The 108,905-nt window shown below is 72.1% G+C and carries 121 protein-coding genes and 1 pseudogene (2 of these 122 cut by a window edge); 67 read left to right on the top strand and 55 right to left on the bottom strand.

The genetic code is table 11. The features are described from left to right. A protein-coding gene (locus AC1DIW_RS09325; protein ID WP_478107648.1) for a DUF4389 domain-containing protein crosses the window boundary here: on the top strand, positions 1-1,148 show its 3' portion. 523 nt of this gene lie to the left of the window's left edge; the window shows 1,148 of its 1,671 coding nt (coding positions 524-1,671); its start codon lies off the left edge, out of view; its stop codon occupies positions 1,146-1,148. Between the two features lie 32 nt (positions 1,149-1,180). On the opposite strand, the gene AC1DIW_RS09320 is transcribed toward AC1DIW_RS09325, so the two are convergent. After that, on the bottom strand, positions 1,181-1,369 hold the full coding sequence (locus AC1DIW_RS09320; protein WP_478107646.1) for a hypothetical protein: 189 nt from the start codon (positions 1,367-1,369) through the stop codon (positions 1,181-1,183). Positions 1,370-1,512: 143 nt separating this feature from the next. After that, a complete protein-coding gene (locus AC1DIW_RS09315; RefSeq protein ID WP_478107644.1) occupies positions 1,513-2,442 on the bottom strand; it encodes a lysophospholipase in 930 nt (309 codons plus the stop codon). 201 nt (positions 2,443-2,643) lie between these two features. Between AC1DIW_RS09315 and AC1DIW_RS09310 the strand changes: the two genes are divergently transcribed. The 6 genes from AC1DIW_RS09310 (at position 2,644) to AC1DIW_RS09285 (ending at position 8,983) form a co-directional block, all read left to right on the top strand. Then, the gene (locus AC1DIW_RS09310; RefSeq protein WP_442277653.1) at positions 2,644-3,405 is read left to right on the top strand and encodes a DeoR/GlpR family DNA-binding transcription regulator; all 762 of its coding nucleotides are present in this window, start codon (positions 2,644-2,646) and stop codon (positions 3,403-3,405) included. Further along, on the top strand, positions 3,402-4,355 hold the full coding sequence (gene pfkB, locus AC1DIW_RS09305) for a 1-phosphofructokinase (protein WP_478107642.1): 954 nt from the start codon (positions 3,402-3,404) through the stop codon (positions 4,353-4,355). The genes AC1DIW_RS09310 and pfkB overlap by 4 nt, the downstream gene beginning before the upstream one ends. A 51-nt stretch (positions 4,356-4,406) precedes the next feature. Continuing rightward, positions 4,407-6,452, top strand: coding sequence for a PTS fructose transporter subunit IIABC (locus AC1DIW_RS09300; RefSeq protein WP_478107640.1), 2,046 nt, complete (start codon positions 4,407-4,409; stop codon positions 6,450-6,452). Between the two features lie 76 nt (positions 6,453-6,528). Then, on the top strand, positions 6,529-6,798 hold the full coding sequence (locus AC1DIW_RS09295) for an HPr family phosphocarrier protein (protein ID WP_478107638.1): 270 nt from the start codon (positions 6,529-6,531) through the stop codon (positions 6,796-6,798). A 5-nt stretch (positions 6,799-6,803) separates the two neighbouring features. Then, the gene (gene ptsP, locus AC1DIW_RS09290) at positions 6,804-8,486 is read left to right on the top strand and encodes a phosphoenolpyruvate--protein phosphotransferase (protein WP_478107637.1); all 1,683 of its coding nucleotides are present in this window, start codon (positions 6,804-6,806) and stop codon (positions 8,484-8,486) included. A 146-nt stretch (positions 8,487-8,632) separates the two neighbouring features. Next, positions 8,633-8,983 (top strand): hypothetical protein, encoded by a 351-nt coding sequence (locus AC1DIW_RS09285; RefSeq protein WP_478107635.1) that lies wholly within the window; start codon positions 8,633-8,635, stop codon positions 8,981-8,983. 3 nt (positions 8,984-8,986) lie between these two features. Here AC1DIW_RS09285 and AC1DIW_RS09280 read toward each other — a convergent pair whose 3' ends face one another. Next, positions 8,987-11,188, bottom strand: a complete 2,202-nt coding sequence (locus AC1DIW_RS09280) for an ATP-dependent DNA ligase (protein WP_478107633.1) — start codon at positions 11,186-11,188, stop codon at positions 8,987-8,989. A 66-nt stretch (positions 11,189-11,254) separates the two neighbouring features. Here AC1DIW_RS09280 and AC1DIW_RS09275 point away from each other — a divergent pair, with 66 nt between their 5' ends. The 3 genes from AC1DIW_RS09275 to AC1DIW_RS09265 are packed head-to-tail and all read left to right on the top strand — an operon-like array spanning position 11,255 to position 14,827. Continuing rightward, the gene (locus tag AC1DIW_RS09275; RefSeq protein ID WP_442277646.1) at positions 11,255-11,656 is read left to right on the top strand and encodes a PPOX class F420-dependent oxidoreductase; all 402 of its coding nucleotides are present in this window, start codon (positions 11,255-11,257) and stop codon (positions 11,654-11,656) included. 42 nt (positions 11,657-11,698) lie between these two features. Beyond that, entirely contained in the window at positions 11,699-13,636 is a 1,938-nt protein-coding gene (locus AC1DIW_RS09270; RefSeq protein ID WP_478107631.1) for a hypothetical protein, read from the top strand. Positions 13,637-13,654: 18 nt separating this feature from the next. Next, on the top strand, positions 13,655-14,827 hold the full coding sequence (locus tag AC1DIW_RS09265; RefSeq protein ID WP_478107629.1) for an NAD-dependent epimerase/dehydratase family protein: 1,173 nt from the start codon (positions 13,655-13,657) through the stop codon (positions 14,825-14,827). Here AC1DIW_RS09265 and AC1DIW_RS09260 read toward each other — a convergent pair. The 5 genes from AC1DIW_RS09260 to AC1DIW_RS09240 are packed head-to-tail and all read right to left on the bottom strand — an operon-like array spanning position 14,766 to position 18,747. Then, positions 14,766-15,548: a hypothetical protein gene (locus AC1DIW_RS09260; protein ID WP_478107627.1), complete on the bottom strand. Its 783-nt coding sequence runs from the start codon at positions 15,546-15,548 to the stop codon at positions 14,766-14,768. The two genes, AC1DIW_RS09265 and AC1DIW_RS09260, sit on opposite strands and share 62 nt — an antisense overlap. Positions 15,549-15,559: 11 nt before the next feature. Further along, a complete protein-coding gene (locus AC1DIW_RS09255; protein WP_478107625.1) occupies positions 15,560-16,366 on the bottom strand; it encodes a hypothetical protein in 807 nt (268 codons plus the stop codon). Next, a complete protein-coding gene (locus tag AC1DIW_RS09250) occupies positions 16,363-17,034 on the bottom strand; it encodes a hypothetical protein (RefSeq protein WP_478107623.1) in 672 nt (223 codons plus the stop codon). Before AC1DIW_RS09250 ends, AC1DIW_RS09255 begins: the two co-directional genes overlap by 4 nt. Before the next feature lie 7 nt (positions 17,035-17,041). After that, entirely contained in the window at positions 17,042-17,494 is a 453-nt protein-coding gene (locus AC1DIW_RS09245) for a hypothetical protein (protein WP_478107621.1), read from the bottom strand. After that, positions 17,494-18,747, bottom strand: coding sequence for an NHL repeat-containing protein (locus tag AC1DIW_RS09240; RefSeq protein ID WP_478107619.1), 1,254 nt, complete (start codon positions 18,745-18,747; stop codon positions 17,494-17,496). Before AC1DIW_RS09240 ends, AC1DIW_RS09245 begins: the two co-directional genes overlap by 1 nt. A gap of 124 nt (positions 18,748-18,871) precedes the next feature. On the opposite strand from AC1DIW_RS09240, the gene AC1DIW_RS09235 reads away from it, so the two are divergent. Genes AC1DIW_RS09235 through AC1DIW_RS09210 form a run of 6 tightly spaced genes read left to right on the top strand, consistent with a single transcriptional unit; the run spans position 18,872 to position 23,852 of the window. Next, positions 18,872-19,684 (top strand): UbiA family prenyltransferase, encoded by an 813-nt coding sequence (locus tag AC1DIW_RS09235; RefSeq protein ID WP_478107618.1) that lies wholly within the window; start codon positions 18,872-18,874, stop codon positions 19,682-19,684. Positions 19,685-19,722: 38 nt separating this feature from the next. Continuing rightward, on the top strand, positions 19,723-20,793 hold the full coding sequence (locus AC1DIW_RS09230; RefSeq protein WP_478107616.1) for a type III polyketide synthase: 1,071 nt from the start codon (positions 19,723-19,725) through the stop codon (positions 20,791-20,793). Positions 20,794-20,800: 7 nt separating this feature from the next. After that, positions 20,801-21,352 (top strand): isoprenylcysteine carboxyl methyltransferase family protein, encoded by a 552-nt coding sequence (locus AC1DIW_RS09225; protein WP_478107615.1) that lies wholly within the window; start codon positions 20,801-20,803, stop codon positions 21,350-21,352. Further along, positions 21,349-22,419, top strand: coding sequence for an NAD(P)/FAD-dependent oxidoreductase (locus AC1DIW_RS09220; protein ID WP_478107613.1), 1,071 nt, complete (start codon positions 21,349-21,351; stop codon positions 22,417-22,419). Before AC1DIW_RS09225 ends, AC1DIW_RS09220 begins: the two co-directional genes overlap by 4 nt. After that, positions 22,416-23,030 carry an isopentenyl-diphosphate Delta-isomerase gene (idi, locus tag AC1DIW_RS09215; RefSeq protein ID WP_478107611.1) on the top strand — a complete coding sequence of 205 codons (615 nt, stop codon included), beginning with the start codon at positions 22,416-22,418 and terminating at the stop codon, positions 23,028-23,030. The genes AC1DIW_RS09220 and idi overlap by 4 nt, the downstream gene beginning before the upstream one ends. Positions 23,031-23,039: 9 nt before the next feature. After that, entirely contained in the window at positions 23,040-23,852 is an 813-nt protein-coding gene (locus tag AC1DIW_RS09210) for a phosphodiesterase (protein WP_478107609.1), read from the top strand. A 1-nt stretch (position 23,853) separates the two neighbouring features. On the opposite strand, the gene AC1DIW_RS09205 is transcribed toward AC1DIW_RS09210, so the two are convergent. The 6 genes from AC1DIW_RS09205 to AC1DIW_RS09180 all read right to left on the bottom strand — a co-directional run bounded on the left by AC1DIW_RS09205 (position 23,854) and on the right by AC1DIW_RS09180 (position 26,868). Next, the gene (locus tag AC1DIW_RS09205; protein WP_442277632.1) at positions 23,854-24,294 is read right to left on the bottom strand and encodes a hypothetical protein; all 441 of its coding nucleotides are present in this window, start codon (positions 24,292-24,294) and stop codon (positions 23,854-23,856) included. Between the two features lie 112 nt (positions 24,295-24,406). Beyond that, positions 24,407-25,126, bottom strand: coding sequence for a dienelactone hydrolase family protein (locus tag AC1DIW_RS09200; protein ID WP_478107607.1), 720 nt, complete (start codon positions 25,124-25,126; stop codon positions 24,407-24,409). Between the two features lie 23 nt (positions 25,127-25,149). Next, positions 25,150-25,584 (bottom strand): hypothetical protein, encoded by a 435-nt coding sequence (locus tag AC1DIW_RS09195; RefSeq protein WP_478107605.1) that lies wholly within the window; start codon positions 25,582-25,584, stop codon positions 25,150-25,152. A 199-nt stretch (positions 25,585-25,783) separates the two neighbouring features. Beyond that, on the bottom strand, positions 25,784-26,299 hold the full coding sequence (locus AC1DIW_RS09190; RefSeq protein ID WP_478107604.1) for a DoxX family membrane protein: 516 nt from the start codon (positions 26,297-26,299) through the stop codon (positions 25,784-25,786). A 126-nt stretch (positions 26,300-26,425) separates the two neighbouring features. Next, positions 26,426-26,635 (bottom strand): TM2 domain-containing protein, encoded by a 210-nt coding sequence (locus AC1DIW_RS09185; protein WP_478107602.1) that lies wholly within the window; start codon positions 26,633-26,635, stop codon positions 26,426-26,428. After that, the gene (locus AC1DIW_RS09180; RefSeq protein ID WP_478107600.1) at positions 26,632-26,868 is read right to left on the bottom strand and encodes a DUF2510 domain-containing protein; all 237 of its coding nucleotides are present in this window, start codon (positions 26,866-26,868) and stop codon (positions 26,632-26,634) included. Before AC1DIW_RS09180 ends, AC1DIW_RS09185 begins: the two co-directional genes overlap by 4 nt. A gap of 175 nt (positions 26,869-27,043) precedes the next feature. Here AC1DIW_RS09180 and AC1DIW_RS09175 point away from each other — a divergent pair, with 175 nt between their 5' ends. Genes AC1DIW_RS09175 through AC1DIW_RS09165 form a run of 3 tightly spaced genes read left to right on the top strand, consistent with a single transcriptional unit; the run spans position 27,044 to position 29,832 of the window. Further along, complete coding sequence (locus AC1DIW_RS09175) at positions 27,044-28,291, top strand: sensor histidine kinase (RefSeq protein WP_478107598.1); 1,248 nt, start codon at positions 27,044-27,046, stop codon at positions 28,289-28,291. Continuing rightward, positions 28,279-28,920: a response regulator transcription factor gene (locus AC1DIW_RS09170; RefSeq protein ID WP_478107596.1), complete on the top strand. Its 642-nt coding sequence runs from the start codon at positions 28,279-28,281 to the stop codon at positions 28,918-28,920. Before AC1DIW_RS09175 ends, AC1DIW_RS09170 begins: the two co-directional genes overlap by 13 nt. A gap of 9 nt (positions 28,921-28,929) precedes the next feature. Further along, positions 28,930-29,832 (top strand): DUF4097 family beta strand repeat-containing protein, encoded by a 903-nt coding sequence (locus AC1DIW_RS09165; RefSeq protein ID WP_478107594.1) that lies wholly within the window; start codon positions 28,930-28,932, stop codon positions 29,830-29,832. Positions 29,833-29,932: 100 nt separating this feature from the next. Here AC1DIW_RS09165 and AC1DIW_RS09160 read toward each other — a convergent pair whose 3' ends face one another. Further along, positions 29,933-30,298, bottom strand: a complete 366-nt coding sequence (locus AC1DIW_RS09160; protein WP_442277624.1) for an antitoxin — start codon at positions 30,296-30,298, stop codon at positions 29,933-29,935. Between the two features lie 246 nt (positions 30,299-30,544). Here AC1DIW_RS09160 and AC1DIW_RS09155 point away from each other — a divergent pair, with 246 nt between their 5' ends. Beyond that, positions 30,545-31,297, top strand: coding sequence for an SDR family NAD(P)-dependent oxidoreductase (locus AC1DIW_RS09155; protein ID WP_442277623.1), 753 nt, complete (start codon positions 30,545-30,547; stop codon positions 31,295-31,297). 34 nt (positions 31,298-31,331) lie between these two features. On the opposite strand, the gene AC1DIW_RS09150 is transcribed toward AC1DIW_RS09155, so the two are convergent. From AC1DIW_RS09150 to AC1DIW_RS09140, 3 genes are all read right to left on the bottom strand, one after another. Continuing rightward, positions 31,332-32,363, bottom strand: coding sequence for an NAD(P)H-binding protein (locus AC1DIW_RS09150; protein WP_478107591.1), 1,032 nt, complete (start codon positions 32,361-32,363; stop codon positions 31,332-31,334). Then, positions 32,360-32,911: an SRPBCC domain-containing protein gene (locus tag AC1DIW_RS09145; protein WP_478107589.1), complete on the bottom strand. Its 552-nt coding sequence runs from the start codon at positions 32,909-32,911 to the stop codon at positions 32,360-32,362. Before AC1DIW_RS09145 ends, AC1DIW_RS09150 begins: the two co-directional genes overlap by 4 nt. Before the next feature lie 129 nt (positions 32,912-33,040). Then, on the bottom strand, positions 33,041-34,240 hold the full coding sequence (locus tag AC1DIW_RS09140; protein WP_478107587.1) for a GNAT family N-acetyltransferase: 1,200 nt from the start codon (positions 34,238-34,240) through the stop codon (positions 33,041-33,043). A gap of 243 nt (positions 34,241-34,483) precedes the next feature. Here AC1DIW_RS09140 and AC1DIW_RS09135 point away from each other — a divergent pair, with 243 nt between their 5' ends. Then, entirely contained in the window at positions 34,484-35,284 is an 801-nt protein-coding gene (locus AC1DIW_RS09135) for an inositol monophosphatase family protein (protein ID WP_478107585.1), read from the top strand. 60 nt (positions 35,285-35,344) lie between these two features. On the opposite strand, the gene AC1DIW_RS09130 is transcribed toward AC1DIW_RS09135, so the two are convergent. Beyond that, the gene (locus tag AC1DIW_RS09130; RefSeq protein ID WP_478107583.1) at positions 35,345-35,980 is read right to left on the bottom strand and encodes a hemerythrin domain-containing protein; all 636 of its coding nucleotides are present in this window, start codon (positions 35,978-35,980) and stop codon (positions 35,345-35,347) included. Between the two features lie 158 nt (positions 35,981-36,138). On the opposite strand from AC1DIW_RS09130, the gene AC1DIW_RS09125 reads away from it, so the two are divergent. Together AC1DIW_RS09125 and AC1DIW_RS09120 are read left to right on the top strand one after the other, a co-directional pair. Beyond that, on the top strand, positions 36,139-37,566 hold the full coding sequence (locus tag AC1DIW_RS09125) for an esterase/lipase family protein (protein ID WP_478107581.1): 1,428 nt from the start codon (positions 36,139-36,141) through the stop codon (positions 37,564-37,566). A 61-nt stretch (positions 37,567-37,627) separates the two neighbouring features. Then, complete coding sequence (locus AC1DIW_RS09120; RefSeq protein WP_478107579.1) at positions 37,628-38,035, top strand: VOC family protein; 408 nt, start codon at positions 37,628-37,630, stop codon at positions 38,033-38,035. Between the two features lie 22 nt (positions 38,036-38,057). Here AC1DIW_RS09120 and AC1DIW_RS09115 read toward each other — a convergent pair whose 3' ends face one another. From AC1DIW_RS09115 to AC1DIW_RS09095, 5 genes are all read right to left on the bottom strand, one after another. Beyond that, complete coding sequence (locus AC1DIW_RS09115) at positions 38,058-39,656, bottom strand: MFS transporter (RefSeq protein WP_478107577.1); 1,599 nt, start codon at positions 39,654-39,656, stop codon at positions 38,058-38,060. Between the two features lie 58 nt (positions 39,657-39,714). Continuing rightward, a complete protein-coding gene (locus AC1DIW_RS09110) occupies positions 39,715-40,512 on the bottom strand; it encodes an arylamine N-acetyltransferase family protein (protein ID WP_478107575.1) in 798 nt (265 codons plus the stop codon). A 33-nt stretch (positions 40,513-40,545) separates the two neighbouring features. Further along, positions 40,546-41,568, bottom strand: coding sequence for a Y-family DNA polymerase (locus AC1DIW_RS09105; RefSeq protein WP_478107573.1), 1,023 nt, complete (start codon positions 41,566-41,568; stop codon positions 40,546-40,548). A gap of 52 nt (positions 41,569-41,620) precedes the next feature. Continuing rightward, complete coding sequence (locus tag AC1DIW_RS09100) at positions 41,621-42,625, bottom strand: patatin-like phospholipase family protein (RefSeq protein WP_442277612.1); 1,005 nt, start codon at positions 42,623-42,625, stop codon at positions 41,621-41,623. A gap of 80 nt (positions 42,626-42,705) precedes the next feature. Further along, positions 42,706-43,623: a sigma-70 family RNA polymerase sigma factor gene (locus tag AC1DIW_RS09095; protein ID WP_478107571.1), complete on the bottom strand. Its 918-nt coding sequence runs from the start codon at positions 43,621-43,623 to the stop codon at positions 42,706-42,708. Between the two features lie 120 nt (positions 43,624-43,743). On the opposite strand from AC1DIW_RS09095, the gene AC1DIW_RS09090 reads away from it, so the two are divergent. The 7 genes from AC1DIW_RS09090 (at position 43,744) to AC1DIW_RS09060 (ending at position 52,372) form a co-directional block, all read left to right on the top strand. After that, positions 43,744-44,082 (top strand): VOC family protein, encoded by a 339-nt coding sequence (locus AC1DIW_RS09090; protein ID WP_478107569.1) that lies wholly within the window; start codon positions 43,744-43,746, stop codon positions 44,080-44,082. A gap of 335 nt (positions 44,083-44,417) precedes the next feature. Continuing rightward, positions 44,418-45,473, top strand: coding sequence for a LacI family DNA-binding transcriptional regulator (locus AC1DIW_RS09085; protein WP_478107568.1), 1,056 nt, complete (start codon positions 44,418-44,420; stop codon positions 45,471-45,473). A gap of 120 nt (positions 45,474-45,593) precedes the next feature. Next, entirely contained in the window at positions 45,594-46,844 is a 1,251-nt protein-coding gene (locus AC1DIW_RS09080; RefSeq protein ID WP_478107566.1) for a sugar ABC transporter substrate-binding protein, read from the top strand. A 4-nt stretch (positions 46,845-46,848) separates the two neighbouring features. Then, entirely contained in the window at positions 46,849-47,859 is a 1,011-nt protein-coding gene (locus tag AC1DIW_RS09075; protein WP_478107564.1) for a carbohydrate ABC transporter permease, read from the top strand. A gap of 2 nt (positions 47,860-47,861) precedes the next feature. Beyond that, on the top strand, positions 47,862-48,782 hold the full coding sequence (locus AC1DIW_RS09070; protein WP_478107562.1) for a carbohydrate ABC transporter permease: 921 nt from the start codon (positions 47,862-47,864) through the stop codon (positions 48,780-48,782). A 70-nt stretch (positions 48,783-48,852) separates the two neighbouring features. Further along, entirely contained in the window at positions 48,853-50,466 is a 1,614-nt protein-coding gene (locus tag AC1DIW_RS09065; protein WP_478107560.1) for a glucoamylase family protein, read from the top strand. A gap of 79 nt (positions 50,467-50,545) precedes the next feature. Then, positions 50,546-52,372, top strand: coding sequence for a glycoside hydrolase family 3 protein (locus AC1DIW_RS09060; protein WP_478107558.1), 1,827 nt, complete (start codon positions 50,546-50,548; stop codon positions 52,370-52,372). 22 nt (positions 52,373-52,394) lie between these two features. On the opposite strand, the gene AC1DIW_RS09055 is transcribed toward AC1DIW_RS09060, so the two are convergent. Then, complete coding sequence (locus AC1DIW_RS09055) at positions 52,395-52,643, bottom strand: DUF2630 family protein (protein WP_442277603.1); 249 nt, start codon at positions 52,641-52,643, stop codon at positions 52,395-52,397. A gap of 43 nt (positions 52,644-52,686) precedes the next feature. Between AC1DIW_RS09055 and AC1DIW_RS09050 the strand changes: the two genes are divergently transcribed. The 10 genes from AC1DIW_RS09050 (at position 52,687) to AC1DIW_RS09005 (ending at position 59,548) form a co-directional block, all read left to right on the top strand. Then, positions 52,687-53,367, top strand: coding sequence for an alpha/beta fold hydrolase (locus AC1DIW_RS09050; protein ID WP_478107556.1), 681 nt, complete (start codon positions 52,687-52,689; stop codon positions 53,365-53,367). An 86-nt stretch (positions 53,368-53,453) separates the two neighbouring features. Continuing rightward, a complete protein-coding gene (locus AC1DIW_RS09045; RefSeq protein WP_442277601.1) occupies positions 53,454-53,795 on the top strand; it encodes an ArsR/SmtB family transcription factor in 342 nt (113 codons plus the stop codon). A gap of 3 nt (positions 53,796-53,798) precedes the next feature. Beyond that, the gene (locus tag AC1DIW_RS09040; RefSeq protein WP_478107554.1) at positions 53,799-54,305 is read left to right on the top strand and encodes an SRPBCC family protein; all 507 of its coding nucleotides are present in this window, start codon (positions 53,799-53,801) and stop codon (positions 54,303-54,305) included. Then, positions 54,305-54,922, top strand: a complete 618-nt coding sequence (locus AC1DIW_RS09035) for a dihydrofolate reductase family protein (protein ID WP_478107552.1) — start codon at positions 54,305-54,307, stop codon at positions 54,920-54,922. Before AC1DIW_RS09040 ends, AC1DIW_RS09035 begins: the two co-directional genes overlap by 1 nt. 104 nt (positions 54,923-55,026) lie before the next feature. Continuing rightward, positions 55,027-55,734: a hypothetical protein gene (locus tag AC1DIW_RS09030; RefSeq protein ID WP_478107550.1), complete on the top strand. Its 708-nt coding sequence runs from the start codon at positions 55,027-55,029 to the stop codon at positions 55,732-55,734. Positions 55,735-55,812: 78 nt separating this feature from the next. Further along, positions 55,813-56,364, top strand: coding sequence for an RNA polymerase sigma factor (locus AC1DIW_RS09025; RefSeq protein WP_478107548.1), 552 nt, complete (start codon positions 55,813-55,815; stop codon positions 56,362-56,364). Further along, positions 56,361-57,842: a WD40/YVTN/BNR-like repeat-containing protein gene (locus AC1DIW_RS09020; protein ID WP_478107546.1), complete on the top strand. Its 1,482-nt coding sequence runs from the start codon at positions 56,361-56,363 to the stop codon at positions 57,840-57,842. Before AC1DIW_RS09025 ends, AC1DIW_RS09020 begins: the two co-directional genes overlap by 4 nt. A gap of 50 nt (positions 57,843-57,892) precedes the next feature. Then, entirely contained in the window at positions 57,893-58,462 is a 570-nt protein-coding gene (locus AC1DIW_RS09015; protein WP_478107544.1) for a GNAT family N-acetyltransferase, read from the top strand. Between the two features lie 74 nt (positions 58,463-58,536). Further along, a complete protein-coding gene (locus AC1DIW_RS09010) occupies positions 58,537-58,968 on the top strand; it encodes a hypothetical protein (protein ID WP_478107542.1) in 432 nt (143 codons plus the stop codon). Positions 58,969-59,038: 70 nt separating this feature from the next. Further along, complete coding sequence (locus tag AC1DIW_RS09005; protein WP_478107540.1) at positions 59,039-59,548, top strand: GNAT family N-acetyltransferase; 510 nt, start codon at positions 59,039-59,041, stop codon at positions 59,546-59,548. Here the strand turns inward: AC1DIW_RS09005 and AC1DIW_RS09000 are convergent. Next, positions 59,531-60,541 (bottom strand): LacI family DNA-binding transcriptional regulator, encoded by a 1,011-nt coding sequence (locus tag AC1DIW_RS09000; protein ID WP_478107538.1) that lies wholly within the window; start codon positions 60,539-60,541, stop codon positions 59,531-59,533. The two genes, AC1DIW_RS09005 and AC1DIW_RS09000, sit on opposite strands and share 18 nt — an antisense overlap. Positions 60,542-60,728: 187 nt before the next feature. On the opposite strand from AC1DIW_RS09000, the gene AC1DIW_RS08995 reads away from it, so the two are divergent. Beyond that, positions 60,729-61,175 (top strand): hypothetical protein, encoded by a 447-nt coding sequence (locus AC1DIW_RS08995; RefSeq protein WP_478107536.1) that lies wholly within the window; start codon positions 60,729-60,731, stop codon positions 61,173-61,175. After that, positions 61,067-61,676: pseudogene (locus AC1DIW_RS08990) on the top strand (alpha-L-arabinofuranosidase C-terminal domain-containing protein). Before AC1DIW_RS08995 ends, AC1DIW_RS08990 begins: the two are co-directional and overlap by 109 nt. 10 nt (positions 61,677-61,686) lie before the next feature. Here the strand turns inward: AC1DIW_RS08990 and AC1DIW_RS08985 are convergent. Both AC1DIW_RS08985 and AC1DIW_RS08980 read right to left on the bottom strand, forming a co-directional pair. Beyond that, positions 61,687-62,406 (bottom strand): zf-HC2 domain-containing protein, encoded by a 720-nt coding sequence (locus AC1DIW_RS08985; protein ID WP_478107534.1) that lies wholly within the window; start codon positions 62,404-62,406, stop codon positions 61,687-61,689. Next, positions 62,403-62,891, bottom strand: a complete 489-nt coding sequence (locus tag AC1DIW_RS08980; protein ID WP_442277590.1) for a sigma-70 family RNA polymerase sigma factor — start codon at positions 62,889-62,891, stop codon at positions 62,403-62,405. The genes AC1DIW_RS08985 and AC1DIW_RS08980 overlap by 4 nt, the downstream gene beginning before the upstream one ends. A gap of 158 nt (positions 62,892-63,049) precedes the next feature. Between AC1DIW_RS08980 and AC1DIW_RS08975 the strand changes: the two genes are divergently transcribed. The 3 genes from AC1DIW_RS08975 to AC1DIW_RS08965 are packed head-to-tail and all read left to right on the top strand — an operon-like array spanning position 63,050 to position 64,719. Further along, positions 63,050-63,877 carry a uracil-DNA glycosylase gene (locus tag AC1DIW_RS08975; protein WP_478107533.1) on the top strand — a complete coding sequence of 276 codons (828 nt, stop codon included), beginning with the start codon at positions 63,050-63,052 and terminating at the stop codon, positions 63,875-63,877. Next, positions 63,874-64,335, top strand: coding sequence for a GNAT family N-acetyltransferase (locus AC1DIW_RS08970; RefSeq protein WP_478107755.1), 462 nt, complete (start codon positions 63,874-63,876; stop codon positions 64,333-64,335). The genes AC1DIW_RS08975 and AC1DIW_RS08970 overlap by 4 nt, the downstream gene beginning before the upstream one ends. A gap of 60 nt (positions 64,336-64,395) precedes the next feature. Continuing rightward, entirely contained in the window at positions 64,396-64,719 is a 324-nt protein-coding gene (locus tag AC1DIW_RS08965; protein ID WP_478107531.1) for a hypothetical protein, read from the top strand. Between the two features lie 18 nt (positions 64,720-64,737). On the opposite strand, the gene AC1DIW_RS08960 is transcribed toward AC1DIW_RS08965, so the two are convergent. From AC1DIW_RS08960 to AC1DIW_RS08940, 5 genes are all read right to left on the bottom strand, one after another. Beyond that, positions 64,738-65,004 (bottom strand): hypothetical protein, encoded by a 267-nt coding sequence (locus AC1DIW_RS08960; protein ID WP_478107529.1) that lies wholly within the window; start codon positions 65,002-65,004, stop codon positions 64,738-64,740. An 82-nt stretch (positions 65,005-65,086) separates the two neighbouring features. Beyond that, on the bottom strand, positions 65,087-65,539 hold the full coding sequence (locus tag AC1DIW_RS08955) for an N-acetyltransferase family protein (RefSeq protein ID WP_478107528.1): 453 nt from the start codon (positions 65,537-65,539) through the stop codon (positions 65,087-65,089). Between the two features lie 57 nt (positions 65,540-65,596). Further along, positions 65,597-66,985, bottom strand: coding sequence for an HNH endonuclease signature motif containing protein (locus AC1DIW_RS08950; protein ID WP_478107526.1), 1,389 nt, complete (start codon positions 66,983-66,985; stop codon positions 65,597-65,599). A gap of 91 nt (positions 66,986-67,076) precedes the next feature. Further along, on the bottom strand, positions 67,077-68,816 hold the full coding sequence (locus AC1DIW_RS08945; RefSeq protein ID WP_478107524.1) for an ABC transporter ATP-binding protein: 1,740 nt from the start codon (positions 68,814-68,816) through the stop codon (positions 67,077-67,079). A gap of 32 nt (positions 68,817-68,848) precedes the next feature. Continuing rightward, entirely contained in the window at positions 68,849-70,654 is a 1,806-nt protein-coding gene (locus AC1DIW_RS08940; protein ID WP_478107522.1) for an ATP-binding cassette domain-containing protein, read from the bottom strand. 95 nt (positions 70,655-70,749) lie between these two features. On the opposite strand from AC1DIW_RS08940, the gene AC1DIW_RS08935 reads away from it, so the two are divergent. Next, positions 70,750-71,253: a DnaJ family domain-containing protein gene (locus AC1DIW_RS08935; RefSeq protein WP_478107520.1), complete on the top strand. Its 504-nt coding sequence runs from the start codon at positions 70,750-70,752 to the stop codon at positions 71,251-71,253. 7 nt (positions 71,254-71,260) lie between these two features. Here the strand turns inward: AC1DIW_RS08935 and AC1DIW_RS08930 are convergent, their stop codons facing one another. Further along, entirely contained in the window at positions 71,261-72,064 is an 804-nt protein-coding gene (locus AC1DIW_RS08930; protein ID WP_478107518.1) for an HAD-IIA family hydrolase, read from the bottom strand. 35 nt (positions 72,065-72,099) lie between these two features. Here AC1DIW_RS08930 and AC1DIW_RS08925 point away from each other — a divergent pair, with 35 nt between their 5' ends. The 4 genes from AC1DIW_RS08925 to AC1DIW_RS08910 all read left to right on the top strand — a co-directional run bounded on the left by AC1DIW_RS08925 (position 72,100) and on the right by AC1DIW_RS08910 (position 75,200). Then, positions 72,100-72,471: a VOC family protein gene (locus tag AC1DIW_RS08925; protein WP_478107516.1), complete on the top strand. Its 372-nt coding sequence runs from the start codon at positions 72,100-72,102 to the stop codon at positions 72,469-72,471. 116 nt (positions 72,472-72,587) lie between these two features. Continuing rightward, positions 72,588-72,968, top strand: coding sequence for a YciI family protein (locus AC1DIW_RS08920; protein ID WP_478107514.1), 381 nt, complete (start codon positions 72,588-72,590; stop codon positions 72,966-72,968). Positions 72,969-72,982: 14 nt separating this feature from the next. Next, positions 72,983-74,218, top strand: a complete 1,236-nt coding sequence (locus tag AC1DIW_RS08915) for an RNA polymerase sigma factor (RefSeq protein WP_478107512.1) — start codon at positions 72,983-72,985, stop codon at positions 74,216-74,218. 19 nt (positions 74,219-74,237) lie between these two features. Then, positions 74,238-75,200 (top strand): alpha/beta fold hydrolase, encoded by a 963-nt coding sequence (locus tag AC1DIW_RS08910; protein ID WP_478107510.1) that lies wholly within the window; start codon positions 74,238-74,240, stop codon positions 75,198-75,200. A 12-nt stretch (positions 75,201-75,212) separates the two neighbouring features. On the opposite strand, the gene AC1DIW_RS08905 is transcribed toward AC1DIW_RS08910, so the two are convergent. After that, complete coding sequence (locus AC1DIW_RS08905; protein ID WP_442277575.1) at positions 75,213-75,728, bottom strand: flavodoxin family protein; 516 nt, start codon at positions 75,726-75,728, stop codon at positions 75,213-75,215. A 132-nt stretch (positions 75,729-75,860) separates the two neighbouring features. Between AC1DIW_RS08905 and AC1DIW_RS08900 the strand changes: the two genes are divergently transcribed. Then, positions 75,861-76,481, top strand: coding sequence for a class I SAM-dependent methyltransferase (locus AC1DIW_RS08900; protein ID WP_478107508.1), 621 nt, complete (start codon positions 75,861-75,863; stop codon positions 76,479-76,481). A 14-nt stretch (positions 76,482-76,495) separates the two neighbouring features. Here AC1DIW_RS08900 and AC1DIW_RS08895 read toward each other — a convergent pair whose 3' ends face one another. Next, on the bottom strand, positions 76,496-76,711 hold the full coding sequence (locus tag AC1DIW_RS08895; protein ID WP_478107754.1) for a hypothetical protein: 216 nt from the start codon (positions 76,709-76,711) through the stop codon (positions 76,496-76,498). Between the two features lie 156 nt (positions 76,712-76,867). Between AC1DIW_RS08895 and AC1DIW_RS08890 the strand changes: the two genes are divergently transcribed. From AC1DIW_RS08890 to AC1DIW_RS08880, 3 genes are all read left to right on the top strand, one after another. Then, entirely contained in the window at positions 76,868-77,266 is a 399-nt protein-coding gene (locus tag AC1DIW_RS08890) for a VOC family protein (RefSeq protein ID WP_478107506.1), read from the top strand. 36 nt (positions 77,267-77,302) lie between these two features. Next, positions 77,303-77,638 (top strand): YnfA family protein, encoded by a 336-nt coding sequence (locus AC1DIW_RS08885; protein ID WP_478082687.1) that lies wholly within the window; start codon positions 77,303-77,305, stop codon positions 77,636-77,638. Between the two features lie 80 nt (positions 77,639-77,718). Continuing rightward, positions 77,719-77,979: a metal-sensitive transcriptional regulator gene (locus AC1DIW_RS08880; protein ID WP_442277571.1), complete on the top strand. Its 261-nt coding sequence runs from the start codon at positions 77,719-77,721 to the stop codon at positions 77,977-77,979. A 29-nt stretch (positions 77,980-78,008) separates the two neighbouring features. On the opposite strand, the gene AC1DIW_RS08875 is transcribed toward AC1DIW_RS08880, so the two are convergent. Further along, the gene (locus AC1DIW_RS08875; protein ID WP_478107504.1) at positions 78,009-79,649 is read right to left on the bottom strand and encodes an FAD-dependent oxidoreductase; all 1,641 of its coding nucleotides are present in this window, start codon (positions 79,647-79,649) and stop codon (positions 78,009-78,011) included. Between the two features lie 130 nt (positions 79,650-79,779). Here AC1DIW_RS08875 and AC1DIW_RS08870 point away from each other — a divergent pair, with 130 nt between their 5' ends. Then, complete coding sequence (locus AC1DIW_RS08870; protein WP_478107502.1) at positions 79,780-80,319, top strand: hypothetical protein; 540 nt, start codon at positions 79,780-79,782, stop codon at positions 80,317-80,319. Between the two features lie 73 nt (positions 80,320-80,392). Beyond that, complete coding sequence (locus tag AC1DIW_RS08865) at positions 80,393-81,196, top strand: COG4705 family protein (protein ID WP_478107500.1); 804 nt, start codon at positions 80,393-80,395, stop codon at positions 81,194-81,196. Positions 81,197-81,215: 19 nt separating this feature from the next. Here the strand turns inward: AC1DIW_RS08865 and AC1DIW_RS08860 are convergent, their stop codons facing one another. The 3 genes from AC1DIW_RS08860 to AC1DIW_RS08850 are packed head-to-tail and all read right to left on the bottom strand — an operon-like array spanning position 81,216 to position 84,610. Continuing rightward, positions 81,216-82,499 carry a class I SAM-dependent methyltransferase gene (locus tag AC1DIW_RS08860; RefSeq protein WP_478107498.1) on the bottom strand — a complete coding sequence of 428 codons (1,284 nt, stop codon included), beginning with the start codon at positions 82,497-82,499 and terminating at the stop codon, positions 81,216-81,218. Then, entirely contained in the window at positions 82,496-83,947 is a 1,452-nt protein-coding gene (locus tag AC1DIW_RS08855) for an FAD-binding oxidoreductase (RefSeq protein ID WP_478107496.1), read from the bottom strand. The genes AC1DIW_RS08860 and AC1DIW_RS08855 overlap by 4 nt, the downstream gene beginning before the upstream one ends. A 36-nt stretch (positions 83,948-83,983) precedes the next feature. Further along, complete coding sequence (locus AC1DIW_RS08850) at positions 83,984-84,610, bottom strand: LysE family translocator (RefSeq protein ID WP_442277565.1); 627 nt, start codon at positions 84,608-84,610, stop codon at positions 83,984-83,986. A 72-nt stretch (positions 84,611-84,682) separates the two neighbouring features. Here AC1DIW_RS08850 and AC1DIW_RS08845 point away from each other — a divergent pair, with 72 nt between their 5' ends. Next, the gene (locus AC1DIW_RS08845) at positions 84,683-85,225 is read left to right on the top strand and encodes a DinB family protein (RefSeq protein WP_478107494.1); all 543 of its coding nucleotides are present in this window, start codon (positions 84,683-84,685) and stop codon (positions 85,223-85,225) included. Here the strand turns inward: AC1DIW_RS08845 and AC1DIW_RS08840 are convergent. From AC1DIW_RS08840 to AC1DIW_RS08825, 4 genes are all read right to left on the bottom strand, one after another. Beyond that, entirely contained in the window at positions 85,212-86,471 is a 1,260-nt protein-coding gene (locus AC1DIW_RS08840; protein ID WP_478107492.1) for a DUF6596 domain-containing protein, read from the bottom strand. The two genes, AC1DIW_RS08845 and AC1DIW_RS08840, sit on opposite strands and share 14 nt — an antisense overlap. Continuing rightward, positions 86,472-86,906, bottom strand: a complete 435-nt coding sequence (locus tag AC1DIW_RS08835; RefSeq protein WP_442277562.1) for a YciI family protein — start codon at positions 86,904-86,906, stop codon at positions 86,472-86,474. Positions 86,907-87,033: 127 nt separating this feature from the next. Beyond that, the gene (locus AC1DIW_RS08830) at positions 87,034-88,059 is read right to left on the bottom strand and encodes a GTP pyrophosphokinase (protein ID WP_478107490.1); all 1,026 of its coding nucleotides are present in this window, start codon (positions 88,057-88,059) and stop codon (positions 87,034-87,036) included. Continuing rightward, entirely contained in the window at positions 88,043-88,420 is a 378-nt protein-coding gene (locus tag AC1DIW_RS08825) for a helix-turn-helix domain-containing protein (RefSeq protein ID WP_478107488.1), read from the bottom strand. The genes AC1DIW_RS08830 and AC1DIW_RS08825 overlap by 17 nt, the downstream gene beginning before the upstream one ends. 314 nt (positions 88,421-88,734) lie before the next feature. Between AC1DIW_RS08825 and AC1DIW_RS08820 the strand changes: the two genes are divergently transcribed. Beyond that, positions 88,735-89,268, top strand: a complete 534-nt coding sequence (locus tag AC1DIW_RS08820) for a GNAT family N-acetyltransferase (RefSeq protein WP_478107486.1) — start codon at positions 88,735-88,737, stop codon at positions 89,266-89,268. A 27-nt stretch (positions 89,269-89,295) separates the two neighbouring features. Here AC1DIW_RS08820 and AC1DIW_RS08815 read toward each other — a convergent pair whose 3' ends face one another. Both AC1DIW_RS08815 and AC1DIW_RS08810 read right to left on the bottom strand, forming a co-directional pair. Then, positions 89,296-91,293 (bottom strand): APC family permease, encoded by a 1,998-nt coding sequence (locus AC1DIW_RS08815; protein WP_442277559.1) that lies wholly within the window; start codon positions 91,291-91,293, stop codon positions 89,296-89,298. Continuing rightward, the gene (locus tag AC1DIW_RS08810; protein WP_478107484.1) at positions 91,263-92,567 is read right to left on the bottom strand and encodes an APC family permease; all 1,305 of its coding nucleotides are present in this window, start codon (positions 92,565-92,567) and stop codon (positions 91,263-91,265) included. Before AC1DIW_RS08810 ends, AC1DIW_RS08815 begins: the two co-directional genes overlap by 31 nt. Positions 92,568-92,647: 80 nt before the next feature. On the opposite strand from AC1DIW_RS08810, the gene pdxR reads away from it, so the two are divergent. Next, on the top strand, positions 92,648-94,111 hold the full coding sequence (gene pdxR / locus AC1DIW_RS08805) for a MocR-like pyridoxine biosynthesis transcription factor PdxR (RefSeq protein WP_478107482.1): 1,464 nt from the start codon (positions 92,648-92,650) through the stop codon (positions 94,109-94,111). Here the strand turns inward: pdxR and AC1DIW_RS08800 are convergent. From AC1DIW_RS08800 to AC1DIW_RS08790, 3 genes are all read right to left on the bottom strand, one after another. Further along, positions 94,074-95,267: an MFS transporter gene (locus AC1DIW_RS08800; RefSeq protein WP_478107480.1), complete on the bottom strand. Its 1,194-nt coding sequence runs from the start codon at positions 95,265-95,267 to the stop codon at positions 94,074-94,076. The two genes, pdxR and AC1DIW_RS08800, sit on opposite strands and share 38 nt — an antisense overlap. Positions 95,268-95,328: 61 nt before the next feature. Further along, entirely contained in the window at positions 95,329-96,240 is a 912-nt protein-coding gene (locus AC1DIW_RS08795) for a cation diffusion facilitator family transporter (protein WP_478107478.1), read from the bottom strand. Next, entirely contained in the window at positions 96,237-96,620 is a 384-nt protein-coding gene (locus AC1DIW_RS08790; protein WP_478107476.1) for an ArsR/SmtB family transcription factor, read from the bottom strand. The genes AC1DIW_RS08795 and AC1DIW_RS08790 overlap by 4 nt, the downstream gene beginning before the upstream one ends. Positions 96,621-96,707: 87 nt before the next feature. On the opposite strand from AC1DIW_RS08790, the gene AC1DIW_RS08785 reads away from it, so the two are divergent. Then, complete coding sequence (locus AC1DIW_RS08785) at positions 96,708-97,685, top strand: DUF389 domain-containing protein (protein ID WP_478107474.1); 978 nt, start codon at positions 96,708-96,710, stop codon at positions 97,683-97,685. Between the two features lie 6 nt (positions 97,686-97,691). Here AC1DIW_RS08785 and AC1DIW_RS08780 read toward each other — a convergent pair whose 3' ends face one another. The 3 genes from AC1DIW_RS08780 to AC1DIW_RS08770 all read right to left on the bottom strand — a co-directional run bounded on the left by AC1DIW_RS08780 (position 97,692) and on the right by AC1DIW_RS08770 (position 98,989). Beyond that, positions 97,692-98,333 (bottom strand): hypothetical protein, encoded by a 642-nt coding sequence (locus tag AC1DIW_RS08780; RefSeq protein ID WP_478107472.1) that lies wholly within the window; start codon positions 98,331-98,333, stop codon positions 97,692-97,694. Between the two features lie 66 nt (positions 98,334-98,399). After that, positions 98,400-98,597, bottom strand: coding sequence for a hypothetical protein (locus AC1DIW_RS08775; RefSeq protein ID WP_478107470.1), 198 nt, complete (start codon positions 98,595-98,597; stop codon positions 98,400-98,402). Then, entirely contained in the window at positions 98,594-98,989 is a 396-nt protein-coding gene (locus AC1DIW_RS08770) for a DUF2237 family protein (RefSeq protein ID WP_442277550.1), read from the bottom strand. Before AC1DIW_RS08770 ends, AC1DIW_RS08775 begins: the two co-directional genes overlap by 4 nt. A 114-nt stretch (positions 98,990-99,103) precedes the next feature. Here AC1DIW_RS08770 and AC1DIW_RS08765 point away from each other — a divergent pair, with 114 nt between their 5' ends. The 4 genes from AC1DIW_RS08765 to AC1DIW_RS08750 all read left to right on the top strand — a co-directional run bounded on the left by AC1DIW_RS08765 (position 99,104) and on the right by AC1DIW_RS08750 (position 103,976). Next, positions 99,104-101,254, top strand: coding sequence for a penicillin acylase family protein (locus AC1DIW_RS08765; protein WP_478107468.1), 2,151 nt, complete (start codon positions 99,104-99,106; stop codon positions 101,252-101,254). A gap of 138 nt (positions 101,255-101,392) precedes the next feature. Next, on the top strand, positions 101,393-102,463 hold the full coding sequence (locus AC1DIW_RS08760) for a hypothetical protein (RefSeq protein ID WP_478107466.1): 1,071 nt from the start codon (positions 101,393-101,395) through the stop codon (positions 102,461-102,463). A gap of 16 nt (positions 102,464-102,479) precedes the next feature. Then, complete coding sequence (locus AC1DIW_RS08755) at positions 102,480-102,854, top strand: hypothetical protein (RefSeq protein ID WP_442277547.1); 375 nt, start codon at positions 102,480-102,482, stop codon at positions 102,852-102,854. Between the two features lie 39 nt (positions 102,855-102,893). Then, a complete protein-coding gene (locus AC1DIW_RS08750) occupies positions 102,894-103,976 on the top strand; it encodes a DNA polymerase IV (RefSeq protein ID WP_478107464.1) in 1,083 nt (360 codons plus the stop codon). A gap of 15 nt (positions 103,977-103,991) precedes the next feature. Here AC1DIW_RS08750 and AC1DIW_RS08745 read toward each other — a convergent pair whose 3' ends face one another. Both AC1DIW_RS08745 and AC1DIW_RS08740 read right to left on the bottom strand, forming a co-directional pair. Further along, on the bottom strand, positions 103,992-104,363 hold the full coding sequence (locus AC1DIW_RS08745; protein WP_478107462.1) for a hypothetical protein: 372 nt from the start codon (positions 104,361-104,363) through the stop codon (positions 103,992-103,994). A 98-nt stretch (positions 104,364-104,461) separates the two neighbouring features. Then, positions 104,462-104,947, bottom strand: coding sequence for a MarR family winged helix-turn-helix transcriptional regulator (locus AC1DIW_RS08740; RefSeq protein ID WP_478107460.1), 486 nt, complete (start codon positions 104,945-104,947; stop codon positions 104,462-104,464). A 146-nt stretch (positions 104,948-105,093) separates the two neighbouring features. On the opposite strand from AC1DIW_RS08740, the gene AC1DIW_RS08735 reads away from it, so the two are divergent. After that, entirely contained in the window at positions 105,094-106,332 is a 1,239-nt protein-coding gene (locus AC1DIW_RS08735; protein WP_478107458.1) for an MFS transporter, read from the top strand. A 28-nt stretch (positions 106,333-106,360) separates the two neighbouring features. On the opposite strand, the gene AC1DIW_RS08730 is transcribed toward AC1DIW_RS08735, so the two are convergent. Continuing rightward, positions 106,361-108,007 (bottom strand): FAD-binding dehydrogenase, encoded by a 1,647-nt coding sequence (locus tag AC1DIW_RS08730; protein ID WP_478107457.1) that lies wholly within the window; start codon positions 108,005-108,007, stop codon positions 106,361-106,363. A gap of 116 nt (positions 108,008-108,123) precedes the next feature. Between AC1DIW_RS08730 and AC1DIW_RS08725 the strand changes: the two genes are divergently transcribed. Both AC1DIW_RS08725 and AC1DIW_RS08720 read left to right on the top strand, forming a co-directional pair. Then, complete coding sequence (locus tag AC1DIW_RS08725; RefSeq protein ID WP_442277541.1) at positions 108,124-108,732, top strand: ATP-dependent Clp protease proteolytic subunit; 609 nt, start codon at positions 108,124-108,126, stop codon at positions 108,730-108,732. Beyond that, positions 108,729-108,905, top strand: the beginning of a protein-coding gene (locus tag AC1DIW_RS08720; RefSeq protein WP_478107454.1) for a ClpP family protease. 435 nt of this gene lie beyond the right edge of the window; the window shows 177 of its 612 coding nt (coding positions 1-177); the start codon lies at positions 108,729-108,731; the stop codon falls past the right edge of the window. Before AC1DIW_RS08725 ends, AC1DIW_RS08720 begins: the two co-directional genes overlap by 4 nt.

Here is a 108,905-nt window from a genome sequence, read left to right as displayed (position 1 = left end):
GGACCGCCTCGGCCACCGGCGCCGGCCAGCAGCAGCTGACCTGGCGTGTCACCGGCGGTCAGTGGTCTGCCGTCATCATGAACGCCGACGGCAGCAGTGGCGTGGCGGTCTCGTCGACGATCGGCATCCGGGCCGGATTCCTCCTGCCGCTGGCCCTGCTCATGGTGGGCCTCGGGCTCGTGATCACCGGTGGTGCGGTCGCGCTCATCATCATCGGCGCGAGCGGCAACCGCCCGTCGGCGCCCCCGTCAGCGCTGTCGCCGACGGCCGCTGCTTCGGTCGGCGCTCCGACCGCTGCTGCAACCGCCGCGCCGATGGCTGCGACGGCGTCTGCCGAGATGGTCCCGCACGCCCGGGCCGTGAGCCCGGTCGCCCTCGACGCACGCCTCGACGAACCGCTCTCGCGGTGGAAGTGGCTGGTCAAGTGGTTCCTCGCGATCCCGCACTTCTTCGTGCTGGGGTTCCTGTGGCTCGCCTTCTCGGTGGTCTGCGTCATCGCGTTCTTCGCGATCCTCTTCACCGGCCGCTACCCGCGTGGACTCTTCGACTTCAACCTCGGAGTCCTGCAGTGGTCGTGGCGCGTGTCCTACTACTGCAGCAGCGGGGGCCTCGGCACCGACCGCTACCCGCCGTTCAGCCTCGGGCCCGAGCCGGACTACCCGGCGCGCCTCGACATCGCCTACCCGGCGCGGCTCTCGCGCGGCCTCGTCCTCGTCAAGTGGTGGCTGCTCGCGATCCCGCAGTACATCATCGTCGGGCTGCTCGTCGGCGGCGGAACGTGGGCCTGGGACCGGACGAGGACCGGCGACTCGCACCTCGACGTGCTCGGTGGAGGTCTCATCGGCCTTCTCGTGCTCATCGCCGGGCTCTCGCTCCTGTTCGTCGGCTACTACCCACGGGCGCTCTTCGACCTCGTCATCGGCCTCAACCGCTGGGTCTACCGCGTCATCGCGTACGTCACCCTGATGACCGACGTCTACCCGCCGTTCCAGCTCGACGAGGGTGGCGCGGAAGTCCCGCCAGGGCCGCCGCCGCCTCCACCGCCGGTGCCCACCGACCGCGTCGAACCCGTCGAGCCGGGCCAGCCGGGCCAGCAGCCCGAGGCGGTCGAGCACATCGAGCAGCCGCCCCGTCAGTTCACCGGCTGACCGACCAGGTCAAGGCAGATCAACCGGAGCCCTCAGGGCTGGCGCCGCGGTCGGGAGAGCGCCAGCCCGAGGCCCGCGACGGCGACGATCGGGCCGATGACCGCCCACAGCGTGACGCCCGACATGGCGCTCCCGCCGACGTAGCCCAGTCCCTGCAACGTCCACAGCGCTCCGACGAGCAGCACGATGACGCCGATGATGATGCGCACGGGACGGCTCATGACGTGGCCCGCAGCCAAGTGCTCATGTCCCGACGCTACGTCACTGCTGCACGGGACGCAGCAGTGACGTAGCGACCGGAGGGTGTTCGCCTGGATCGCCTACGTCAGTGCTGCACGGGGCGCAGCAGTGACGTGGGGATCCGTCAGGCTGCGGCAGCGACGAGGTGGGCGTCGAGCCAGTTGACGATCTCGATCTCGACCTCGTCGCGGTTCGTCTCGTTGAGGATCTCGTGACGCGCCTCGGGCCACAGGGTCATCGTGACGTCCTTGACGCCGGCCCGCCGCAACTGGTCGGCGACCTGCCGCACGCCCTTGCCGTTGGCGCCGACCGGGTCCTTGTCGCCCGATGCGAGGTGCACCGGCAGGTCCTTGGGCACGCGCGAGGCGAGCTGGTCGGTGTTGACCTCGGCCAGACCCTTGAGGACGTCGGCGAAGGCCCCGGCGCTGAAGACGAACCCGCAGTCGGGGTCGTTGACGTACTTGTCGACCTCGGCGGGATCCCGCGAGAGCCAGTCGAACTCGGTGCGCGTCGGCTTGAAGGCGGAGTTGTACTGACCGAAGGTCAGGGTGTTCATCAGCCCGCTCGTGTGGGTGTGCCCGCGGAGGCGCGCCTGCGTGGAGGCGACGAGGACACCGACCTTGCCGAGGGCGCCGGCGCCGCCGGCGGTGCCGGTGAGGACGATGCCGGCGAGCTCGGACCCGTGCTGGGCGGCATACGCCCGGGCGAGGAACGAGCCCATGCTGTGGCCGAGGAGGAAGACCGGGAGGCCCGGGTGCTCCTCGCGCGCCCGCTCGGTCACGGCGTGCAGGTCGTCGAGCACGGTCTGCCACCCGTTGCTGGCGGCGAAGCTGGCGCGCGGCCCGGACGTGCGACCGTGCCCCCGGTGGTCGGAGCCGTAGACGGCATACCCATGGTCTGTGAGGCGCTGCGCGAAGCGCGCGTAGCGACTCGAGTGCTCGGCCATCCCGTGCACGATCTGCACGACGGCCCGGGCGTCTCCGTCGGGGAGCCAGCGGTTGACGAAGACGTCGGTGCCGTCGGCCGTGGCCAGCGTGAACGTGCTGCTCTGCATGGCCGAACTGTATGCCGGGTGCCTCGCCGCCGCTCGGATCCGCTCCGTTCCACTGGCGTCCGCTTTGCCGGATTCGGGGTGGTTCACCTTCAAACCCACAAAAACGGGTGCCCGAATCTATTTACTTCACACCGAGCCGGTGGTTTCCTTGTGTCACGGCCCGGAGGGGCACGACGCAGACCACCAGGACGAGGGAGTCCGATGTACGCAGCGGAGCGACAGCAGCGCATCATCGCCGAGGCACGCCGTGCCGGCCGCGTCGAGGTCACCGCGCTAGCCGACTCCCTCGGCGTCGCCGCCGAGACGGTCCGTCGCGACCTCACCGCCCTCGAGCGCCGAGGCTCCCTGCGCAGGGTGCACGGGGGCGCCATCCCCGTCGAGCGCCTCGAGGTGGAGCCGACGCTCGCCACCCGCTCCGGCCGCCTCACCGACGTCAAGCGCCGTATCGCGGCCCGCGCCCTCGACGAGCTGCCCAGTGGCGGCAGCATCATCCTCGACGCCGGCTCGACCACCCTCGCGGTCGCCGAGATGCTCCCGCCCGACCTCGACCTCACGGTCCTGACCAACAGCCTCGCCGCCGCGACCGTCCTGTCGACGCACCCCGGCATCACGCTCTACCTCCTGGGCGGCCGCGTCCGCGGCACGACCGGGGCCGCCGTCGGCGACTGGGCCACCGGCCCCCTCTCGGACGTCGTCGTCGATGTCGCGATCATCGGCACCAACGGGCTCTCGGTCGCTCGCGGCCTGACGACGCCGGACCAGTCCGAGTCCCTCGTCAAGCGCGCCATGGTCGGCGCCGCCCGCAAGTGCGTGGTCCTCACCGACTCGAGCAAGGCCGGGGACGACCACCTGCACCGATTCGCCCAGCTCGGCGAGGTCGACGTCGTCATCACCGACACCGACCTCGACGACGACGTCGCCGCCGAGATCCGTGCGGCCGGACCGGAAGTGGTGACCGCATGATCGTCACGCTCACGCCCAACCCGAGCATCGACCGCGCCGTCCTCATCGACGCGCTCCGTCGCGGCGAGGTGCACCGGGCGAGCAGCAGCCGCATCGACCCGGGCGGCAAGGGCGTCAACGTCGCTCGCGCCCTGGCAGCCCAGGGCGACGCGACGGTGGCGGTGCTGCCGAGCGGCGGACCCGAGGGCCACCTGCTCGAGGACCTGCTCGACGCCGCCGGGGTCGCCTACGCGTCCGTGCCGGTGCGCGGCTCGGTCCGGATGAACATCAGCGTCCTCGAGCCAGACGGCACGACGACGAAGCTCAACGAGCCCGGTCCCACCCTGTCGTCCGCCGAGGTCGAGGCGCTGCTCGCCACGACCCTCGAGCGCGCCGACGGGGCCGAGCGTGCCGACTGGGTGGTCGGCTGCGGCAGCCTGCCCCCGGGGGCACCGACCGACCTGTATGCCGCCCTCGTCACCCGGGTGCGCGAGCGGGGCGGCCGCATCGCCATCGACTCGTCCGGGGCGCCGTTCGCGGCGGCGGTGGCGGCGAGGCCGCACCTCATCAAGCCCAACCACGAGGAGCTCGCCGAGCTCGTAGGCCACGACCTGCCGACCCTGGCCCACGTCCGCGACGCCGCCCGGGAGCTCGTCGCCGGCGGCATCGACCTCGTCGCCGTCAGCCTCGGCGGTGACGGCGCCCTGCTCGTGACCGCCGACGAGTGCGCGCACGCCAGGGCGACGATCACCACGCCCTTGTCCACCGTGGGCGCCGGCGACTGCATGCTCGCCGGCCTGCTCCACGGCCTGTCCACCGGTCGCGGCCCGGCGGACGCCCTCCTGACGGGGGTGACGTGGGGGGCCGCGGCGGTCACCCTCCCCGGAAGCCGCGTGCCCGCACCCGACGACCTCGACGGCATACGCGCTGAGCTGACCCGCGAGCCCGACTTCGACCGCGTCCTCTCGTGACGCGCCCACAGACGCCGAACCACTGATCGTCCCTCCGGAAAGGAAAATCCCATGTCCCTGATCACCGAAGAGCAGGTCGTCCTCGACCTCACCGGTGCCGATCGCCACGAGGCGACCCGGAGGCTCGGCGAGCGCCTCGTCGCCTCGGGCCGGTGCACCGACATCGACACGTTCCTGGGCGACGTGCGCAAGCGCGAGGAGACCATGGCGACCGGGCTGCCCGGCGGCATCGGCATCCCGCACGCCCGGAGCACCGCCATCACCGAGCCGTCGCTCGTCTTCGGCCGCTCCGCCGACGGGATCGACTGGGGTGCCAAGGACGGTCCGGCCACCCTGATCTTCCTCATCGCGGCGCCCGAGGGTGGCGGTGACGCCCACATGCAGATGCTGCCCAAGCTCGCCCGCGCTCTGATGAAGAAGGACTTCAAGGCCGCGCTCGCCGCCGCGACGACCGAGGCCGAGGTCGTCCGGATCGTCAGCAACGAGGTCGCGCTCGACCAGCCGGCCGCCGCAGCGACTGCCGACCGCACCGGCGCTGCCGCTGCACCGGCAGCCAAGCGCGTGCTCAACCTCGTCGGTGTCACGTCCTGCCCGACCGGCATCGCGCACACCTACATGGCGGCCGAGGGCCTGGAGAACGCCGCGCAGGCAGCAGGCCACACGATCAGGGTGGAGACCCAGGGGTCGGCCGGGTCCACGCCGCTCGGCGCCGACGTCATCGCCGCCGCCGACGCGGTGATCTTCGCCCACGACCTGCCGGTCAAGGACGCGGGCCGCTTCGCCGGCAAGCCGCTCGTCGACGTCGGCGTCAAGAAGGGCATCTCCGACGGCCCCGCGCTCGTCACCCAGGCCGAGCAGCTCGTCGCCGAGTGGGACGCCGACCCCAGCAAGGCCGCGGCGTCCGCCGCGGCGGCATCCGCAGGCGGGGGAGCCGGCGGCCTCACGTCGAAGGTCGAGAGCGGCGCGAGCACGGGCACGAAGATCCGGCAGTGGCTGATGACCGGTGTGTCCTACATGATCCCGTTCGTCGCGGCCGGGGGCATCCTCATCGCCCTGTCCTTCATGCTCGCCCAGGTCGCGCTCGGCGCCGAGGGCCCGATCGAGATCGTCAAGTACAACCTGACGTCGCCCGACCAGTACAACATCGCCCAGAACTTCAGCGCCCTCAGCCTGACCTCGTGGGCTGGGCTGCTCTTCGTCATCGGCGGGGCCTCCTTCGGGTTCCTCGTCCCGATCCTCTCCGGCTTCATCGCCTTCGCGATCGCCGACCGACCGGGTCTCGTCCCGGGCATCGTCGGCGGCTCGATCGCCTTCACGATGGGCGCCGGCTTCCTCGGCGGCCTCGCCACCGGCTTCCTCGGCGGCTTCGTGGCGCGGTGGATCTCGCAGTGGAAGGTCGCCAAGGGGGTGCGCGGCGTCATGCCCGTCGTCGTCATCCCGCTCCTGTCGACCCTCATCACCGCAGGACTGTTCATCGCCGTCCTCGGCAAGCCGATCAAGGCCCTGAGCGACGCCCTGACCGCCGGCCTGAACAACATGAGCGGTTCGAGCGCCATCCTGCTCGGCGTCCTGCTCGGCGCGATGATGGGTTTCGACCTCGGTGGCCCGGTCAACAAGGCGGCCTACTTCTTCGCCACGGCGGGGCTGGCCACGGCGGGCACGGCAACCGACTCACCGCAGCTGAAGATCATGGCCGCGGTCATGGCCGCCGGGATGGTGGCGCCGCTCGCGATGGCGCTCGCCACGACGATCCGCCCGCAGCTCTTCTCCGAGCCCGAGCGGGAGAACGGCAAGGCGGCCTGGCTGCTCGGCGCCTCGTTCATCTCCGAGGGCGCGATCCCCTTCGCAGCTGCCGACCCGGTGCGCACGATCAGCTCCTCGGTGATCGGCTCGGCCGTCACCGGTGGCCTCGTGATGATGTTCGGGGCGACGCTCCGCGCCCCGCACGGAGGGATCTGGGTGCTGCCCCTCATCGGCAACTTCCTTCTCTTCCTGCTCGCCCTGGTCATCGGCGTCCTCGTGATGACGGTCATCGTCGTCGCCCTCAAGTCCCGAGACACACACCTCGCAGAGGTCGACGCGAGCGCTACCGTCTGATCAGGGCGTGACCTCGATCGCCGTCTGATCCTTCTCGACAGCACGACCACCCGTTATCCAACGAAGGAGCACGTCCATGGCAACCCGCACCGTCACCATCGCCTCGTCGGTGGGCCTGCACGCCCGCCCGGCCGCCCTCTTCGTCGAGGCCGCGACCGAGTCCGGCCTCGACGTCGAGATCGCCAAGCCCGGTGAGGACCCGGTCGACGCGACGAGCATCCTCGGCGTCATGGCCCTCGGGGCCAAGTACGGCGAGGAGGTCATCCTGACGGCCGACGGCGACGGCGCCGACGAGACGCTCGACTCGCTGGTCGCGCTCCTCTCGCGCGACCTCGACGCGGAGTAACGACCATGGCCGAGTCGGAGACCAGGCACGGCATCGGGGTCAGCCCGGGGACGGCATACGGACCGGTGGTGCAGGTCGCGCCACCGGTCCGGCCGCCGGTCGGCGAGGGCGCGGTCGACGACGAGGAGGCGGCGCTCGCCGACGTGCGGGCGGCCTTCGAGTCGGTCGCCGTCTCGCTCGAGGAGCGGGCGACGCGGGTCGACGACACGGCCCAGCAGATCCTCAAGGCGACCGCCCTCATCGCGCGCGACAAGGGCCTCGTCAAGGCCGCGGCCAAGGAGCTCGCTGCCGGCCACGGCCGGGCGCACTCCATCGACAACGCCGTGGAGACGTATGCCGCCCAGTTCGAGGCGCTCGGCGGCTACTTCGCCGAGCGGGTGGCCGACCTGCGTGACGTCGGCTCACGCGCGGTCGCCGCGGTGCTCGGGGTCCCGGCCCCCGGCGTGCCCTCCTTCTCCGAGCCGAGCGTCATCGTTGCGGAGGACCTCGCGCCCGCCGAGACAGCGACCCTCGACCGGCGGCTCGTCGTCGGCATCATCACCGAGGCCGGCGGCCGCACGAGCCACACCGCGATCCTCGCCGCGCAGATGGGGATCCCCGCCGTCGTGCAGCTCGCGGACGCCACCGAGATCCCGCCCGGCACCCCCGTCGCGCTCGACGGGGACACCGGCGAGGTGACGATCGACCCCGACATGGCGCACGTCACCGCCCAGCGGGAGCGAGCCGCCCGTCGGGCGGAGGCGCTGGCCCATCTCTCGGGTCCCGGACGCACCTCCGACGGTGTCGAGATCGCGCTGCTCGCCAACATCGGCGGCGTCGAGGACGCCGTCGCTGCCGGAGCCCAGGACCTCGAGGGGGTCGGGCTCTTCCGCACCGAGTTCGTCTACCTCTCCGCGACCAAGGCGCCGACCGTCGAGGAGCAGACCGAGATCTACCGCGGCGTCTTCGCGCCGTTCGAGGGGCGGCGCGTCGTCGTGCGCACCCTCGACGCCGGCGCCGACAAGCCGCTGAAGTTCGCCGACCTCGGGCCGGAGGAGAACCCGGCGCTCGGGCGTCGCGGCCTGCGCCTCTCGGCCGAGCGACCCGACCTGCTCGACGCCCAGCTCGAGGCGCTCGCCATCGCCGCCCGCGAGACCGGCGCCGACGTCCGGGTCATGGCGCCGATGGTCGCCACGGCGGAGGAGGCGGCGTGGTTTGCGCGGCGTGTCCGCGAGAACGGGCTGCCCAAGGCCGGCGTCATGATCGAAGTGCCGGGGGCCGCGCTGCGGGCCCACGACGTGCTCGGCGAGGTCGACTTCGGCTCGCTCGGCACCAACGACCTCGCGCAGTACACGATGGCGGCCGACCGCATGCAGGGCGCCCTGTCCGACCTGCTCGACCCGTGGCAGCCCGGCGTGCTCGATGTCGTCGGCCTCGCCTGCGAGGGTGCGGCCCGCGCGGACCGGCCCATCGGCGTCTGCGGCGAGTCGGCCGGTGACCCGCTGCTCGCGCTCGTCCTCGTCGGGCTCGGCGTCTCGTCACTGTCGATGGCGCCGAGCAAGGTCCCGGTCGTGCGCCTGGCGCTCTCGCTGCACTCGGTCGCCGACTGCCAGGCGATCGCCGCGGCTGCCCGTGGTGCCCGCACCGCCGTGGACGCTCTCAACGCGGTCCGCGAGGCCGCGAGGACCGAGCTCACCGACCTGCTCTGACGCGGCCTCGAGGAACTCGTGTCGTGTGACCGAGCTCATGCGGGTGGTACCAGCCTCATTCGGACGAAACGGATGTATTCACAAGGGCGCTGGATAGACTCGCCGTGGACGTCGACAACGACGTCCGAGCGGCAAAGGAGCTCGCCATGGGCACGTCCAGCCTCTTCATGGATCAGGTCCGACTCGAGGACGGGTACCACGAGGATGACCTCCCCTTCATCGAGCACGCGCTGACCCAGCTCTTCACGCAGCTGGAGCGCTTCGACCCGTCGATGGTCCAGATCGGGCTGCGGGTCAAGGACCGCGGCCGGCCGGGCATGCACACCTCGGTCGAGGTCTGCGTCAGCGGCCTGCCGACCGTCGTCGGCGTCTCGAACCTGACCGACACCCAGGCCGCGCTCAACGACGCCGAGTCGAAGGTCGTGTCGCAGCTGCGCGAGGCGGCCGACCGGCACCACGACCGTCGCCCGCGGCAGCAACGCCAGCCCCGTAACTGACCGTCAGCCGGACTCGGCGGACAGGACGTCGGCGAGGTCGTAGCTGACCGGCTCCTCGAGCTGGTCGAAGGTGCACGACTCGGGCCTCCGGTCCTCGCGCCAGCGGACGAACTGCGCCGTGTGCCGGAAGCGCGTGCCCTCCATGTGGTCGTAGCGCACCTCGACGACCCGCTCGGGCCGCAGCGGCACGAACGACAGGTCCTTCTGGTTGTTCCAGCGGGAGTACTCCGACGATCGCGGAGTGCGTACGCCGCCGGCCTCCTCCGCGGGCGCACCCCAGTTCCAGGGGTGCTCGTCCCACTCCGCGACGAGCGGCTGGAGCTCCTCGAAGAGCTCCTTGCGTCGCGCCATCGGGAAGGCGCCGATGACGCCGACCGACGCGAGCTGCCCGTCGTCCCCGTAGAGACCGAGCAGCAGCGAGCCGATCGCGTCGGGTCCGCTCTTGTGCACCCGGTAGCCCGCGACGACGCAGTCGGCGGTGCGCTCGTGCTTGATCTTGAACATCAGGCGCTTGTCGGGCTCGTAGGCGACGTCGACGGGCTTGGCGATGACGCCGTCGAGGCCGGCGCCCTCGAACTGGGTGAACCAGCCCTTGGCGACGTCGCGGTCGGCGGTCGCGGCGGTGAGGTGGATCGGCGTCTCGGCCTTGGCCAGCGCCTTCTCCAGGGCCGCTCGTCGCTCGGCGAACGGCTTGTCCAGGTAGGACTCCTCGCCGAGAGCCAGCAGGTCGAAGGCGACGAACGAGGCGGGCGTCTCGGCGGCGAGCTTCTTGACGCGTGAGGCGGCCGGGTGGATGCGCTGCTGGAGCAGGTCGAAGTCGAGGCGGTCGCCGGACGACGGTGACACGAGGACGATCTCGCCGTCGACGACGCACTTCTCGGGGAAGTTCGCGAGCACGGCCTCGACGACGTCGGGGAAGTAGCGCGTCATCGGCTTCTCGTTGCGTGACCCGATCTCGACGAGGTCGCCGGACCGGAAGATGATCGACCGGAAGCCGTCCCACTTCGGCTCGTAGAGCACGTCGACCTTGACGGCCGAGAAGTCCTTGACCGGCTTGGCAAGCATCGGCGACACGGGCGGCACGACCGGCATACCCCACGTCGTGCGGAGGTCGGCGTCACGCTCGACCTTGGGGGCCATGTACTCCCCGTCGGCCTTGTCGGTGCGCCGCTTGCTCGGCTGCACCCGCGGCGGCTCACCCGGCATCTTCGGGTAGTCCGGCGGGAAGTTCAGCTCCCCGAGCCCGCGCTCGCTGACGTCCTTGTCCCACAGGGCGATGGCCACAGCAACGTCGCCGATCTCGTCGTCGATGCCGGCCCACGCGTCCCCGCGTGAGGCGACGAGCTCGGGCACCGTGCGGACCGTGAGCTCCCTGGGGTCGACGGACCCGAGCTCGTCCCAGGTCACGGGCGTCGAGACGGGCGCACCCGGCAGCGGACGGGGTGAGTAGGCCGACGCGATGGTCCGGTCGCGACACGCCTGGTTGAAGTCGACGAAGACCTTCTCGCCGCGCTCCTCCTTCCACCACGACGTCGTGACGAGGTCGGGGAGGCGGCGCTCGAGCTCGCGCGCGATGCCGATGACGCCGTGGCGCACGTCGAGGAACTCGTGCGTCGGCGCGACCCGGGCATAGACGTGCACGCCGCGGTTGCCGGACGTCTTGGCCCACGCGGTGAGCCCGATCTCGGCCATCACCTCGCGCAGGGCGACCGCAGCCTCGACGGCGTCCCGAAACCCCCGGCCCGGCTGCGGGTCGAGGTCGATGCGCAGCTCGTCGGGCCGGTCCACGTCGACCGTCCGCACCGGCCACGGGTGGAAGGTGATGGTGTTCATCTGGGCCGCCCACACGGCATCGGCGATCTCGTCGATGACGAGCTGCGGGTGCTTGCGCCCGGACGGATAGGTGCACATGACGGTGCGCGTCCACTCGGGCACGCCCTTGGGCGGGTTCTTGGAGAAGAACTCCTCGCCCTCGATGCCCTCGGGGAAACGCTGCAGCGTCACCGGCCGGTCACCGAGCGCCCGCAGCATCGGGTCGGCCACGGCGACGAGGTAGTGCGCGACGTCGAGCTTCGTGACCGGCTTGCCGTCGGCCATCCCGACCGCGGGCCACAGCACCCGGTCGGGACTCGAGACGCGCACCTCCCGCACCCCGTCAGGGCTCGACGGACTGGGCGCTGCGACGACGGCGGGCTTGGCGCTCACCCGCCCGATCGTAGTCACGGGGTGAGACGAAGCAGGCGTTGCGCGCCCAGTGGGTACGTCTGCGCCATGACCCAGGCACCAACACTGCACAATCTCGGCGGCGAACGCTTCGTGCTGCTGACGACCTACCGCCGCAACGGCGAGCCGGTCGCGACCCCTGTGTGGGTGCTTCCCGACGCCGGGGCCGCCATCGTCAGCACCCCCGAGGGCGCCGGCAAGCTCAAGCGGCTGCGCCAGGACCCGCGCGTCACGGTCCAGCCGTGCGACCGTCGCGGCAACGTGGACGCCGGCGCCCCGGTCGTCGAGGGCCGCGCCGAGATCATCACCGACTCCGCCGCGTCCGAGGCGGTCAACCGCCGGCTCGCGCGCAAGTACGGCATCGAGTTCCACATCTTCATGGCCATCGAGTGGGTCGTGCGACGCGGCAACAGCAACCGCGTCGTCGTGCGGATCACCCCCACCGCCTGACGATCCGGCCCCGGCGGTCGTCCGCACTGGTTTCATGGAGGTATGCGGCCCTCTGGCGTCGCCAACCCGGGCGGGCCCCCGGCCGGCATCGTGGTGCGGGGAGGTTCCCCCGCGCTCGCCGAGGCGGTGCGCCGACTCGTGCCCACGGCATACGGCAAGGCGGTCGTCCTCGTCCGCCTCTCGCCGCCGACGCCGGCGTCCGCCGTCGTCGTGCACGCGGTCGTCGACGCGCTCGCGGACGCGGGCTGCGAGGTCACCGTCGGCTCCATGCTGGCGAGCCGGGAGCGCGATCGGGGACATCGATCGGTCGGTGCCCTCGCGCACGCCGCCGGCCTGACGGGGCACACGGACCGTGGCCGGGCGTATGCCGTCGTCGACCTCGCCGACGACCTCGTCGCCGCGCCCGTCCCCCCGTCGGGCGCCCTGGCCGAGCAGGTCGTGGCACGCACGTGGTCGGATGCGGACACGCGCGTCGTCATCGGGCGCGCGGTCACGGACCTCGTCGACGCGTATGCCGGGTGCCTCGACACGCTCCTGCGCGTCGTCCCCGAGGTGGCCGGCTGCGAACCGGCCGACGTCGCCGTCGACGTGCTCAGGCACCTCGCGCCGCACCTGGCCGTCGTCGACGCGACGGTGACGAGCGGCGGTGCGGACGGCAACCGCATCCTCGATGCACGGCAGACGGACACCGTCGTCGTGACCACGGACCCGCTGCTGGCCGATGCCAGCCTCGCGGCCTTGCTCGGCGTCGACCGTTCGACGTCCCGTCTCGTGGAGCGGTCCATCGACGCGCTCGGGCCGCCGCAGGGGCGGGTCGAGGGTGACCTCCAGCCGTTCGCCACTGTCGATCGGGCGCACCCGCTCGCCACCCGGGCGGCTCGTCGTGCGGTCCGGGACCCTCGCCTCGCGCGGGTCCTGAGCGCCGCGACCGGCGGCCCGGACGCGGGGTCCGCCCCGGCCGACACGGTCCTGGCCGCCGTGCGGCCGGTCGTCACCGAGGCGGTGCGGGCGGCGACCGACGCGGTCGGGCAGGCGGCCCTCGTGGGCCTGCTCGGTGTCGCCGGCGCGCTCACGGAGGGCGGCCAGGCCTGGGCGGCCACGATGGACAAGGGCCGGGTCGACCGCCGGGTCGTCCCGCTCGGCTTCGACCCGGGTGCCCACCCCGTCACCGACTACGACGACCTGCCGCAACTCCTGACTGCGGTCGACGCGGTCATCGACGCCCTCCCGCAGCCCGCCGACGAGGAGGACCTGCGCTGGTGCGTCGTCGACGGCGCGACGGTGTTCGAGGTGACCAGGGTGGTGGCGGCCGACTTCGACGCCTGGGTCGAGCGGGTCGACGTGGCGGAGGGCATCAGCCTCATGGCCGACTACGTCGGTGGTCGGCGGGTCGCCGTGGGGGAGGACCCGGCGCGAGAGCGGCAGGCCGAGCGCAACCTCTACCTCGCGCAACCCAACTACGTCGCCGCCTGGGGCGGGGAGCCCATCGACGTCTGCAAGATCGAGCTCGTCGCGCGGGGACCGGACCGGCACCGGCTGCTCTGGCGGACCGTCCACAGCCCCAACGGGTCAGCGGTCCACGACGACGGCATCCTCACCTTCGAGCGGGTGGCGGGGCCGGGTGGCGGCTCCGGCACCCGGGTGACCATCCGCGGCCGCCAGCTCTTCACCCTGCCGCCCGTCCTCGACGCGGCAGACCTGACGTCACTGCCCGAGCTGCACGGTCCGCTCCTCGAAGAGGCGTACCGGCGCTTCTTCACGTCCACCTTCGACAACCTCGAGGCCCGTTTCGAGGGACGCGAGTTCCGCATCGGGCGTCCCCCGCCGGATCCGACCGAGCCGCTGCTGACCGAGTCGGTGCGGATGCTCGTCGACGGCCTGACCTCCCGACCCGCCGGGGACGAGGCGGGCCGCCACGATGCGGATCCCGACCCAGCCCTCGACGTGCACGGCTTCCGTCACGTCAAGGGGCCCCGGTGAGGGCGCGGTGACCTCGCGATGAGGGTCGCCGTCACCGGCGCCACCGGTCTCGTCGGCCACCACGTCGCCGCTGCTGCGCTCGCCGCGGGGCACGAGGTGACGGCCGTGACGCGGCTCGGGCGCAGCCTGCCCGACCGGCTCGCGTCGCTCGGTGCGGTCCGGCGGGCCGGTGCGGAGCTGACCGACGCGACGTCTCTCGCCCGCGCCCTCGACGGCGCGGGCGGCATCGACGCCGTGATCCACTGCGCTGCGGTCTACTCCTACGCCCCCTCGACGGTCACGGAGCTCACCGACGTCAACGTCACCGGGACGCGACTCGTCCTCGAGGCGGCGGTGGACGCCGGAGCCACCCGAGCCGTCGTGACGAGCTCGTCCGTGACGTGCGGCTCCAGCCTCCTGCCGGTGGAGCGCACCGAGCGCGACCACCTCGGCAGCGAGCCCGTCCCGGCGTACTACGCGAGCAAGGTGCGCCAGGAGCGCGAGGCCCTCGACGTGGCCGCCCGCACCGGGCTGGACGTCGTGCTGGCCCTGCCGACCGTCGTGCTCGGGGGACCCTTCGACCGGCTCGGCCCGAGCAACGCCATCGTGCTGCGCTACCTGCTCGACCCCACCCGCAGCACCTTCCCGGGCGGCTGCAACGTCGTCGACGCGCGCGACGCCGGGGCCGGGCACGTCACCCTCCTCGAGCACGGCGAGCCCGGCGAGCGCTACCTCCTCGGCGGCGACAACGTCACGTGGCGCACCCTGCACGCCCTCGTCGCCGACCTCGCCGGCATCCCGCAGCCCGTGGCCGAGCTGTCGCCCGGCGTCGCGTGGCTCGCCTCGGCGGCCGCGGAGGCCTGGGCCGGCGTCACGTCGACGACGCCGCTGTCGACCCGGGAGGAGGCGACGACGGTGGGTCGGCACTACTGGTACTCCTCGGACCCCGCTCGCGCGATGGGGTATGCCGCCCGCCCGGCCCGCGAGGCCGTGGCGGCCTCCCTCGGCTGGCTGGCCGTCAGTCCGGACCTCCCACGCGTCGTGCGGGAGTCGCTCCGTCTGCGGCCCGAGGTGCGGGCCGCCCGACCGCTCCAGCCGAGAGCGGTGCCGGACCCGTCCGGAGGGGACGGCGACACTGCGTCCGCGCCGGTCACTCCTCGACGACGACCGCCACGTCCAGGACCGCCTCGACACCGCCCGTCACCTCGATGATGCCGACGTAGCGTTCGCCGGTCCGCACGACCTCCGGCGCCAGGTCCACCTCGAGCTGCACGTCGTGGTCGGCACCGGCGGGGATGGTGACCCCGTCGGGGTCGAGCTGCAGCTCGAGGCTGACGTGACGCCCCGTGTCGGGCTGCAGCCGACCTGCCGACAGGAGCACACGGCGAGCCCTGGGATGGGAGTTGGCCAGCGTGACCGTGCCGGTCGCCGTCTCGCCCGGGCGGCCGTGGAGCGTGACGGCGGCCCGGCGGACCTCCGGCTCTCCGGTGGCCGGTGCGGGCTCGTCGCTGGATGCCGCCGAGAGGACGATGCCCTCGGTGGCGGCACCGGACGCGCTGCCGGTGGGCGCGCCGGCCGAGGTGCCGGTCGCGGTGCCACTGGAGGTGCCGGAGGACGGTCGGCCGGTGTGCGTGCGTGAGGCCGCCCGGGTGTCACTGATGACTCGGGCCATGCTCCGGCTGCTGATGGCGACGAGGCTCCCGGCGACGTCGAGGCCCAGCGCGCCGACCTCCTTCCAGTAGCGGGCGCCCTCACGGCTGACGGCGTCGAACCACGCCCGCCCGGCGGTCGTCGCGTCGACGTCGGAGGACAGCGTGGCGCGGCCGATCTCGATCGACTGACGCGCGAAGCTCGCCTGGGCTGCCATGGCCTCGCGGGCCAGCTCGGTGATGCGGGCGAGGGTCTCGTCCTGGTTCCTCGGGTTCGTCGCCATCTCTCGCCTCCTCAGGAGCAGCAGCCGCAGTCGGAGCCGACCTCGACCGGGTCGCACCCGGCCGGTCTCGCCACGACGGCGACGCGGAGCGGCCGGGCGGCTCCCTCGAACCGGACGTCGGCGTAGGCGCTCGAGCAGGCTGCGACGTCATGGGGAAGCTGGACCCGGCCCGGCCCCTCCTGGGTGCCAGGCACATCGCCGGTGCCGCCCGTGTCGCCCGTGTCGCCCGTGTCGCCCGTGCCGTTGTCGGCTGTGGGGGTGACCCCGACGACGAGCCGCACCACCCGGTCCTCGCACGGCTGCAGGGTCAGCTGCTCCTCCTCGAGCACGGCGACGACGGTGACGCCGTCTCCGCAGCAGACGTGCCACGGCCCGACCTCGAGGGTGACGTCCCGCTCACGCCGCCACGGGTTGTGCAGGTTGAGCGGAAGGATCCGGCGCTCGCCGACGCGGGTGCGCACGACGACGTCGGCGTCGGGCTCGCAGCAGTCGCAAGCACCGTGACAGCCGCAGGAGGACTCCCCGCAACCGCAGCCGTGGTCATGACGGTGGTCATGGTGGTGGTGGTCCTCGTGGTCGCAGTGGTGGTCGCCCTCGTGGTGGTCGTGGTCGTGGTGGTGGTGGCGGTCGTGCCGGTCGCGTGCGGGACGCGTCGTCCGCGTGCCTGCCCACGGCATACCGGCTCCCGGCGTGCCGGCGGTGGTGAAGGACGCGGCGAGGTCGTCCCAGAGGGTCTGGGAGGAGTCCATCCACTGCTGCACGGCATCGGTCCAGCCGGTGCGCAGCGACGTGAACAGGTCGGGGGTGGTCGTGCTCATGACGTCGTCTCCGTTGCGTCTCGGGGAAGGATGATGACCTGCAGGTCGGCGGTGCCGACAGGAATGGTCGCGATGTGCCGGCGGGCGGGTTCGAGCTCTTCCGGGACCTCGAGCCGGGCCTCGAGCGTGAGGGTCTGTCCGGGCTCGACGACGGCAGGTGTGTCGAGCACGAGGGCGACGTCGGGGCCCGGGTCCGGTCCCCCGTCGTCGGTGCGGGCCATCGCCCGCGAGGCAAGCGGCATACGCACGTTGCCCGAGTTGCTGACGACCAGGGTCACGTCCTGACCGCCCGGCGCCGCGAGGACACGGCTGGGGCTCAGCTCGAGCGACAGGTGCTCCACGACGGTGACGACGACAGGGCGGCGCACTCCGCCGAGCTCCATCTCGGCCTCGTGCCGACCCGGCGGGGTGGACGCGGCGAGGGGCACGGTGACGGGAACGGACGCCGTGGCGCCGGTCGCGATGATCGCCGTCGCCGACCCCGTCACCGAGAGTCCGTCGAGGTGCAGCGTGGGTTGGCGGACGACGAGCCGGGCGCCCGACGTGTTCTCGACCGTCACCGTGGTGGTGAGCCGGTCGGGCGGGCCGCTGAGCACGATGGCGTCCTCGGCGGGGGCGGCCGGCTGGTTCCGCCTGCTCGTCGCGGCCTTGCGTCGTGGCGTCGGCATGGTGGCCTCAGAGCTCGATGACGACGGGGTCGGTGCGGGCCGGTCGCACGTGGGTCGACGTGCTGCCGCGCACGGTGACGGCGAAGAGCTCGAGCCCGAGGACCGACCAGCTCCACTGCTGCTCGTAGGGCGTGCACACCTCGGTCGCCGGGGGCGGGGCCAGCTCGAGGCGTACGCACGAGTCGAGCGCCACGGGCCGGAGGTCGATGACCGAGGCCGAGTCGACCTTGGACGTCGTCTCGACCGACGACGTCGAGTCGACCTTCGACGACGTCGTGACCGGGGCGAGGGCGACCTTCGAGTCGGTGTTGACCGTGTTCTCACCCGCCAGCGTCGTCGTCGTGCCGCCCGCCAGGGTGAGGTTCATGCCGTCGAGCCCGGCCAGGGTGCTCGTCACGTCCGCCGTCACGTCGCCGTTGACCGCGCCGCTGAGGTTCGTGTTGATGCTGTAGTCGGCCATCAGTGCTCTCCAGACGGTGGGTGGGGCTCGGGGTCGGGGTCGGGGCTGACGAGGTAGGAGTGGTGGAAGCCGAGGCGCGGGTCGGCCCAGTCCGAGAGGCTCCCGTCGATCTCGCCGAGCTCCGGCATGACGACGCGGTCGCGGACGGTCAGCGACGGGTAGTCGTAGACGGTGATGTGGTTCTGGCCGCGGTTGGCCGTGAAGAGCATGGTCTGGTCGGCCGACAGCTGGCAGGCGTAGATGCCGTCGATGAGCGACCCGCGGCTCACCCGGAACGACTCGGCGAAGAGGTTCGCGTTGCTCAGCACGTTGGCCCGCATGAGGCTCTCGCCGACCGTCGTCAGCGACTGCCGCGGGTAGGCCCACGACTCGAGGCTCCCCGGGTGCTCGTCGACGATCCGGTGCCGGGTCATCGTCTCGAGGTCGACGAGGACGACCGTGTGGCTGCCGCCGGTGCAGAAGATGAGCTCGGTGTCGGAGATCGTCACGTCGGAGTTGACGTGGGCCGGCACGTCGCGGTCGGCCACCCAGTGGCGCAGCACCTGGCCGTGCTCGGCGTCGATCTCGAAGGCGTACTGCCGCAGCCACGCCATGCCCCAGTGCTCGTAGTCGGTCCGGTCGGCCGGGTGCACCCGGAAGGAGATCGCGTAGAAGACGTCGAGCACGGGGTGGCACACGACGTGCCAGCAGGTCGTCGGCAGCAGCACGGTGCGGACCTCACCCGACAGGGTGTCGAGGATGCCGACCTCGCGGGCCTCCCCACGAACGGGGTGGTCCATGCCGCCGTAGACGATGTAGCGGCCCGACGCGGTCTGCTTCATCGCGTGCGGCACCTTGAGCCCGTGGGGAGCGACGACCTCCGCCTTGGTGAGGCGGTTGACGTCGAACCTCCACAGGTGCTCGCCGATGGCCGTGACGAACTGCGTGTCGTCGAGCCAGACGAGGTGCGTGCTGCCCTTGATCGTCGTGTCGGGCACCTCGAAGCGCAGCGTCGAGACGCGGTCGACCTCCTCGAGGGTGGCCAGGTCGTAGAAGAGGAGATGCTGACCGGTGTTGCCCAGGAAGCCGATTCGTCGGCTCGGGTCGACGCTCGGGGCGTGGCCGCCCGAGGCGCCCGTGAAGTAGCTGACCTTGTAGGAGTGGTCGCCGGTGCCGGGGTCGTAGCGGAAGAGGCACACGCCAGCCCGGCCCTCGAGCCCGTTCAGACCGTTCCCGTCGAGGGCGACGTGGAACGCGTAGGGGTACTCACGCATCGGCAACCCCGACCGCATCGTCTCCGCGAATCCGGCGCAGGCCCCTCACACCGGCCCTTTCAGGCTAGACCCGGGCGGCCCGGGCTGGCAGGAAAGCGCGATTCGCCGCCGTAGGCTCAGGCGCGTGCCGGTCAGCCGAGGTGCGACGATGCGGGGGCTGGCCCTGGCCTGCCACCCGGGCCCCACCCTCGCGGTCACGGTGCTCACCGCCCTGCTCGCCCGCTCCGCCGGCCACACCCTCGGGCGCGGCCTGCTCGTGACGTCCGCCGTCCTCGCCGGGCAGCTGTCGATCGGCTGGAGCAACGACCTCATCGACGCCGCCCGCGACCGGGCGGTCGGCCGCGCTGACAAGCCGATCGCGGCCGGTGACGTCTCCGAGCGCGTCGTCCGTGCCGCCACGGCGGTCGCCCTCGCGGCCTGCGTCGTGCTGTCCCTCGCATGCGGGTGGGCGTCCGGCCTCGTCCACCTCCTGCTCGGGGTGACGTCGGGGTGGGTGCACAACCTCTGGACCAAGCGGTCGGTGCTCTCCCCGCTGCCGTATGCCGTCGCCTTCGGGTCGCTGCCGGCCGTCGTGACGCTCGCGCTGCCCGTCCCCGTGTGGCCGCCCGCGTGGGTCATGGTGACGGGCGCGCTCCTCGGGGTCGGCGCGCACCTGCTCAACGCCCTGCCCGACCTCGCCGACGACGAGGCCACCGGGGTCCGCGGCCTGCCGCAGCGGCTGGGTGCCACGCTCGTCCGGTGGCTGGCGCCCGGGGTGCTGCTCGCCGGGACGGCCGTGGCGGCCTACGGCCCCGGCATCGACGCGGAGGGCGTGCTGCTGCTCGCGGTCTGCGCGGTGCTCGCGGTCGTGGCCGTCGTCGCGCGGGGGCGCCTGCCCTTCGTGGCGGCGGTCGGGATCGCGCTCGCCAACGTCGTCGCCCTCGTGGTCCGAGCATGAGCGACACCCGCGCGACCGCCTCCGCTTAGGCTGGGTCGGTGAGCCACCTAGCGGCCGTCCGCGGCGTCCTGCCCGAGCACAGCTACGCGCAGGCCGACGTGACGGCGGCCTTCGCCGACGTGCTCGGCTCCGTCGGGCCCGACCGGGCCCTGCTCGAGCGGTTCCACGCCAACGCGGGGGTCAGCCAGCGGCATCTCGCACTGCCGCTCGAGCGCTACTGGGAGCTCGAGGGTTTCGGTGAGGCCAACGACGAGTTCATCCGCGTCGCGACCGAGCTCGGCTCGCACGCCGTCACCAAGGTGCTCGCGGCAGCCGGTCTCACTCCGCGGGACGTCGATCTCATCATGTCGACGACGATCACGGGTCTCGCCGTCCCGTCCATCGAGGCCCGCGTGGCGGCCGAGATCGGGCTGCGCGACGACGTCAAGCGCGTCCCGCTCGTCGGGCTCGGTTGCGTGGCCGGCGCCGCGGGGGTCGCGCGGGTCCACGACTACCTCCTCGGCCACCCCGACGACATCGCCGTCCTGCTGTCCGTCGAGCTGTGCAGCCTCACCGTCCAGCGCGACGACCGGTCGGTGGCCAACCTCGTCGCGAGCGGTCTCTTCGGCGACGGCGCGGCCGCCGTCGTCATGGTCGGCGCGAACCGTGCCGCCGCCCTGGCGCCCGACCAGCCGCGCGTCGTCGCCACGCGCAGCCGCCTCTACCCCGAGACCGAGCGGGCCATGGGCTGGGACGTCGGTGCCACCGGACTGCGCATCGTCCTCGGCGCCGAGGTGCCCGACCTCGTGCGCGCGAACGTCCGAGACGACGTCGACGGCTTCCTCGCCGACCAGGGGCTGACGCGCGCCGACATCGGCTGGTGGGTCGCCCACCCCGGCGGCCCGAAGGTGCTCGACGCCATGCAGGAGGCCCTCGAGGTCGACCGCGAGGCGCTCGGCGTCACGTGGCGCTCCCTCGACCGGATCGGCAACCTCAGCTCGGCCTCGGTGCTCCACGTCCTCGCCGACACGCTCGCCGACCACACGCCCGAGCCCGGGACGTGGGGCGTCCTCATGGCGATGGGCCCCGGCTTCTGCCTCGAGCTCGTCCTGCTCCGCGCGGCCGACTGAGGCGCCGATGATGTCGCAGTGGCTCTTCACCGGGCTCGTGGTGCTCGTCGGGCTCGAGCGTCTTGCTGAGCTCGTCGTCTCGAAACGCCATGCAGCGTGGGCGTTCTCGCGCGGCGGGATCGAGCGCGGCCAGTCGCACTACCCCGTCATGGTCGCGCTCCACACCGGCCTGCTGGTCGGCGCGGTCGCAGAGGTCTGGGTCGCCGACCGGCCCTTCGTCCCGACGCTCGGCTGGGTCATGCTCGCGCTCGTCGTCGCGAGCCAGGCGCTGCGGTGGTGGTGCATCACCACCCTCGGCAACCAGTGGAACACCCGCGTCATCGTCGTCCCCGGCCTCCCGCTCGTGCGCCGAGGCCCCTACGGCCTGATCCCGCACCCCAACTACGTCGCCGTCGTCGTCGAGGGCTTCGCCCTGCCGCTCGTGCACAGCGCCTGGATGACGGCCCTGGTGTTCACCGTCGCCAACGCGGCCCTGCTCACCGTGCGCATCCGGTGCGAGAACGCCGCGCTGCGCGAGATCGCCTCTCCCGCAGGCGCGCCCACCAAGGCCGCTCGGTGAGCGCCGACGTGGTCGTCATCGGCGGAGGGCCCGTCGGGCTGGCCACGGTGTTGTATGCCGTCCGCTCGGGTCTGTCACCCGTCGTCCTCGAGCCGCGGATCGGGACGATCGACAAGGCCTGCGGCGAGGGGCTCATGCCCGGGGGGCTCGTGGCGCTCACCGACCTCGGGGTCGACCCGCCCGGCCACGACCTGCGCGGCATCCGCTACGTCGCTCGGGGGCGCCAGGTCGAGGCCGACTTCACCGTGGGGCCGGGGCGCGGTGTCCGGCGCACGACCCTGCACGACGCCCTGACCCGGGCCGTGGCCGACACCAGAGTAGAAGTGGTGCCGTTCGGCGCGGCCGAGGTGACCCAGGATGACGGTGCCGTGACGGTGCGCACCGTCGGACCGTCCGGCGCCGGCCCGACCCTGACCGCTCCCTGGGTGGTCGCCGCCGACGGGCTCCACTCGCCGACGCGCACGTCGCTCGGGCTCGACCGCGACCATGCAGCCGACACCCGTCCGCTGCGCCGCTACGGACTGCGCCAGCACTACGGCATACGCCCGTGGAGCGACCACGTCGAGGTGCACTGGGCCGCCCACGGGGAGGCCTACGTGACGCCCGTGACCGACGACCTCGTCGGCGTCGCCGTGCTGAGCAAGCGGCGGATCCCGTTGTCGGAGAGCCTGGCCGAGTTCCCGCAGCTGCGTGAGCGGCTGGACGGGGCACCGGTAGTCACGTCGGTGCGCGGCGCGGGACCGCTGCGGCAACGGACGACGCACCGCGTCGCCGGACGGGTCCTGCTCGCCGGTGACGCGAGCGGCTACGTCGACGCCCTGACGGGGGAGGGCATCTCCCTCGGTCTCGCCCACGCTCGCGCGGCGGTCGCGGCCATTGCCGCGGACGACCCGCAGTCCTACGAGCGGTCGTGGCGTGCCGCCACCCGGCGCTACTCGCTGCTGACCCACGGGCTGGTCCAGGTCACGCGTCCGGCGTGGACCCGTCGGCTGCTCGTCCCGGCCGCCGCCACGCTCCCGCCGGTCTTCCGGAGCGCCGTCAACGAGCTCGCGAGGCCGGGTCGATGACGGCGACCGGGCCCGAGGAGCTCGTCGTCCTCGTGTCTGCCGACGGCCACGCCACCGGCACCGCGCCCAAGGCGACGGTCCACCACGCCGACACCCCGCTCCACCTCGCCTTCTCCGTCTATCTCTTCGACGACCGCGGGTCGCTGCTCGTGACGCGGCGCGCCCGCTCCAAGGCCACGTTCCCCGGCATCTGGACCAACTCGGCGTGCGGGCACCCGGCACCGGGCGAGCCCGTCGAGGACGCGGTGCTCCGACGGGCCCGGGACGAGCTGGGTCTCGACGTGCGCGACCTGCGTCTCGTGCTGCCGCGCTTCTCCTACCGGGCCGAGATGGACGGCACCGTCGAGTGGGAGCTGTGCCCCGTCCTCGCCGGGCGGGTCCCCGGGGTGGCGCCTGAGCCCGTTCCCGACCCCGCCGAGGTCGAGGAGGTCCGCTGGGTGGCGTGGGAGGCGTTCGCCGCGGACGTGCTCTCCGGGCGGCGCTCGGTGTCGACGTGGTGCCGCGAGCAGGTGGCCGAGCTGGACGGTCTCGGACCCGACCCGTCCGCCTGGCCGAAGGCCGATCCCGCCGACCTCCCGCCCGCCATGACATTTCGCTCCCGCGCTGGGTAGGTGGAGGGGGTGACCGCCACCTCCACTCCGCGTCCGGCGCCGCCGCGCATGCCCACCCCGCCCGCACGGGTGGCCGGGGTCGCGCTCGCGGCGGGACTCGGTCTCGTCGCCCTGATGACCGGACGCAAGCCGCTCCACGCGGCGGGTCGCACGTGGGGCGCCCAGCTGCGCATCGACGTGCCGCAGCCCGACCTCGGGGTCCCGCTGCTCAGGGAGCGGGGCGTCCACCCGTGCACCGCCAGGGTGTCGCGAGCGGTCGGCACACCCGACGGGTGGTGGGACATCGGCGGTCTGGCCCTGCGTCTGCCCGGGGCCGGCGCCCTGGGTCGCCCGGCGGACCTGCTCTTCGCGACGACGGGCACCGGGCACGTCAGCCGGCACGTCCTGCGGCCGGTGCGACGGGCCGCCGATCGTCCGCTGACGACGCTCCTGCCCACGAGAGCGGGGGGCCACTCGGTCGCGCTGCTCCTGCGTCCGGTCGACGACGCGACGGTCCCGCAGGAGTTCGAGCTGGCCATCGCCGTCGACCGCGGTGCCTGGGACGCCGTGGGCCTGCTCCAGCTGCGGGAGGAGCGCTTCGACGCCACGATGCGGTTCGACCCGATCGTCGACGAGCTCGAGGGCACCACCGCGCCGGCCTGGGTCGTGGCCGTGCGGGAGCCCGCCTACCGCTGGTCGCGCCGGCTCAGCCGTCGTGCACGTCGCCCTGACCCGCACACCGACTCCGATGCGCCTGACTCGGGTGCGCTCAACTCGGGTGTGCTCAACTCGGGTGCGCTCAACTCGGGTGTGCGCGAACCGGGTGTGCGCGACTCGGTCTGAGTCAGAAGAGCCCGTCGGCGAGGGCCTCGAGCGCCCTGCCGTCGCACCCGGCCGCGAGGGCCTCGTAGGTCGCGCCTCGAGCCGCCTCGCGGGCGTCAGGGGTGAGGGCGGCGATGACTGCCGCGACGGCTCGGGCCTCGACGCACTCGGAGGTCAGCTGCAGCTGATCGAGGGAGGGCGGGACCGGGGCGCCCTCGAGCTGGCTCTCGCAGGCGGCGTCGAGGTCGCGCTCGAGATTCCACAGCTGGACGAGCTCGGCCACCTCCGGATAGCGCTCCAGGCCACCCCGGGCGACCTCGAGGGCGGTGGCGTCGTGGACCCCCGTCACGGCGCAGGCGAGGCGGGCGACGCGGAAGGCGAAGACCCGGGCGTGCCCCGGGTCGGCACCCGCGATCCGTGCGGCGAGCCCGGGGGCCACCGCCTCGAGCTGGTGCAGCTCCACGGGCACTCCTCGTTCGTGACTGATCGGCGCTGCAGGAGCAGCCCTGTGGGCCATACCCGATGCACCCCGCGCCCACCCGGTGCCCGGGCGCGTCGCGGGCACCGGGACCGGCTCACGAGACCGGCAGGCGCTCCCGGAGGAAGCCGACGGTGCTCGACCAGGCGAGGGTCGCGGAGCTCGGGTCGTGCCAGGGCATGTCGTCGTTGTCGAAGGCGTGGTCGGCGCCGGCATACGTCTCGAAGACGGTGGCGGGCTGCTGGGTCACAGAGGCCTCGATCCGCCGCACCGTCTCGGTGTCGATGAAGGAGTCGGCCAGCCCGAAGTGGTGCAGGCTCGGGGCGGTCACGGTCAGGGTCTCGTGCAGGTCCGGCAGCGCGGAGCCGTAGTAGCTGACGAGCGCGTCGAGCGGTGTGGTGTCTCCGGCGTCCCCCGACTCGAGGTGCGCCGCGACGGCGAAGCCGAGGCCCCCGCCGAAGCAGAAGCCGACGGTGCCGACCCCTGCCGTGACCTCGTCACGGTCACGGAGCCACTTCACGCTCGCGGCGGCGTCGCGGACGGCGGCGTCCCAGTCGAGGCGCTGCACGAGCGCGACGCCCTGCTGGAGCGCGTCGTCGCCCTCGACCGGCGAGACGACCCCGAGGCGCCAGAAGATCTCCGGCGCGACGACGACGTAACCGAGCTCGGCGAGCTGGGCGCCGCGTCGCTGGATGTAGTCGCTGACACCGAAGATCTCCTGGAGCACGACGATGCCCGGTCCGTGGCCGGTCGGGGGGAGCCAGAGGTGCGCGGGCATCTCGCCGGCGTCGGTCGTGATCGTCACGTGTTCGGTCATGCCGCCAGTATGTCGGGGGCCGGTCAGCGCCGCGGACGCAGCTCGAGCAGCCGCGCGTCGTACATGCGGACCCGTTCGGCGAGGATGTCGTGCTCGCGCTCCTGGCTGCGGAGGAGCACGACGAGCGCGACGATGGCGGCGACCGTCAGGGCGCCCAGGGTGACGAGCGCGACAACACCGGACCGGGTGTCACCACGCCCGGTCGCGAGCAGGAAAAGGATGGCGGCGAAGAGCAGCGCGACGGCGCCGCCGAGTCCGCCGATGCGGCGCGAGGCCGACCGGTCACTCGCGGCCAGCGCCTCCTGGGCCAGGGCACGCTCCTCGCGAGCGACGCTGCGGCACAGGTAGGTCGCGGCCGGGAACCGGTGCGTGCCGCCACGGCGGCCCCGGGTGTGGGGCCGGTAGTCCGACGGTGCGTCGACGAGGTGCGGACGTGGCGCGGCGTCCAAGCCTGACACGGCAGGAAGTGCAGGCAGTGCAGGCAGTGCGGGCAGAGCGGGCACAGCGGGCACAGCGGGCAGAACGGCCGTCGTGGTCAGCGCGGACATCAGCCGACTCCTTCTCTGTCTCGGTCGGGACGTGGAGTGACCGGCCGACCGCTGGGTGCCCCGTCCCTGTCAGGGTGCACCCAGCGGTCCCCCGCCGGAAGGTCTTTCGTCAGTCGTCCGAGCCGGGGTGCAGCCGGGCGCCGAGGGCGTAGGCGGCGACGACGAGGGCCGACGCGGCCAGGACGATGTCCTTGAGGACGTACTGCCCCATCAGGGTCGGGCCGTGCGGGAAGAGCTCGGCCGTGAAGAGGGCGAGGGGCGACATGATGCCGATGAGGGCGCCGCCGAGCACGACGATCCCGACGCGCAGGAACTTGCCGGTGACAAGCGTCAGGCCGATGACGGTCTCGGTGACGGCCGTCAGCAGCACGGCCGCGTGACCGGAGACGAGCCCGAAGGTGAGCCGGTCGATGGTCGCCGAGGCGATGGCCTCGGCCGGGCTGAGACCCGGCACGAACTTGATGACGCCGAAGCCGAGGAAGACCAGCCCGAGGCAGATCCGCAGGACCTGCAGGCTGTGGGCGACGAGGAACGCCTGGAGCCGGTCGACGGCGGCCGTGGCGGTTCGGGTCGCGAACTCGCGCAGGCCGGTCGTGGCCGGGTGGTCGATGACGAGCTGGGACATGGCGGTTGCTCCTTGAGGTAGGACGGTCGAGACCTCAGAAGGAGCGGGGCCGCGAGAAATACGCCTCGTCGCCGGCCTGAGTCCAACTACCTAGAGCAAACCCGTTCCTACGCGGGCAAATCCGCGTCACCAGTTGATGAGCAACCGGTCCTGCTTGTCGCGGAAGGTGCCCACGAGGATGAGGATGAGGTCGATGAGGGCCCAGATGCCGAGGCCACCGAAGGTCACGAGCTGGAGGATGCCGGTGCCGATCTTGCCGACGTAGAAGCGGTGCACGCCCAAGACCCCGACGAAGAAGCAGAGCAGCGCCGCCGCCAGCCTGGACCGGTCGCTCACCGGCCCCCCGTGTCCAGGGCCACCGGCACGAAGGCGGCGGCCAGCGATGGCGCGGCCTGCACGGGCTGGAGGGGCTGGGCCGGCTGGAGCTGCGGGCCCACCTGGTCGGTCCACGAGTCGCCGTCCCAGTAGCGCGACTGCGGCTTGCCCTCGGGGTCCGGATACCAGCCGGGCGGGATCTCGCGGGGTGGCGGCTGGGTGGGCGTGGTCGGCTCTTCGGGCTGCTGGGTCATGGTGGCCTCCGAGGGAGTGGGCGGTCGACAGCCGGACCGGGTCTCCACCCCAGCATGGACGACCGCGATGCCGCCAGCAGCCCTTTGGAGCCGGCGGCGCCCTGAACTTTTCTCCACCCCGGATCGGTCACAAACGTCATGGTCCGACCCGCCCCCTGAGTCCTACCGTGGTCGCGTGACCCCCAACCGCAGGCGCCTCGAGCGTCGCCTCGCACCCCGCCACACGGCATACGTCGTCCTGGGTGGGGTCGTCGCGGCGGTGGCCGCCCCGTTCGTGTGGGCCCTCGCCGGGCTCGCGACGGGACTGGCCGTGCTCGTCGTCGGGGTCGCGCTCGTCGGACTGCTCCTCGTCGTGTCCGAGGGCCTGAGCCGCTGGCACCGGGCGCGGGCAGCCGCCCTCCTGGATGTCGCCGTCGCCGCCCCGGCCGGCCCGGCCGCACCGGGCTGGCGCGGCTGGCTGGCGCGGCTGGGTCGGGCGACGACGTGGCGGCAGCTGGCCTACCACGCCCTCGTGGCGCCGGTCGTGCTCTCGGCCTCGGCCGCCCTCCTCGCTTTCTGCTGGGGAGGGGGCCTCGTGCTCGTGACCTCGCCGCTGTGGTCGCGGATCAGCCCGGAGGTGGCGGCCCTCTCCGGTGGGGTGCTCCAGGGCGTCGGCCGCATCTGGGCGCAGACGGCAGTCGGGTTCGGCTGTCTCGTCATCGCCCCACGGCTGGCCCGTGGGCTCGCCGCGCTCGACCTCGCGATCCTGCGCCCGATGCTCGGCGAGACCCGGGGCGAGCAGCTCTCGCCCCGCGTCACCGCCCTCGAGCAGACCCGCGCGGGCGTCATCGACGCCGCCGACGCGGAGCGCCGCCGCATCGAGCGGGACCTCCACGACGGCGCGCAGCAGCGTCTCACCTCCCTCGCGCTCAACCTCGGGATGGCCCGGTCCGCGCTCACCACCGACGCCCCGCCGGCGACGCGCAGGGCCATCGAGGACGCCCACGACGAGGCCAAGCAGGCTCTGGCGGAGCTGCGCGGCTTCGTCCGTGGACTGCACCCCGCCGTCCTCGACGAGCGTGGGCTGGATGCCGCGCTGTCGGGCATCGTCGCCCGCTCACCGGTGCCGACGAGCCTGCACGTGCTGCTCGCCCACCGTCCCCCGCGCACCCTCGAGGCCGTGGCCTACTTCGTCGTGTCGGAGGCCCTGACCAACATCGCCCGGCACTCGGGAGCCACGTCGGCGACGGTCCGGGTCACCTCGGACGCCCGAAGCCTCGTCGTCGAGGTGAGCGACAACGGGCATGGCGGCGCTGCGACCGGTTCAGGTTCCGGCCTCACCGGCCTGACCAACCGGGTGGCCTCCGTCGACGGCACCCTCACCGTGACCAGCCCGGTCGGCGGTCCCACCGTGCTGAGGGCGGAGATGCCGTGCGCGTCGTGATCGCCGAGGACTCGATCCTGCTGCGCGACGGTCTGATCCGTCTCCTTGCGGCCAACGGCATCGAGGTGGTCGAGGCCGTCGGCGACGCCGAGGCCGCCCTCGTCGCCGTCGAGCGGCAGCGACCCGACCTCGCGCTGCTCGACGTGCGTATGCCGCCGACCCACACCGACGAGGGCCTGCGGGCCGCGCTCGTCATCCGCGCCCAGTGGCCAGGCGTCGCGCTGCTCATCCTCAGCCAGTACGTCGAGGAGCGGTATGCCGCAGACCTCCTCGCCGGCACGACCTCCGCCGTCGGCTACCTCCTCAAGGACCGCGTCGCCGACGTCGACGACTTCGTCGAATCGCTCCGCCGGGTCGCCGACGGCGGGACCGCGCTCGACCCCGAGGTCGTCGCGCAGCTGCTGCTCCGGCGGGACAAGAGCCCGCTCCACCGGCTCACCGACCGCGAGCGCGAGACCCTCGCGCTCATGGCCGAGGGCCGCTCCAACACCGGCATCGCCCGGGCGCTGCACGTCAGCGAGAGCGCCGTCGCCAAGCACGTCACGGCCATCTTCACCAAGCTCGACATGCCGACGACCGCGGGCGACCACCGCCGCGTCCTCGCCGTCCTGCAGTACCTCTCGGAATAGGGGACCGACATGACCATGCACGAACCCGTCGACCCGCCCGCACCGGTCCCGGACGACCGGGTCCACGGCGACTCGCTGCCGGGCGCAGGGCCGTACGGCGACTCCTGGCTCCGCCCGACGCTGACGCCCCGGCAACCCGAGGGGCCTGCCGACGTGCCGTCCGGTCCGTCCGCTCCGTCCGCCCCGGCAGCTGCGTCGTCGCGACCGTGGTGGCTCGTCGCCGGGCTCGGCGCGACCTTGGTGCTCGCGGGCATCGCCGGCGTCGCGACGTGGGGCGCCGCGACCGGGGGCCTCTGGCACAGCGCCGACCAGCAGCAGACCTACGCCCGGCCCATCGGCGCGCTGACGATCCAGGGCGGCGCGAGCGACGTGCAGGTCCGGGGCGGCGGCGCGGCCGGCACGGTCCACGTCAGCCGGCACCTGTCGTGGGGTCCGGGATCGGGAGAGCCGACCCCGCGCGAGTCCTTGAACGGGTCGACCCTCGCGATCGACGCGAACTGCACCGGCTCGTTCGGCGGGTGCTCGGTCGACTACGTCATCACCGTCCCGGACGCGACCGACGTCAGCGTCGTCACCGGGTCAGGCGACATCGCCGTCGGGGGCTCCTTGGGCGGCGTCGCGCTCAAGGCGGGCTCCGGCGACATCAGGACGACCAACCTCGCGGCCGACCAGGTCACGGCCGAGGACGGCAGTGGTGACGTCGATCTCGAGCTCGCGACGGCGCCCCCCACGGTCGGGGTCAAGACGGGCTCCGGGGACGTGTCGGTCCGCCTGCCGCCGAACACCCACTACGCCGTCGACTCCGCGACGGGGTCCGGCGACACGAGGGTCCGCGTCACGGACGACCCGGCCAGCACCTCGCGGCTGCGGATCAGGAGCGGTTCGGGCGACATCACGGTCGACGACCGCTGAGGGTGCGGTGCGGCCTGGTTCGATCGACAACGGACGTACAAGAGCCGTATGCCGCCGAGGGGGAGGGGCCCGGCGGCATACGGCCCTTGCGGGTGCCGGCTCAGGTGGGGTTGCCGGCGGGGGTGTCCTCGTCGAAGGCACTGTGCTTGTCGTCGGGCACGGCAGAGGCGGCCGGTGTGGGAGGTGCCGTCCTGTCGTGCTGCTCGACGAGCTTGTCGATGCCCTTGTCGACCGAGGCACGAACCTTGGTCACGGTGTCGGCGTGCTTGCCGCCCGTCTTCTCGTCGATCTTGGCCTCGGCCTTGTCGAGCGCGCCCTCGACCTTGTCCCGGTTCTGCTGGGCGTAGCCGGCGACGGCCGAGACCGCGGCCTTGACCACCTCGACGACCGCGTCGCCCAAGTCCTTGGCCTTGTCCTGCAGGTGGACCTCGTCCGCCTTGTGCTTCAGCTGCTCACCGAATGACACGGTGTCTCCTCGTCTCGCACTGGCCCGACCCACGTCGGGCTCACTGCTTCCACAGTCATACCCCCGGGTCGCTCGCCGCAACCGGGATCCACCCCCAATTCGACCCCGACCGACCCTGAGTCGGCGCGGGAATCGGCGGGATGCCCGAGATGTCCGGGAGCGGATGAACTGCGATGTCGCGCCGACAGGCAGAGACTGAAAGTGCGCGGGAAAGGCCTGTCGCACAACTGAACTGGAGTGATCACCATGGAGCGGCTCGAAGGGCGGGTGGCGCTCGTGACGGGCGCAGCGAGTGGCATCGGCAAGGCGACTGCTCGACGCCTCGCCGAGGAGGGCGCGGCCGTGCTACTGACCGACGTCAACGAGTCCCTGGGCGCCACGACGACCGAGGAGCTGCGGGGCACCGGCGCGAAGGTCGACTTCCTCAGGCACGACGTCGCGAGCGAGTCCGACTGGGAGGCTGCTGTGGCCAAGGCGGTCGAGGAGTTCGGCTCTCTCGGGATCCTCGTCAACAACGCCGGCATGGGTGACCTCGCGACCATCGAGGACACGAGCCTCGCCGACTGGGAGCGCACCATCTCCATCGACCAGACGGGGGTCTTCCTCGGCATGAAGACGGCGGCAGCCCACCTCAAGGCCTCGGGTCACGGCGCGGTCGTCAACATCAGCTCGATCTTCGGCACGAGCGGCGGCTTCGGCACCTCGCCCGCCTACCACGCGGCCAAGGGCGCGGTCCGGACCCTGACGAAGAATGTCGCTCTCCACTGGGCCACCGAGGGCGTGCGGGTCAACTCGATCCACCCGGGCTTCATCGACACCCCGATCCTCGACGCCGCGCGCGGCACCGCCTTCGAGCAGACGATGATCGACCTGACCCCGATGGGGCGCCTGGGACGGCCCGAGGAGATCGCGGCCGGCGTCGCCTACCTCGTCAGCGACGACGCGGCCTTCGTCACCGGGCTCGAGCTCTACATCGACGGCGGCTACATCGCCAGGTGAGCAGGTCCGCCATCGAGTCCCTCGGGCAGCAGGCCTACCGGCCGCGGGCGGCGGACCACAGCCACGCCAGGACCGACCGGTGCCTCGACCATCCCGGGTCGCCCACCGACGGCGCCTGCGGGTCACCGTCGACCGCGGCGCCGTCCGGCGTGCCGTCGCCGGCCCGGGGTGTGGCGAGCGACCGGGTCACCGCGTCCGTGACGCTGAGCCGTCCGCCGGGGGGCTCGCCGATCACGTCGGCGGCATCGCGATGGCCGACCATGTCGTGACCGAGACTCGGGATGAGCGACTGCACCGTGCCGCTCGGCACGTCGACGAGGGCACCGGCGACGCGCGCGACCGTCTCGACGGGGGCCAGCCACACGGGGACCTGCACGCGCAGCAGCCGGGCACGGGTGGCATACGTCCTCAGCAGCGCGACGTAGCTGAGCCGGTCGGGGCCCACGACGTCGAGGTGCCCGGTCACGTCGGGCCGCTCGAGCGCCTCGGCGAGGAACCACACGGCGTCCGCGACGGCGACCGGCTGGATCACCGAGCCGCCCATCCACGCCGGGACGGTCTGCACGACGCCGAGCCGGTGCGACATCTGGCGCATCACCTCGAAGCTCGTGGACCCCGCGCCGACGACCATCGAGGCGCGCAGCGTCAGCACCGAGCAGTCCGCCGTCGCGAGGATCTCCTCGACCTCGAGCCGCGAGAGCAGGTGGTCCGAGAGCTCGTCGTCGGGCAGGTCGGGCACGATCCCCGAGAAGTAGACGAGCCGCGAGGCACCCACGACGCCCGCGGCATACGCGACGTTGTCGGCTGCCTGGCGGTCCAGCCGCATGAAGTCCGGGTCGTCGAGCCCGTGCACGAGGTAGCAGATCGCGTCGACCCCGCGCAGCGCCTCGACGACACGGTCCTCGTCCTGCACGTCGACCCGCCGCCACTCGACGTCACCCGACCAGGGGTATGCCGTCGACGGGCTGCGGTGGTGTGTGGCCACGACGTCGTGGCCGCGTCGCAGCAGCTCCGGCACGAGCCGCGACCCGACGTAGCCGCTCGCACCGACGACGGCGACCCTCATCGGCGTTTGCGCTCGCGCCGGTCGCGCCGGAAGGAGCCGAGAAGGTCGGTCGCGGAGCGGACGAGGTCGAGCGAACCGTCGTCGTCCGCCTCGGCGTCCGCCACCGGCCCGGACACGGCCATGCACGTGAGGAACCGCTCGATGAGCGGGTCGGAGGCGCGCTGGACGAGACCGGTGCCGAAGTCCATCGGGAAGCCGAGGAAGTCGAGGTCGGTGACAAGGTGCGCGCGGGTGCGCTCGCCCTTGTCGATCGGGTGCAGCCTCAGCGTGATGTCGATGGTCGCCTTGCCGAGGCCGTGCCGCTCCTGGCCGGTCGCCGTGAGGCGCGCGCGGCCGCCGTCCTCGTCGCGCTCGACCATCGAGCCGGTGCCGTCGAAGTACATCGACAGCGGACCGAGCTTCGCCTTGATCTCGCCGACGAAGTCGTCGCCGTCGACCTTGGTCACCTTGGCGCCGGGGAAGCACCGGCCGATCCGACGCAGGTCCATGAAGTTCGTCCAGACCACGGCCTGCGGTGCGTCGAGCTCCTGCTCGTGACCGAGTCTCATCGCGTGTCCTTCCGTCGGCCGCGCCGCCCGGCGGGTGGCAGGCGGCGCATGGTCCACCGTGGCATACCCGCACGGGCTCGGGCAGGGGCGGCCCCGTCCAGCACGTGGCTCGCCCCGTTCCGACCCGCGTCAGCCGGGTGAGCCCGCGTCGTGCGTCGCGCGGGCCGGCAGGAGCTCCCAGTAGAGCCCGTCACCCCAGCCGCCTCCGGCGACGCGGTCGACGGCGTGCTCGCGACCGAACTCGACGAAGCCGACGGAGCGCAGCACGGCGTTGCTCGCCGCGTTGTCGGCCGCGGTCTCGGCGACGAGCCGGCGCACCCCGAGGCCGCCCTCGCCGGCGGGGGCCAGCGCGTGCGCGACGGCGAGCCGGGCCGCCTCCTTGGCGGCGCCCCGGCCGCGGGCGCTCGGGAAGAACTGGTAGCCCAGCTCGGCCGCGTCGCCGATCGGGCCGCCGCGACTGAAGAGGGTCACGCTGCCGAGGGCGCGGTCCGTCTCGAGGTCGGCGACGCACCAGTCGACGGCCGTCCCCTCGGACATCCGTTCCTGCCGCGTGAGCAACCAGGCCGCGAAGGTCTCCGGTCGCAGGATCGACCGGGGCGGCATCCAGTGCTCCGGGTCGTCACGTGGCTCGATGGCGTCGACGTCGGCGGGGCGCCACGGACGCAGGCGGACCCGCTCCCCCTCGACCACGGGCGCGGCGAACCACGGCGTCCGTGCCGAGAGCGGGTCGCCCGGGGTGATGCTGGCGGTCCACGTGTCGAGCGCCTCGGCCCCGCCGTCCGGGTCGGGGTGGCTACCGGGGATCGTGCCGTGGAAGGTGAAGCCCGCCGCCCACGCCGCCCGGCGCGAGCCCCAGTTGCCCACGACGGCGCGCCAGTGCACGCGGGTGACCGGCGCGCCCCAGACCGGCGTGGCGAAGGCGTGCGCGACGACGAGCCGCACCGCACGCGACATGAGCCCCCGCCCGCGGGCGTCCGGGTGCAGGCCGAAACCCAGCTCGCCGGCGGAGGGTGCCGCCCCCGGACGCAGGTCGATGGTGCCGCCGTAGCGCGGGGCGCCCGTCTCGTCCGTCCACTCGATGGCCCACGAGCGCGTGCCGCCGGGCTCGCCCCACGCTCTGAGGTTGTGCTCGACCCAGCCCAGGGCGTCATCGCGCGAGTAGGGCCGCGGGACCGTCGTCCAGCGCAGGCTCGCGGGATCGGTGCTCTGCTCGACGATCGCGTCGGCGTCGTCCCGCGAGTGCGCTCGCAGGGTCACGACCCCGTCGGTCAGCGGGACCACGGGGGCCACGGTCGGGATCACGGCGGGCGGCGGGGAGGTGTCGGTCACGGCGTCAGCCTGCCATCCGGCCTACGCCCTCGTCACCGAGGTTTGACCGTCGCGGGTCCCGGGGAAGAAGGCGGACCGGGAGTCGGCAAAGACGACTCCCGGTCCAGTGGCCCGCTTCCCCTCCACAGGCTGCGTACCGAGCCGTACCTACCCGTTCGGTGCTCAGCGCGAACAAGCGAGATGCGTCCGCGCGCCGGACGACCTGCGTCTGCTCCCTCGAGCGGGGCTCGCTAGGTTGGTGGGGTGGAGACCGACGAGGTGCTGGGCCTGCTCATGGACGTTGCCGAGCAGGTCATCAACCCCCGGTTCCGGGCGCTCGCCGACGGCGAGATCCACGAGAAGCGGCCCGGTGACCTCGTCACCGATGCCGACCGTGAGGCGGAGGTGCTCATCACCGCGGCCCTCACCGACGCCTACCCCGACGCGGTCGTGCTCGGCGAGGAGACCTTCGCCGGCGACCCGGCGCTGATGGAGCGGTATGCCGTCGCCGACCACGCCTTCACCGTCGACCCCGTCGACGGCACGAAGAACTTCGTCCACGGCTCGAAGGACCACGCCGTCATGGTGAGCGAGACCGTCGCCGGCGAGGCCGTCCGCGCGTGGATCTGGCAGCCCCAGCACGGGCTCGGCTACGTCGCCGAGCGGGGCGCCGGCACGTGGCGCCACGACGCCGACGGGGCGCAGCGCCTGACGATCCCGGAGCCCGCCGACCCGGGCCTGCGGGGCCGGACCTCCCGCCGCGCCTGGATCGGACGGTCGCTCGCCGGTCTCGAGCCGATGACGCTGACGTGGGTGTCGTGCGGCATCGACTACCCCAAGCTCGTCGAGGGGGAGGCGGACTACATCCTCTACGCCTCCGCCGCGCCGTGGGACCACGTGCCCGGCTCGCTGCTGCTCACCGAGGCCGGTGGCCTCCTCGGCACGACCGAGGGCGTGGCCTACTCACCCCGCGACACCGCGCCCCCGGGCCTGGTCGCCGCCGGCAGCCCCACGGCATACGACCACGTATGCCGCGCACTCGCCTCGAGCGCCCACCTCCCCTGACCCGTGGGCAACTGGGCACTCGACGCAACCTTCCAGTCGAGTGCCCACTTCCCTACGGGGTCACTCCTCCTCTGAGGCGTCGGGCGACGCCTTCTTGGACGGGGCGGAGCTCGCGGGCGCGGTCTTCGCCGCCTTCTTCGCCTTGCTGGCAGCCTTCTCGGCCGTGGCGGAGGCCTTGCCCGTCTTCTTCTCCTCGACGTAGGCCTCGGGGTCCTTGTCGTGCGGGGTGATCCCCTCAGCGGCGCGCACGGCCTCGTAGCGCAGGAACTGGATCGCGATCTCGTGGCGCAGCTCGAGGCTCGCGCGCTGGCGGAAGTCGGCGAGGTCCTGGCGCTCCTCCTCGCCCATGTGGTCGCTGTTGTGGACGTTGGCGTCGACGACGGCCGTCCACCACTCGTCCGAACCGGTGCGGCAGCGCCCGACCTGGCGCACCGACTCGCGGATGTCGTTGTGGTCCTTGACGGCGTCCTCGACCTCCTCGTCGACGGACTCGGCGTCCGCGCCACCGGTGCCGATGCGGAGCAGCTCGGGGTAGAAGTACTTCTCCTCCGCCTCGGCGTGCGTCTCGAGGAGGATCTCGAGCCGCTTCCAGATCGCGGCGAGGCCCTCGTGGTCGTCGCGCGGCCACTCCTCGAGCATGGCGAACATCCGTCGCTGCTCGTCGTGCTGTCGGAGGATGACGTCGGTGATGTCCACGAGGGGGGCCTTTCTGTCGTCCGGGGGTTCCGGATCCACTGTGCCGCATCCATACCCGTTGTCCCCGGTGGGCTGGGCCGTTTCGGGTATCAGCGGACACGCCTGGTGCCACCGTTGGTCGGGAGAGTTCACCGACGCACGATGGGTGGTGGGTCCGCATGACGAGCAACGACCTGGTCGTGGTGCTGCCGGGCATCACGGGCAGCACCCTCGGGGTCCGGGGTGACGACGGCTCGCCGGCCGGCAAGAACCTCATCTGGGCGCCGAGCGGCGGCGCGGTGTGGAAGCTGCTGCGCGGCGGCCAGTCCATCCTCAAGAAGGCGCTGCCCGAGGGGATCGGCGACGGGCATCCGGACGACGGCGTCGAGCCGGTCGCGCTGATGCCCGACGTCCACGCCCTGCCCGGGATCTGGACGCCGATCCGCGGCTACGACGTCCTCGTCAGCGCGCTGGAGACGCAGGGCTACCGGCGGGGCGGGGACGGGAGCGGCAGGCCCGCGTCGCTCATCGCGTACGCCTACGACTGGCGCCTGTCGAACCGCTACAACGGCGAGCGGCTCGGGACCGTCGTGGAGCCCGCGCTGGAGCAGCTGCGGGCGCAGGGCGGGGCGTATGCCGACGCCAAGGTCGTCTTCATCGGCCACTCCATGGGTGGCCTCGTCGCACGCTGGTACATCGAGAAGTGCGGCGGCGCCGAGGTGACCCGCAAGCTCATCACGCTCGGCACGCCGTGGCGCGGTGCGACCGACGCGCTCGAGCAGCTCGTCAACGGCGTCAAGAAGGGGATCGGGCCGCTGTCGGTCGACCTGACGGACTTCTCCCGGAGCATGCCCTCGCTCTTCCAGCTGCTCCCGGAGTATGCGTGCATCAGCAACGCGGGCGGGTGGGCCAAGACGACCGAGGTGCCGGTGCCCAACGTCAGCACCGCGATGGTCGCCGACGCGATGGCCTTCCACACCGACCTCCAGGCCGCCGAGGCAGCGCGCCCGGCGAGCCACACCATGACGCACATGGTCGTCGGCATCCGGCAGCCGAGCCAGACGACGGTGACCTTCCAGGACGGGCACGCGATCACGTCGCAGACCTTCGGCTCAGACAACGACTACGGCGACGGCACGGTCTCGCTGACCGGCGCGGTGGGCCTCGGCGAGGCGCTCGACACGAACCTCGCCGTGCGCGTGCCGGAGCAGCACACCAACCTCCAGTGCAACCAGTTCGTGCTCGACCAGGTGCAGGAGATCCTCACGGCCGTGCCCATCCGCCGGCGCGAGATCACCGACACGAGCGTGCGGGCCGTCGTGCCCGACCTCGTCACGGCGGGCCAGCCGCTCAAGGTGGCCTTCGACCTCGAGTCCGACGAGCCGGGCGCCGACCCGCCGCACAAGGCCGTGACCGTGACGGTGCGGAGCGCGAAGGGGAAGGTGCTCGCCACGGCGGAGCCGGCGCTGCGCCAGGGCCACGGGGTGGCGACGTTCGCCGACCTGCCGCCGGGCACGCACACGGTGGCCATCGCGGGCTCCAGCCCCGAGTCGACGGTGCGACCTGTCGTGTCGACGACCCTCGTATGGCCCGAGCCGACGCACTGAGCCGCCTCGCCCGCCCTCCAGCGCGCGACGTGGTGTCCGCGACTGGTGGTTGAGTGAGCGCATGACCTCAGAGACCACTGGATCGACGATCGGCTGGGACTGCGTCGCGCTCGACTGCGCCGACGCGGCCGGCGTGGCGCAGTTCTATGCCGACCTGCTCGGTGGGACGGTCGACGCCGACCCCGACGGGGACTGGTTCAACGTCGTGTGGGACGGCCCGCGCATCGCGACCCAGCTCGCGCCCGACCACGAGTCGCCCGACTGGCCGCGCGGCCAGCAGCAGGCGCACCTCGACTTCGTCGTCGCCGACATCGCGGCCGCCCACGAGCGGGTGCTCGCCCTGGGCGGCACGGCCCTCGACCCCGTCGAGCCGCCCCAGCCGCAGCCCGAGCGCGGATTCCGCGTCTATGCCGACCCGGCCGGGCACCCGTTCTGCCTGTGCCGTCCGACCAAGGACGCGTGGGGCTGAGCGCTGGACGTGCAGCCGACGCTCAGCCGAGGTCGAGGCCTTCGAGGGAGGACGACGGCCTCTGGTCGGGCAGGCGCAGCATCCGGAACGAGTTGGCGAGTCCCAGCAGGCCGGCGAGCAGGGGCACCAGCAGGGCGATCTGCAGGGACCTGTTCCGGGCCTCGTCGTTGATGGCCAGGACCTCGGCCTCGACGGCCGGCGGCTGCCCGGTGATCTGTTGGTCGAGCTGGGTGTTGCTCATGATCTCGGCGTCGTGCTCGAGGGCCTGCGCGATCTGCTGCTGCTGCGCGGCGGGGATGACGGGACTGTTCTCGACCAGCCGGGTGAAGCTGAACGACAGGGTGGCGAGCATGAGGCCGCCCGCCAGGGCCAGGCCGAAGGAGAGGCCGAAGGACCCGGCGGCGGAGTTGACTCCGGCGGCCTCGCTGACCCGCTCCTCCGCGATGGGAGCGAGCGTGTAGTTGTTCAGCTGTGACACCAGCAGGCCGAGGCCGCACCCCGTGACGGCGAGCGGCACCACGAAGTACCAACCGTTGTCGGCGCGGGGGACGAACGGGATGATGGCCAGCACCCCGAGGCTCGTGAGTAAGAAGCCGGCGCGAATGATCGCGGCGGGGCGTCGGTCACCGGCTTTCTTCCCGGCCAACACTGCGGCCGCGAACATGCTCAGCGAGAGCGGGGCCAGCGACAGGCCGGACTGTAGGGCGTTGTACTCGAGCGTCATCTGGAAGTAGAGCGGGAGGGCGATCATGGCGCCGCCCAGCGTGACCTGTTGCAGCAGCTGGCCCGAGACCCCGGCCGTGAAGTTCGGGTGACGGAACAGGTCCGGGTCGAGCAGGGTGACCCGACCGGCTCGCTTGCGCCTGATCAGCCACCGAGCCAGGAGCACGAGGGCCACGGCCCCGACAGCCATGAGCAGACCGACGAGCTCACCGCCTTCCTGCCAGACGAGGATCCCGAGCACCACCCCGCCCATGCCGATGACGGACAGGACCGCGCCGACGACGTCGATCTTGCGCGAACCGGTGTAGGCGACGTCCCGGACCAACCGGATCTGGCTCAGGACGACGACGATGATGAGGACCTCGAGTGCGAACCCGACCCGCCACGACAGGTACGTGGTGACGAACCCGCCGATCAGGGGGCCGATCGCGGCTGCGACGGCGGCTGAGGCGCCGACGAGTGCGTAGGCCTGCTTCTGGGCGGCGCCAACGAAGTTGCCGTGGATCAGCGACTGCATCGCGGGCAGGAGCAATGAGGCTCCGAGCCCACCGATGATCGCCCAGAAGATGATGATCGCCGTGAGGCTCTGGGCGAGCGTCATCGCGAGCGCGCCGACCGCATATCCGAGCAGGCCCAGCACGTAGGCCCGCTTGCGCCCGATCAGGTCGCCGACCTTGCTGTTGATGAGGATGAAGGCGGCCGAGACCAGCGCCTCGAGCGCGATGGCCGACTGCACGCCGCTGGCGGTCGTGTCCAGGTCGACGACGACCGCCGAGATCGACACGTTCATGAGCGAGGTGTCGACCACGAGGACGAACATCGCCATGGCCAGCAGGAGCATCAGGCGGCGGCTCCCCGAGGCGTCGGGATCCGATCCTTGGGCGGGGTTTTGCGTCATGTCACCCTCTCGGCCACCGAATGGGCCGAAGTCTATCGAGGCCGGGCCGGCGCGTCCGTCAATCGAAGACGATGCCGAAGTGCTCGGCGAGGGCCGCGCGGACCGCGTCCTCGTCGGGGAGCTCGCTCTCGTCGCGGCGGCCATGGGTCGTCGTGATGAGACGGGTGCCGCTCAGGGTGACCCGCCCCGTCGGGGTGAGCAGCGAGGCGACACGCGACCTGGTGAAGTGGCTCTCGGGCGAGGTCTGCTGCCACTCGTTGCGATCGGCGAAGTCGGCCAGCGTGCGTGACGTCGTCGTGAAGACGAAGCGGTCCTGCCAGTCCTCGCCGTCGCGGCGCTCGCGGAAGGCCCACGTGACGTCTCGCCGGGCCAGCCCCACCGTGTGGCCGCGCTCGCGCCGCTCGAAGTCGTCGTGCAGCGGGAGCGGCTCGATGAACCCCTCGCCGAATCCGACGTCGGCGAGCACGGGCTCCTCGAGGCGGCCGCCGGAGACGACGAGCGCGACGTGGTCGAAGTCGTCGGTGAGCCCGCCGGCCGCGGTGGCCACGCGCGCGGAGACGAGGTCGACGGCATACCCGAGACTGCGCAGCAGCAGCGCGAAGAGGCCGTTCAGCTCGTAGCAGTAGCCACCCCGCCGGGCGCGGACGACCTTGTCCAGCAAGGCAGCCCGGTCGAGGCGGATGGGTCGGCCGAGCGCGATGTCAAGGTTCTCGAAAGGGACGGCCGTCAGGTGCGCCCGGTGCAGTGACGCGAGCGCCGCGGAGGTCGGCGCCTCCGGGGGTGGGGCGCCGATGCGCGAGAGGTAGGCGGCGGCCTCGTCGGGGGAGAGGGCGTCGGTCGTGGTCGGAGTGGTCACCCGGTCATCCTGCGACCTCGAGTGGACGTGAGGTCAAGCAGGAGTCGGCAGCGGCAGCGTCACGCCGACCATCGTGACGCCTCGCCCGTCCCGCTCGTATGCCGTGCGCTCGAGCAGGAGCGCCGCGGCAGTCCGCAGGGCGGCGCGGTCGAGGGTGGGGGCGTCGAGCCGCCCGCGCTCGAGCACCTGGGCGCCGTCGTCGTAGCGCACCAGCACCTCGAGGCGGCTCGGGAGCCGGGTCGGCGCGTCGAGGTCGAGCACGCGGGTCACGGCCCGGTCGACGCAGCCGTCGAGCACCGCGACGACCTTCGACCGCGTGCGCGTGGCGGGGAAGGAGCGGCTGGCGCTCACCGACCGGCGGGCTCGAGGGAGACGGATCGTCGCGTCGTCGGTGCCGCGCTCGATGGACAGGAGGCGACGCGCCATCGCCGTGCTGACGATGCGCTTGAGGTCGCCCTCGTCGAGGCCATGAAGGTCGGAGACGACGAAGAGCCCTGCGGCGTGGAGCTTGTCGTAGGTCGTGGGCCCGACACCCCACAGCTCGTCGAGGCGCAGGCGCGGTCGGACCCGGGCCTCGAGCTCTGCGTCGACGACGAGGAGGCCGTCGGGCTTGGCGCGGCGGCTCGCGAGCTTGGCCATCAGCTTGGTGCGCCCGACCCCGACCGACACCGGCAGCCCGATCTCGGCTCGAGCGGCGGTGCGCAGGGCGACGGCGATCCCCCTCGGGTCGCCCTGGTCGCGCCCGGTGACGTCGAGGAACGCCTCCTCGACCGAGCCGGGCTCGACGAGGGGAGTGAACCGGTGGAAGATCTCGAACAGCCGAGCGGACGCCTCCTCGTAGGCCTCGGTGCGGTAGCCCGTCACGAGCACCTGGGGCCAGCGCCGCTGCACCTGACGTAGCGGCATACCGGCGTGGATGCCGAGCGCGCGCGCCTCGTAGGACGGGCACGCGACGACCTCGTGGGCGACGACCATCGGCCGGCCGCGCAGCGAGGGGTCGTCGCGCTGCTCGACCGAGGCGAGGAACGCGTCCGCGTCGGCGTGCAGGAGAACCACAGGGTCAGTCTCGCTCGCGGCACCGACACCCGGCCGAGACAAGGCGCGTAGGTCAGTAGCCCGCCTGGTCGAGGGCCTCGGTCGTCAGCTGGCGGCCGAGCTCGATCATCTCCGCAGCGCGATGGAAGTCGAGGGTGCGCACCGCGTTCGACGGGACGGTGACGAGCACGTCCGGGGGGTTGCTCGCCATCCGGTAGCGGGAGATGAGGGCGCTCATCGTGTCGAAGGACATGTTGAGCAGGTCGAGGAGCCCGACGTCGGCGGACCGGACGACGAGGGCGTCCGCCGGGGACTGCGGGAGGTCGTCGAGGGCCTCAGGCGGGATCGTCTGGTTGTGGTCGAGGTCCCGGGCATGGCCCCCGAACCGGCTCGTGATGGCCCGGACCCGCTCGGACTCGAGCACCTCGGTGGCGCTGCGGCGCAGGCGGGTCGTCCACTCCTCGCGCGGGACCGGTTCCGACGACTCCTTGACCGGGGTCGTCGGACCACCCCCTGAGGTGCGCATCCCGGACAGGGAGATGGCGATCGTCAGGTCCGCCGAGGCCGCGGCGGTCGGCTCGATGGGGATCGGGTTGATGAGGCCGCCGTCGACGAGCACCCGCCCGTTGATGACCGCGGGGGTGATGACGCCCGGGATCGCGATCGAGGCCCGGATCGCGTGCTCGACGGGCCCCCGCTGGAACCACACCTCGCGTCGCGCGTTGATGTCGGTCGCGACCGCCGTGTAGGGGATCGGCAGGCTCTCGATCGTCGCACCGTCGAGGATCTCACCGACCTTCGCGATGATCCGCTCGGCCCGGATCGCCCCGTTCGGGGAGGTGATGCTGAGGTCGAGCAGCCGCCACACCTCGCGCTGCGTCAGGCTCCGCGCCCAGTCGGTGTAGGCCTCGAGCTTGCCGGCCGCGGCGACTCCGCCGACGAGCGCGCCCATCGAGGTGCCCGCGATCGACACGACCTCGAAGCCCCGCTCGGCGAGCACCTCGAGCGCGCCGACGTGGGCGTAGCCCCGGGCCCCGCCCGAGCCGAGCACGACCGCCGCACGCATCCCCTCTGCCACACCCCAGACGATACGACCACCCGAAGGGGCCCTGGTGTGGGTCAGTGTGGGTCCGTGTGGGTCAGTGCGGGTCGATGCGGTCAGGACGGCAGGTAGTAGATCTCCATGGTCCTGAGCCTGGCCCGGTCGGCGACCATCTCGATGCCGGTGACGACGTCCCCCTCGACGGTGAAGCGGAACGCCACCTGCGGCTCACCGTGCAACGTCCACACCGCGCCGACGCCGCCGTCGAAGGCTGCGAGCCGCGCCGACTTCGCGCCGCCGTTGAAGCGCTGGGCCACGGCGTCCGGGCCGCGCAGCTGCGCGGGTGCGCCCATGGCCGTGGCGGCCTCGTCGGCCGTGAGCACGACATCGGGGTCGAGCATCTCGAGCAGTGCCGCGAAGTCCCCGCCGCGCGCCGCGGCGAGGAAGGCGCTGACGACCTCGCGCTGGCGCGTGCGGGCCGGGCTCGTCTCGGCGGCGTCGGCGGACCGGACGCGTCGCCGCGCGCGGCTCGCGAGCTGGCGGGTGGCGGCGGGGGAGCGGTCGACGATGTCCGCGATCTGCTCGAACGGCATACCGAAGAGGTCGTGCAGCACGAAGGCGAGCCGCTCGGCGGGGGCGAGGGTGTCGAGGACGACGAGCAGGGCCAGTCCGATGCTGTCGGCGAGCTCGGCCTCGCTCGCCGGGTCGGGCGCGTGCCGGCCCGTGGGACCTGCCTCGACACGGCCCTCGCCCGTCCCGACGAGGTCGGCCAGGCCCGCGTCCCAGCTGTCCTCGCGGCGGGAGCCGCGGGACCGCAGCATGTCGAGGCTGATCCGCCCGACGACGGTCGTCAGCCAGCCGGCGAGGTTGGCCACCTCGCTCGTGTCGCTCCGACTGAGGCGCAGCCACGCCTCCTGGACGGCGTCGTCCGCGTCCGCCGCCGAGCCGAGCACCCGGTAGGCGACGGCGCGCAGCCGCGGTCGCTGCTGCTCGAAGTCGCGGGCCAGCCACTGCTCGCGGGGGCTGTCGTCCATCTGGTCACATCCTCGGGTCGTGGTCCGTCATAGCACTGACGAACCGGTGCCACCCGATGTGACACCGCGATCACCGCCACCACCATCACCATCACCATCACCATCACCAAGGAGAGACCGATGTCTGCTGTGAACACGCTCATCTACCCCGTCGCCGACCTCGACGCCGCGAAGAAGGTCTTCACCACCCTGCTCGGGGCCCAGCCGCACACCGACCAGCCCTACTACGTCGGCTACAACGTCGGCGGCCAGGAGATCGCCCTCGACCCCAACGGGCACCGCAAGGGCCTGACGGGCGGCACGCCGTACTGGTCGGTCGACGACCTCGAGGCGACGCTGGCGTCCATCGTCGAGGCCGGCGCGACGGTGGCCCAGAAGGCCACCGACGTCGGTGGCGGCCGCACCGTCGCCGTCCTCGCGGACACCGACGGCAACATGATCGGCCTGATGCAGGGATGACCTGCGTGACCGCACGCGCCCGTGGCTGAATTCGGCTCTGCGGCAAGCGTTTAGCCGACCCGCCGGGTGCCTGTGCCAAGGCGGCGTAGCGGCGTCACGGCATACGCCAGTGGGTATGGGCCACGGCTGGCGACGAGGGGCCGGGCGGGTGTCGACGACGCCCCGGCCGGCCCCTCCTGGCGGCCCCGAGTCGCGGCCCGATCTTGCGCGATCGGTCCGATCCGTGCACTATTGGTGTTCCAGATGTAAGCGCTTACAAGCAAATGCCGACCGCTCCCGGTGGGTATGGACAAAGCGCGCCAGACGACTCGACGACGAGACGAAGGAGGTGGCCCGTGGCGACGACCCCACGCCAACGCTCCGGCTCCACCACGTCGTCCACCTCGTCCACCACGCCGGCCGGCGCCACGATCTACTCCGTCGCCGAGCGCGCGGGCGTCTCGATCGCCACCGTCTCCCGGGTCCTGCAAGGCGCCGGAACGGTCTCGGCGACGTCCACGCAGAAGGTCCTCGACGCCGTCGAGGAGCTCAACTACGTGCCGCTCGGCGCGGCCCGCAGCCTCGCCGTCCGGCACCACGAGGCGCACGGCCTCGTCCTGCCCGAGCTCTCCGGCCCCTACTACTCCGAGCTGCTCATGGGCTTCGAGTCGCGCGCTGCCGAGCTCGGCCAGAGCGTGACGTTGATGCTGACCGAGGGTAAGGCCGACATCGCGCGCGCGGTGCGCCAGCTCGCCACCCACGTCGACGCGATCGCGGTCCTCGGCTCGGCCGCCATGCCGCCGGCCGTCGCACGCGCCCTGCACGGTCAGAAGCCCGTCGTCATCATCGCCGGCGCACCCCAGGACGGCATCGAGAGCGTCCGCGCCGAGAACGCCCACAGCGCCGAGCAGCTCACCGAGCACGTGCTGGCCCACGGCCGCACCCGGCTCGTCTTCGTCGGTGACCCCGGGGGCGCCCCGGACATCAACGAGCGTCACGCCGGCTTCGTCGCCGCCCACCGCGCCCGTGGCCTCGAACCGGCCGAGCCGGTCCGGGTCCCCTTCCGCGAGGGGGAGGGTGAGGCCGTCGCCGAACGCGTGCTCGCCGGCGAGATCGACACCGATGCCCTCGTCTGCGCCAACGACGAGCTCGCCCTGGCGGTGATGACCCACCTGCAGGACGCCGGCCGCGACGTGCCCCGTGACATCGCCGTCGTCGGCTGGGACGACGTCATGACCTCCCGCTACGTGCGGCCCGGACTGACGACCGTGCGCCAGCCCGTCCACGAGCTCGGCGTCATCGCCGCCGAGCGCCTGCACCAGCGCGTCTGCGGAGACCAGCCCCGGCTGGAGCCCCAGATCCTGCCGACCGAGGTCGTCATCCGCGGATCCTGCGGCTGCGGCGATCGCTGACCGCCTCCCCGAAACCTGAACCTGAACCCGACCCCACCCCACGCTCCCGACACAGCCGTCGGAGAACACCGAGAAAGTGAGACACCGATGAGACGCACCACAGCCATCACGGTCGCGTGCATGACTGCCGCGGCCCTCACCGTGAGCGCCTGCGGTCGCAGCGCCGACAACGGCGGCGCCGCCGGCCAGACCGGGGCCGCCGTCAGCAGCGGCAAGGCCACCGGCACGATCACCGTCTGGGCCATGGGTGCCGAGGGCGACAACCTGTCGAAGCTGACCCAGGACTTCGAGGCCGCCAACCCCGGCGTCAAGGTCCAGGTCACGGCCATCCCGTGGTCTGCCGCACACGACAAGTTCACGACCGCCATCACCGCCGGCAAGACGCCGGACGTCGCCATGGTCGGCACGACGTGGATGGGTGAGTTCGCCAGCAGCGACGCGCTCGACCCGACGCCCGCCCAGATCGACAAGTCCGCCTTCTTCGACGGCGCCCAGAAGACGACCGAGGTGAACGGCACCTCCTACGGCATCCCGTGGTACGTCGAGACGCGCGTCGTCTACTACCGCTCCGACCTGGCCAAGAAGGCCGGCTACGAGTCCGTCCCCACGGACTGGAAGGGCCTGCACGACATGGCCAAGGCCATGCAGACCAAGGCCGGCGCGAAGTGGGGCATCGGCCTGCAGGCCGGCGGCGAGGGCTCGTGGCAGTCCGTCATGCCCTTCGCGTGGAGCGACGGCGCGGACCTGACGAAGAACGGCGGCAAGGCCTACAACTTCGACAGCCCGCAGCTGCTCAAGGCCACGCAGTACTACCAGTCGTTCTTCACCGACGGCATCTCCGACAAGAGCGCCCCGGCGACCCCGACGACCGAGCCCGACTTCGCCAGCGGACGGGTCCCGATGTTCATCTCCGGCCCGTGGGAGATGGCTGCGGTCGAGAAGGTCGGCGGCGCCGGCTTCAAGGACAAGTACAACGTCGCGCCGATCCCCGCCGGCTCCGCCGGGTCGTCCTCGTTCGTCGGCGGCTCGAACTTCGTCGTCTTCAAGAACACGAAGAATCGCGACACCGCGTGGAAGTTCGTCTCGTGGCTCGCCGACCCGAAGGTCCAGTCGAAGTGGTACTCCATCTCGACCGACCTCCCCTCGGTCAAGAGCGCCTGGCAGGACCCGTCGTTGTCCTCGGACAAGAAGCTCGCCGTCTTCGGCAAGCAGCTCGAGACGGCCAAGGCCCCGCCGTCGTTCCCGACGTGGGAGCAGGCCGTCAAGGGTCTCGACACCGAGATGGAGAAGATCACCAAGACCGGTGAGGACCCGGCCACCGGCCTCAAGACGGCCCAGCAGCAGGCCGACTCCATCGGGACGGGTCTGTAGTCCGATGACCGCCCAGACCGGCACGACCGGGTCCCCCACCGGGCCCGTGACGCCACCTCCGATCACCGCCCCGGGACGGCCCGACGACGGGTCGTCCCGGGGGACCGGCGACGGAGGGTCCCGTCGGCGGGCCGGGACGGCCCGCCGACGGGAGGGGCGGGCGGCCTGGATCCTCGCGATCCCCTTCTGCCTGCTCTTCCTCGCCTTCACCGCCTGGCCGGTGATCCAGTCCCTCTTCATGAGCATCACCGACACCAAGGCCCGCGACCTGCGACACCCCTTCAGTGTCAACATCATCGGGCTGGACAACTTCACCAAGGCGCTGTCGGACCCCACCTTCCGCAAGGCGGCCGGCAACACCGCCTACTTCGTGCTCGTCGGTATGCCGCTGACGCTCGTCGTCGCCCTCGCCGCGGCGGTCGCGCTCGACAAGGGGATCACCCGCTTCCGGGCGATCTTCCGCCTCGGCTTCTACATGCCGGTCATCACCTCGATCGTCGCCGTCGCCGTCGTGTGGCGTTTCCTCCTGCAGGACCCGGGCGGCCTCATCAACACGGCCCTCGGCTGGGTCGGCATCACCGGGCCCAACTGGCTCGGCGACCCGCACTGGTCGATGCCCTCGCTGATCCTCATGGCGTCGTGGCGCAACTTCGGCACGGCGATGATCATCTTCCTCGCCGGCCTGCAGGCGGTGCCCGCCGAGCTCCACGAGGCGGCCGCCATCGACGGCGCGAGCGCGTGGAAGCGGTTCCGCTTCGTGACCATGCCGCTGCTGCGCCCGACCCTGCTCTTCGTCATGGTCACGACCGCCATCGGCTACCTCCAGTTCTTCGAGGAGCCGTTCGTCATGACCCAGGGCGGACCGCTGAACAGCACGGTCTCGCTGTCGATGTACACCTACCAGCAGTTCGGCTTCGGCAACTACGGCCTCGCATCGGCGATGAGCTACCTCATCTTCGTCGTCATCGCGATCGTAACCGCCCTCCAGTTCCGCCTGCTCCGAGAGAGGACCTGACCATGTCCGTCGACACCGCAACGCGGCCGACCGGACCGGCTCCCGCACCGGGCCGGGCCAACCGGCGGACCCGCTCGGGCAGGACCGGGTCCGGCATGGTCGGCGCGAGCCAGGGCGGCCGCTGGTGGCTCTACCTCGTGCTCGTGGTCGCGCTCGTCGCCGTCATCGCCCCGTTCGCCTGGATGGTGCTCGGCAGCTTCAAGGGCGAGGGCGAGCTGCGTCAGATCCCGCCGACCTGGCTGCCCCAGCACGCCTCGCTCGACAACTACACCCAGCTGTTCAGCAAGCTGAGCTTCGGGAAGTACTTCACCAACTCCATCGTCGTCGCGGTCGTCGTGACGGCCGGCAACCTCATCTTCTGCTCGATGCTCGGCTACGCCCTGGCGATGCTCGACTTCAAGGGCAAGAAGGCCATTTTCATCGCCGTCATGGGCACGCTGATGATCCCCGGCGTCGTGACCTTCGTGCCGCTCTTCGTCCTCGTCGCGAACGCCGGTCTCATCGACACCATCCCCGGCCTCTTCCTGCCGTTCCTCGTCAGCCCGTTCGGCGTCTTCCTCATGCGCCAGTTCATCCTCGGGCTGCCCAAGGACCTGCTCGACGCGGGACGTGTCGACGGCGCCGGAGAGCTGCGGATCTTCTTCCGCATCATCCTGCCGCTCTGCGGCCCCGCCCTGGCGACGCTGGGGATCCTGACGTTCCTCGGCAGCTGGAACAACTTCCTGTGGCCGCTCGTCGTGGCGCAGTCCGAGGACCGGTACACCCTCCCGGTGGCCCTCGCCCTCTACTCGACCGGCCAGAACAGCACGAACTACGGGCTGCTGCTCGCGGGCGCGACCGTCGTCATCATCCCGATCCTCGTGGTCTTCCTCATCTTCCAGAAGCGCTTCATCGAGGGCATCGCGACCACCGGCCTGAAGTAACGCGCCGGGACCCCCCATTTTCCGACCCCTCGACGCAAGCGTGAACCGAACCTGAAACGGAGCACAGCCCATGTCCGACCTCACGATCCCCACGACCAGCCGGCGCAGCCTGCTCATCGGGGGCGCCGCCTCCGTGGCGGCGCTCGCCCTGGCTCCCGCGGCCGCAGCACAAACGGCCCCCGCCCGGTCCACGCCCGCGCTCATCCGACGCGGCGCCCCCGTCCTCGACAGCCGCCGCCTGCACGGCTGGGCCGCCGACACGTGGCGCAGCATCGTCGCGATGACCGACCCGAGGACCGGCCTGCCGGCCGACAACATCCCGGAGTCGCTCGCCGCCAAGGACCGCTCGGGCTACACGTCGCCGACCAACATCGGCGGCTACCTGTGGTCGACCATCGCAGCCCGCGAGCTCGGCATCATCACGCGTGGCGAGGCGACGGCCCGGATGATCGGCACCCTCAAGACGGTCGATCGGATGCAGCACCACACGCCGAGCGGGATGTACTACAACTGGTACGACCCTGCCACGGGCGCGGTCCTCACGACGTGGCCGGACGACGGGAATCGCGTCTACCCGTTCCTCTCGAGCGTCGACAACGGTTGGCTCGGAGCGGCCCTCATCGTCGTCATGAACTCCGATCGCGCCGCCGGCCAGTGGGCCAAGCGGATCTTCGACCGGATGCGCTGGGACATGTTCTACGACTCGGACACCGCGCACCCCGGGGTGCGTCCCGGCGGCCTCATGCACGGCGGCTTCTATGACGCCCCGCCGCCTCCCGGCTTCGCGGGCTACACCGGCAACCACATCGGCGTCGGTCCGGACGTCTGGTACACCAACCACCACTACGACACGGCTGTCTCCGAGACCCGCATCACGACCTACCTCGGGATCCTCACGGGCCAGGTGCCGGCGACGGCGTACTACGCGACGTGGCGCACCTTCCCGGACGCGTGCGACTGGTCGTGGCCCGAGTCCCGCCCGACGGGCGTCAACCGGACGTACTTCGGCGTCGACGTCTACGAGGGCGCCTACACCTACCGCGGCATGCACATCGTGCCGGGCTGGGGCGGCTCGATGTTCGAGGAGCTCATGCCGGACGTCTTCGTCGACGAGGCCCGCTGGGCACCGAACAGCTGGGGCCGCAACCACCCGCTCCACGTCCGGGCCCAGCGCGAGCACGGTCTCGTCGAGGCCGGCTACGGCTACTGGGGCTTCAGCCCGTCGAGCGACCCCTTCGGCGGCTACCGGGAGTACGGCGTGGACGCCCTGGGCCTCAACCCCGACGGCTACTTCTCCGACGAGCAGAAGACGAACTACGACGCGGGGTTCGGCGACTGCCGTCCGGCGACGAACCCGACGCCGACCTACGGCGACGGTGTCGTGACGCCGCACGCGTCCTTCCTCGCGATGATGCACGAGCCGGGTGAGGCGTACGCCAACCTGGCGAAGCTGCAGGCCGACTTCGACTCCTACGGCCGGGGTGGCTTCTTCGACGCCGTGGCCGTGCGGTCGGGCACCGTCGCGCGTCGCTACCTCTCCCTCGACCAGGCGATGATCATGGGCTCGGTGGGCAACGTCCTCGGTCAGGACGTGATCCGACGAGCGTTCAGCACCAAGGCTGTCGAGAGCCGACTGCGCCCGGTCATCGGCATCGAGCAGTTCGGCGCCAGCCCGGTGGCCTGACCGCCCCCCAGAACTCGTGGCCGCCCGACCGCACGCGTCGGGCGGCCACGAGCCCCTCACCGAACGAAAGGCTTCACCCGTGCGCCCCGAGCTCCGAACCACCCAGGACGGCGTCGCCTACCGCGACCTGAACGGCAACGGCCGGATGGACCCCTACGAGGACCCGCGCCGGCCCGTCGAGGAGCGTGTGGAGGACCTGCTCGGTCGCCTCTCCCTCGAGGAGAAGGTCGGGCTGATGTTCCAGACCGTCATCGAGGCCGGCTCGGACGGAACGGTGCTCGAGCAGCCGGGTGCCATCAGCAAGTCGCCGACGAGCGCCGTCGTGCTCGAGAAGCACCTCAACCACTTCAACGTCCACGCGCTCGACGACCCGCGGATGGCGGCCCGGTGGAGCAACGCCCTGCAGGCGCTCGCCGAACGCACACCACACGGCATACCGGTGACGGTGTCGACCGACCCGCGGCACGCGTTCATCGAGAACGTCGGGGTCTCCTTCTCCGCCGGTGCCTTCTCGCAGTGGCCCGAGCCGCTCGGGCTCGCGGCGCTGCGCGACGCGGACGCGGTGCGGCGCTTCGCCGACATCGCCCGGCAGGAGTATGCCGCGGTCGGCATCCGCGCCGCGCTGCACCCGACGCTCGACCTCGCGACGGAGCCGCGCTGGGCGCGCCAGGCGGGCACGTTCGGTCAGGACCCTGACTTGGTGACAGAGCTGGGTGTCGCGTATCTCAAGGGCTTCCAAGGGGATTCGCTCGGGCCGGGCAGTGTCGCGTGCACGAGCAAGCACTTCCCGGGAGGCGGACCGCAGAAGGACGGCGAGGACGCGCACTTCCCCTACGGGCGCGAGCAGGTCTACCCCGGTGGGCGATTCGCCGACCACCTCAAGCCGTTCCCGTCGATCATCGAGGCCGGCACGGCGGGGATCATGCCGTACTACGGGATGCCGGTCGACCTCGTCGTCGACGGCGTCGACATCGAGCCGATCGGCTTCGGCTACAACAAGCAGGTCGTCACGGGCCTGCTCCGCGAGAAGCTCGGCTACGACGGCGTCGTCGTCACCGACTGGGAGCTCGTCAACGACAACCACGTCGGCGACCAGGTGCTGCCGGCCCGCGCGTGGGGCGTCGAGCACCTCGACCCGCACGGCCGGATGGAGCTCATCCTCGAGGCCGGGGCCGACCAGTTCGGCGGCGAGGAGTGCGTCGACATCCTCCTCGACCTCGTGGCGCACGGCCGGGTCACCGAGGCGCGCATCGACGAGTCGGCACGCCGCATCCTCGCCGTGAAGTTCCGGCTCGGCCTGTTCGACGACCCCTACGTCGACGAGGACGCCGCCGCAGCGACGGTGGGACGAGGCGACTTCCGCGACGAGGGGTATGCCGCCCAGACCCGTTCGGTGACGGTGCTGCACAACGAGGGTGGTCGCCTCCCGCTCGAGCAGGGCCTGCGCATCTACGCCGAGCGGCTCTCACCCGAGGCGGTCGTCCGGCACGGCAAGCTCGTCGAGCGGCCCGAGGACGCCGACGTGGCGGTCGTGCGACTCACGGCGCCCTTCGACCCGCGCTCTGACCTCTTCCTCGAGTCCTGGTTCCACCAGGGGTCGCTCGACTTCCCGCCCGGTCTCATCGCCCGGCTCGAGCGGATCGCCGCCGTCTGCCCGCTGGTCATCGACGTGGTGCTCGACCGGCCCGCCGTCGTGACACCGCTGCTGCGCTTCGCCTCGGCGGTCGTCGGCAGCTTCGGCAGCAGCGACGACGCCCTGCTCGACGCCCTGACCGGCACCATCGCGCCCGTGGGTCGCCTGCCGTTCGACCTGCCCCGCTCCATGGACCAGGTGCGGGCCCACGGCGAGGACGTGCCGGGCTACGACGACCCGCTCTTCCGCTTCGGCCACGGCCTCACGATCTGAGCGGTCCTGGGGGAGAGCCCGCTCAGCCCGTGTAGCCCTCGACGGTGCGCTCGGAGCGGACCTGGGCGTCGTCCGGGTTGTCGCCGAACTCGCGCTTGGCCCGTCGCTGGCGCAGCAGGTCCCAGCACTGGTCGAGCTCGACCTCGACGCTGCGCAGTCGTGCGTGCTCCTCGTCGACGGTGATCTCGCCTGACTGGAGCGCGCCCCGGAGGCGGTGCTCCTCGTCGATGAGCGAGGTGATGCGGTCCTGGATCGAGGGGTCGTCAGCCATGTCGTCACCTTGGCACGGCGCGACGGCGCCGTCGAGGTCTAGCATGTGGACAGTGACCACATTCGCGCTCGTGCCCGGCGCCGGCGGGGCCGCCTGGTACTGGCACCGCGTCGTGCCGCTCCTCGAGCAGGCCGGCCACGAGGCCCTGGCCATCGACCTTCCCGGCGATGATCCGGCCGCCGGCCTGGGGGAGTATGCCGCCCTCGTCCTCGACGCGGTCGCCGGCCGTGACGACGTGGTGGTCGTCGGGCAGTCGATGGGCGGGTTCACGGCGCCCATCGTCGCCGTGCGTCGCCCTGTCGCCGGACTCGTGCTGCTCAACGCGATGGTGCCGTTGCCGGGGGAGACGGCCGGCGCCTGGTGGGAGGCTGTCGGAGCCGAAGGGGCGCGGGTCGCGGCGGCCCGGGCCGGTGGCTACGACGAAGAGTTCGACCTCGGCACGTACTTCCTCCACGACGTGGACCCGGTCGTCGCCGCAGGTGGGGCGCAGCACGAGCGTCCCGAGGTCGAGCGCGCCTTCGAGACGCCGTGTGACATCGAGGCGTGGCCCGACGTCCCGACTCGCGTCGTCGCTGGTGCCGACGACCGCTTCTTCCCGCTCGAGCTGCAACGTCGCGTGGCCCGCGACCGACTCGGCCTCGAGGTCGACGTCGTGCCCGGTGGTCATCTCGCCGCCCTCTCGCGGCCGGCCGAGGTGGCGGCCTACCTGTTGTCCACGCCCTGAGCGCTCGCGGTCGGCGACGATGGCCCTTCACCAAGCACCCGTGACGAGGCTGTTGACGCATGCCGATATCGGAATATGATGGCTCCATGGCACGTGCAGCGACGACGTCGGACGTCTTCAACGCGGTGGCCGAGCCGCAGCGCCGGGAGATCCTGGTGCTGCTTCGCGGGGGCGAGCGGCCGGTGACCGAGCTGGCGCAAGAGCTGGGGATCACCCAGCCGGGGGCATCCAAGCACCTGCGGGTGCTCCGTGAGGTCGGGCTGGTGCGGGATCGCAAGGCCGGCAAGCAGCGGCTGTACTGCCTCGACGCCCGCGGGCTGCGACCGGTTCACGAGTGGACCGGCGGGTTCGAGCGGTTCTGGAACGAGAGCTTCGACCGGCTGGACGAGTACGTGCAGGACCTCGAGCAGGCACGACAGGAGGAGTGACCGATGGCAGCGACAGGACGCGACACGCATACGCAGTCGGCGACGACCGACCGGGAGATCGTCATCTCACGGCTCATCAGCGCCCCGCGGGAGCTGGTGTTCGAGGCGTTCACCGAGGTGCGGCACCTGTCGCGATGGTGGGGACCGGAAGGGTTCTCGACCACCACGCGGGTGTTCGAGTTCCGGGTCGGCGGGGAGTGGGACTTCGTGATGCACGGACCGGACGGGACGGACTACCAGGAGTGGATCACCTGGACCGAGATCGACCCGCCGAAGCGGATCGCCCTGCTGCACGGTGAGTTTCGCGGCGACCCGAACGCCTTCGAGTCGGTCCTGAGGTTCGAACCAGACGGGGCGGCGACCCGGCTCGAGATGGGGACGGTGTTCCCCACCAGGGAGCTGCGCGACGAGGCGGTCGAGAAGTACCACGCGATCGAGGGCGGCCGGCAGACCCTGAACAACCTCGCTGCCTACGTCAGCGAGATCGTCCGGAAGGGGGCGGAGGGCTGATGGCGGGGAAGGTGTTCTTCAGCGTGTCGATGTCGCTGGACGGTTTCATCGCGCCCGAGTCGGCCGAGGAGCTGATGGGGCGGCAGTGGATGGAGCTGCAGCGGTGGGTCTTCCCGCAGCGGTTCTTCCGGGAGAACCTCAAGCTCGGCGGGGGCGGCGAGGAGGGGCGCGACAACGACATCCTGAGGGAGACGTTCGAGCGCACCGGGGCGAGCGTGATGGGCAAGCGCATGTTCGACGCCGGAGAGCAGGCGTGGCCGGAGGAAGCGCCGTTCCACACGCCGGTCTTCGTCGTGACGCACGAGGAGCGTGACCCGTGGAAGCGTCCGGGGACCACCTTCCACTTCGTCAACGACGGCATCGAGTCCGCGCTCGACCAGGCCCGTGAGGCGGCCGGGGACCGGGACGTCCGCATCGCCGGCGGCGGCGCGACGATCCTGGAGTACGTCAACGCCGGCTTGGTGGACGAGTTCTCGATCGCGCTCTCGCCGGTGCTGTTCGGCTCCGGGATCCGTCTGTTCGAGGGCGTCGACGCGGGCCGCGTAGCCCTGGAGCCGATTCGGGCCGAGCCGACGGAGCGGGTGACCCACCTGACCTACGCAGTCCGGCAACGGTGACTGCCATCGACAAGTCGGTGTCGAGCGACCCCAACCCACTGGCCATCCGCGGCGTCTCAGGAGCAAGGACGGAGACACCGTCCTGAGTCCTCTGGGAGACCGCCATGAAGATCACCTATCCCTGCATCGCCCTGCTGACCTCCGGCGCCGTTCTGGCGGCCCCGGCCGTGGCCGCCGGGTCGGCGCCCGCCTCGCCGGCCACGTCCCCGGTCACCACCGCGGCACAGGCCAGCACCACGGACCCCGTGCTCCACGCCGACCAGCTCGTCCGGGCCTGGGGTCGCGGTGACCGGGCCGGGGCTGCCGCTCTCGCAACCCCCTCGGTCGTCGCAGCTCTCTTCGACTACTCCACCCCCGGAGGCGTGAGCTGGCGACGGATCGAGTGGCAGGGCGCCGCCGGCACCATCTACGTCACGTACCACGACGACGCCCGGGGCGGCACGGTCACGCTCGCCGTCAGCGACGTGCTGCTCAGCCAGGGAGTCGAGCAGGCGGCATACGACGTGCGGTTCTCGCAGGCACGTCCCATCGGGCCGGTGGGCTACGCCGACCAGCTGGTGCGGGCCTGGGGCCGTGGCGATCACGCCGCGGTGCAGCGCTACGCGACGACGATGGTGGCCAGTGCACTCTGGCGCCACGCGGACCCGGGCGGTGGCCACTGGCGGCGGATCTTCGCCCAGGGCGCGGCCGGAACCACGTACGTCACCTACTACGACGATGCGAACGGAGGCACCCTGACGCTCGCCGTCGGCAACGCCGCGGAGCAGGACGGCCAGCTGCACGCCGTCTACGACGCGCGGTTCGGTCGCTGACGCCGACGCGTCGGCACGGAGAACCAACCGGTGCCCGTGCTGCGGCGTCACAATGGCGTGTCACAGCAGACGAGAGCCGTGAGGCTCGATCCTCGGGAGGCCGCGATGCGCGATCCGCGCGCCTCCCACGAGACAGGCGCCCACGAGCCGGACGCCAACGAGACCGACGCCAACGTGAGCGAGCTCTTCGACGCCCACTACGGCAGGCTCGCCGGCTGGACCGCACGCCTCGTCGGTGACACCGAGCTCGGGCACGACTTCGCGACGGAGGCCTTCGCGCGGCTCGTGCGCGACGGCGGCACCGTCCACGAGCCGCGGGCATGGCTCTACACCGTCACGGCCAACCTCGTGAGGGACCACTGGCGCAAGCGCTCCCGGGAGGGAGCCGCCTACGGCCGGCTCGGGGCGCCGTCGGGGAGCATCGACCGAGACTCCGCGACCGTGCTGACCGTCCGCGAGGTCGTCCTGGCGCTGCCCGACGCGTTGCGACTGCCCGTGATCCTGCACTACTACGCCGACCTGCCGGTGGCGGCGGTGGCCGAGCGGCTCGGGAAGTCAGAAGGGGCGATCAAGCGGGACCTGTTCGATGCGCGCCGCCGGATGGCGGCACAGCTGGAGGACGTGCGATGAGTGACGAGCCGCGGGGCGGCACCCCCCGAGACCCGGCGGGCACCCCCGCCGACCCGCACGCTGCCCTCGTGCGCGACTTCTTCGCCCGGGAGCGCACCGCCGCCCCGACCCTCGACGCCGACCCGGCGCGGTGGCGAGAGATCGTCGAGGTCTCGGCTCGGTCGCGGCGCCCGTGGCTGCGGTATGCCGCCGGCGCCGCCGCCGCGGCCGTGGTGCTCGGGGCGGTCGGTGTGGCGACGTTGGGGCGGGGTGGCACAACGCCGGTGCCGGCCGGACCCGTCCTGTCGTCATCGGTCGTCGGGTCGCCCCCGCCGTCGCCTCGCCCGACCAGCTCCAGCCTGCCGACGCCGACCCCCTCGACGTCGACGCCGGTGTCACCGTCGCTGTCACCATCGCTGCCGCCGTCGGGGGCACCCGTGCCGGCATCGTTCGCCGTGCGCTCGCTCACCACCGGTGCGCCCGGCCACCTCTTCGCGCTCGGGACCGTCGCCTGCCCGGGCGGTCAGTGTCCTGCCCTGGCCGGATCGAGCGACAACGGCGCCAGCTGGAACCTCCTGCACACCTTCCCCGCCTCGACCGCCGCCCCGGGGTCGACCACCGGTCGCCTCGGCGGTGCGGGAACGCTGACCCAGGTGCGGTTCGCCAGCGCATCGGTCGGGTGGGCCTTCGGCGGTGCCGCGATGCGCACCACCGACGGCGGTGCCACCTGGCAGGACTACCCGCACCCCGGTGGCGAGGTCATCGGCCTCGAGACCGACGGCACCGACGTCGTGCTGACGACGGCGCCGGGGTGCACGGACGGAACGTGCCACGGCGCCATCAGCGTCGTCCGGGCCCCTGTCACCGCCGCTTCGGCGACCGACGTCGCAGGCACGATCGACGGCGGCTCCGGCGTGCAGGATGCCCCGATCTCCTGGCAGGGCGGGCAGGCCTTCGTCTCGCCGGTCGTCGTGCCCGTCGCCGGGCGACCGGCCCCGACGCCTGTCGTCGTCGCGCCCGACGGCCTCCACCGCGCCGCACCCACCTCGTGCGGCACCGGGCAGACGGTCCGGCTGGTCACCGCAGCAGCCGGGACGACCCTCTTCACCGTGTGCCCTTCCGGCGGTGCCGCAGGACAGATCGGGTATGCCGTCCAGTCGAGCAGCGACGCCGGCGCCAGCTGGCGTCGGGTCCTGGGAGAGCCACTCCTGCTCGTCAATGCGGGCACGGCCTCCTTCGCGGCCGCCGACGCGCGGACCCTTCTCGCCGTCTCCGGCGGGAGCCCAGACGTCCACGGCTCGATGAGCCTCAGCAGGGACGGAGGCGCCACCTGGCGCCAGCCGAGGTCGGCCCCGCCGCTGCCCGACCACGGGTGGGCGTGGGTCGGCGCCCCGGGCGGCGCGACGTTCTACGCCCTTTCCGGCGACGGATCAGGCGCCTACTGGAAGAGCATCGACCGAGGCGAGACCTGGTCCCAGGTGGTCGTAGCGGGTCACTGAACCTCGAAAGCCGTTGCCCTGCATCACGGCTCGGGCCATGATGCCTTCTCATGAAGGCAAGCCCGTGGCCCATCCGTCATGGGTCGCTCACGTTTCGCGAGGCCGGTCCTGCCGACATCGAGACTCTTCTGACCTTCCGCAATGAGCCTGGCGTCAACCGTTTCATGGTCCGCAATCACGTCGACCCCGTCATGTTCCGTCAAGAATGGCTCGAGGTTCCGGCCAGCGACACCGACTACTCGTGCATCGCTGACGAGGACGGGCAGGTCGTGGCCATGGGCTTCCTCGACGTCGTCGACGGCTACGGCCAGCCCGGTATGCCGAAGCGCACCGAAGGGGTCATCGGATACATCGTCGATCCTGCCGCCTCCGGCAGAGGGGTCGGGACTGCCCTGGCCCGAGCGCTCTTGGTTGCCGCGTTCGACGGGCTCGGCCTGCGGCGAGTCACGGCAGCCTGCAACGCCGACAACCGTGCCTCGGTCAGGGTCCTCGAGCGGGCCGGCATGCGCCGTGAGCAGCACGCCGTGGAGGCCCTCTGGCACGCCGAGCTCGGGTGGGTCGACGAGTACCAGTACGCAGTCCTGGCACGCGAATGGCGTGGCCAGAAGATCCACTGCTGACACCTCGCGCGTGTGTGAGATTCTCGGACTCGCCGATCGAGTGAAGACGGAGGAACGGGGTGCATGATGGTCGGATGCCCACGTCGAGATGGAGCGTTCGCCGGTTCGTGGCCCTCGACATGCACGGAGCTGCCGGCACTCTGAGAAGGCGCCGGCTCATTCTGGCGGAGTTCGTCGTAGGGACCGCGTGCCTGATCCTGCTCGGGATCGTCTTGGCCGCGCACGGCGGCGGATGGTGGGGCGTGTGGCTGATCGGGTGCGGTCTCGGCTACGGAGCCCTTGCCGCGCAGACGGTCACGCTCTATCCCTCGACCAGGCTGGCCGCGGAGCTCGAGGGGGCGGACATCGCCGCGGAGATCCGCCGGTACAGCGTGGCCCAGCTCCTGCTCCTCGTCCCGGGACTCATCGCGGCGGTCGCCGTGGCGCAGGCTCGGCGCGGATGGCGCGACCGCGGCGACGCCGTCACGACGGTGAAGGGCACCGGGGCGCACTCCGACCCACGCTGACGCCAGGCGACCGGTGAGACAGGATCGAGCCGTGACAGGTAACCTCTGCCGTATCCGGACCCTCCGCTGAGTGACGGGCGCATCGCCCTCAGGAGGTGGCGGGAGGCCGACGTCGACTGCATCCGGCTCGCCGGGGCCGACGCCAGCATCTCGAGAGGCACGACCGTCCCGGCCGCCTTCACGCCCGCTGAGGGGCTGGCCTTCATCCATCGGCAGTGGACTCGAGGCGAGAGCCGCGAGGGTGTGTCGCAAGCCGTCGTGGAGGTCGACGGCGACCGTGCCATCGGGCTGGTCTGGGTGGCCGTGCGGCCACAACCGCACGTGGGCGGACTTGGGGTACTGGATCGTCCCTGAGGCCCGCGGACGCGGGGCTGGAACGGCTGCAGTTCGCCTCGTCGCCCCCTGGGCGCTCGAGGCGTTGGACCTCCGGCGTCTGGAGGCCTGGGTGGAGCCCGACAACGAGGCGTCCCAGCACGTCCTCCGCAGCGCCGGCTTCCAGCAGGAGGGGCGTCTCCGGAACTTCCTCACCCTCGACGGCGGATCGTCGGACGCGCTGGTGTTCTCAGTCATCTCCTCGTGAGTTGCTCCGGCGGCGCACCCCGAGGGTCGTCTCCCGCGCTTCGAGCGTCCACGCGACCTCGACGTCCTCGGCGGGGCCGTCGTCGCCGTCGATCCGGCGTGACAGCAGCTCGAGGGCGGCCCGGGCCAGGCCGGTGAGGTCGGGAGAGATCGTCGTGAGGGTCGGGTTGGCGTAGCGGGTCTCGGCGATGTCGTCGAACCCGACGATGGCGACCTCCTCCGGCACCCGCACGCCGGCCTCGACGCAGGCGCGCAGCGCCCCGATGGCCATGAGGTCGTTGAAGCAGAAGACGGCGTCGGGCGGCTCGGGCAGGTCGAGCAGCTGCTGCATCGCGGTGTGGCCGTCGGCGCGCTCGAAGTGCGGGACCCCGATGACGAGGTCGGTGTCGTAGGGCAGGCCGGCCCCCTTGAGGGCCTGGCGGTAGCCACGCAACCGCGCCGAGGCCGTGCCTTTGACGGACTCGCGGCCCACGGCGGCGATGCGTCGACGCCCTTGTGCGACAAGGTGTTCCGTCGCGGCGCGGGCAGCAGCGACCGAGTTGACGGCGATGTGGTCGAAGCCGGTCGGAACCGGGCGCTCACCGAGGAGCACCATGGGCAGGCTGTCTGCACGTCTGCTGATCTCGTCGGCGGACAGGGCGAGCGGCGAGAAGATGACGCCGTCGATGACGTGCGAGCGCATGCCTTCGAGGACGACCCGCTCGGCGTCGGCGTCGCCGCCGGTCACGTCGAGCAGGACGATGAAGCCGAGAGCGGCCGCCTCCTCGGTGATCCGGGCCGCGAGCTCGGCGAAGTAGGGGGAGTCCATCGCCGGCACGGCCAGGGCGAGAAAGCCGGCCCGTCCGTGCTTGAGGCTGCGGGCGGAGAGGTTCGGTCGGTAGTGGAGCTCGGCCATCGCGGCCTCGACACGTTCGCGCGTGCTCGCCTTGACGTGGGGATGGTGGTTGAGGACGTTGGAGGCCGTCTTGACCGACACTCCTGCCCGTTCTGCCACGTCCCTGAGCCGCGCCGCCAACCGTGCCTCCGTCCGTTCCCGCTCCTCGACCGCCTCGTCCGAGCAACAGGCTAGCGCCCGGCGGCGCCGCCCGTTCTGACCGCGGGCAGGCTCTGGACAGTTTTCGGTAACCGTTGCAATCCACGTCGAGCCGCACGACATCCGCGTCTGGTGCGTCGGCAACGAGATGGACGGCCCCTGGCAGATGGGCTACAAGACCGCCGAGGAGTATGCCCGGGTCGCCGAGGAGACCGCCCGCGCCATGCGCCGCGTCGACGACACGCTCGAGCTCGTCGCGTGCGGGTCGTCCAACCGCGGCATGCCGACCTTCGGCACGTGGGAGCGCGTCGTCCTCGAGCGCTGCTTCGACCTCGTCGACCACATCTCGGCGCACGCCTACTACGAGCCCGTCGACGGCGACGCCGACTCCTTCCTCGCGAGCGGCGAGGACATGCACCGCTTCATCGAGTCCGTCGTGGCGACGGCCGACCACGTCGCCGCCGTCAGGGGGGCGACAAGCGGATCATGGTCTCCTTCGACGAGTGGAACGTGTGGTTCCAGGACCGCGTCCACGCCGAGAGCTCGCTCGAGATCCGTGAGGCCCCCGAGCTCATCGAGGACGTCTCCGACGTGACCGACGCCGTCGTCGTGGGCAGCCTTCTCATCACCCTCCTGCAGCACACGGACCGTGTCTCGATGGCGTGCCAGGCGCAGCTCGTCAACGTCATCGCGCCCATCGTCACCCGCCCCGGAGGCGCGTCGTGGAAGCAGACGATCTTCCACCCCTTCGCGCTGACGGCGAAGTATGCCGGTGGCACCGTGCTGCGCCCTGCCGTCGCCTGCGACACGGTGGAGACCACGGCCTTCGGGCCCGTCGACCAGGTCGTCGTCACCGCGACGCACGACCCCGAGACCGGTGACCTCGCCGTCTTCGTCGTCAACCCACGACCGCACGGCATACACCCTCGTCGAGCACCTCCAGCTGCACGACGACGACACCTCGACGACCAACACCAAGGCACAGCCCGACCGAGTCGTCCCGCGTCCGGGGGACGCGACGGTCGACGGCACCACCCTCACGGCAACCCTGCCGCCCATCTCGTGGCACTGCATCCGCCTCACCGAAGGGCTCTGAGGGCGTCAGGTCACGTCTGGGCGGAGGCGAGCACCTTCCCCGTGCCGGTGCGCACCTCGAGGGTCTGGATCTCGTTGGGGCTCAACGCCGTTGCCCCGGTGACGCGGGAGTATCCGGCTGCCGTCGCGCGCCAGGAGGCGGCGGTCGTGGCCTTGCCCTTCGCGTCGATGACCCAGAGGGCGAGCTCGCCGTTGGTCGGCATGTCCTCGCAGTCGATGTCGAGCTGGGTGCCCCAGCCGCGCTTCACGAGCGCGACGTCGATCCGGACCGAGCTGCCGGGGACCGCCGCCACCGCCACGTGCGCCGCTGCCGGGGTTGCCGGGGTTGCCGACGCCGCCGGCGCCGGCGTGGTCGTCGCGACGAGCGACGGGCCGAGCCACGCGCCCCCGGCGAAGAAGATCACCGCTGCCGCAGCCGCAAGGGCCGTGAGCCAGGCTCGCCGGAGGCGACGACGTCGCGCGACCTCGCCGAGCAGCGTCGTGACGCGCGCGTCGCCCTGCTCGGTCGAGAGGGCTTCCGGCGCGGCGGCGTGACCATCGGCCAGGTGCGGACCGCCCTCCGGTCCGGCCAGGTCGAGCAGACGGGGCAGCCCGGAGACCTGGCCGAGCTCCGCCTGGCACGGTCCGCACGTGCGCAGGTGCTCGCTGTAGGTGCGGTGGTCCTCGTCTGACAGGCCACCGAGGACGTACGCGCCGAGCAGGACGTGCACGTCGTCCGATCCGGGGTTCATCGGTTCACTCCCATCTCGTCGAGGATGACGCGCAGGTTGCGCACGGCGTAGTAGGCGCGAGACTTCACGGTGCCCTGCGGCACCCCGACCCGCTCCGAGGTCTCGGCGACGCTGAGCCGTTCGTAGTAGAGGTAGCGCACGATCTCACGGTGGTTGGCCTGCAGCCGGCCCAGGGCCTCCTCGACGAGCACCTGGTCCAGCGCCCGGTCGAGCGCGGAGTCCTGCTGGGCGACGTCGACGAGCTGGGCCTGCTGCGGACGGCGACCGGCCGCGCGGTACTGGTCGACGATGAGGTGGCGGGCGGTCGTGATGAGGTAGGCGCGCAGGTTCTCGGCCTCGGGCGCCTGCTTCCAGACGCGCAGGATGACCTCCTGGACGATGTCGTCGACGCGGTTGGCATCGCTCGTCGCGCGCCACACGACGCGCCGCAGCATCGGCCCGTGCTCGCGGTAGATCTCCGCGACCGCATCGTCGTCGAGCGGCATGCCGCCGCCACCTCCTCACTCGTGCTCCCAGAACCGGAGACGCCTGCGAGCCGACTCCGGTTCAGCGGTCAGCTCCCTGCACCGTCTCACGACGTCGCCGGGTCCGTATGCCGTCTGCACGGGTCCCGCCTACCGTGGGGGCCATGTGCCCTGCCGCCATGCCTAACCCGGCCCAGCACCCCGTCACGGGAGGCCTCTTCCTGTCACCGGTCCCCGCCGGCACCGGATGGCCCGGTGACCCGGCCTCGGCCGAGACGCCCGTGGCGGCCACCCCCGCGCAGGTGCGCCGGCTCGCGAAGGCGGCGGACGGCATACGCGAGCTCGATGCCCGTGTCAGCGTCTGCCGCGCGTGCCCGCGGCTCGTGGAGTGGCGTGAGTCGGTCGCGACCCGGGGACGCCGCGCGGCGTTCGCCGACCAGCCCTACTGGGGACGTCCGGGGCCGTCGTTCGGCGACCCCGATGCGGAGGTGCTCATCGTCGGTCTGGCGCCGGCAGCCAACGGCACCAACCGAACCGGGCGCATGTTCACCGGCGACCGCTCCGGCGACTGGTTGTATGCCGCCCTCCACCGCGGGGGGTATGCCAGCCAGCCGACGTCGGTCGCGTCGGGTGACGGCCTCGCGCTGACGGGACTGCGCATCGTCGCGACCGTCCGGTGCGCGCCACCGGCCAACAAGCCGACGACCGAGGAGAAGGAGGCGTGCGCGCCGTGGCTCGACCGAGACCTCGAGCTGTCGGAGCCGCGCCTGCGCTCGATGCTCGCGCTCGGTTCGATCGCGTGGGATGCGGCGCTGGGAGCAGCTCGCCGTCGCGGGTGGCTCGTGCCACGGCCCAAGCCGAGGTTCGGCCACGGTGCCGAGGCCGTGCTCAGGACGGCGGCCGGCCACCCGGTGCGGCTCGTCGGCAGCTACCACGTCAGCCAGCAGAACACCTTCACGGGCAAGCTCACCGAGGCGATGCTCGACGAGGTCATCGCGCGCCTCTGAGCGGCCGTGGCAGGATCACCGCTCGTGACAGAAACGACGCACTCCGTTCGGTCCTCGGCGAGGCCGACGCGGCCCTCGACCAGCGACTGTCCGACGAGCTCGACGCCGTCAACGCCGCAGCGACTGCGGGCACGCCCGCGGCGCGTGAGCTGACCGTCCGTCTCGTCGACGAGTCCGGCGAGCTGGCGGCGGGGGTCAGCGGGTGGACGTGGGGCGTCGCCGCCGGCATCGGCATGACATGGGTCCGGGAGGACGCCCGGGGGACGGGACTGGGGGAGCGGCTGCTCGCCGACTTCGAGGGGGAGGCCCGGGCTCGAGGCTGCACCCACGTCTTCGTCACCTCGTTCACCTTCCAGGCGCCGGGCTTCTACGAGAAGCAGGGCTATCGCGAGATCTTCCGCTGGGACGGTGTCCCGACGCCGGACGCCGCGGACGTGCACTTCCGCAAGGAGCTGTAACCGTAGCGGTTGAGTAGGGACGCTGATGCGGGACCGGTCACGGTGGGCAAGGGTGGCGCCGTGGCACCACGCAGCGTTCGGCCGTACCTCCTTGCCCTTGGCGTCCTCTGGCTCCTTCCGGCACTCCTCGTGCTCGTGCTGCACCTGGCGCTCCCGGACCACAACGCCGCCGGCGGGTGCAGCGGCATCGGTTTCGGCTGCTCCCTGTCGCCCTCGGAGGCGGTGGTGCTCCTCGGCCTCATGGCGGCCGGTCCGCTGATCCTCCTGGGGCTGGTCGTGTGCGTCGTCATCTCGGTCGTGCGCGCCCGGCGTGACCCGCGCGCGGCAGCGAGCGAGGCGCCTGGGATGACGGACAGCACCGAAGCCGACGCATCCGAGGGCTGACTCCGGCGGAGCCCGCTGTCAGACGAGAACCAACGGGTCGTACCCGAGGACGGCGAACATTCCCGCAGCTGCGACGACCCCGGTGACCACGGCGATCGGGAAGGCCCCCAGCACGGGCGGCCACGCGGCGGCCCGGGTCCGCAACGCCAGTCGCGACAGCACCACCGCGCCGACGACGTTGATGCCGATGCCGACTGCCAGCGCGAGCTCGTAGCGGCCGACGACGGGGTCGTCGACGGATCCGACACCGAGCACGCGGGTGAAACCGTAGACGAGGGCATGCACGGCGAGCAGCGCGAACGCCAGCCCGGCCAGGAAGACCGTCGTCAGGACGCCGATGGCCAGCTACCGCGACCTCTGCGCGCGGTCAGAGGCCGATGTCGTAGCCGAGGAGCTCGGGGCAGGGGGCGAACGAGCTGTGGCTGCGTTCCCCCGTCGGGCGCCACCCCCGCTTCTCGTAGAAGCGGCGGCCGCGGCCGTTGGCGGTGAAGACGCGGAGCCGGGCCCGCCCGACGTCCCGCTGACGCAGGTGGTCGAGGACGGCGTCGTGGGCAAGCGTCGCCAGGCCCGTGCCCCAGTGCTCGACGGCAATGCCGAAGTGCAGGAACTCGTCGTCCCGCGTGGCGGCGAAGCCCGCGACGGCTCCGTCACGCAGGACGACGAAGCAGTCGGTCCTTGGCAGGTCGATCTCGCGCAGCCAGCGTTGGGCGATGGCATCCCGCGGGAACGGGTGCTGGTCCTGCGGGAAGACCGCGGCCAACCCGAGGACCGCCCCCGGCTCCTGGACCTCGACGACCGCCTCCACGTCCGCCGTGGTCATCGCCCTGAGAAGACTCGGATCGACCCCTGTCACGTGGGGAGTATGACCCAGGCGTGGTCAGGTCGGGGTGAAGTCGACGAGGTGCAGGTGCAGGGGGCCGCCGGTGGGGGCGGGATAGCGCCGGCCGAGACGGGGTCGTGGCCTGCGACGGTCTGACGCTTCAGTTTGGTCGGGGTCGTCGGCCTGGTTGAGGCGTGGTGGTCGGGGTGGGCCGATGTGCAGGCCGGTGTGGGTGGTGAACACCAACCCGTCGGGGCGGGTGGGGTCGCCGGTGATGGTGAACTCGCCGCGGTGGTGACCGTCGTGGTGGAAGGTGCACAGCGCCAGCAGGTTGGTGTCGTCGGTGGGTCCACCGTCTCGCCAGTGGATCCGGTGGTGGATCTCGAGGTGTCGGGTGGAGCCGCAGCCGGGGAAGCGGCAGCCCCGGTCCCGGTCGAGGATGAGGACGCGGGTGCGGTGCGGGACGACGCGTTGGGTGCGGCCGACGTTGATCGGGTGTCCGTCGGTCTCCCACACGGGGGTGAGGGTCCCGTCGCAGGTGAGCTGGTTGGCGATGTGCTGGGGGAGGCGGGGTCGACCGGTCAGCCAGCCGCCGTCGGTGTCGAGGTGGACCTGCACTCGGTAGCGCGCTCTGCGCGCAGCACCACCCGAGTCGCTCGAGCCTGCTGCGTCGAGGGATCGGGTGGCCATCAGGTGAAGGGCGTCAGCCCAGGTGACGCGCGGGCGGCCACCGTCGGTGACGCACCGGATCGGGTCGATGACGTCACCGTCCATTGCCCGCTTCTGCTCGTCACTCACGCCGTCACCGTCAGGGCTGAGGGTGTGGAAGAGATGGTCCTTCGCCTCGGCGAGGGCTGCCTCGACGAGGGCGCCGACCTCGGCCGGCGCGTCATAGTGCAACCGGAACCTTCCGTCGGCGTCGACGCCCATGCTCAGGTGGGCCGGTGGGGCCGGCTCCGGTTGCTGGTCGTCGACGTCGCTGTCCTGCCCGTCAGGAACGAGCTCACCGGGTCGGACACCGTCCTCGTCGTCGACGCTGTCGGGTTGGAGGGTGAAGTCATAGCAGCTGACCGAGCGCTGTAGCTGCGTCACGGTCGCGTGCTGGGCGAACTCGGCGACGGTCGCATCGAATTCGGCCGGAGTGTGCCGGGCGACGACCGCGGCCTGGTCCAGGCTGATCCGGCCCTCCCGCAGCGCTGCAGCAGTGGCGGGAAGCTCTCCGGCACGACGGCCCACCAGGATCATCGCGGCAGCCTGACCCCGTGACAGTCCGGCGCGGAGCATCAGCCAGTGCTCTGGTGAACGCAGCCCCGCCGCCTGCCACGACCCGTCAGCGAGGACGGTGGCGACGAAGTCCACGAGCCGGGCGTGCGCATCGTGCAGATCGGCGGCTAGGGACGCGACGTGGTCCCAGTCCTGCTCGATCCGCTCCGCGCTCTGGCTCATACCCCAATAGTACAGGTGTTCGACTAGTCAGATCAAGAGATATCCCCACGGAATCACTTGCAGCACAATGTTTTTCGCCAACTCCCGGCCCTCAACGATACGCGCGGGCCTGCAGCTCGAACAGCTCGGCGTACGCCCCTCCCGCGGTCATCAGCTCGTCGTGCGTGCCGTCCTCCGCGACTCGCCCGTCGACGAGGTGGATGACGCGGTCGGCCGCCCGTACCGTCGACATGCGATGGCTGACGATCACCGTGATCCCACCGGTGCGGGCGCTGACGTCCCGCGCCCGATCGACGTAGCCGCCGAGGATCACGTCCTCGGCCTGGGCATCGAGAGCCGACGATGGCTCGTCGAGCAGCATCAGCAGTGGGGCGTCACGGAGCATCCCTCGGGCGATCGCGAGCCGCTGCCACTGGCCGCCGGAGAGCTCGGTGCCGCCGGCGAACTGTCTGCCCAGCTGGGTGTCGACGCGACGCGGGAGCCCGTCCACCAACCTGGTCGCGTCCGCCCGCTCGAGGGCAGCCGCCACCCGGTCGGGGCTCGCGTGGGCGAGGTCGCCCATCGACACGGCCTCGTGCAGCAGGACGTGCGGGGTGGCGTGGTCCTGGAAGACGGCACCGAGCCGCGCGTGCCAGGCGGCGTGCGGGATGTCGCCAAGCGGCTGACCATCGACGAGGATCGCGCCCGTCGTCGGGTCGTGCAGGCGCGCGAGCAGCGAGACCAGGGTGGACTCGCCAGCCCCGTTCTCCCCTACGAGCGCCACGGTCGTGCCGCGCTCGAGCACGAGGTCGATCCCCGAGAGGCTCGGCTCCGTCGCTCCCGGATAGGTGAACGACACGTCCCGCAGCTCGATGCCCTGCCCGAGTCGGGCGGGCACTGAGCCGCACGGCGTGACGAACCCAGCGGCATACTGCTCCACCTCGTCGAGACGCGCGATGTGCTGGGACGTCTGCACGGCATACGCGACGAGGCCCTGCAGCATGCCGACCATGCTCTCGACCTGTGGCACGAGGAGGACGAGCACGACGAGCGATCCGACGCCGACCGACCCGGCCCGCACCAGCGTGAAGACCCCGAGCAGGCTGACCGCGAGCACCGCGATCCACATGAGTCGAGCGAGCACTGCGAGCGTACGCGTGCGGCGGGCCGCCCCTGCCACGGCCGCGAGCCGCTGGTCGAGGGCAGCGTCCTGGGCTTCGAGGAGGGCCGCCGGCGCACCGCTGCACCGCACCTCGATCCCGGTGCCGGGGTCACGTGCGATGTCGAGGAGGCGATCGGCGACCCGGATCGTCTGGGCGTTGTCACGCTCTGCGTCCATGCGCGCCCGGAAGACGCGACCCGACGCCCAGGCGGGGAAGAGAGCAGCCGGGATGAGCAGGGTCAGCCACCAGGCGATAGACGCCAGAACGCCCGCCAGGGTGACGGTCCCGATGATCGCCGAGACGTCGGTCGACAGGCGGAGCCCGGCGTTGCCGAGCTGCCTGGCGTGGCGCCGGACCAGGGCCACCCGGTCGGCCATCTCCGGCATCTCGTGGTGGGCGATGGTGGGTATGCCGGCGATGACGCGCAGCACGTGGTGGTGGGCATAGCGTTCCCCGAGGTCCTCGACGAAGAACCACACGAGCGGCCACGACACCGACTGCAGGACCGCGACGACGATCCCCGCACCCACGAGCCAGAGGCCGCTGGCCACGCGATCGGCATCGCCCGCTCCGAGGCCGTCGACGACACGGCCCACTCCGAGCGTCGCGAGCGGGGCGAGCACGGCCGCCGCAACCGAGATGGCGAGCCCGACGGCCGCGAGCCAGGGTGCGGCGGCCAGCCCGAGCACGAGCTAGAGGCGCACCCGACGGAGCAGCGTGCTCATAAGCCCTCCGCGGCGAGCAGTCGTGACGACTGGAGGGTGAAGAGTCGCGCGTACGTGGCGCCCGCGCCCATCAGCTCGTCGTGCGAGCCGTCCTCCGTGATGCGCCCGTCCTCGAGCACGACGATCCGGGGGATGGGCCGCAACACCGAGAAGCGGTGCGACACCACGAGCGACGTGATGCCGGAGGTCAGGGCGAGCTGCCGCTCGACGAGGTGGGCCTCGGACCGCGCGTCCAGCGCGGCTGCCGGCTCGTCGAGCACCATCATCCCTGCGCCCCGGGCGACGCCGAACGTCGCTCGTGCCAGCGCGATCCGCTGCCACTGCCCGCCGCTGACGTCCTGCCCGCCGGGGTAGGTGGCGTCGAGCACGGTGTCCCAGCCGGAGGTGAGGTCGGCGATGACGTCGGTGGCACCGGAGCGGTTGCCGGTCGACTCGAGGTCGATGGCGTCGGCCGCGGTCCACCGACGGCCGGCCCCGAGGGTCACGTTGTCGCGAGCGGTGAGCGGGTAGCGGCAGAACTCCTGCGTCAGCACGGCGACCCGCCGCTGCCACTGCACCACCTCGGCGTCGGTCATCGATGCGAGGTCGACACCGTCGACGAGCACGCGACCCAGGTCGGGGCGAGTGGTCCCGGTGACGAGCCGGATGAGCGTCGACTTGCCGGCACCGTTGACCCCGACGAGGCCGACGTTCTCGCCTGCTTCGATGCGCAGCGAGAGGCCGTCCAGCACGGGGACGTCTCGGCCGGCATACGTGAAGGTGACGTCGTGGAGCTCGACCATGGGCGGGCGCCCGCGCCGTGTGCTGGGTGCGCCAACGACTGCCCGAGAGGGTGGTTGGGGCAGCGGCCGGCCGTAGAGGCGCTCCGTCTCCACGAGGTCGGACAGCACGGCTGCGCCGCGGACGAAGAGCGGAAGGCCGCCGATCTCGACCTGGGCGAGGAGCAGCACGAGCGGAATCGCGGTTGCGACGGCGCCGACAGCGACCTCGTCGCCCAGAGCGCCGTCGACGACGTGGACGACCACGCCGACGGCGATCGCGGCGCGGGCTCCGTCGAGCAGCAGGGTCCAGGCGGAGTTGTGGATGCGCTTGCGCCAGAAGGGCTTCCACGACAGTTCCATCCGGTGCCAGTAGCGGCGACCGAGCCAGTCGGCCAGGCCGAAGACCCGGACCTCCTTCGGCGCAAGTCCGGTGGCGAAGCCGAAGGCGTACTCCGCGTGCCGCTGGTCCTCGGTGGCCCCGACCCACTGGTCGAGCTCACGACGCATGAGCACCGCGCGCACGACCGCCACGGCCACGGCTGCAGCGAGGAGCAGCAGGGCGCTCGGCCATCCGACGACGGCGCCGACCGAGACCGTCGCCCCAACGAGGGCCAGCACGCCCGTGACGGCGATGCCGCCCTGCATGAGGCCCTGGTTGATCTCCCAGAGGCGCGAACGGACCCGCTGCGCGCGATCGAGGAAGTCGGGGTCCTCGAGGTGCTCGATCCCCACGGGTGCGACGAAGAGGCAGGCGAGACGTCCGAGCACGTCCTTCTCCGTGCGCAGGCTGAGGTCCTGGAAGACCGGCTCCTGCGCACCCGAGATGACGACCTGTGCCGCCAGCACCGCGACGAGGGCGCCGAACTCGAGACCGATGGTGCCGAGCGGACCACCGGCCGCCGCTGCCGGGAGGGCGTCGACGAGACCCCCGACGAGCCAGGGCACACCGATGGCGACGCCCGCGACGAAGAGCGCGTTGACGACGACGAGCACCACCCCGAGCGGATGCACGCGGAACTGGTGGCGGATGAGTCCGAGCACGGGTTCCCCTGTCGTCGTGGACGCTGACCCACCTCCGGTCTACCCGACCGCGGCAGGACGCGCATCCGGATATCGCATCGGTTAGCGTGGATCGCATGACGGGCCAGCCGTACTGGGAGAGCCCAGTGGAGAAGCAGATCCGCGAGGCGCAGGAGCGCGGGGACTTCGACAACCTGCCTGGTGCCGGCAAGCCCCTCGACCTCAGCGACTCCGGCGACCCTGACTGGTGGGTCAAGCGCTTCGCTGCGCGCGAGAACCTCGACCTCGGCGGTGCGCTCCCTGGAGCGCTCGCGCTCCGCAAGGAGGCGTCGGGCTACCCCGAGTCCCTCGCCGACGTCCGCACCGAGGCGCAGGTGCGCGAGATCATCGAGGACTACAACAAGCGCGTCCTCGCCGACCGGCTGCGCCCGGCCGTCGGCAACCTGCCGCCACTCATCGCCAAGACCCTCGACGTCGACGAGATGGTCGAGCGTTGGCGACCGCTGCGCGCCGAGCTCGAGGAGGAGCAGCGCCGGGCGCGGGAGGAGCGAGCCGCCGCTCGCGCCGCCGAGCTCGACACGCAGGGCCCGTGGTGGCGCCGGCTGTTCGGCCGGAGCTGACGGCGGTTCACCGCTGCTCGCGGTCCTCGTCGGCGACGAACTGCACCAGGTCGGCCACCGAGGCGACGATGCGGCTCGGCCGGTAGGGGAAGTGCTCGACCTGATCGCGGCTTGTCGAGCCGGTCAGCACGAGGACGGTGCGCAGGCCGGCCTCGAGTCCGCTGATGATGTCGGTGTCCATGCGGTCGCCGACCATGATCGTCGTCTCGGAGTGCGCGTCGAGCCGGTTGAGGGCGCTGCGCATCATGAGCGGGTTCGGCTTGCCGATGTAGTAGGGCTGCCGGCCGGTCGCCGTCGAGATCAGGGCCGCGACCGAGCCGGTGGCCGGCAGCGTGCCTGCAGGGCTGGGGCCGCTCGGGTCGGGGTTCGTCGCGATGAATCGGGCACCCCTCTCGATCAGGCGGATCGCGCGGGTGATCGCCTCGAACGAGTAGGTGCGGGTCTCACCGAGCACGACGTAGTCGGGGTCGCGGTCGGTCATGACGTAGCCGACGTCGTGCATCGCCGTCGTCAGGCCGGCCTCGCCGACGACGTAGGCCGAGCCCCCGGGCCGCTGTTCGGCGAGGAACTGCGCCGTCGCGAGCGCGGAGGTCCAGATCGCCTTCTCCGGCACGTCGATGCCGCTCATGAGCAGGCGGGCCCGCAGGTCGCGCGGCGTGAAGATCGAGTTGTTCGTCAGGACGAGGAAGGACCTGCCGGACTGCTCCAGCGCCGTGATGAACTCGGCGGCGCCCGGGATCGCGTCCTCCTCGTGGACGAGGACGCCGTCCATGTCGGTGAGCCAGGTCTCGACGGGCCGGTGATCGGTCATGGACCCATTGTGGTGGGCCGGGCTACTTTCGGTGGATGGGACTCGTCCAGATCGCCCAGCACGCCGACGACCTCGGCCGGGCCACCGCCTTCTACCGCGACCTCCTCGGCGCGGAGCCGCTCGCGACCTACGACCCGCCGGGTCTCGTCTTCTTCGACCTCGACGGCGTGCGACTGCTCCTCGACGCCGGCGCACCGAGCGCCCTGCACTACCTGCAGGTCGACGACCTCGAGGCCACGGTGGCCCGGCTGCGCACGGCCGGGGTCGAGGTGCGCAGCGAGCCGCACCTCATCTTCGGTCACGACGACGACACGCTCGGCCCGGCGGGCACCGACGAGTGGATGGCCTTCGTCGTCGACTCCGAGGGCAACCTCGTCGGCCTCGTCGAGCAGCGCCCGCGCGCCTGATCGCCGAGACCGTCCGGCGACCTGTCGATTTCGCGGGACCGCGTTCGTGTAGAGGGTGGAGGTGCACGGAGGGTGCACCCGGGACCGGCCGGCAGCGCCGGCAGGAGGAGATCACCGTGAAGACCTATCTCATCAGCCTCTTCTCGCCCGACGGGCCGCCGCCCGAGGACCTCGACCTCACGCGGGTCATGGCCGACCTCGAGGTCGTCAACGCCGACATCCGCGCCGCCCGCGGCTGGGTGTTCGCCGGTGGGCTCGCCGACCAGGGCAGCGCGACGACGATCCGCACGTCCGGCGGGGTCACCGACGCCGTGCTCACCGACGGACCGTTCGTCGAGGCGAAGGAGCACCTCGGGGGCCTGTCCATCGTGCGCTCGGGCGACTACGACGTCGTCCTCGGCTGGGCCGAGCGCATCGCCAAGGCGACCGGCCTGCCGGTCGAGGTGCGCCCGTTCCAGGGCGAGGACGAGCCCGGTCAGTCGCCGACCGACCGCTGACTGCACCCTGCGCCATGGCTGTCACGAGTGCGGACATCGCCCGGGTCTTCCGTGCCGAGCACGGGCGGGCGGTGTCCGTGCTCATCCGGGCCCTCGGGGACATCGACCTCGCCGAGGACGCGGTGCAGGACGCGTTCACCGTGGCCGTCGAGCGGTGGCCCCGCGAGGGTATGCCGCCCGGCCCGGCCGGCTGGATCATCACGACCGCACGCCGCCGCGCCATCGACCGCCTCCGGCGCGAGTCCACCCGGGAGGCGCGCCAGGCCGAGGCCGCGGCGCTCCACGCGGTCGATCCCACTGACGGCCCGGACGAGGAGGGACCCGTGAAGGACGAAAGACTCCGCCTCGTCTTCACGTGCTGCCACCCCGCACTCTCGCGGGAGGCGCAGGTGGCGCTGACCCTGCGACTGCTGGGCGGCCTGACAACACCCGAGATCGCCCACGCGTTCCTCGTCCCGGAGGCGACGATGGCGCAGCGGATCGTCCGGGCCAAGAACAAGATCCGCACGGCTGGCATCCCGTACCGGGTGCCGCGTGACGAGGACCTCCCGGCCCGCGTCACACCGGTGCTCCGCGTCCTCTACCTCGTCTTCACGGAGGGGCACACGGCGACGGCGGGGGACGACCTCGGCCGTCCCGACCTCGCTGCCGAGGCGATCCGGCTCGGGCGCGTGCTCGTCGAGCTGATGCCCGACGAACCGGAGGCCGTCGGTCTCCTCGCGCTCATGCTCCTGACGGAGGCCCGCCGTCAGGCGCGCACCGACACCTCCGGCGAGCTCGTGCCGCTCGCCGACCAGGACCGCTCGCTTTGGGACGCGGCCATGATCGCCGAAGGCCACGCGCTCGTACGCCGGTGCCTGCGTCGGGACGCCCCCGGTCCCTACCAGCTCCAGGCCGCGATCAGCGCCGTCCACACCGACACCGCCGATGCCGCGGGCACCGACTGGTCCCAGGTCGTCGCGCTCTACGACCACCTGCTTCGCCTGGCACCGACGGACGTCGTCCGGCTCAACCGGGCCGTCGCCGTCGCCGAGCTCGACGGCCCGCAGGCGGCGCTCGGCCTGCTCGACGGTCTCGACCTCACGGCATACGCCCCGTTCCACGTGGTGCGAGCGGAGCTGCTGGGCCGGCTGGGACGACGCGGCGAGTCCGCGGCCGCGTGGGAGCGTGCGGCGCAGCTCAGCGACAACGCGCCGCAAGCGCGCCACATGCGACGCCGGGCAGCAGCCGCCGCGGCGGAACACAAGTGACCGGCGGTAACCTGCCGTCATGACGACGCCGCCGTCCATGACGCCTCTCGACCTCGCCTCCCGGTGGGGCGGGATCAGCCGCACCGCCGACCTCGACGGTCCCGTCCAGTGGGTCGACTTCGGCGGCCCCGAGACCCCACCCGAGGAGGGACGTGAGCTGCCGCCCGTCGTCCTCGTCCACGGACTCGGTGGGTCGCACCTCAACTGGGTCGGCATCGCGCCCGCGCTCACCGAGCGTCGCCGGGTCGTCGCGCTCGACCTGCCGGGGTTCGGGCTGACCCCGGCGCTCGGCCGGGACACCAGCGTCAACCACAACGCCGCCCTGCTCAGTCGCTTCGTCCACGAGGTGCTCGGAGGTCCTGTGGTCCTCGTCGGCAACTCCATGGGCGGGATGGTGAGCCTGCTGCTCGCCGACCGTCGCCCCGAGCAGGTCGCCGGACTCGCGCTCGTCGACCCGGCCCTGCCGAACCCCGGCGCCCGCCCCGACCCGCAGGTCGCCGCCACCTTCGCGATGTATGCCGTGCCGCGGGTCGGCGAGCTGGTGCTGACGCACTACAACACCCGCTTCAGCGACCGCCAGCGCGTGCTCGGCACCGTGGCGCTGTGCTTCGCCGACCCCTCCCGCGCCGACGAGGACGTCGTGGCGGCGGGCATCGAGCTCGCCGCCTGGCGACGCTCGCTCCCGGACCCCGAGGCCGAGTTCCTCGGCGCGGCCCGCTCACTCCTGCGGGTGCTGCGCGGGCGCCGGGAGTACGACCGGATCATGCGCGAGCTACGGGTGCCCGTCCTGCTCATCCACGGCACGCACGACCGGCTCGTGCCGATCTCCGCCGCGCGCCGGGCGGCACGGCTCAACCCGGCGTGGCGCACGGCCTACCTCGACGGGGTCGGTCACACGCCGCAGCTCGAGGCGCCCGAGGACGTGCTCGGGCACCTCGAGCCCTGGCTCGACTCGCTTGACTCTCTCGACTCGCTCGGCTGAGGGGCCGAAGGGTCAGGAGACGCCGTGCGAGACGCGGGCTGCGAGCTTCACGCCCCACTCGCGGGCCCGGTCGAGCTCGCCCTCGACGACGGGACCGGCCACGTCCTCGACCCAGAACGTCTCGCCGCGCTCGGCGCGGTCGAATCCGCGATGCCGCAGGGCCTTGGCCGCGGCGCTCGCCGCCGACCCGGGCAGCATCTTGACGTGCACTCGGGTGTCGAAGGTGACGACCGGGAGCCCCGGCCGCGGCGCGACCGTCGCGATCCACTCGCGAACGCCCTCGCGGGCAGGCGTGGCTCCCTTCGTCGCCGCGTCCTGACGGGTCTGCGGGCGCGTCATGCTGAACCCGTGGGTCGGGCCGCCGACGAGCAGCAGGCCCACGTCGTCGGCGATCGCGGTCGGCGCATCGTCGACGTGGACGACACGGACGTCGCCGTCCGCTCCGCCCTGACGCATCCCCTCCGCGACGGCCGAGGCGATCTGGTGGGTGTTGCCGAACATGGACTCGTGGACGATGAGGACGTTCATGGTGGCTGCCTCTCCGCCATCCACGCTACGCGCGGCCGGAATGACTGATCCGGTTTCGTGACGCACGAGACCCGCGGCGGCACAATGGGTTTCGCCGGCGTCGAGCGACGCTGCCAACGACGAGGAGGGCACGTGGACGCCAAGGACTGGGACGAGAGGTATGCCGCCCACGACCTCGTGTGGTCCGCCGAGCCCAACCGGTTCGTGGCCGAGATCATCGGGCCGCTGACCCCGGGGCACGCGGTCGACCTCGCCGCGGGCGAGGGCCGCAACGCGATCTGGATGGTCGAGCAGGGGTGGACCGTCGTCGCGTCGGACTACTCGTCGGTGGCTGTCGACCGGATGCGGACGCTAGCCGCGGACCGGCTCGGTGACGACGCGACCCGTCTGACCCCGGTCGTCGCGGATGCCATCCAGCCGGCGCCCGGCGCCCCGGCGGCCTACGACCTCGCGCTGCTCTGCTATCTCCAGCTGCCCGCCGACGAGTGGCGGCAGGCGCTGCGGGCAGGGGTGGAGGCGGTCCGGCCCGGCGGCCGCGTCGTCGTCATCGGCCACGCGGGTCGCAACCTCGCCGAGGGGTGGGGCGGCCCCAGCGAGCGAGCCGTGCTCTACGACCCCGACGAGGTGCTCGACCGTGCCGACGGCCTGCCGGTCACCGCCGTGCAGTCGGGCATCCGGGAGCGCCCGGTCGAGACGGTCGACGGGACGAAGATCGCGCTCGACACCGTGGTCGTGCTGCGGCGCGAGGGCTGACGCGCCGTGGCGGACTAGCGGCGGCCGTACTTCTTGTGGACGGCCTGCCTGCTGACGCCGAGCTGCTCGGCGATCTCGGCCCACGCGAGGCCGTGGTTGCGCGCTCGGCGCACCACGGCGGCCTCGGTGCGGTCGGCCGCGCGCCGCAGCTCTCTCGCGGCGGCCAGGGCGGCGCGAGGGTCGTCGTCGCCCGTGGCCCGAGCCAGCTCGAGCATGTCGTCGACCTCCATCGTCACCGTGGTCACCCTTCGCGGCCTGTCAACCTCTGTTGACACGGTATGCCGTCCCGTTCGCTCTCGTCAACCGATGTTGACACCCTGTGTGGGTGGACGGCAGTGGGTGGGAAAGCAGTGGCCCGCTGCGGCGGCTCCGAACAGGATGTCCGCATGGCCCTCGCGCTCTCGCACACGACCGTCAACGCCCTCGACGCCCATGCGCAGTCCGTCTGGTGGGCCGACCTGCTCGGCTACCACGAGGATCCCGCCGACCCCAACGAGCCGGGGCACGAGGAGTGCATGATCTTCTCTCCCGACGAGACGCACCGGCTGCTCTTCGTCGAGGTCGAGGATGCCAAGCAGGTGCGCAACCGCGTCCATCTCGACCTGCGACCGACCGACCGGCCGCGGGACGAGGAGGTGGAGCGCGTGACAGGCCTCGGGGGCACCGTCGTGCAGGACTGTCGCACCGACGACGGCCGCGGGTGGGTCGTCCTCACCGACCCCGAAGGCAACGAGTTCTGCATCCTGCGCAGCGATGACGAGCGGCGCGCGGCAGGGGATCTCTGAGGCTCCGCACGTGCGCGACGGTGCGACGATGACCGCGTGACCGTCACCCGCTCGATCCTGCTCTTCGTGCTCGCCGCCCTCGCCGAGATCGGCGGCGCGTGGCTCATCTGGCAGGGGGTGCGCGAGCACCGCGGCTGGCTCTGGGCCGGTGCGGGGGTCGTCGCGCTCGGCCTCTACGGCTTCGTCGCCACCCTGCAGCCGGATGCCAACTTCGGGCGCATCCTGGCTGCCTACGGCGGCGTCTTCGTCGTCGGCTCGCTGCTCTGGGGCATGGTGGCGGACGGCTTCCGGCCTGACCGCTGGGACGTCGCGGGCGCGCTCGTGTGCCTCGTCGGGGTCGCTCTCATCATGTACGCACCCCGCTCGAGCTGAGCGTCGACGGCGGGAAGAGGTGACGGCATACGGCGGGGGGTATCATGGGACGTCACCCCCGACGACCCCAGGAGAATGCCGTGGAGCTCGACCTCGACGAGATGCAGTCGGTCATCCGTCGCCTCAACCGCGCCCGCGGCCAGATCGGCGGCATCGTCAAGATGATCGAGGAGGGGCGCGACTGCAAGGACATCGTCACCCAGCTCGCCGCGGTCTCCAAGGCCCTCGACCGGGCTGGGTTCGCCGTCATCGCCACCGGCCTGCGTGAGTGCCTGACCAACCCGCAGGGCGAGGAGATGGACGTCGCGCAGATGGAGAAGCTCTTCCTCTCCCTGGCCTGACGGGTCTGAGCGCCTCGCGGCTCAGCGGCTCAGTGCATCAGGGCCGCCTCGCGCGTGCTCGTGCCGGCCAGCCACGTGCGGTAGCCGCCGTCGAGATTGCGCACGTCGCGCCCCGCGTGGGTCAGGACCTGTGCCGCGGTGTGGCCGCGCTGGCCGACCGCGCAGTGCACGACGACCCGGCCGGCGGGGACCTCGTCGAGGCGCTGGCGCAGCTCGTCGACGGGGATGAGCAGGGCGCCCGGGATCGCCCCGGCCTCGTGCTCCGCCTGCGTGCGCACGTCGACGAGGACGGCTCCGTCGGCGACGGCGTCCGCGAGCTCGTGCCACTGGACCGAGCGCGCCACGCCGGTGCGGAGGTTGTCGGCGATGTAGCCGAGCATGTTGACAGGGTCCTTGGCCGAGGCGAACTGCGGCGCGTAGGCCAGCTCCAGGTCGGCCAGGGCGCTCGCCGTGAGGCCACCCGTCATCGCCGTAGCGATGACGTCGATGCGCTTGTCGACGCCGTCGCGGCCGACGCCCTGCGCGCCGAGGATCGCGTCGGTGTCGCGGTCGACGAGCAGCTTGAGGCTCATCCCCTCGGCTCCCGGGTAGTACGTCGCGTGCGCGGCGGGGTGGGTGTGGACGACGCGATGCGGGCGACCGGCGGCGACGAGACGCTTCTCGCTCCAGCCGGTCGTCGCGACCTGGAGGCCGAAGACGCCGACGATCGCGGTGCCGAGGACCGGGCGGTCGTGGGCGGAAAGCCCCGCCATGACGTCGGCAGCCATCCGACCCTGGCGGTTCGCGGTGTTGGCGAGCGGCACGAGCACCTGCTCCCCGTCGAGCGCGTCGCGCTTCTCGACGGCGTCGCCGACGGCCAGGATGCGCGGGTCACTCGTGCGGAACCGGCTGTCGACGAGGATGCCGCCGAGGTGGCCGGTGGCGAGACCGGCATCGGCCGCGAGGCGCGTGTCGGGGCGCACGCCGACGGCGGCGACGACGAGGTCGGCACCGACCTGCTCGCCGCTCGAGAGGACGACCGTGTCGGGTCCGATCGCGGTGACCGAGGTGCCGAGCCGCAGCGTCACGCCCGAGGCTCGGAGGTGGTCCTGGACCGGCGCGACCATCTCGGGGTCGAGCGGCGCCATCACCTGGTCGGCAGCCTCGACGACGGTCACGGCGATGCCGCGGCGGGTGAGGTTCTCGGCCAGCTCGAGACCGATGAAGCCGCCGCCGATGATGGCTGCGGTGCGGGCCGCACCGCTCGCGGCCACGAGCGCATCGGTGTCCTCGATGTCACGCAGCGACAGGGCGCGCTCCACTCCGGGGATCGGCGGTCGCACGGGGCGAGCGCCTGGCGAGAGGAGGACGTGGTCGTAGGGCAGCTCGGACTCCGCGCCCGTGGCGAGCTCGCGGACGACGACGACCCGGCGCTCGCGGTCGATGCGCACGGCCTCGGTGCCGACGCGCACGTCGAGACCGAACCGCCGCCCGAGGGAGGCGGGTGTCTGGAGCAGCAGGGACTCACGGTCCGCGATGACGCCACCCACGTGGTAGGGCAGGCCGCAGTTGGCGAACGACACGTGGCCGCTGCGCTCGACGACGGTGATGTGGGCGTCCTCGTCGAGGCGGCGCAGGCGCGTGGCGGCGCTCATGCCCCCGGCGACACCGCCGATGATGATGTGGTCCATGAGGCAAGCATACCCCAGGGGGTATGGGTGAACGGATTCGGTAGGGCCCGGGCCCGCCGATCATGGTCGTCCCGGGCTCTGGACGAGGCGGGCACCGTGGGGCGACCATGGAGGGCACCGGAGGTCCCCCATGAACGTCCAGCCGAATGCTGCCACTCCACCCCGTGCTGCGCCGGGACCGATCGACGTGCGGGGTTTCGATCGCGACCGGGTCGAGACAGCCGTCGACCTTGCGATCTACCTCGACCGGGTCCGCCGGCACCGGTCGGAGCTGCGCGAGTCCGTCGCGGCCGTCGACCTCGCGCTCGAGGCGCCCATCGCGCGCGGCGGGGCGTGGCGTGAGCGGGTGCGTGCGGCCCTCGCCGAGCTGGCCCACGACTTCGACGACCACATCGCGCTCACCGAGAGCCCCGGCGGCATCTACGACCGCGCTCGCCGCAGCGCGCCGCGCCTGTCCGGTCGCGTGACGCGACTGCTCGAGGAGCACCGCGACCTGCACGGCGCCATCCACGGCTACCTCGTCGTGCTCGAATACGGCGGCACGATGGCGGACCTGCCCGTCTTCCGCGAAGAGCTCACCGTCCTCGTCGGCCGGCTCGTCCGGCACCGGCAGAAGGGCGGCGACCTCGTCTACGAGGCCTACGACGTCGACCTCGGCGGATCCGACTGACGCCGTCGAGCGATCAACGAGATCTGACGTACATGTCAGGAAACGTCCACCTGCGCTTGGCACCATCGGCGGCGTGACTGCCCCCGAGCCCACCAGCGAGACCACCACCGCCCCACCAACGGCACGACCACGGGCCCTTCTGGCCCGCGTCCCCGAGCTGACCGTGCTCTTCTGGGTGCTCAAGATCCTCACGACCGGCATGGGCGAGACCGCCTCCGACTACCTGGCGCACACGATCGGTCCCGTCCTCGCGGTGTGCCTCTCGGGTCTGGCCCTGGCGGCCGCGCTCGCCGGCCAGCTCGCCGTCAGGCGCTACGTCCCGTGGGTCTACTGGACGGCCGTCGCCATGGTCAGCGTCTTCGGCACGGTTGCCGCCGACGTCGCGCACGTCGGCCTCGGGGTGCCGTATGCCGTGTCGACCGTCGCCTTCGCCGTCGCGCTCGCGGTGGTGCTCGGGCTCTGGCACCGCACCGAGGGCACCCTCTCGGTGCACAGCATCGACACGACGAGGCGCGAGCTCTTCTACTGGGCCACGGTGCTGACGACGTTCGCCCTGGGCACGGCCGCCGGCGACCTCACCGCGGTCTCGGTGGGCCTGGGCTACCTCGGCTCGGCCGTGCTCTTCGCCGTGGCGTTCACGGTGCCCGCGGTGGCGCACCTGCGCTTCGGTCTCCACCCCGTCGTGGCGTTCTGGGCGGCCTACATCATCACCCGGCCCCTCGGGGCCTCCGTCGCCGACTGGATGGGGGTCTCGTCGGTGCGAGGCGGCCTGGGCCTCGGCACCGGCGCGATCACGCTGGCCTGGGCGGCGGCCATCGTCGTCATCGTCTGCGGTGCCGTCGTCAGCGGTCGGGCCCGAGCCGCCACCGTCGACTGACGGACGGCCCGCGGCCCGCTCAGCCGTCGGCCGGCTCGAAGCGAGGACGCAACGGGAAGCCCGACACCCCTTCGCCGGTCGTGCGGGAGGCCAGCACCTGGTGGAGCTGGATCCCGCCGCGCTCGAAACCGAGTCGTGAGCCCGCGAGGTAGAGCCCCCACACCCGGGCGCGGCCGAGCCCGGCGAGCTCCACGCACTCGTCCCAGTTCTTCGCGAGGTTCGCGTTCCAGGCGGCGCAGGTGCGGGCGTAGTGCTCGCGCAGATTCTCGTGGTGGCGCACCTCGAAGCCCTCGTCCTCCATGACCCGCACGATGTCGCCGCTGCCGGTCAGCTCGCCGTCGGGGAAGACGTAGCGGTTGATGAACCCCCGCGCGGGCAGGCCCGCGTGCTGGTTGTCGGGCCGGGTGATGCAGTGGTTGAGCAGACGCCCCTCGTCGCGCAGGCGCTCGCGGAGGAAGCGGAAGTAGGCCGGGTAGTTCGCGACGCCGATGTGCTCGGTCAGGCCGATCGAGCTGATCGCGTCGAAGCCGTGCTCGGTGACGTCGCGGTAGTCGCCGTGCCGGACCTCGGCGCGGTCGCCGATGCCGTCCGCCTCGATCGCGGCCCGGGCCCAGGCGGCCTGCTCCCGGGACAGCGTGACCCCCAGGGCGGTGACGCCGTAGTGCTTGACGGCGTGACGCACCATGCCACCCCAGCCGCAGCCGACGTCGAGCAGCCGCATGCCCGGCTGCAGGCCGAGCTTCCTCGCGACGAGGTCGTACTTGTACGCCTGGGCCTCCTCGAGGGAGGCGCCATCGGTGGGGAAGCAGGCGCACGTGTAGGTCATGGAGGGCCCGAGGACCAGCTCGTAGAAGGCGTTCGACACGTCGTAGTGGTGGCTGATCGCGGCGGCGTCGCGGGCCTTGCCGTGCCGCAGGCCGTGGGCCATCCGCCGCAGCTGTCCCGGTGTCTCCTCCGGCGGCAGGGTCGGCGGGTGGGGTCGATGGCGGGCGAGGAACCGGGCCAGCTCGACAGCGTCGTGCCCGCTCGGCCGGCGCGCCGTGAGCCCTTCACTCATGAGGCGGATCACGTCGTAGGGGTCCGCCTCGTCCATCCCCTCGATGACGAGGTCACCGAGCAGGTAGGCGCGCGCCAGGCCGAGGTCACCGGGCGCCGTGAGGAGATGGTTGAGCGCCTCGGGACTCGTCAGGCGCAGCACGAGCCCGTCCGGACTGCCACCCTCGGAGCCGTCCCACGCGACGACCCGCACCGGGGCGTCGGAGCCGAACACACGGTCGAATGCCTGTCCCACCGTCAAGGTCATCGAGCTTGCACCGCCTTCTCGTAGAGCGTGGGGAACCGTCCCCTCGGGTCGTACCTGCGTTTGACGGGGTCGTATGCCGTGCCGCCGTAGAGGGCGGCGAAGGTCGCCTCGTCGTAGTACGCGTCGGAGTAGAGCGACTTGTGGCCGCCGAGCCGGGTCACCTCGGCCTCGATGCTGCGGTTGACGTCGCCGTCGTGCGCGCCGGGCTCGATCGGGACGCTCGACCAGAAGCCGACGTTGACGTAGCGCTCGCCACGCGCCATCGGGTAGAGCGGCCACGGGGCCTCGCCGGGCGGCGAGTCGGGCGTCGGGCGCAGCTGGATCGGGCACAGCCAGACCGGCTCGATCGGGACCTCGCGCAGGAACCAGTCGACGAACTCGGCCGTGCGGTCGAGCGGGATCTCGACGTCCTGCACGACGCGCTCACGTCGGGGCTGGCCGCGCAGCCGGTCGACCCGCGCCATCACGCGGTGCCGGTTCTCGAAGGCGACGATCTTCCAGTAGACGTCGCTTCGCAACAGGTGGCTGGGCCAGAGTCGGCGCACGGTCGGGATCTGTGCGCCGAAGGCCCGGCTGCACCAGAACCAGTCGGTGTCCCAGCGCCAGAGGTAGTCGTGGGCGGTGAGCACGTCGGTGCGGCGGTGCTGGATCGAGCGGTAGAAGACCTGGTCGCCGGTGTAGTCGCTCGGTCGCGCCTGGCCCTCGAGGTGGTCCGTCCACCGGCCGAGGGTGAGGTAGGCCTCGGTCGGGCCGAAGACGACGCCGTCGACGAAGTCGACCCGGTCGCCGTCCCACGTCTGCGACGCCATGACGTCGCCCACCGCGGCGGTGAGCCTGCCGACCGAGTCGAACCGCACGTGGCGCAGCGCGACGTAGGGCCGCGCCGGCTCGAGCTCGATGACGAGGTCGAGGGCGTAGCCGAGGGACCCGTAGGAGTTGGGGAACGTGCGGAAGAGGTCGGCGTGCTCGCCGTCAGGCGACGCCGTCACGACCTCCCCGTCACCGGTGAGGATCCGCATCTCGAGCACCGACTCGTGGGGCAGGCCGTTGCGGAACGACGACGCCTCGATGCCGAGCCCGGTCACGGCCCCGCCGATCGTGATGGTCCGCAGCTGCGGCACGACGAGCGGCACGTAGCCGTGCGGGAGCAGCTCGTCGACGAGCTGCTCGTAGGTCGTCAGCCCACCGACCAGGGCGGTGGCCGGGCCGCCGCCCTGGCCGGGCCGCACCTCGACGACGCCGCGGAACGCGGACAGGTCCAGTCCGGGCGAGTCGGTGGCACTACGGGTGCGGAAGAGGTTGGAGGTGCGCTTGGCGAGCCGCACGGGCCGGTCGGGCGGCAGGGCGGCATACGCCCTCGTCACCTGCTCGAGAGCACGGTCGTGCTCGCGGACCCGGTGGAGGGGTGCGAGCCCGGCTGCGGCAGACGCGACGTGGAGGGGAGCCACCGTTTCAGTCAAACAGATCTCGTCGGGGTGCGGGGGCTACTCGCGCGCAAGCATGGTCGCGCCGAGGCCCACCATCATGACGCCGCCCGTGACGCCGAGCTTCTCGAGGCGGTCGGGCTTGCGGGCGAACCATTCCCGTGCCCGCGCCGCGAGCAGCGCCCACAGGCTGTCGCTGCAGATCGCCATGAGGCCGAAGACGGCGCCGAGGACCGCCATCTGCACCCCGACGTGTCCCGCTCGGGCGTTGGTGAACTGCGGGAGGAAAGCGACGAAGAAGAGGATCGTCTTCGGGTTGGTCACTCCCACGATGAACCCGATGCGCAGGGCGTGGCCGCGCTTGGCCGACACCTGCGCCTCGAGGGCCTCGCGCGCCTCGCGCCGGTGCCGGATCGCCTGGATGCCGAGCCAGATGACGTAGGCGGCACCGGCCACCTTGATGACCGTGTAGGCCGTGATGCTCGCGGCGACGACCGCTCCGAGGCCGACGGCCACGAAGAGGGCCTGGGCCGTCACCCCGATGGCGTTGCCGACGACCGACAGCAGCGCCTCCCGGCGCCCGACGGTCAGGGCGCGACCGATGGTGAAGAGCAGGCTGGGGCCCGGGACCTGGATGAAGAGGATCGACGCGATGAGGAACGCGATCCACTGGTTCGATGCTGGCACCTGCCCAGTCTGCTCGCCCGCGGGCTAGATCAGCAGGCGGATATCGAGGCTCGGACACTAGCGTCGGTGGCCATGACGACACCCCCGCAGACAGGGCGCACCGACCCGCCCCTCGCCGCCGACGAGGCCACGACCCTCGTCGCCTTCCTCAACTACCACCGCGACACGCTCCGTCGGAAGACCGAGGGCCTGACGGCCGAGCAGCTGGCCCAGCCGCTCGCGCCTTCGACGCTCACCCTGGGCGCGCTCCTCAAGCACGTGGCACTCAACGAGGCGAGCTGGTTCGGCGAGGTGCTGCACGGCCGCCCCATGCCGGAGCCGTGGGCGAGTGCCGACTGGGACGCCGACCGCGACTGGGAGATGACGTCCGCGCGGGACGACAGCCCCGAGGGGCTGCGCCGGCTCATGGACACCTCGGTCGAGCAGGCCCGTCGCGACATCGATGCGGCGCTCGCCGAGGGCGGACTCGAGTTCCGGTCGGCACGCCTGTCTCGCAAGGAGAACCAGCAGTTCTCGCTGCGCTGGATCCTGCTGCACATGATCGAGGAGTACGCCCGGCACAACGGCCACGCGGACTTCCTCCGCGAGGCCCTCGACGGCGTCACGGGGGAGTGACGGACCGGCGCAGGCAGAAGCGCCGCAGCGGCTCCACCGCGATGACCTCGGCGAGGTCGCGGTAGCGCGCCGCGGCCTCCTCCCGCCGTCCCGTGCGCCACTCGAGGTCGGCGAGGGCGAGGCTGGCGTCACGACTGGCGTATGCCGGGGCGCCCCTCTCGAGTGATGCGAGCTCGGCCTCCACGGCGTCCAGACCGCCTCCGTCGGGGAGCGTCGCGTGGGCGGTGGCGACGAGGCGGGCGACCCGGACCGAGGGGGAGGGCCAGCGGTCCTCGAGCGCACCGTAGAGCTGGGCGATGCGCGGCCAGTCGGTGCGCTCGAACGACCGTGCGCTCGAGTGCAGCCCGGCGATCGCGGCCTCGATGGCGAAGCGGCCGTCGCCGGCAGCCGCGAGCGTGGCGTCCTCCAGCCCGGCTCGCAGCAGTGGACCGTCCCAGCGGGCGCGGTCGACCTCGTCGAGCGCGAGGCCGGTGCCCGACTCGTCGACGCGGCCGGGGCGCCGCGCCAGGCCGAGGCGGATGACGGCACGCAGACCGCGCACCTCGGTGTCGCTCGGGTGAGCCGCGACGAGTGCGTCGGCGATCGAGAGTGCCTGCCGTCCGGTGTCGGCCAGGGCGTCGGCCGGGTCGAGCACCGTCCGGTGTGCGACCGTGAACATCCCTGCCACACAAGCGATCACGACCGGCAGGCGGCGCTCGCGCTCGACCTCGTCGGGCACGTGGAAAGCCCCTCGAGCTTCGGCGAGTGCGCGCTTGGCGCGGGTGAGGCGCGCTGCCGCCGCCGTCTCCTGGACTCCCAGGTGACCGGCGATCTCCGGGATGGTCAGGCCGCACACGACGCGCAGCGCCAGGACCATCCGGGACGCGGGGGAGATGGCTTCGTCGCACGCGACGAAGAGCAGGGCGAGGCGGTCGTCGAGGCCGTCCCCTGCGTGGAGGGCCAGGTCGTCGGCGTCCATGGCGGTGTGCTCCGCCTCGGGACGGGTGAGCTCCGTGGCCAGTTCCGGGGCCAGCCGGCGCTCCACGGTGCGTCGCCGGGCGTCGTCGAGCCACGCCCGCTTGGCCACCGAGGTGCACCACGCGGCATACGACTCGATGGGACGCCCGCCGTCCCGCTCGTGGGCGGCGGCGCGCGCGACGGCCTCGGCGGCATACTCCTCAGCGTCGTCGAGGCTCCCGGTGAAGGAGGCGAGGGCACGCACGATGCGTGGCCAGGCCTCCTCGAACTCACCCGTCCCGAGCGGCACTCACATCCCCGTCGGGAAGACCTTGCGCCACTCGATGTGGCCACCGGTCGGCACGAGCGCGGCGACCCGACGTGCCGTGTCCTCGTCGTCGGTCTCGACGAGGTAGAAGCCGGTGATCACCTCGGACGTGTCGGGAAACGGGCCGTCGGTGTAGACGGCGTCCTCGACGAGGCGACCCTTGGCGCCCGGGGTCACGGTGCCACCGTGGCGGCTGTGCTGCAGGGCTGCGCCCCCGACGACGCGGGCGCCGAGGTCGACGACGGCCTTCTGGAAGGCCTTGTGCTCGGGGAACGAGGCGTCCATGTCGGCGGCGGCGCCGGTGGCACCCGGGGCGCCGGGGTCCCTGCCCTCCGGGCTCGCCTCGGGCTGGCCGCCGAGGTAGGCGTCGGAGTCCCAGTCGCCCTCGTGGATCAGGTAGACGTACGTGTCGGCCATGGCCGGCTCCTTCTCGATCAGGTGCGCAGCCGTGAGACCTGCGCAGGTGGCGACCCTCGCCACATCATCCTGACGAACTCGACCCGAAGGAATCGACACGCGGCGGAAGTTTTTCGACTCGCGGGTGTCAGTCGGCGGCGAGTCGCCCGAGACGTGCCTCGAGGGAGGCCCGGCGGTGGGCGTTGCCCTCGAGGTCGAGGTAGCGCGTGCCGAAGGTCGCCAGCAGGGCGTCATCGAGGCGGCGGACCGCGCCCGGCGGGTACTTGTAGCCCATCCGCTCGATGAGGTCGGCGCCGTCGACGGGCGCGATGACCGCATCGAGGGCGTCGACCGAGGTGATGCCGAGCTCGAGCAGCAGACCAGAGACCCAGGTGTAGTGGTCGGTGCGTGCCCATCCCGCACCGGCGTACTTCGATGCGAGGAACTTGGCGAGGTCCTGCGCACTGATCCGCTGGTCCTGCTCGTCGGGGTGGGGTGGAACCGCGGGCAGGGCCATCTGCAGGCGGTCGCGGATGGCGGAGAACTCCCGGTCGGCGAGCTCGATGAGACCGGCAGCCAGGGTGAAGCGGCGGTCGAGCTCGTGCGCGTGCTCCTCGGGCACGGTGCCCTTGTAGCGGATGTCGTGCTCGAACTCGGCCCACGCGTGCTGCAGCACCGTGCGGATCTGCACCGATGCGCTCCGCCGACGCAGTGGCTCGTAGGCCGGGCGCACGGTGCGGCTCGCGTCGACGGACACCAGCTGGTGGCGGCTCGCGTAGCCGAACCGTCCGGCCCGCGCGGTCTCGAGGCCCATGTCACGGTCGTCGAGGACGGCGAGCTCCTCGGCCAGCAGCTCGGCGACGGCTGCGACGTCGTCGTGGACGTAGGTGATGACGCGGACGCCGATCTGGTCGGTGATGTCGACGAGCGGGTCGGGGTAGAGAAGCCCGTTCTCGTCGCGTCGCTCCGCCTTGGACGCGAACGACGCGACGGACTTGGTGCGGCCGCTGACGCTGAGGTAGTTGATGCCGGCGTCGTCGAGCAGGCCGGTGACCATCTCGACGAAGAGCGCGGTCGCGGCCTCGATCTCGGGCCGTACGGCGGCATAGGCCGCCGCGGCTTCACTGACCTCACTGAGCTCGCTGGTCGCGCTCACGTCATCGCTGTCGGACATGCGGCCATCCTGCCGTGCGCCCAGCAGGGGAGGCGACCGGTAGTCCCGGAACCACCAGAGATCCTCTCGGTCGGACGCTCCCCAGCCGTGGCGCACCCCCCACCACGTCGGCACGCCGGGCTTGACCCCTCTGTGGGCACACGAAGGTGTGGACCAGGCCGATGCTGAAGCCCAGCGCTCGGTAGAGCGAGATCGCGGACTCGAGCGTGATGCCGTGGTGGCCGCCCTCGAGGCGGGAGATGCGGCTGTGCGGGACGCCGAGACGGGCAGCCAGGGCGCGCTGGCTCAGCAGGTAGGTCCGGCGCGCGTGTCTGAGGGCGTTGCTGAAGGCGTCGGGTCCGTGGCCCATCGGGACGATCATGGGTCCACGCTGCAGTCCGTGCAGACGGCTGTCGAGGACGTCGAGCTCGCCTGTGGATGCAGGGTCCTGCGGCCGACGGGATGTGGACGATGCCGGCGCGCGCCCTGGTCACCTGCCATTGACTGTGCATTGGGTCGCATGTTGACCCAGTCGGCTTGGCCCACTCGGCTGCGTCACCTGACGACCCAATGCACAGGGGGTGGGGGGCCAGTCCGCGCCGGCATCAGCTCCAGGACGTCAGATACGCTGCGGGCGCGCGACGGGGAGCGGGAATGGCGTGGACGCGGCGGCCGGCGGGGTGCGAGCGTGGCGCCATGCACCTCGAGACCGCCCGCCTCACCATCCGCCCCTGGAGCCACGACGAGGCCGACCGCCTGCTCGACATCCAGAGCCGCATCGAGGTCGTGAAGTGGCTCGGCGACGGCGAGCCGGTCCTCATGAAGGACCTCGACGAGGCGCACGCCCGGATCGACCGCTACGCGGAGCGCAGCGCGACCCCACCGCTCGGCGTCTGGGCCGTGGAGGTGCGCGAGACCGGAGTGGTCGCCGGCTCCGTCATCCTGCTGACGCTCCCGAACGCCGACGACGCCGAGGTGGAGGTCGGTTGGCACCTGCACCCTGACTCGTGGGGCCACGGCTACGCCACCGAGGCCGCGACCGCCGTCATCCAGCACGGCTTCGACGCGGGCCTCCCGGAGGTGTATGCCATCACCCACACGACGAACGAGCGGTCCCAGGCCGTCTGTCGTCGCCTCGGTCTCGACGACCTCGGCGTCCTGGAGAAGTGGTACGACGAGGAGTCGCGGGTCTACCGGACGACGCCCGAGCGCTGGGCCAACCGAGCCTAGGTATGCCGGGTGCTGCCGTCAGCGCGCTCAGCCGCCGACGTGCACCTGCGGACGCCGGTCCGCGTCGGGCTCGGCCCGCCGGATGATCTCGTGGGTCAGTGGGGGGATGTCTCCCTCGCCGGCGAGCAGGAAGCGCAGCACGTTCTGCCCCGGCGCCTTCTCGCTCCACTCGAAGTAGATGTGCGGCGGCTTGCTGACGCGGTCGCGCACGTCGAGCAGGACAGCCGCGAGCACGTTCGGCACCGAGGGACCCGTGGCCCGCAGGATGTAGTGGCCGCCGACGACGGCCGAGCCGACGTGGACGGTCGTCGCGAAGTCGCTGGCGTCGCTGATCTCGACCTCGAGGAAGATCGCGCCCTGACGCGCGTTGAGGTGGTTGTGCATCCGGACCTCGAGCGACTTCGCACGGTACTCGTCCCGGTCGCCCTCGTTGATCTTGTTGGCGATGAAGCGCAGCGGCTGCGGTCCGAGCGCCGCGTCGTCGAGGATGGCCTTCGCGCTGTCGTCGTAGACCACCCGCTGGACCCGTAGCTCGGTCGAGCGCACGATGCGTGACCAGACGCTGATGACGACGATGAGCGCGATGAAGATGAGCGCGATGACGAGGCCCTCGGGACGCTGCTTGATGGTGATCGTGATCGTGTAGACGAAGATCGCGCTGACCACGGCGAAGAAGCCGGCGGCTGCTCGGTGACCGCGCCGCAGCTCGGTGAGGAAGACGGCAATCGCGGCGGAGGTCATGAGCGCGAGCACGCCCGTGGCATACGCCCCCGCCTGCTCGTCCACGTTCGCGCCGAAGGCCAGCGTCACGACGGCGGCGATGAACGACAGCACGAGCACGAGCGGTCGCGTCGACCGCGCCCAGTCCGGGGCCATGCCGTACCGGGGCAGGTAGCGCGGCACGATGTTGAGCAGGCCCGCCATGGCGGACGCGCCGGCGAACCAGAGGATGCCGATCGTCGAGACGTCGTACACCGTGCCGAAGCCCTCGCCGAGGAGGTGGTGCGCGAGGTAGGCCAGGGCGCGACCGTTGGCGCCACCGCCCGGCTGGAACTCTGCGGGCGGGATGAGCAGGGTCGTCACGAGCGAGGAGCCGATGAGCAGGACGCTCATGATGAGCGCGGCGGTCGTGAGCAGCTTGCGGGCGTTGCGGATGCGGCCCGCCGGCTTCTCGGCCGTGTCCGTGGGGTCGCCCTCGACGAGCGGCATGACGACGACACCCGTCTCGAAGCCGGACAGGCCCAGGGCCAGCGCGGGGAAGACGAGCAGCGACGCCCCGATGATCCCGAACGGCGCCGAGTGGGCCGACGTCATGGCCGCGATCCAGTCGTGGAACGCGGTCGGGTGGTTGCCGATCTCGAGGATGCCGCGCACGAGCACGACCGAGCTGAGCCCGAGGTAGGCGACGACGAGGACGACGGCGATGCCGATGGCCTCCTTGAAGCCCTTGAGGAAGATGCCCGCGAGCAGCACGAGCAGCGTCAGGGTCACGCCGACCTGGCGGCCCGTCAGCGTCGACTTGAGGTACGGGTTCTCGACGAGGTGGGCGCTCGCATCCGCTGCCGAGAGCGTGATGGTGATGACGAAGCCGGTCGCGACGAACCCGAGGAGGCAGAGGACGAGGATCTTGCTCGGCCAGTAGGCCAGCAGTCGCTCGAGCATCGAGAGGCTGCCGTCGCCGTGCGGGCTCTCCGCCGCGACCCGGCGGTACATCGGCAGCGCGCCGAAGAGCGTGATGAGCACGAGCACGAGCGTCGCGACGGGCGACAGGGCGCCGGCGGCCAGCGCCGCGATGCCGGGCTGGTAGCCGAGCGTGGAGAAGTAGTCGACACCGGTCAGGCACATGACGCGCCACCAGGGCTGGACGTGCTGCTGGGCCCTGGCCTCGCTCTCTGGCTCGTAGTACCCGCCCGGGTCGGTCTCCTCGGCGTCCAGGAACCACCGCGTCAGTGGTGTGCGCTCCGCGCGTTGTGTCGTCGTCACGGCGGCGAAGTCTAGGGGCCTGCGCTGGGACGCCTTTCCCATCCTCGGACACCGGACCGATAGCCGAGCGAGAGGACGGCCAGCCCGAGGGCCCACAGGGCGTGCACCCCGTTGACGACCAGCAGCGCGGCGACCGAGACGAAGGCGACCAGGGCCGTCCACCAGGCCACGGTGCCGCGCGGGAGGAGGCGCAGGGCCGAGGCCGTGCCGAGCACGTAGACGAGGGTGAAACAGCCGGTCGCGAGCAGCATGAGCGGCGTGAGCCCGAGGCCCCGCACGACCGCGACGACGAGCGAGAGCGCCGAGGTGGCCGTCACGAGAGCGATGCTGCGGCGCGGCACCTCACCGGCGTCGCCACCTCGAGCCAGCAGCCGCGGCAGGACCCCGTCGCGGGCCAGCGCCGCTCCCAGCCTCGACCCGCCGGCGAAGTACGCGTTCATCGCGCCGATCGTGAGCAGCACGGCCACGACGGCCGTCACGACGCGGGCCTGCTCGCCCAGCGAGATGGCCATGAGGTCCGAGAGCGGCGCCTGGCTCCGGCCCGCCGCCGGCCCGAGCACGAGCACGCTGGTCGTGGCGAGGCCGAGGTAGAGCACGCCGACGACGACCACGGCGATGCCCGTGGCGCGCGGCACGTCCCGGCGCGGGTCGCGGTAGTCCCCCGCGAGCGAGGCCACCGCCTCCCAGCCGGCGAATCCCCAGACGAGGACGGCGGCGGCGGTGCCGGTGGCGGCCCACCCGTTCGGGGCGAAGGGGGTCAGCGACGCCGTGCTGCCGTGCGGCAGTGCGACCGCGACCGTCGCCGTCATGAGCAGCGCGAGCACGCTGGCGAGCGCGAGCTGCACGCGACCCGAGAACCGCAGGCCGGCCAGGTTCATCGCCCCCGTCCCGAGGATCAGCCCCGCGGCGACGACGACCGTGGTGGTGCGGCCGCCACCGACGACGTCCGCGACGTAGCCACCGGCCATCATCGACGCAGGCGGCGCACCGACCGGGATCGCGAAGAAGAAGCACCACCCCACCGCGCCGGCCGCCCGCTCACCGAAGGCGCGTCGCACGTACGTCGAGACGCCGCCACCGTCCGGGTGGCGCGCCCCGAGCGCGGCGAACGTGCTCGCGAGCGGCACCGACAGCAGCACGAGCGCCGCCCAGGCCAGCAGGGACGCGGGTCCCGCGACCGCCGCCGCGAGCGCGGGCAGGGTGATCACCCCGGTGCCGAGCACGGCGCCCACCGACAGGGCGGCTCCCTGCGCGACGGTGAGCGAACCCCCGGTCACGGCAGGGCTGGTGCGGGTGAGACCTGCGGTTGTCGCCATGCCTCCAGCATCCGGTCCGAGTGGACCGATCTGAAGCGCCACTTCTTGCCAGGTTGTTTGGGCCAATCCAGACTGTGGTTGTGGACCTCCACGTCAGTCTCAGTGGTTCGGGCGACCTCTCCGCCCAGATCTACGCGCAGGTGCGGGCGGCCGTCCTCGACGGCCGTCTGGCCGGGGGCGACCGGGTCCCGGCCTCCCGGGACCTCGCGGCGAGCCTCGGCGTCTCGCGCGGCACGGTGACGGCGGCGTACGACCGCCTCCTCGCCGAGGAGCTGCTGGAGAGCCGCCGCGGCGCCGGCACCTTCGTCGCCAGCGGCTGCGTCCCGCCCACGCCCGCGGCCCGCCGCGCCCGCCCGGGAGCTGTCACGCCGACGGCGCTGTGGGCGAACCCGGTGGCGCCGCCACCCGGCCCGTCCGGCGTCGCCTTCGACTTCTCGGTGGGGGTCCCGGACGCCTCGCTCTTCCCGCTCGCGACGTGGCGCCGCCTCGTCAGCGCCACCCTGCGCCGGGGCCGCCTGTCGGCGGGCACCTACGACGCGCCCGGTCCCGGTGCGGCGGGGAGCCGTCTGGAGGCGGAGATCGCGAGGTATGCCGGCCGGTCCCGCTCCGTCGTCGCCTCAGGTGGCGACGTGGTGGCCACTGCCGGCGCGCAGCAGGCTCTCGACCTCGTGGCGCGGGTGCTCGTCGAGCCGGGTGACGTCGTCGCCGTCGAGGACCCCGGCTACACGGCTGTGGCGCGCCTCTTCGCGACCCACCGCGCGGTCGTGCGCGGTGTGCCGGTCGACGGCGAGGGGATCGTGGTCGACGCCCTGCCCGACACCGCCCGCCTCGTCTACGTCACGCCCTCGCACCAGCACCCGACCGGCGTGGCCATGTCGCTGGCACGGCGGATCGCGTTGCTGGAGTGGGCGGTCCGTCACGGCGCCGTCATCGTCGAGGACGACTACGACAGCGAGTTCCGCTTCGCCGACCGGCCGCTCGAGCCGTTGCAGAGCCTCGACCGTGACGGCCGGGTCGTCTACGTCGGGTCCTTCTCCAAGTCGCTGCTCCCGGCCCTGCGGGTCGGCTACGCCATCGCGCCGACGACGCTGACGGCCGCCCTGCGCGAGGCGAAGCGCGTCACCGTCTGGGACGGTGACGCGGTGACCCAGGGCGCTCTCGCCGCCTTCCTCGCCGAGGGGCACCATGCTGCCCACGTCAAGCGTGCGACGAAGGTCTACCGGGCCCGGCGCGAGGCGCTCCTGGACGGTCTCACGGCTCCCGACGGTCTGGCCGACTGGCTCGAGGTCATTCCCTCGGCCGCGGGCCTGCACCTGTGCACCCTGTTCCGCGACCCGGCTCTCGACGACGTGACGATCGCCGAGGCGGCCCTGACCGCAGGAGTCCACGTCGAGCCGCTGTCAGTCCGGCACCTCGAGCAGCCGCCCCGCCACGGGCTCGCCTTCGGTGTGGGCGGCATACCCCGGGACGGAGTCGGGCCGGCGCTCACCACGCTGCGAGGGGTGTTCAGCTCGAGCCGGCCGGGATGCCCCGCCGCCGGATGATCGCGAACTGCGTCGCGAGCGGGATGATCCCGAGGATCAGCACCATCGGCACGGCGAAGCCGAGGCGCAGGTTGTCCGACCCGACGGCGCCGGTCAGGACTGCGCCGAGCAGTGCACCGACGTAGTTGAACTGGTTGAACCGGGCGACCACCTGGTCGGTCTTGTCGATGCGCTCGCCCGACGAGCCCGCGTCCTCGCCTCCCGCGATGGCGCCCGCCGCCGAGAAGCTGAGCGGCGCGATCGTCGCGACGGCGCCACCGAGGATGGTGAAGCCGACGACGGCCACGCCCCACGTCGGGGCGAAGACGATGACCGCCAGCGACAGCGCGGCGACGACCCCGCTGATCCGGAGCAGCCACACGGCGCCGTGCCGGTCGACGAGCCGGTCGCCGACGGCACGGGCCAGGAGCGTCGCGACGAGGTAGGGGAGCGTGGCCAGGGCGGTGAGGGCGGACGGGGCGTGCAGGGTGCCGTCGAGGTAGACCGGCCCCCACGTCGTCGCCGCGGTGTCGACCATGTAGAAGAGGACCATGGCGATCCCGAGGAGGGCGATGCGCCGCCACGGCACGTCGACCGTGGCGTCGGTCGCGGCGAGCCGGTCACGGCGGACGAAGGGCGCGGCGAGGGCCGCGACGGGAAAGGCGAGCAGCGGCAGCAGGGCCGGGCCCAGCTCGACACCCGACGTCGCGAGCGTGACGAGGGTGCCGAGGATGCCACCGGCGGTCCAGAACGCGTGGAACGACGGCAGGATCGGGCGACGGTAGAGGTGCTCGACCGTGACCGCCTGCATGTTCGAGGAGGCGTCGACGAGCCCGAGCGCCAGCCCGTAGGCCGCCAGCCCGGCGACGAAGACGCCGAAGGCCGGCGCCACGAGCAGCACCGCGAAGCCCAGCGTCGCGACGACGAGCCCCACGCGTACGACCACGGCGCTCGACGAGCGTGCCGCGACGACCTCGGCAAGGACCGAGCCCACGCCGGCGAGCAGGACGACCATGAGGAGCAGCCCGCTGACCGCGAGCTCGTCGAGCGACCACTTCAGCTGGACCTGGGGAAGGCGGGTCGTCAGGGAGATGAAGAGCAGGCCCTGGACGAAGAAGGCGGCGCCGGCGGCGAGCCGAGCCCGCAGCGCGGGGGAGGACTCGGCCTGAGAGGTCACGCTGGGTCACACTGTCGGTCGCGGGTCCTGGCGTCAAGGCTCCAGGGTCGCGGCGGCAGTCCTACCAGTCGGCGCCCTGACAGGTGGACCGGTCGGTCGTCTCGACCTGGAGGGTTGCGTGGGCGACGTGGAAGCGCTCGCGCAGCATCCGGCTGGCGGCCTCCAGCACCTCCGGTCCGGTGTCGGGGCGCAAGGTCACGAGGTGCGCGGTCGCGACGTCCATGCCCGACGTCAGGGTCCACACGTGCAGGTCGTGGACCTCGGTGACGCCCGGCACCTCACCGAGCGCGGTCAGCAGGTCGGTCGGCTCGATGCCGGTGGGTGCGTGCTGGCCGAGGACGGCCACGACCTCGCGCCCGAGTGCGACTGCGCGCACCGCGACGAAGACGGCGATCGCGAGGGCGACGACGGTGTCCCACCAGGCGCTCCCGGTCGCGGCCACGAGCAGGGCCGCCGCGATGACCCCGACCGAGCCGACGGTGTCGGCCACGACCTCGAGGTAGGCGCCCTTGACGTTGAGGCTCTCGGCGGCGCCACCGCGCAGCAGGAACAGGGCGACGACGTTGATGACCAGACCGATCCCGCCGACGACGAGCATGGTGCCCGAGGCGATCTCGGGGCTCGACCCGATGCGCCTGACGGCCTCGACGGCGATGTAGACGGAGACGCCGAGCATGAGCAGCACCGCGAGCCCGGAGGCGAAGACCTCGGCCCGGTAGGAGCCGAAGGTGCGGCGTCCGGTCGTGTCGGCGCGAGTTGCGATCCGCGTCGCGACGAGGGCCGCCCCCAGGGTCACGACGTCGGCTGCCATGTGTCCCGCGTCGGACAGGAGGGCGAGCGAACCCGACGTCAGGCCGGCCACCAGCTCGAGGACGAAGAAGGCCGCCACGAGGCCGAAGGCGACGGCGAGGCGCCAGCGGTGTCGTGCGCCTGCGTGTCCGGGAGAGCGCCCGTGGGAGTGCCCGCGGCTCATCGACGCCGACCCCCGTCGTGGAGCGCGTGCTCGCGGGTGACGTCGAGGAGCAGCCTGACGTGGGCGTCGGAGAGGCGGTAGTAGATGTTGCGGCCCTGGCGCCGTCCGGTGACGACACCCGAGGCGCGGAGCAGCCGGAGGGCCTGGGAGACGGTCGTCTCGGCGGTACCGGTCGCGGCGGAGAGGTCGCAGACGCAGAGCTCACCGGCCTCGAGGAGGGCATAGAGCAGTCGGGCGCGGGTCGGGTCGCCGAGCAGCTTGAAGACGCTGGTGACGCGGGCGAGTTCGTCGACTCCCGGGGCGTTGTCGGTGGCGAGGGCGACCTTCTCGGGGTGCACGCAGGGGGCGGCGCACCCGTCGAGTCCGGCGACGGAGCTCACGGCAATCCCCTTCATCTGTTCGGATGATCAGATGTCACTGTCGTGGCGGCAGGCGACACCTGTCAACCGGGCGGCAGACTGTCCGACATGCTGAGACTGACCGTCACCATCCCGAACGAGCTCACCGAGCGGGTCATGCAGGTGCTCTCCGACTCCTCGGCCGTGAGCACGCTGTCGGTCCTGCGCGGGGCGGCGGTGCGCCCGGTCGGCGACGTGGTCCAGGCCGACGTAGCCCGGGAGGGCGCCGACGTCCTCGTCGACCGGCTCCACGACCTCGGCGTGCACCGGGACGGGACCCTGCAGATCGAGCCGGTCACGACGTGGGTCTCGCGGGCCGGCTTCGAGGCGGACGAGGCGACGCCGGGCAGCAGCGCCGACGCCGTCGTGTGGGCGCAGGTCGCGCAGCGGTCCTACGACGACAGCGAGCTGAACTGGACGTTCCTGTCGTTCATGTCGCTCGCCACCCTCATCGCCGGCATCGCGATCGTCCTCGACTCGCAGATCCTCGTCATCGGCGCCATGGTGCTCGGCCCGGAGTTCGGCGCCATCGCCGCGCTCGGGGTCGCGCTCGTCCGGCGGCGACCGCTCCTGCTCGCCGTCGCGGCGCGGGCTCTCGTCGTCGGCTTCCTCGTCGCCATCGTCGTCACGTGCCTGGCCGGGCTCGTCGGACGCGCCCTCGGCTGGGTGACCCTCGACGACATCACGGGCAACCGTCCCAGCACCCACTTCATCTACGCGCCGGACAAGTGGTCGTTCATCGTCGCCGTGCTCGCTGCTGCGGCCGGGGTGCTCTCCCTGACGTCGGCCAAGCTCGGAGGACTCAGCGGCGTCTTCATCTCGGTCACGACCATCCCCGCCGCAGGCAACGTCGCGCTCGGCCTCGCCTTCGGCGCGTGGGCGGAGGTGCGCGGCAGCGGTCTCCAGCTCGTCATCAACGTCGTCGGGATGGCCCTCGCCGGGTGGGTCACCCTGGCGCTGCAGCGCGCCGTCTGGTCACGGGTGCCGGCGCCGCCGTCGCACACTCGATTGAGTCGCCGGATCCACGCCGAGCCGCCGTCCCGCTGAGCCGCGTCAGCGAGTGGTGGTCGGCGTCGGTCGCGGTGGGGGCGCCGGCAGCGTGAAGGTCGTCGCCAGGGCTCCGTTCACGAGCGCCAGCAGGACCCCGGTCTCCTGGCGGATGACGGCATAGCGGCTCGCCGCCACGGGCGAGCTCGCCCTGGCCTCGCCCGAGGCGGCCCGGGCGAAGAGTCCCAGGGAGGCGAGCCGGCCGTAGTAGCTGGGGGCGTCGAGGCCCGGAGGTGCACCGTTGGCTCCGAGCCGGGCCAGGTGCTGGGCCATGAGGTCGAGCTGGAGGGCTGCAGCATTGCCCGACAAGGACATCCGGTCGAGCAGCCGCACGTCCATGACGAGGCTCGTGCAGTCGGCGAGTGCGACGGGCCGGTTGAAGACGGTGCTCGTGGTCAGGGTCGGCGCCGCCGGTGCGGTGACGGTGACCGTGGGCGTCGCCACGACGGTCGCCGTGGCCACGACCGTCGTCGTCGCGGTGACGGTCTGCCTGTCGATCTCGGTGACCGTCACCGTCTCCGTCGGCACCGGCGTGCCGGACGCTCCGGCGACCTGGCTCAGCTCGATGACGGGCGTGCCGGACGAGCACGCCCCCAGGGTGAGGGCGCACGACAGCGCGAGCGCTGCGGCAACCCTGGCTCGAGACACGGTCGACTCCGGTGCTCGACGTGGACAGTGCCTCGATTGTCGTCGGTGCGCGGCTGTCGCGTGCCGCTATGCGCGAACCGTCCCCACCGCGGCGCGCGCGCTCCGGAGCAGGCCTCCCACCCGGGTCCTCAGGTCGACGGCGAGCAGGTTGCGGCACGGCTCGCCCGCCGCCTTGTCGACCGGGAAGTCGGCGGACCGCGCGAACGGCAGGGCGACGCAGCACAGGCCGAAGCACTGCGAGCAGTCGGCCTCGAGGCGTCTCACAGCAGCGAGCTCGGGTCGTCGGGGACGTCGGCGGCATACGACTGCAGGAGCTGGAGCGGCACGACCTCGAGGGCGCGCGCGTGCGTGGCCGCGAGGAACACCGGCGCAGCAGCGCCGTCCTGGTGCGCCTCGAGCCAACGGCTGGCGACGACGCACCACCGGTCGCCGGGCGTCAGGCCGGGGAAACGCCACTCCGGACGAGGCGTCACGAGGTCGTTGCCGACGCTGCGCTGGTGGTCGAGGAACTCGGTCGTCACGACGACGCAGATGGTGTGACTGCCCCGGTCCTCGGGCCCGGTCGTGCAGTAGCCGTCGCGGTAGAAGCCCGTCACGGGGTCCGTGCCGCACGCCTCGAGCTCGCCGCCGAGCACGTTCCGCTCCCGCGCTGCCATGCTCCAAACCTAGTGGTCGAGCGGCCGAGGGCAGGCGCTCCACGAGCTGCTGGTCAGACCTCGTCGCTACGCTGAGGCCCCCGCTGGATCGAGCAGGTCGGAGGAGGACGCGACGTGACCACCGAGGTGCGGCGCGACCCCGTCGGCGTCCCACACCTGCGCGCCGACGACCTGCTGGAGCTGGCCTGGCTCCAGGGCCGGGTCACCGCTCTCGACCGCGCCTGGCAGATCGAGCACCACCGGTGGCGCATGGAGGGTCGCACGGCCGAGTACGTCGGGGCCGACGGGCTCGCGTGGGACCGCTTCGCCCGGCAGGTGCTGCTCGAGCCGACGGTGCGGCGCTGCTTCGAGCGGCTGGACGCGGAGACGCGGACGTGGCTGACGGCATACGTCGACGGTGTCAACGAAGCGCTCGCGGAGGGGCTCACCGGGACACCGGAGGTCGCGCTGCTCGACCTCGGGTCGTATGCCGCGGCGCCGCGCCCCTGGGAGCCGTGGACGCCGCTCGGCATCTTCTGGGGCATCCACCTGGTCTTCGGGACATTCCCGTCGAAGCTGTTCAACGCGCACGTCGCCGAGCGTCTCGGCACGGACGCCCTGGCGCTGCTCAACGCCGAGGGCGTCGAGCGCGCCGAGGCGTCGGGCAGCAACGCCTGGGTCATCGGTGGGGACCGGACCGCGAGCGGGCTGCCGCTCATCGCCGGCGACCCGCACCGCACCATCGAGCTGCCCGGCTGCTACCAGCAGGTCGGGCTCGCGTGCCCCGAGTTCGACGTCGTCGGCTTCACGTTCCCCGGCGTGCCCGGCGTGCAGCACTTCGCGCACACCGGCACCGTCGCGTGGGGCATCACGAACGCCATGGCCGACTACCAGGACCTGACGCTCGAGTCCCTCCGCCATGTGGGGACCGGAGCGGACGGCTCGCCGGTCTTCGAGGCCAGGGGACCGGGCGGTTGGGAGCCGGTGCGCGCCACCACCGAGACGTTGCGCCTGCGGGGCGGGGCCGACGTGACCGTGCCCGTCGGCGTGACGTCCCGCGGGCCGGTCGTCACCGGGCTCGAGGCGGAGATGGAGCGGGCGGTCGGCGACGTACAGCCGTCGCCGCCGGGCGCGGCCCCGGCCGCCTACAGCCTGCGCACCCCGACGCACGTCGAGGAGGACCTCGGCTTCAGCGCCTTCCTGCCGCTCCTTCGATCACGCACGGTCGCCGACGTCGAGGCGGCGCTGTCGCGGTGGGTCGAGCCGGTCAACAGCGCCCTCGTCGCCGACGTCTCGGGCCGCATGCGGCACCTCGTCGTCGGTCGCGTGCCCGAGCGTGACGAGATCGGCGCCGTCCTTCCCGTGGCGGCCTGGGACCCGAGGCACGAGTGGCGCGGCTACCGGAACGGACCCGCTCGCGACGTGCCCGACGTCATGGTGAGCGCGAACGACCGGCGCAGCGGCGGGGGCCTCGGCATCGAGTACGCGACGTCGTTCCGGGCCGACCGCATCCGGTCGCTCCTCGAGTCGCCCGCCGAGAGAGGGGAGCGGCTGACGGCGGACCACTGCGGGGCCATCCACGTCGACACCCTCAACGGCCAGGCCGACCTCATGCGCGAGCTCGTCGGGTCGGCGGACGTCACCGGGGACGCCGCAGCGGTGCGGTCGGAGCTGCTCGCCTGGGACGGGCGCAGCGACGCCGGCAGCACGGGGGCGGCGCTCTTCGCCGCCTGGCGCACGGCGCTCGTGCACTGGTTCTCCGAGCATCCGCTCCTCGCGGTGCTGCACGAGCCGAGCGGTCACTCGAGCCTCTTCGCCGCGTGGACCGACGTCGTGACCCAGATCGGTGCCGGCTGGCACTCGATGGCCCGACTCGGCCCGGACCACGGCATCGAGGTCAGCGAGGGCGTACGCGTGGCGCTCGAACGTGCTGCCGCTCAAGCGGGTTCGCTGACGTCGTGGGGTGAGCGCCACTGGCTCGACCCCGTCCACGCGCTCACCAGGTCCGGCGGCGCGCCTGCCGTGCCTCGCGACCCCGTGGGCGGGGACAAGGGGTGCGTGCTCGCCGCCGCCAGTGCGCCCGGGGTGACCGACCACTGCTACGGCGGTCCCGTGGCGCGTTACGTCTGGGACCTCGGCGACCGAGACGCGAGCCGCTGGGTCGTGCCGTTCGGGGCGAGCGGCGACGCGCGCGACCCGCACTTCGCCGACCAGACCCGAGCCTGGCTCGCGGGCGACCTGCACCCGGTGGCACCTCTCGAGCCGCCGCGCAGCGATTTACGCTGAATTTTGCCTTCTCTTTACCATTTACAGGACAAAGCCTGACGTTCCGCCCTACTGTGCTCGCGTAGGGGCACCAGGTGCGACACGGTGCCTTGTGCCAGCGCAGGAGGTGTGAGTCCGGTGACGACGAGCATGACGCCCATGAATGGGGATCCCGAGCGCTGGCTGCCCGACCCGTCCTGGCCCGTGCCCCCACGCGGCTGGCAGCTGTGGGCGGCGGCCGGGTCGGCGCCGCGGCCCGGACGCGCCCCTGACGGCGAGCTCGAGGTGCGCGCCCAGCCCGAGATGCCCCACACTGACCCTGTGCTGTCCGAAATAGACCGATTTGCGGCCATCGAGGACGCCTCCTTCACGCTGCCGAGCCGCCCGAGCCGCCCGAGCCTCCTGGTCGACCACACGTCGGGCCAGCCGGTGCTTGTCGACCTGCTCGTAGAGGCTCGAGCCTCTCACCGGGCTCCGCACCGAGCACCCGCGGGGATGGTCCGGGGCTTCGCAGCGCTCGCCGTCCTGCTCGTCGTCAGCTTCCTCGTCGGCGGCGTCACGGGCGCCCTCGTCGTCATCGGCGTCTCCACCCTCCTGGCAGCCAGCGCTGCCCTCGTGAGCGGTCACATCTCGCTCTCCCTGGTCGGCGGCCAACGCGGCGCCGGCCTCTTCCTCGGCGTCGCCGTCGTGGCCCTGATGGCGGCCTCGGTGATGCCGCGCGACCGCCCCGCCCGCCAGGACGAGGTCGCGACGGCGCTGGTCCCGGTCAGCTCGAGCTGGGTCCCCGACGCCCGGTCGACGCAAGCCGCCGTGCCGCCGTCACCGGTCGCCTCGTCTTCGAGGATGCCGGTGGCTCCGGTAGTGCCGCCAACGCCATCGGCGTTCGGCGCCGAGATCGACACGTCGGCGCCGGCCGCGCGCTCGATGGTGGGTGGTGGAGTCCCGACCCTCTCGCCCGATGCGCTGACCCCGAGCTCCGGCCGGGCGAACGACCCCGGGACGTCGAAGACCGTCAAGCCGGTCAAGGCCGCGAAGCCGGCGAAGACGTCGAAGCCGGAGAAGGCGTCCAAGCCCGAGAAGGCGTCCAAGCCCGAGAAGGCGTCCAAGCCCGCGAAGCCCGCGAGGCCAGCGCATCCGGTGACGACCTGTCCCGGCAGGACAGGCGCGGCGCCGGTCGTGTTGCGTCGTGCCCTGGCTGCGCTCGGTCCGTGCGGACCTGTGCGACAGTGACTCCGTGGGTACACCTATGACACCGGTCACGATCATCTGGTTCGTCGGAGCCGCGATCGTGGGGGCGATCGCCGGTGGCCTGCATGTGCTCCGTTCCGCCATCGGCGGCTCGCACACGGAGATGCCCCTCATGATCTCGGCCTTCGCCCTGACAGCGCTCGCCGCCGCCATGCTCTTCCACGGCGTCATGCTGGCGGCTCGGGCACAGGATGCCGCCGCCGGACCCGCTCCCGAGATCGACGTCGCCGAGGCCGATGCTGAGGACGCCGCCGAGGTCCCCGACCGCGAGGTGGCCTCCGAGGGCCCGGCCGCCTACACCTTCCGCGGAGGTGAGCCGGTCGGCGAGCGAGCGGCCCGGCGTGCCCGACGCGACCGGTCCGCGCAGGGCTGACGGCGCGCCGTCGTCGCACCCGACGGGCACAATGACGGGATGAGTGCAGGTCGCACCACCTGGGTGCTGCACGTCGACCTCGACCAGTTCATCGCCGCCGTCGAGGTGCTGCGTCACCCCGAGCTCGCGGGCCTGCCGGTCATCGTCGGCGGTCGTGGTGATCCGACCGAGCGCGCCGTCGTGTCCACGGCGAGCTACGAGGCCCGTCAGTTCGGCGTCGGATCCGGTATGCCGCTGCGCCTCGCCGCGCGCAAGGCGCCCGACGCGGTGATCCTCCCGGTCGACGCCCCGGCCTACACCGAGGCGTCCGAGCGGGTCATGGACACGCTGCGCGGGCTCGGGGTCGTCGTGGAGGTGCTGGGCTGGGACGAGGCCTTCCTCGGGGTCGACGCTGACGACCCGGAGGCGTTCGCCGAGCGAGTCCGGGCAGCGGTGCTCGAGGCGACCGAGCTGCACTGCTCCGTCGGCATCGGTGACAACAAGGTGCGCGCCAAGATCGCGACGGGCTTCGGCAAGCCGCGCGGCACCTTTCGCCTGACCCGGGAGAACTGGTTCGACGTCATGGGCGACCGGCCGACGATCGACCTGTGGGGCGTCGGGTCCAAGGTGTCCAAGCGACTGGCCGCACACGGGATCACGACGGTGCGCGAGCTCGCCGACGCCGACGAGTCCGTCCTCGTCGGCGAGTTCGGGCCGCGCATGGGCCTCTGGTACTCCCAGCTGGGTCGCGGCATCGGGTCGGCCGTCGTCGACGACTCGCCCTGGATCGCGCGGGCGCACAGCCGGGAGACCACCTACCAACGCAACCTCACGACGGCGGAGGAAGTGCGGGACGCCGTGCGCGAGCTCGCCTCCCAGGCCTTCGACGACACCGTCAAGGAGGGACGCCCGGTCTTCCGTGTCACGCTCAAGGTGCGCTACGCCCCGTTCCACACCTCGACCAAGGCCCGCAAGCTCCCGGCTCCGACGACCGAACGCGATGACGTCATCGAGGCCGCCGTCGCCCTGGCGCAGACGCTCGACCCGGGGCGTGAGGTGCGTCTGCTCGGCGTCCGGGCCGAGATGGTCATGCCCGACGGGGGCGACCCCGTCGAGCGCACCCCGGTCCGCGGCCGCCTCTGACGGATCTCGCCGACCTCAGTGGTGGCGCCGGGCGCGACTGATCTCGCGGACGGCCCGTGCCTTGGCCCGGAAGAACCGGGGACGGCTCACCAGGTAGGCGGCGACGACGAGCCCGACGATGGCGATGAGCCGGTTCGGGTCGACGGCAGGCCGCCAGGTGACCTGTCCGTCCTTGATGACGAACGCGCCGGCCGGCCGTCCGGCCATGCCGAAGCCCGCGCCCTCACCCGACTCGCCCTTCTCGTCGTGGCCGGAGCCACCACCCCCGCCCCCGGTGACGACGGCGGCCGGGATGACCGTCAGGCCGTCCTTCTCGTACGGCTCGCCGTAGACGCGTCGGACCGTGATCGTGTCATTCGCCTTGCTGAGCAGCTCGTCGAGCTTCATGGTTCCTCCCTCGTGCCGGGCGCCCCGGCCTCAGCACCCCAGACTGCCCAGATGGCTCGTGGCCCAACAGGGCTGAAGGTCCCGAATGACGCGGCCGCTCAGGCGGGTGCCGTGGAGCGCGCCTTGGCCCGGCGGGTCCCGCCACCGGGCGTCCCGTGCAGGAACCGGACGAGCGCGGCCAGCTCGGGCACCTCGCCGGCGCTCTCGAGGGACTGCTCGAGCACCGTGTCGTGGGTCGGTGCGGCCTCGCGGTAGAGCGCCCAGCCCTTGTCGGTGAGCTCGGTGTAGATGCCGCGGCGGTCATCGGCGCAGAGCACCCGGGTCAGCAGCCCGCGGTCCTCGAGCCGGTTGACGAGCCGGGTGGTCGCGGACGACGAGAGGGCGGCTGCGCGAGCGAGCTGGCTCATCCGCATGTGCCAGCCGTCCTGACGGGACAGGGCGTCGAGGACGGTGAACTCGACGACGGACAGCTCGTGGCGGCGCACGAGCTCTCGCTCGAGGGCGCTCTCGATGTGTCCGTGCAGGGCGGCCAGGGTGCGCCACCCGGAGGCGCGCACCTCGACGGCGGAGTCTGCGATTCCCATGCGCACCATCATAACGCGCGTTTGCAATATGCCGCGCCTGCAACTAACGTCACTCGACATCACTTAGTTGCACACGCGGCATACCGGCGAAAGCAGAGAGGCTCGGATCGGCGCCCGCATCCTGTCAAGGAAAGGACTCGGCACCCATGCCACTCGGTCTCATCGCCCTCGCCCTCGGGGGCTTCGGCATCGGCCTGACGGAGTTCGTCATCGCCGGCCTCATCAGCACCGTCGCCACCGACATGGGGGTCACCATCCCCGTGGCCGGCTACCTCATCAGCGGTTACGCCCTGGCCGTCGTCGTCGGCGCGCTGGGCCTGACGCTCGTGCTCGGCGCCTGGCGACCCAAGCGCGCCCTGCTCGCCCTCATGGTCCTGTTCATCGTCGGCAACGCCCTCTCCGCGGTGGCGACCGGCTACGGCATGCTCCTCGCCGGCCGGGTCGTCGCGGCCCTCGCCCACGGCGCCTTCTTCGGCATCGGCTCGGTGCTCGCAGCCTCGCTCGTGTCACCCGACCGTCGGGCCGGCGCGATCTCCATCATGTTCGGCGGGCTCACCCTCGCCAACGTGCTCGGTGTCCCGCTCGGGACGTTCGTCGGGCAGCAGTGGGGCTGGCGCGCGACCTTCGCACTCATCGCCGTCGTCGGGGTCGTTGCGGCCGTCGGCATCGCGGTCCTCGTCCCGGACGCCGCCCCAGAGACGGAGTCCGGTGAGCCCACCGAACGTGCCGCAACCCTGCGGGCCGAGCTCGCAGCCTTCCGCAACCGCCAGGTCTGGTTCTCGCTCGCGATGACCGTCCTCGTCTTCGGCGGGATGTTCGGCGCCTTCATGTACGTCGAGCCGCTCCTGACCCGCGTCACCGGCTTCGACGAGTCGGCGGTGCCGTGGCTGCTCGTCCTCTTCGGCGTCGGCCTCTTCGCCGGCAACCTCCTCGGAGGCCGCTGGGCCGACCGCGCCCTGGCTCGCACGCTCGTCACGCTGACGCTCGCGCTCGCGGTCTCGCTCGTCGCCTTCGCGCTGCTGTCGGGCAACGAGGCGGGGTCGGCGGCCATGCTGCTGGCCATGGGCTTCTTCGGCTTCGCGACCGTGCCCGGCCTGCAGATGCGGGTCCTCGGCCACGCCTCCGGAGCGCCGACGATGGCCTCCTCGGCGAACATCGCGGCCTTCAACGTCGGCAACTTCCTCGGCGTCTGGATCTCGGGCCTGGCCATCAGCGCCGGGCTCGGCTGGACCTCGCCGCTCTGGGTCGGTGCGGGCTTCGCGACGTCGGGGCTTCTCGTGCTCCTCGGCGCCACGGCGGCAGAGCGCAGGACGGCACCCGAGCCGACGGAGGCCGGTCCCGTCGAGAAGCGTGAGCAGCTGGACGTCCCCGCCCACGTCAGCTGACACCGGTTCGAGGGATGGCGGGGGACGCTCAGAGCGCGGCGGCGACCGACCGGCCGGCCGTGCGCCCGCTGAAGAGGCAGCCGCCGAGGAAGGTGCCCTCGAGCGAGTTGTAGCCGTGCATGCCGCCCCCGCCGAAGCCGCTCACCTCGCCCGCGGCATACACCCCCGGGAGCGGCTCGCCGCCCGGCCCGAGCACGCGTCCGGCGAGGTCGGTCTCGAGGCCGCCGAGCGTCTTGCGGGTGAGGATGTTGAGCCGTACGGCGATGAGCGGGCCGGCCTTCGGGTCGAGCAGCTTGTGCGGACTCGCCACGCGAATCAGCCTGTCACCGCGATAGTTCCGCGCCCCGCGGACTGCGGTGATCTGCGCGTCCTTGGTGAAGTCGTTGTCGATCTCGTTGTCGCGCGCCACGATCGTGCGTCGCAGCGACTCGACGTCGATGAGGTCGTCACCGGTGAGCGCGTTCATTCCCCGGACCAGCTCGTCGAGGGTGTCCGCCACGACGAAGTCCTCGCCATGACGCTTGAAGGCCTCGACGGGTCCGGGCGCTCCCTTGCGGGCCCGTCCGAGCACCTGCTTGACGTCCTTGCCGGTGAGGTCGGGGTTCTGCTCGGAGCCCGACAGGGCGAACTCCTTCTCGATGATCCGCTGGGTCAGCACGAACCACGAGTAGTCGTGGCCGCTGTGCGTGATGTGACGGAGCGTGCCGAGGGTGTCGAAGCCGGGGAAGTACGGCGCCGGGAAGCGGCGGCCCCGCGCGTCGAGCCACAGGGACGACGGGCCGGGCAGGATGCGGATGCCGTGGTTGTCCCAGACGGGGTCCCAGTTGCGCAGTCCCTCCGTGTAGTGCCACATCCGGTCGGGGTTGATGACCCGACCGCCGGCCGCCTGCGTGATGCCGAGCATCCGGCCGTCGACGTGGGCGGGCACCCCGGCTACCATGCGGGTCGGTGGCGCGCCGAGCCGCTCCGGCCAGGCCTGCCGCACGAGGTCGTGGTTGCCGCCGATGCCCCCGCTCGTCACGACGACGGCCTGGGCGGTGATCTCGAAGTCGCCGACCTCCTCGCGGCTGCTGGGCCGGCCGCGGTCGACCCCGTCGGGCGCCAGGACGCGACCGCGTACGCCCGTCACGGTGCCCACGGTCAGGACGAGCTCGTCGACGCGGTGGCGGAAGGCGAAGGTCACGCGACCGCTCGCCACGGCGGCACGGACCCGTCGCACGAACGGTTCCACGAGCCCGGGGCCCGTGCCCCAGGTGATGTGGAAGCGGGGCACCGAGTTGCCGTGCCCGTCGGCGCGCCCGTCGCCGCGCTCGGCCCAGCCGACGACGGGGAAGAGCCGATGGCCCTGCTCGTGCAGCCACGCGCGCTTCTCGCCGGCGGCGAAGTGGAGGTATGCCTCGGCCCACTTGCGTGGCCAGAAGTCCTCGTCCCGGTCGAACTGGGCCGAACCCATCCAGTCCTGCGTCGCGAGCTCGAGGCTGTCCTTGATGCCCATCCGGCGCTGCTCCGGGCTGTCGACCAGGAAGAGCCCGCCGAAGCTCCAGAAGGCCTGGCCGCCGAGGGACTGCTCGCCCTCCTGGTCGACGAGCACGACCCGCTTCCCGCGGTCGGCGAGCTCAGCGGTGGCGACGAGTCCGGCGAGACCGGCTCCCACGACGACGACGTCGGCTTCCATGGCCCCGAGCATGCCACCAACCGGCCCGGCGGGCACCACGTCTCATCTGCTCTCGGCGGATCTGCCCGTGGCAGAGCAGGATTCCCGTCCGTACCGTGCACGCCCATGATGGCTGGATGACCGACTCACCCATGCCAGCGGCGCTCGACGACCAGCTGTCGATGCAGCTGCTCCACCAACGGATCATCGTCCTCGGGGCGGAGGTCGACGACCCGATCGCGAACCGGATCACGGCCCAGCTGCTCCTGCTCTCGGCGCGCGACCCGCGCTCCGACATCAGTCTCTACGTCAACAGCCCCGGAGGCTCTGTCACCGCCGGTCTCGCCATCTACGACACGATGCGCGTCATCCCCAACGACGTCTCCACTCTCGCAGTGGGATTCGCGGCCTCCATGGGACAGTTCCTCCTCGGCGCCGGGACCCCCGGCAAGCGCTTCGCCCTGCCCAACGCGCGGATCATGATGCACCAGCCGTCCGCCGGCATCCAGGGCACCGCCGCCGACGTCGAGGTCCAGGCCGCGAACCTCAAGGCGGTCAAGCGCCGGGTCAACGAGCTGCAGGCGCAGCACACGGGCCAGACCGTCGAGCAGATCACCCACGACAGCGAGCGCGACCGCTGGTTCAGTGCGGAGGAGGCCGCGGCATACGGCATCGTCGACCACGTCGTCAGCGCGCTGACCGACGTCCGCCCGGTCGGTGTCGAGCGGAAGGTGGGACTGCGGTGAGCAGCTACACGATCCCCTACGTCGTCGAGCGCACCCCGGCCGGGGAGCGCAGCTTCGACATCTACAGTCGGCTGCTCCAGGAGCGGATCATCTTCGTGGGCACGGAGATCGACGACGGGGTCGCCAACGTCGTCATGGCCCAGCTGCTCCACCTCGCCGATGTCGCACCGGAC

Source organism: Terrabacter sp. 01T434 (assembly GCF_056398545.1).
This window is presented reverse-complemented; position numbering and strand designations above follow the sequence as displayed.

Coding starts and splice junctions, on each gene's coding strand:
- AC1DIW_RS09320 (WP_478107646.1), bottom strand. CDS start 1,369: ATGAGCCGTCCCGTGCGCATCATCATCGGCGTCATCGTGCTGCTCGTC.
- AC1DIW_RS09315 (WP_478107644.1), bottom strand. CDS start 2,442: ATGCAGAGCAGCACGTTCACGCTGGCCACGGCCGACGGCACCGACGTC.
- AC1DIW_RS09310 (WP_442277653.1), top strand. CDS start 2,644: ATGTACGCAGCGGAGCGACAGCAGCGCATCATCGCCGAGGCACGCCGT.
- pfkB (WP_478107642.1), top strand. CDS start 3,402: ATGATCGTCACGCTCACGCCCAACCCGAGCATCGACCGCGCCGTCCTC.
- AC1DIW_RS09300 (WP_478107640.1), top strand. CDS start 4,407: ATGTCCCTGATCACCGAAGAGCAGGTCGTCCTCGACCTCACCGGTGCC.
- AC1DIW_RS09295 (WP_478107638.1), top strand. CDS start 6,529: ATGGCAACCCGCACCGTCACCATCGCCTCGTCGGTGGGCCTGCACGCC.
- ptsP (WP_478107637.1), top strand. CDS start 6,804: ATGGCCGAGTCGGAGACCAGGCACGGCATCGGGGTCAGCCCGGGGACG.
- AC1DIW_RS09285 (WP_478107635.1), top strand. CDS start 8,633: ATGGGCACGTCCAGCCTCTTCATGGATCAGGTCCGACTCGAGGACGGG.
- AC1DIW_RS09275 (WP_442277646.1), top strand. CDS start 11,255: ATGACCCAGGCACCAACACTGCACAATCTCGGCGGCGAACGCTTCGTG.
- AC1DIW_RS09270 (WP_478107631.1), top strand. CDS start 11,699: ATGCGGCCCTCTGGCGTCGCCAACCCGGGCGGGCCCCCGGCCGGCATC.
- AC1DIW_RS09265 (WP_478107629.1), top strand. CDS start 13,655: ATGAGGGTCGCCGTCACCGGCGCCACCGGTCTCGTCGGCCACCACGTC.
- AC1DIW_RS09260 (WP_478107627.1), bottom strand. CDS start 15,548: ATGGCGACGAACCCGAGGAACCAGGACGAGACCCTCGCCCGCATCACC.
- AC1DIW_RS09255 (WP_478107625.1), bottom strand. CDS start 16,366: ATGAGCACGACCACCCCCGACCTGTTCACGTCGCTGCGCACCGGCTGG.
- AC1DIW_RS09250 (WP_478107623.1), bottom strand. CDS start 17,034: ATGCCGACGCCACGACGCAAGGCCGCGACGAGCAGGCGGAACCAGCCG.
- AC1DIW_RS09245 (WP_478107621.1), bottom strand. CDS start 17,494: ATGGCCGACTACAGCATCAACACGAACCTCAGCGGCGCGGTCAACGGC.
- AC1DIW_RS09240 (WP_478107619.1), bottom strand. CDS start 18,747: ATGCGTGAGTACCCCTACGCGTTCCACGTCGCCCTCGACGGGAACGGT.
- AC1DIW_RS09225 (WP_478107615.1), top strand. CDS start 20,801: ATGATGTCGCAGTGGCTCTTCACCGGGCTCGTGGTGCTCGTCGGGCTC.
- idi (WP_478107611.1), top strand. CDS start 22,416: ATGACGGCGACCGGGCCCGAGGAGCTCGTCGTCCTCGTGTCTGCCGAC.
- AC1DIW_RS09200 (WP_478107607.1), bottom strand. CDS start 25,126: ATGACCGAACACGTGACGATCACGACCGACGCCGGCGAGATGCCCGCG.
- AC1DIW_RS09190 (WP_478107604.1), bottom strand. CDS start 26,299: ATGTCCCAGCTCGTCATCGACCACCCGGCCACGACCGGCCTGCGCGAG.
- AC1DIW_RS09180 (WP_478107600.1), bottom strand. CDS start 26,868: ATGACCCAGCAGCCCGAAGAGCCGACCACGCCCACCCAGCCGCCACCC.
- AC1DIW_RS09165 (WP_478107594.1), top strand. CDS start 28,930: ATGACCATGCACGAACCCGTCGACCCGCCCGCACCGGTCCCGGACGAC.
- AC1DIW_RS09155 (WP_442277623.1), top strand. CDS start 30,545: ATGGAGCGGCTCGAAGGGCGGGTGGCGCTCGTGACGGGCGCAGCGAGT.
- AC1DIW_RS09150 (WP_478107591.1), bottom strand. CDS start 32,363: ATGAGGGTCGCCGTCGTCGGTGCGAGCGGCTACGTCGGGTCGCGGCTC.
- AC1DIW_RS09145 (WP_478107589.1), bottom strand. CDS start 32,911: ATGAGACTCGGTCACGAGCAGGAGCTCGACGCACCGCAGGCCGTGGTC.
- AC1DIW_RS09125 (WP_478107581.1), top strand. CDS start 36,139: ATGACGAGCAACGACCTGGTCGTGGTGCTGCCGGGCATCACGGGCAGC.
- AC1DIW_RS09120 (WP_478107579.1), top strand. CDS start 37,628: ATGACCTCAGAGACCACTGGATCGACGATCGGCTGGGACTGCGTCGCG.
- AC1DIW_RS09115 (WP_478107577.1), bottom strand. CDS start 39,656: ATGACGCAAAACCCCGCCCAAGGATCGGATCCCGACGCCTCGGGGAGC.
- AC1DIW_RS09095 (WP_478107571.1), bottom strand. CDS start 43,623: ATGGACGACAGCCCCCGCGAGCAGTGGCTGGCCCGCGACTTCGAGCAG.
- AC1DIW_RS09090 (WP_478107569.1), top strand. CDS start 43,744: ATGTCTGCTGTGAACACGCTCATCTACCCCGTCGCCGACCTCGACGCC.
- AC1DIW_RS09080 (WP_478107566.1), top strand. CDS start 45,594: ATGACTGCCGCGGCCCTCACCGTGAGCGCCTGCGGTCGCAGCGCCGAC.
- AC1DIW_RS09075 (WP_478107564.1), top strand. CDS start 46,849: ATGACCGCCCAGACCGGCACGACCGGGTCCCCCACCGGGCCCGTGACG.
- AC1DIW_RS09070 (WP_478107562.1), top strand. CDS start 47,862: ATGTCCGTCGACACCGCAACGCGGCCGACCGGACCGGCTCCCGCACCG.
- AC1DIW_RS09065 (WP_478107560.1), top strand. CDS start 48,853: ATGTCCGACCTCACGATCCCCACGACCAGCCGGCGCAGCCTGCTCATC.
- AC1DIW_RS09055 (WP_442277603.1), bottom strand. CDS start 52,643: ATGGCTGACGACCCCTCGATCCAGGACCGCATCACCTCGCTCATCGAC.
- AC1DIW_RS09050 (WP_478107556.1), top strand. CDS start 52,687: ATGTGGACAGTGACCACATTCGCGCTCGTGCCCGGCGCCGGCGGGGCC.
- AC1DIW_RS09045 (WP_442277601.1), top strand. CDS start 53,454: ATGGCACGTGCAGCGACGACGTCGGACGTCTTCAACGCGGTGGCCGAG.
- AC1DIW_RS09040 (WP_478107554.1), top strand. CDS start 53,799: ATGGCAGCGACAGGACGCGACACGCATACGCAGTCGGCGACGACCGAC.
- AC1DIW_RS09035 (WP_478107552.1), top strand. CDS start 54,305: ATGGCGGGGAAGGTGTTCTTCAGCGTGTCGATGTCGCTGGACGGTTTC.
- AC1DIW_RS09030 (WP_478107550.1), top strand. CDS start 55,027: ATGAAGATCACCTATCCCTGCATCGCCCTGCTGACCTCCGGCGCCGTT.
- AC1DIW_RS09020 (WP_478107546.1), top strand. CDS start 56,361: ATGAGTGACGAGCCGCGGGGCGGCACCCCCCGAGACCCGGCGGGCACC.
- AC1DIW_RS09015 (WP_478107544.1), top strand. CDS start 57,893: ATGAAGGCAAGCCCGTGGCCCATCCGTCATGGGTCGCTCACGTTTCGC.
- AC1DIW_RS09010 (WP_478107542.1), top strand. CDS start 58,537: ATGCCCACGTCGAGATGGAGCGTTCGCCGGTTCGTGGCCCTCGACATG.
- AC1DIW_RS08995 (WP_478107536.1), top strand. CDS start 60,729: ATGGACGGCCCCTGGCAGATGGGCTACAAGACCGCCGAGGAGTATGCC.
- AC1DIW_RS08985 (WP_478107534.1), bottom strand. CDS start 62,406: ATGAACCCCGGATCGGACGACGTGCACGTCCTGCTCGGCGCGTACGTC.
- AC1DIW_RS08980 (WP_442277590.1), bottom strand. CDS start 62,891: ATGCCGCTCGACGACGATGCGGTCGCGGAGATCTACCGCGAGCACGGG.
- AC1DIW_RS08975 (WP_478107533.1), top strand. CDS start 63,050: ATGCCTAACCCGGCCCAGCACCCCGTCACGGGAGGCCTCTTCCTGTCA.
- AC1DIW_RS08955 (WP_478107528.1), bottom strand. CDS start 65,539: ATGACCACGGCGGACGTGGAGGCGGTCGTCGAGGTCCAGGAGCCGGGG.
- AC1DIW_RS08950 (WP_478107526.1), bottom strand. CDS start 66,985: ATGAGCCAGAGCGCGGAGCGGATCGAGCAGGACTGGGACCACGTCGCG.
- AC1DIW_RS08935 (WP_478107520.1), top strand. CDS start 70,750: ATGACGGGCCAGCCGTACTGGGAGAGCCCAGTGGAGAAGCAGATCCGC.
- AC1DIW_RS08930 (WP_478107518.1), bottom strand. CDS start 72,064: ATGACCGATCACCGGCCCGTCGAGACCTGGCTCACCGACATGGACGGC.
- AC1DIW_RS08925 (WP_478107516.1), top strand. CDS start 72,100: ATGGGACTCGTCCAGATCGCCCAGCACGCCGACGACCTCGGCCGGGCC.
- AC1DIW_RS08915 (WP_478107512.1), top strand. CDS start 72,983: ATGGCTGTCACGAGTGCGGACATCGCCCGGGTCTTCCGTGCCGAGCAC.
- AC1DIW_RS08910 (WP_478107510.1), top strand. CDS start 74,238: ATGACGACGCCGCCGTCCATGACGCCTCTCGACCTCGCCTCCCGGTGG.
- AC1DIW_RS08905 (WP_442277575.1), bottom strand. CDS start 75,728: ATGAACGTCCTCATCGTCCACGAGTCCATGTTCGGCAACACCCACCAG.
- AC1DIW_RS08895 (WP_478107754.1), bottom strand. CDS start 76,711: ATGGAGGTCGACGACATGCTCGAGCTGGCTCGGGCCACGGGCGACGAC.
- AC1DIW_RS08890 (WP_478107506.1), top strand. CDS start 76,868: ATGGCCCTCGCGCTCTCGCACACGACCGTCAACGCCCTCGACGCCCAT.
- AC1DIW_RS08875 (WP_478107504.1), bottom strand. CDS start 79,649: ATGGACCACATCATCATCGGCGGTGTCGCCGGGGGCATGAGCGCCGCC.
- AC1DIW_RS08870 (WP_478107502.1), top strand. CDS start 79,780: ATGAACGTCCAGCCGAATGCTGCCACTCCACCCCGTGCTGCGCCGGGA.
- AC1DIW_RS08860 (WP_478107498.1), bottom strand. CDS start 82,499: ATGACCTTGACGGTGGGACAGGCATTCGACCGTGTGTTCGGCTCCGAC.
- AC1DIW_RS08845 (WP_478107494.1), top strand. CDS start 84,683: ATGACGACACCCCCGCAGACAGGGCGCACCGACCCGCCCCTCGCCGCC.
- AC1DIW_RS08835 (WP_442277562.1), bottom strand. CDS start 86,906: ATGGCCGACACGTACGTCTACCTGATCCACGAGGGCGACTGGGACTCC.
- AC1DIW_RS08830 (WP_478107490.1), bottom strand. CDS start 88,059: ATGTCCGACAGCGATGACGTGAGCGCGACCAGCGAGCTCAGTGAGGTC.
- AC1DIW_RS08825 (WP_478107488.1), bottom strand. CDS start 88,420: ATGATCGTCCCGATGGGCCACGGACCCGACGCCTTCAGCAACGCCCTC.
- AC1DIW_RS08820 (WP_478107486.1), top strand. CDS start 88,735: ATGCACCTCGAGACCGCCCGCCTCACCATCCGCCCCTGGAGCCACGAC.
- AC1DIW_RS08815 (WP_442277559.1), bottom strand. CDS start 91,293: ATGGGAAAGGCGTCCCAGCGCAGGCCCCTAGACTTCGCCGCCGTGACG.
- AC1DIW_RS08810 (WP_478107484.1), bottom strand. CDS start 92,567: ATGGCGACAACCGCAGGTCTCACCCGCACCAGCCCTGCCGTGACCGGG.
- AC1DIW_RS08795 (WP_478107478.1), bottom strand. CDS start 96,240: ATGAGCCGCGGGCACTCCCACGGGCGCTCTCCCGGACACGCAGGCGCA.
- AC1DIW_RS08785 (WP_478107474.1), top strand. CDS start 96,708: ATGCTGAGACTGACCGTCACCATCCCGAACGAGCTCACCGAGCGGGTC.
- AC1DIW_RS08770 (WP_442277550.1), bottom strand. CDS start 98,989: ATGGCAGCGCGGGAGCGGAACGTGCTCGGCGGCGAGCTCGAGGCGTGC.
- AC1DIW_RS08760 (WP_478107466.1), top strand. CDS start 101,393: ATGAATGGGGATCCCGAGCGCTGGCTGCCCGACCCGTCCTGGCCCGTG.
- AC1DIW_RS08755 (WP_442277547.1), top strand. CDS start 102,480: ATGACACCGGTCACGATCATCTGGTTCGTCGGAGCCGCGATCGTGGGG.
- AC1DIW_RS08750 (WP_478107464.1), top strand. CDS start 102,894: ATGAGTGCAGGTCGCACCACCTGGGTGCTGCACGTCGACCTCGACCAG.
- AC1DIW_RS08745 (WP_478107462.1), bottom strand. CDS start 104,363: ATGAAGCTCGACGAGCTGCTCAGCAAGGCGAATGACACGATCACGGTC.
- AC1DIW_RS08740 (WP_478107460.1), bottom strand. CDS start 104,947: ATGGGAATCGCAGACTCCGCCGTCGAGGTGCGCGCCTCCGGGTGGCGC.
- AC1DIW_RS08735 (WP_478107458.1), top strand. CDS start 105,094: ATGCCACTCGGTCTCATCGCCCTCGCCCTCGGGGGCTTCGGCATCGGC.
- AC1DIW_RS08730 (WP_478107457.1), bottom strand. CDS start 108,007: ATGGAAGCCGACGTCGTCGTCGTGGGAGCCGGTCTCGCCGGACTCGTC.
- AC1DIW_RS08725 (WP_442277541.1), top strand. CDS start 108,124: ATGACCGACTCACCCATGCCAGCGGCGCTCGACGACCAGCTGTCGATG.